113 protein-coding genes, 7 tRNA genes, 2 rRNA genes and 1 riboswitch (2 of these 123 cut by a window edge) are annotated in these 115,343 nt (G+C 28.7%); of the genes, 68 read left to right on the top strand and 54 right to left on the bottom strand.

The genetic code is table 11. The features are described from left to right. Positions 1-755 carry the 3' portion of a DNA polymerase III subunit beta gene (gene dnaN / locus ACTT9X_RS06190; RefSeq protein ID WP_440934764.1) on the top strand. The gene continues 358 nt to the left of window position 1, outside the view, so the window shows 755 of its 1,113 coding nt (coding positions 359-1,113); its start codon lies beyond the left edge, outside the window; the stop codon is at positions 753-755. Here the strand turns inward: dnaN and ACTT9X_RS06185 are convergent. From ACTT9X_RS06185 to argH, 4 genes are read right to left on the bottom strand one after another with little or no spacing between them, the layout of a single operon-like run. Then, positions 752-1,453 (bottom strand): lysophospholipid acyltransferase family protein, encoded by a 702-nt coding sequence (locus ACTT9X_RS06185; RefSeq protein WP_440934763.1) that lies wholly within the window; start codon positions 1,451-1,453, stop codon positions 752-754. The two genes, dnaN and ACTT9X_RS06185, sit on opposite strands and share 4 nt — an antisense overlap. Positions 1,454-1,465: 12 nt before the next feature. After that, entirely contained in the window at positions 1,466-2,680 is a 1,215-nt protein-coding gene (gene lysA / locus ACTT9X_RS06180) for a diaminopimelate decarboxylase (RefSeq protein ID WP_440934762.1), read from the bottom strand. Next, positions 2,680-2,811 carry a hypothetical protein gene (locus ACTT9X_RS06175; protein ID WP_440934761.1) on the bottom strand — a complete coding sequence of 44 codons (132 nt, stop codon included), beginning with the start codon at positions 2,809-2,811 and terminating at the stop codon, positions 2,680-2,682. The genes lysA and ACTT9X_RS06175 overlap by 1 nt, the downstream gene beginning before the upstream one ends. Then, entirely contained in the window at positions 2,808-4,199 is a 1,392-nt protein-coding gene (gene argH, locus ACTT9X_RS06170) for an argininosuccinate lyase (protein ID WP_440934760.1), read from the bottom strand. Before argH ends, ACTT9X_RS06175 begins: the two co-directional genes overlap by 4 nt. 24 nt (positions 4,200-4,223) lie before the next feature. On the opposite strand from argH, the gene ACTT9X_RS06165 reads away from it, so the two are divergent. Beyond that, entirely contained in the window at positions 4,224-4,733 is a 510-nt protein-coding gene (locus tag ACTT9X_RS06165; RefSeq protein WP_440934759.1) for a TlpA family protein disulfide reductase, read from the top strand. Here the strand turns inward: ACTT9X_RS06165 and ACTT9X_RS06160 are convergent. Further along, a complete protein-coding gene (locus tag ACTT9X_RS06160) occupies positions 4,730-4,933 on the bottom strand; it encodes a twin transmembrane helix small protein (RefSeq protein ID WP_440934758.1) in 204 nt (67 codons plus the stop codon). The genes ACTT9X_RS06165 and ACTT9X_RS06160 overlap by 4 nt on opposite strands. A 50-nt stretch (positions 4,934-4,983) precedes the next feature. Here ACTT9X_RS06160 and ACTT9X_RS06155 point away from each other — a divergent pair, with 50 nt between their 5' ends. Further along, the gene (locus tag ACTT9X_RS06155; protein WP_440934757.1) at positions 4,984-5,634 is read left to right on the top strand and encodes an alpha/beta hydrolase; all 651 of its coding nucleotides are present in this window, start codon (positions 4,984-4,986) and stop codon (positions 5,632-5,634) included. Positions 5,635-5,682: 48 nt separating this feature from the next. Continuing rightward, positions 5,683-6,252 (top strand): HNH endonuclease, encoded by a 570-nt coding sequence (locus tag ACTT9X_RS06150; RefSeq protein WP_440934756.1) that lies wholly within the window; start codon positions 5,683-5,685, stop codon positions 6,250-6,252. Here the strand turns inward: ACTT9X_RS06150 and ACTT9X_RS06145 are convergent. The 3 genes from ACTT9X_RS06145 to ACTT9X_RS06135 are packed head-to-tail and all read right to left on the bottom strand — an operon-like array spanning position 6,249 to position 7,849. Further along, positions 6,249-6,782, bottom strand: a complete 534-nt coding sequence (locus ACTT9X_RS06145) for a demethoxyubiquinone hydroxylase family protein (protein ID WP_440934755.1) — start codon at positions 6,780-6,782, stop codon at positions 6,249-6,251. The genes ACTT9X_RS06150 and ACTT9X_RS06145 overlap by 4 nt on opposite strands. Then, positions 6,766-7,251, bottom strand: coding sequence for a disulfide bond formation protein B (locus ACTT9X_RS06140; RefSeq protein WP_440934754.1), 486 nt, complete (start codon positions 7,249-7,251; stop codon positions 6,766-6,768). The genes ACTT9X_RS06145 and ACTT9X_RS06140 overlap by 17 nt, the downstream gene beginning before the upstream one ends. Further along, positions 7,244-7,849 carry a YqaA family protein gene (locus ACTT9X_RS06135; RefSeq protein WP_440934753.1) on the bottom strand — a complete coding sequence of 202 codons (606 nt, stop codon included), beginning with the start codon at positions 7,847-7,849 and terminating at the stop codon, positions 7,244-7,246. Before ACTT9X_RS06135 ends, ACTT9X_RS06140 begins: the two co-directional genes overlap by 8 nt. A 61-nt stretch (positions 7,850-7,910) precedes the next feature. On the opposite strand from ACTT9X_RS06135, the gene ACTT9X_RS06130 reads away from it, so the two are divergent. Then, positions 7,911-7,995: transfer RNA gene (locus ACTT9X_RS06130), tRNA-Leu, on the top strand. A gap of 6 nt (positions 7,996-8,001) precedes the next feature. Then, complete coding sequence (locus ACTT9X_RS06125; RefSeq protein WP_440934752.1) at positions 8,002-9,732, top strand: AMP-dependent synthetase/ligase; 1,731 nt, start codon at positions 8,002-8,004, stop codon at positions 9,730-9,732. A gap of 351 nt (positions 9,733-10,083) precedes the next feature. Here the strand turns inward: ACTT9X_RS06125 and ACTT9X_RS06120 are convergent, their stop codons facing one another. Genes ACTT9X_RS06120 through ACTT9X_RS06105 form a run of 4 tightly spaced genes read right to left on the bottom strand, consistent with a single transcriptional unit; the run spans position 10,084 to position 14,152 of the window. After that, positions 10,084-10,995, bottom strand: a complete 912-nt coding sequence (locus ACTT9X_RS06120) for a CarD family transcriptional regulator (RefSeq protein ID WP_440934751.1) — start codon at positions 10,993-10,995, stop codon at positions 10,084-10,086. Beyond that, complete coding sequence (gene fdxA / locus ACTT9X_RS06115) at positions 10,937-11,263, bottom strand: ferredoxin FdxA (protein WP_440934750.1); 327 nt, start codon at positions 11,261-11,263, stop codon at positions 10,937-10,939. The genes ACTT9X_RS06120 and fdxA overlap by 59 nt, the downstream gene beginning before the upstream one ends. Continuing rightward, a complete protein-coding gene (locus tag ACTT9X_RS06110; RefSeq protein WP_440934749.1) occupies positions 11,260-11,670 on the bottom strand; it encodes a TerB family tellurite resistance protein in 411 nt (136 codons plus the stop codon). Before ACTT9X_RS06110 ends, fdxA begins: the two co-directional genes overlap by 4 nt. A 1-nt stretch (position 11,671) precedes the next feature. Continuing rightward, entirely contained in the window at positions 11,672-14,152 is a 2,481-nt protein-coding gene (locus tag ACTT9X_RS06105) for a helicase-related protein (RefSeq protein ID WP_440934748.1), read from the bottom strand. A gap of 173 nt (positions 14,153-14,325) precedes the next feature. Between ACTT9X_RS06105 and ACTT9X_RS06100 the strand changes: the two genes are divergently transcribed. After that, positions 14,326-16,287 carry an acetoacetate--CoA ligase gene (locus tag ACTT9X_RS06100; RefSeq protein ID WP_440934747.1) on the top strand — a complete coding sequence of 654 codons (1,962 nt, stop codon included), beginning with the start codon at positions 14,326-14,328 and terminating at the stop codon, positions 16,285-16,287. A 10-nt stretch (positions 16,288-16,297) separates the two neighbouring features. Here the strand turns inward: ACTT9X_RS06100 and ACTT9X_RS06095 are convergent, their stop codons facing one another. Together ACTT9X_RS06095 and ACTT9X_RS06090 are read right to left on the bottom strand one after the other, a co-directional pair. Then, positions 16,298-16,723, bottom strand: a complete 426-nt coding sequence (locus ACTT9X_RS06095; protein WP_440934746.1) for a PaaI family thioesterase — start codon at positions 16,721-16,723, stop codon at positions 16,298-16,300. A gap of 119 nt (positions 16,724-16,842) precedes the next feature. Beyond that, positions 16,843-16,919: transfer RNA gene (locus tag ACTT9X_RS06090), tRNA-Arg, on the bottom strand. A 73-nt stretch (positions 16,920-16,992) separates the two neighbouring features. On the opposite strand from ACTT9X_RS06090, the gene ACTT9X_RS06085 reads away from it, so the two are divergent. The 4 genes from ACTT9X_RS06085 (at position 16,993) to ACTT9X_RS06070 (ending at position 23,520) form a co-directional block, all read left to right on the top strand. Continuing rightward, positions 16,993-18,180 carry an acetyl-CoA C-acetyltransferase gene (locus tag ACTT9X_RS06085; protein ID WP_440934745.1) on the top strand — a complete coding sequence of 396 codons (1,188 nt, stop codon included), beginning with the start codon at positions 16,993-16,995 and terminating at the stop codon, positions 18,178-18,180. 127 nt (positions 18,181-18,307) lie between these two features. Beyond that, positions 18,308-21,346, top strand: coding sequence for a pyruvate dehydrogenase (acetyl-transferring), homodimeric type (gene aceE / locus ACTT9X_RS06080; RefSeq protein WP_440934744.1), 3,039 nt, complete (start codon positions 18,308-18,310; stop codon positions 21,344-21,346). Then, entirely contained in the window at positions 21,346-22,608 is a 1,263-nt protein-coding gene (locus ACTT9X_RS06075; protein ID WP_440934743.1) for a 2-oxo acid dehydrogenase subunit E2, read from the top strand. The genes aceE and ACTT9X_RS06075 overlap by 1 nt, the downstream gene beginning before the upstream one ends. A 6-nt stretch (positions 22,609-22,614) precedes the next feature. After that, the gene (locus tag ACTT9X_RS06070) at positions 22,615-23,520 is read left to right on the top strand and encodes a DMT family transporter (RefSeq protein ID WP_440934742.1); all 906 of its coding nucleotides are present in this window, start codon (positions 22,615-22,617) and stop codon (positions 23,518-23,520) included. Here ACTT9X_RS06070 and ACTT9X_RS06065 read toward each other — a convergent pair. Beyond that, positions 23,504-24,268: an undecaprenyl-diphosphate phosphatase gene (locus ACTT9X_RS06065; protein WP_440934741.1), complete on the bottom strand. Its 765-nt coding sequence runs from the start codon at positions 24,266-24,268 to the stop codon at positions 23,504-23,506. The two genes, ACTT9X_RS06070 and ACTT9X_RS06065, sit on opposite strands and share 17 nt — an antisense overlap. A gap of 183 nt (positions 24,269-24,451) precedes the next feature. On the opposite strand from ACTT9X_RS06065, the gene ACTT9X_RS06060 reads away from it, so the two are divergent. Together ACTT9X_RS06060 and gltB are read left to right on the top strand one after the other, a co-directional pair. Next, positions 24,452-25,891 carry an NAD(P)-dependent oxidoreductase gene (locus ACTT9X_RS06060; protein WP_440934740.1) on the top strand — a complete coding sequence of 480 codons (1,440 nt, stop codon included), beginning with the start codon at positions 24,452-24,454 and terminating at the stop codon, positions 25,889-25,891. Further along, positions 25,891-30,396, top strand: a complete 4,506-nt coding sequence (gltB, locus tag ACTT9X_RS06055; RefSeq protein ID WP_440934739.1) for a glutamate synthase large subunit — start codon at positions 25,891-25,893, stop codon at positions 30,394-30,396. The genes ACTT9X_RS06060 and gltB overlap by 1 nt, the downstream gene beginning before the upstream one ends. Here the strand turns inward: gltB and ACTT9X_RS06050 are convergent. After that, the gene (locus ACTT9X_RS06050; RefSeq protein ID WP_440934738.1) at positions 30,393-31,136 is read right to left on the bottom strand and encodes an alpha/beta hydrolase; all 744 of its coding nucleotides are present in this window, start codon (positions 31,134-31,136) and stop codon (positions 30,393-30,395) included. The two genes, gltB and ACTT9X_RS06050, sit on opposite strands and share 4 nt — an antisense overlap. Before the next feature lie 42 nt (positions 31,137-31,178). Here ACTT9X_RS06050 and ACTT9X_RS06045 point away from each other — a divergent pair, with 42 nt between their 5' ends. Genes ACTT9X_RS06045 through ACTT9X_RS06005 form a run of 9 tightly spaced genes read left to right on the top strand, consistent with a single transcriptional unit; the run spans position 31,179 to position 41,432 of the window. Beyond that, entirely contained in the window at positions 31,179-32,333 is a 1,155-nt protein-coding gene (locus ACTT9X_RS06045) for a glycosyltransferase family 4 protein (RefSeq protein ID WP_440934737.1), read from the top strand. Further along, positions 32,334-34,253: a threonine--tRNA ligase gene (gene thrS / locus ACTT9X_RS06040; protein WP_440934736.1), complete on the top strand. Its 1,920-nt coding sequence runs from the start codon at positions 32,334-32,336 to the stop codon at positions 34,251-34,253. Further along, a complete protein-coding gene (infC, locus tag ACTT9X_RS06035) occupies positions 34,254-34,799 on the top strand; it encodes a translation initiation factor IF-3 (protein ID WP_440934735.1) in 546 nt (181 codons plus the stop codon). A 53-nt stretch (positions 34,800-34,852) separates the two neighbouring features. Further along, positions 34,853-35,059: a 50S ribosomal protein L35 gene (rpmI, locus tag ACTT9X_RS06030; RefSeq protein WP_023854436.1), complete on the top strand. Its 207-nt coding sequence runs from the start codon at positions 34,853-34,855 to the stop codon at positions 35,057-35,059. 1 nt (position 35,060) lies between these two features. Continuing rightward, positions 35,061-35,417 (top strand): 50S ribosomal protein L20, encoded by a 357-nt coding sequence (gene rplT / locus ACTT9X_RS06025; protein WP_023854435.1) that lies wholly within the window; start codon positions 35,061-35,063, stop codon positions 35,415-35,417. A gap of 43 nt (positions 35,418-35,460) precedes the next feature. Continuing rightward, positions 35,461-36,528, top strand: coding sequence for a phenylalanine--tRNA ligase subunit alpha (gene pheS, locus ACTT9X_RS06020; RefSeq protein ID WP_440934734.1), 1,068 nt, complete (start codon positions 35,461-35,463; stop codon positions 36,526-36,528). Further along, entirely contained in the window at positions 36,525-38,933 is a 2,409-nt protein-coding gene (gene pheT, locus ACTT9X_RS06015) for a phenylalanine--tRNA ligase subunit beta (RefSeq protein ID WP_440934733.1), read from the top strand. Before pheS ends, pheT begins: the two co-directional genes overlap by 4 nt. An 8-nt stretch (positions 38,934-38,941) precedes the next feature. After that, positions 38,942-40,750, top strand: a complete 1,809-nt coding sequence (gene lepA / locus ACTT9X_RS06010) for a translation elongation factor 4 (protein WP_440934732.1) — start codon at positions 38,942-38,944, stop codon at positions 40,748-40,750. After that, entirely contained in the window at positions 40,740-41,432 is a 693-nt protein-coding gene (locus tag ACTT9X_RS06005) for a class I SAM-dependent methyltransferase (protein ID WP_440934731.1), read from the top strand. The genes lepA and ACTT9X_RS06005 overlap by 11 nt, the downstream gene beginning before the upstream one ends. Here ACTT9X_RS06005 and ACTT9X_RS06000 read toward each other — a convergent pair. The 3 genes from ACTT9X_RS06000 to ACTT9X_RS05990 are packed head-to-tail and all read right to left on the bottom strand — an operon-like array spanning position 41,422 to position 44,148. Then, positions 41,422-42,171: a class I SAM-dependent methyltransferase gene (locus tag ACTT9X_RS06000; protein ID WP_440934730.1), complete on the bottom strand. Its 750-nt coding sequence runs from the start codon at positions 42,169-42,171 to the stop codon at positions 41,422-41,424. The two genes, ACTT9X_RS06005 and ACTT9X_RS06000, sit on opposite strands and share 11 nt — an antisense overlap. Next, positions 42,164-43,309, bottom strand: a complete 1,146-nt coding sequence (gene rffA / locus ACTT9X_RS05995) for a dTDP-4-amino-4,6-dideoxygalactose transaminase (protein ID WP_440934729.1) — start codon at positions 43,307-43,309, stop codon at positions 42,164-42,166. Before rffA ends, ACTT9X_RS06000 begins: the two co-directional genes overlap by 8 nt. Continuing rightward, entirely contained in the window at positions 43,306-44,148 is an 843-nt protein-coding gene (locus ACTT9X_RS05990; RefSeq protein WP_440934728.1) for a glycosyl transferase family 17, read from the bottom strand. Before ACTT9X_RS05990 ends, rffA begins: the two co-directional genes overlap by 4 nt. Positions 44,149-44,193: 45 nt before the next feature. On the opposite strand from ACTT9X_RS05990, the gene ACTT9X_RS05985 reads away from it, so the two are divergent. The 3 genes from ACTT9X_RS05985 to ACTT9X_RS05975 all read left to right on the top strand — a co-directional run bounded on the left by ACTT9X_RS05985 (position 44,194) and on the right by ACTT9X_RS05975 (position 47,744). After that, a tRNA-Ser gene (locus tag ACTT9X_RS05985) sits at positions 44,194-44,283 on the top strand. 114 nt (positions 44,284-44,397) lie between these two features. After that, positions 44,398-46,461 carry a DNA gyrase subunit B gene (locus ACTT9X_RS05980; RefSeq protein WP_440934727.1) on the top strand — a complete coding sequence of 688 codons (2,064 nt, stop codon included), beginning with the start codon at positions 44,398-44,400 and terminating at the stop codon, positions 46,459-46,461. 2 nt (positions 46,462-46,463) lie between these two features. After that, complete coding sequence (locus ACTT9X_RS05975; RefSeq protein ID WP_440934726.1) at positions 46,464-47,744, top strand: ActS/PrrB/RegB family redox-sensitive histidine kinase; 1,281 nt, start codon at positions 46,464-46,466, stop codon at positions 47,742-47,744. Here the strand turns inward: ACTT9X_RS05975 and ACTT9X_RS05970 are convergent. From ACTT9X_RS05970 to ACTT9X_RS05960, 3 genes are read right to left on the bottom strand one after another with little or no spacing between them, the layout of a single operon-like run. After that, the gene (locus ACTT9X_RS05970) at positions 47,741-49,540 is read right to left on the bottom strand and encodes a cobaltochelatase CobT-related protein (protein WP_440934725.1); all 1,800 of its coding nucleotides are present in this window, start codon (positions 49,538-49,540) and stop codon (positions 47,741-47,743) included. The two genes, ACTT9X_RS05975 and ACTT9X_RS05970, sit on opposite strands and share 4 nt — an antisense overlap. Further along, positions 49,541-50,515: a cobaltochelatase subunit CobS gene (gene cobS, locus ACTT9X_RS05965; RefSeq protein WP_075484811.1), complete on the bottom strand. Its 975-nt coding sequence runs from the start codon at positions 50,513-50,515 to the stop codon at positions 49,541-49,543. Then, positions 50,499-51,032, bottom strand: a complete 534-nt coding sequence (locus ACTT9X_RS05960; RefSeq protein ID WP_440934724.1) for a J domain-containing protein — start codon at positions 51,030-51,032, stop codon at positions 50,499-50,501. Before ACTT9X_RS05960 ends, cobS begins: the two co-directional genes overlap by 17 nt. Positions 51,033-51,049: 17 nt before the next feature. On the opposite strand from ACTT9X_RS05960, the gene ACTT9X_RS05955 reads away from it, so the two are divergent. Then, positions 51,050-51,310 carry a BolA/IbaG family iron-sulfur metabolism protein gene (locus ACTT9X_RS05955; RefSeq protein WP_440934723.1) on the top strand — a complete coding sequence of 87 codons (261 nt, stop codon included), beginning with the start codon at positions 51,050-51,052 and terminating at the stop codon, positions 51,308-51,310. Here the strand turns inward: ACTT9X_RS05955 and aroB are convergent. Further along, positions 51,299-52,405, bottom strand: a complete 1,107-nt coding sequence (gene aroB / locus ACTT9X_RS05950; protein WP_440934722.1) for a 3-dehydroquinate synthase — start codon at positions 52,403-52,405, stop codon at positions 51,299-51,301. The two genes, ACTT9X_RS05955 and aroB, sit on opposite strands and share 12 nt — an antisense overlap. Then, positions 52,392-52,904, bottom strand: coding sequence for a shikimate kinase (locus ACTT9X_RS05945; RefSeq protein WP_440934721.1), 513 nt, complete (start codon positions 52,902-52,904; stop codon positions 52,392-52,394). The genes aroB and ACTT9X_RS05945 overlap by 14 nt, the downstream gene beginning before the upstream one ends. Before the next feature lie 57 nt (positions 52,905-52,961). Between ACTT9X_RS05945 and ACTT9X_RS05940 the strand changes: the two genes are divergently transcribed. From ACTT9X_RS05940 to truA, 5 genes are read left to right on the top strand one after another with little or no spacing between them, the layout of a single operon-like run. Further along, positions 52,962-53,144 (top strand): hypothetical protein, encoded by a 183-nt coding sequence (locus tag ACTT9X_RS05940; RefSeq protein ID WP_072091133.1) that lies wholly within the window; start codon positions 52,962-52,964, stop codon positions 53,142-53,144. Next, positions 53,119-54,882: a hypothetical protein gene (locus ACTT9X_RS05935; RefSeq protein ID WP_440934720.1), complete on the top strand. Its 1,764-nt coding sequence runs from the start codon at positions 53,119-53,121 to the stop codon at positions 54,880-54,882. The genes ACTT9X_RS05940 and ACTT9X_RS05935 overlap by 26 nt, the downstream gene beginning before the upstream one ends. 21 nt (positions 54,883-54,903) lie before the next feature. Further along, on the top strand, positions 54,904-55,422 hold the full coding sequence (gene def, locus ACTT9X_RS05930) for a peptide deformylase (RefSeq protein ID WP_440934719.1): 519 nt from the start codon (positions 54,904-54,906) through the stop codon (positions 55,420-55,422). Positions 55,423-55,424: 2 nt separating this feature from the next. Further along, on the top strand, positions 55,425-56,348 hold the full coding sequence (gene fmt, locus ACTT9X_RS05925) for a methionyl-tRNA formyltransferase (protein WP_440934718.1): 924 nt from the start codon (positions 55,425-55,427) through the stop codon (positions 56,346-56,348). Further along, positions 56,348-57,088 (top strand): tRNA pseudouridine(38-40) synthase TruA, encoded by a 741-nt coding sequence (gene truA / locus ACTT9X_RS05920; protein ID WP_440934717.1) that lies wholly within the window; start codon positions 56,348-56,350, stop codon positions 57,086-57,088. The genes fmt and truA overlap by 1 nt, the downstream gene beginning before the upstream one ends. Here truA and ACTT9X_RS05915 read toward each other — a convergent pair. The 10 genes from ACTT9X_RS05915 to rpmH are packed head-to-tail and all read right to left on the bottom strand — an operon-like array spanning position 57,068 to position 64,458. Next, positions 57,068-57,559: an SET domain-containing protein gene (locus tag ACTT9X_RS05915; RefSeq protein ID WP_440934716.1), complete on the bottom strand. Its 492-nt coding sequence runs from the start codon at positions 57,557-57,559 to the stop codon at positions 57,068-57,070. The two genes, truA and ACTT9X_RS05915, sit on opposite strands and share 21 nt — an antisense overlap. Before the next feature lie 33 nt (positions 57,560-57,592). Further along, entirely contained in the window at positions 57,593-58,522 is a 930-nt protein-coding gene (locus ACTT9X_RS05910) for a histone deacetylase family protein (RefSeq protein ID WP_440934715.1), read from the bottom strand. Then, a complete protein-coding gene (gene dapE / locus ACTT9X_RS05905; protein ID WP_440934714.1) occupies positions 58,519-59,676 on the bottom strand; it encodes a succinyl-diaminopimelate desuccinylase in 1,158 nt (385 codons plus the stop codon). Before dapE ends, ACTT9X_RS05910 begins: the two co-directional genes overlap by 4 nt. 2 nt (positions 59,677-59,678) lie before the next feature. Continuing rightward, positions 59,679-60,506, bottom strand: a complete 828-nt coding sequence (gene dapD / locus ACTT9X_RS05900; RefSeq protein ID WP_440934713.1) for a 2,3,4,5-tetrahydropyridine-2,6-dicarboxylate N-succinyltransferase — start codon at positions 60,504-60,506, stop codon at positions 59,679-59,681. A 4-nt stretch (positions 60,507-60,510) separates the two neighbouring features. Further along, entirely contained in the window at positions 60,511-61,182 is a 672-nt protein-coding gene (locus ACTT9X_RS05895) for a pyrimidine 5'-nucleotidase (RefSeq protein ID WP_440934712.1), read from the bottom strand. Beyond that, positions 61,179-62,027 carry an acetylglutamate kinase gene (gene argB, locus ACTT9X_RS05890; RefSeq protein ID WP_440934711.1) on the bottom strand — a complete coding sequence of 283 codons (849 nt, stop codon included), beginning with the start codon at positions 62,025-62,027 and terminating at the stop codon, positions 61,179-61,181. Before argB ends, ACTT9X_RS05895 begins: the two co-directional genes overlap by 4 nt. A gap of 14 nt (positions 62,028-62,041) precedes the next feature. Next, entirely contained in the window at positions 62,042-63,721 is a 1,680-nt protein-coding gene (gene yidC / locus ACTT9X_RS05885) for a membrane protein insertase YidC (protein ID WP_440934710.1), read from the bottom strand. Beyond that, positions 63,721-63,972: a membrane protein insertion efficiency factor YidD gene (yidD, locus tag ACTT9X_RS05880; protein WP_440934709.1), complete on the bottom strand. Its 252-nt coding sequence runs from the start codon at positions 63,970-63,972 to the stop codon at positions 63,721-63,723. The genes yidC and yidD overlap by 1 nt, the downstream gene beginning before the upstream one ends. Beyond that, a complete protein-coding gene (rnpA, locus tag ACTT9X_RS05875) occupies positions 63,972-64,313 on the bottom strand; it encodes a ribonuclease P protein component (RefSeq protein ID WP_440934708.1) in 342 nt (113 codons plus the stop codon). The genes yidD and rnpA overlap by 1 nt, the downstream gene beginning before the upstream one ends. A gap of 4 nt (positions 64,314-64,317) precedes the next feature. Continuing rightward, complete coding sequence (gene rpmH, locus ACTT9X_RS05870) at positions 64,318-64,458, bottom strand: 50S ribosomal protein L34 (RefSeq protein WP_023854404.1); 141 nt, start codon at positions 64,456-64,458, stop codon at positions 64,318-64,320. Positions 64,459-64,555: 97 nt separating this feature from the next. On the opposite strand from rpmH, the gene ACTT9X_RS05865 reads away from it, so the two are divergent. The 17 genes from ACTT9X_RS05865 to ACTT9X_RS05785 all read left to right on the top strand — a co-directional run bounded on the left by ACTT9X_RS05865 (position 64,556) and on the right by ACTT9X_RS05785 (position 77,064). Beyond that, on the top strand, positions 64,556-65,278 hold the full coding sequence (locus ACTT9X_RS05865) for a TVP38/TMEM64 family protein (RefSeq protein ID WP_440934707.1): 723 nt from the start codon (positions 64,556-64,558) through the stop codon (positions 65,276-65,278). A gap of 174 nt (positions 65,279-65,452) precedes the next feature. Next, positions 65,453-65,653, top strand: a complete 201-nt coding sequence (locus tag ACTT9X_RS05860; RefSeq protein ID WP_440934706.1) for a hypothetical protein — start codon at positions 65,453-65,455, stop codon at positions 65,651-65,653. Between the two features lie 97 nt (positions 65,654-65,750). Then, positions 65,751-66,311, top strand: coding sequence for a dCTP deaminase (gene dcd, locus ACTT9X_RS05855; protein ID WP_440934705.1), 561 nt, complete (start codon positions 65,751-65,753; stop codon positions 66,309-66,311). Positions 66,312-66,314: 3 nt separating this feature from the next. Continuing rightward, positions 66,315-67,574 (top strand): UDP-N-acetylglucosamine 1-carboxyvinyltransferase, encoded by a 1,260-nt coding sequence (murA, locus tag ACTT9X_RS05850; RefSeq protein ID WP_440934704.1) that lies wholly within the window; start codon positions 66,315-66,317, stop codon positions 67,572-67,574. After that, entirely contained in the window at positions 67,574-67,966 is a 393-nt protein-coding gene (locus tag ACTT9X_RS05845; RefSeq protein WP_440934703.1) for a DUF2948 family protein, read from the top strand. The genes murA and ACTT9X_RS05845 overlap by 1 nt, the downstream gene beginning before the upstream one ends. Positions 67,967-67,968: 2 nt before the next feature. Next, positions 67,969-69,252 (top strand): histidinol dehydrogenase, encoded by a 1,284-nt coding sequence (hisD, locus tag ACTT9X_RS05840; protein WP_440934702.1) that lies wholly within the window; start codon positions 67,969-67,971, stop codon positions 69,250-69,252. A gap of 2 nt (positions 69,253-69,254) precedes the next feature. Continuing rightward, a complete protein-coding gene (infA, locus tag ACTT9X_RS05835) occupies positions 69,255-69,470 on the top strand; it encodes a translation initiation factor IF-1 (RefSeq protein WP_023854397.1) in 216 nt (71 codons plus the stop codon). 4 nt (positions 69,471-69,474) lie between these two features. Further along, positions 69,475-69,549 (top strand) — tRNA-Phe (locus tag ACTT9X_RS05830). Between the two features lie 80 nt (positions 69,550-69,629). Beyond that, positions 69,630-69,842 (top strand): cold-shock protein, encoded by a 213-nt coding sequence (locus ACTT9X_RS05825; protein ID WP_023854396.1) that lies wholly within the window; start codon positions 69,630-69,632, stop codon positions 69,840-69,842. A 230-nt stretch (positions 69,843-70,072) separates the two neighbouring features. After that, positions 70,073-70,147 (top strand) — tRNA-His (locus ACTT9X_RS05820). Positions 70,148-70,151: 4 nt separating this feature from the next. Next, entirely contained in the window at positions 70,152-71,546 is a 1,395-nt protein-coding gene (gene hisS, locus ACTT9X_RS05815) for a histidine--tRNA ligase (protein WP_440934701.1), read from the top strand. Continuing rightward, positions 71,524-72,576, top strand: coding sequence for an ATP phosphoribosyltransferase regulatory subunit (locus tag ACTT9X_RS05810; protein ID WP_440934700.1), 1,053 nt, complete (start codon positions 71,524-71,526; stop codon positions 72,574-72,576). Before hisS ends, ACTT9X_RS05810 begins: the two co-directional genes overlap by 23 nt. Continuing rightward, complete coding sequence (gene hisG, locus ACTT9X_RS05805; RefSeq protein ID WP_440934699.1) at positions 72,576-73,268, top strand: ATP phosphoribosyltransferase; 693 nt, start codon at positions 72,576-72,578, stop codon at positions 73,266-73,268. Before ACTT9X_RS05810 ends, hisG begins: the two co-directional genes overlap by 1 nt. 179 nt (positions 73,269-73,447) lie before the next feature. After that, the gene (locus ACTT9X_RS05800) at positions 73,448-74,545 is read left to right on the top strand and encodes a DNA recombination protein RmuC (protein WP_440934698.1); all 1,098 of its coding nucleotides are present in this window, start codon (positions 73,448-73,450) and stop codon (positions 74,543-74,545) included. 37 nt (positions 74,546-74,582) lie between these two features. Then, positions 74,583-75,269, top strand: a complete 687-nt coding sequence (locus ACTT9X_RS05795; RefSeq protein WP_440934697.1) for a hypothetical protein — start codon at positions 74,583-74,585, stop codon at positions 75,267-75,269. Between the two features lie 6 nt (positions 75,270-75,275). Continuing rightward, entirely contained in the window at positions 75,276-76,712 is a 1,437-nt protein-coding gene (locus ACTT9X_RS05790) for an exonuclease domain-containing protein (RefSeq protein WP_440934696.1), read from the top strand. A 34-nt stretch (positions 76,713-76,746) separates the two neighbouring features. After that, a complete protein-coding gene (locus tag ACTT9X_RS05785) occupies positions 76,747-77,064 on the top strand; it encodes a thioredoxin family protein (protein ID WP_440934695.1) in 318 nt (105 codons plus the stop codon). On the opposite strand, the gene ACTT9X_RS05780 is transcribed toward ACTT9X_RS05785, so the two are convergent. The 14 genes from ACTT9X_RS05780 to ACTT9X_RS05715 are packed head-to-tail and all read right to left on the bottom strand — an operon-like array spanning position 77,061 to position 89,474. Further along, the gene (locus ACTT9X_RS05780) at positions 77,061-78,329 is read right to left on the bottom strand and encodes a bifunctional folylpolyglutamate synthase/dihydrofolate synthase (protein ID WP_440934694.1); all 1,269 of its coding nucleotides are present in this window, start codon (positions 78,327-78,329) and stop codon (positions 77,061-77,063) included. The two genes, ACTT9X_RS05785 and ACTT9X_RS05780, sit on opposite strands and share 4 nt — an antisense overlap. Continuing rightward, on the bottom strand, positions 78,283-79,212 hold the full coding sequence (locus ACTT9X_RS05775) for an acetyl-CoA carboxylase carboxyltransferase subunit beta (protein WP_440934693.1): 930 nt from the start codon (positions 79,210-79,212) through the stop codon (positions 78,283-78,285). Before ACTT9X_RS05775 ends, ACTT9X_RS05780 begins: the two co-directional genes overlap by 47 nt. After that, entirely contained in the window at positions 79,209-80,009 is an 801-nt protein-coding gene (trpA, locus tag ACTT9X_RS05770) for a tryptophan synthase subunit alpha (protein ID WP_440934692.1), read from the bottom strand. The genes ACTT9X_RS05775 and trpA overlap by 4 nt, the downstream gene beginning before the upstream one ends. Next, positions 80,009-81,238, bottom strand: a complete 1,230-nt coding sequence (locus ACTT9X_RS05765) for a tryptophan synthase subunit beta (RefSeq protein WP_440934691.1) — start codon at positions 81,236-81,238, stop codon at positions 80,009-80,011. The genes trpA and ACTT9X_RS05765 overlap by 1 nt, the downstream gene beginning before the upstream one ends. Continuing rightward, entirely contained in the window at positions 81,228-81,857 is a 630-nt protein-coding gene (locus ACTT9X_RS05760; RefSeq protein WP_440934690.1) for a phosphoribosylanthranilate isomerase, read from the bottom strand. The genes ACTT9X_RS05765 and ACTT9X_RS05760 overlap by 11 nt, the downstream gene beginning before the upstream one ends. Continuing rightward, entirely contained in the window at positions 81,854-82,546 is a 693-nt protein-coding gene (pyrF, locus tag ACTT9X_RS05755; protein ID WP_440934689.1) for an orotidine-5'-phosphate decarboxylase, read from the bottom strand. The genes ACTT9X_RS05760 and pyrF overlap by 4 nt, the downstream gene beginning before the upstream one ends. Beyond that, complete coding sequence (locus ACTT9X_RS05750; protein ID WP_440934688.1) at positions 82,536-82,829, bottom strand: HU family DNA-binding protein; 294 nt, start codon at positions 82,827-82,829, stop codon at positions 82,536-82,538. The genes pyrF and ACTT9X_RS05750 overlap by 11 nt, the downstream gene beginning before the upstream one ends. A 16-nt stretch (positions 82,830-82,845) precedes the next feature. Next, a complete protein-coding gene (locus ACTT9X_RS05745; protein ID WP_440934687.1) occupies positions 82,846-84,570 on the bottom strand; it encodes a S1 RNA-binding domain-containing protein in 1,725 nt (574 codons plus the stop codon). Further along, positions 84,557-85,225, bottom strand: coding sequence for a (d)CMP kinase (cmk, locus tag ACTT9X_RS05740; protein WP_440934686.1), 669 nt, complete (start codon positions 85,223-85,225; stop codon positions 84,557-84,559). Before cmk ends, ACTT9X_RS05745 begins: the two co-directional genes overlap by 14 nt. Next, positions 85,222-86,541 carry a 3-phosphoshikimate 1-carboxyvinyltransferase gene (gene aroA / locus ACTT9X_RS05735; protein ID WP_440934685.1) on the bottom strand — a complete coding sequence of 440 codons (1,320 nt, stop codon included), beginning with the start codon at positions 86,539-86,541 and terminating at the stop codon, positions 85,222-85,224. Before aroA ends, cmk begins: the two co-directional genes overlap by 4 nt. Before the next feature lie 5 nt (positions 86,542-86,546). Continuing rightward, on the bottom strand, positions 86,547-87,323 hold the full coding sequence (locus ACTT9X_RS05730; RefSeq protein ID WP_440934684.1) for an ATP-binding cassette domain-containing protein: 777 nt from the start codon (positions 87,321-87,323) through the stop codon (positions 86,547-86,549). Position 87,324: 1 nt separating this feature from the next. Continuing rightward, on the bottom strand, positions 87,325-87,891 hold the full coding sequence (gene lptC / locus ACTT9X_RS05725; protein ID WP_440934683.1) for an LPS export ABC transporter periplasmic protein LptC: 567 nt from the start codon (positions 87,889-87,891) through the stop codon (positions 87,325-87,327). Continuing rightward, on the bottom strand, positions 87,892-88,860 hold the full coding sequence (locus ACTT9X_RS05720) for a KpsF/GutQ family sugar-phosphate isomerase (RefSeq protein WP_440934682.1): 969 nt from the start codon (positions 88,858-88,860) through the stop codon (positions 87,892-87,894). Next, positions 88,860-89,474 (bottom strand): ribonuclease D, encoded by a 615-nt coding sequence (locus ACTT9X_RS05715; RefSeq protein ID WP_440934681.1) that lies wholly within the window; start codon positions 89,472-89,474, stop codon positions 88,860-88,862. Before ACTT9X_RS05715 ends, ACTT9X_RS05720 begins: the two co-directional genes overlap by 1 nt. A gap of 16 nt (positions 89,475-89,490) precedes the next feature. On the opposite strand from ACTT9X_RS05715, the gene ACTT9X_RS05710 reads away from it, so the two are divergent. Beyond that, complete coding sequence (locus ACTT9X_RS05710) at positions 89,491-90,477, top strand: complex I NDUFA9 subunit family protein (protein ID WP_440934680.1); 987 nt, start codon at positions 89,491-89,493, stop codon at positions 90,475-90,477. A 1-nt stretch (position 90,478) separates the two neighbouring features. Here ACTT9X_RS05710 and ACTT9X_RS05705 read toward each other — a convergent pair whose 3' ends face one another. Beyond that, on the bottom strand, positions 90,479-90,976 hold the full coding sequence (locus ACTT9X_RS05705; RefSeq protein WP_440934679.1) for a GcrA family cell cycle regulator: 498 nt from the start codon (positions 90,974-90,976) through the stop codon (positions 90,479-90,481). Positions 90,977-91,144: 168 nt separating this feature from the next. On the opposite strand from ACTT9X_RS05705, the gene ACTT9X_RS05700 reads away from it, so the two are divergent. Both ACTT9X_RS05700 and ACTT9X_RS05695 read left to right on the top strand, forming a co-directional pair. After that, positions 91,145-92,311 carry an aspartate aminotransferase family protein gene (locus tag ACTT9X_RS05700; RefSeq protein WP_440934678.1) on the top strand — a complete coding sequence of 389 codons (1,167 nt, stop codon included), beginning with the start codon at positions 91,145-91,147 and terminating at the stop codon, positions 92,309-92,311. A 1-nt stretch (position 92,312) separates the two neighbouring features. Further along, a complete protein-coding gene (locus ACTT9X_RS05695) occupies positions 92,313-93,242 on the top strand; it encodes an ornithine carbamoyltransferase (protein ID WP_440934677.1) in 930 nt (309 codons plus the stop codon). Here the strand turns inward: ACTT9X_RS05695 and ACTT9X_RS05690 are convergent. After that, on the bottom strand, positions 93,234-93,773 hold the full coding sequence (locus ACTT9X_RS05690; RefSeq protein WP_440934676.1) for a c-type cytochrome: 540 nt from the start codon (positions 93,771-93,773) through the stop codon (positions 93,234-93,236). The two genes, ACTT9X_RS05695 and ACTT9X_RS05690, sit on opposite strands and share 9 nt — an antisense overlap. A 114-nt stretch (positions 93,774-93,887) precedes the next feature. On the opposite strand from ACTT9X_RS05690, the gene kdsB reads away from it, so the two are divergent. From kdsB to recR, 5 genes are all read left to right on the top strand, one after another. Continuing rightward, on the top strand, positions 93,888-94,619 hold the full coding sequence (gene kdsB / locus ACTT9X_RS05685; protein ID WP_440934675.1) for a 3-deoxy-manno-octulosonate cytidylyltransferase: 732 nt from the start codon (positions 93,888-93,890) through the stop codon (positions 94,617-94,619). Further along, positions 94,619-95,452, top strand: a complete 834-nt coding sequence (locus ACTT9X_RS05680) for a prephenate dehydratase domain-containing protein (RefSeq protein ID WP_440934674.1) — start codon at positions 94,619-94,621, stop codon at positions 95,450-95,452. The genes kdsB and ACTT9X_RS05680 overlap by 1 nt, the downstream gene beginning before the upstream one ends. Positions 95,453-95,592: 140 nt before the next feature. Next, on the top strand, positions 95,593-97,248 hold the full coding sequence (gene dnaX, locus ACTT9X_RS05675; RefSeq protein ID WP_440934673.1) for a DNA polymerase III subunit gamma/tau: 1,656 nt from the start codon (positions 95,593-95,595) through the stop codon (positions 97,246-97,248). Next, positions 97,241-97,558 carry a YbaB/EbfC family nucleoid-associated protein gene (locus ACTT9X_RS05670; protein WP_440928203.1) on the top strand — a complete coding sequence of 106 codons (318 nt, stop codon included), beginning with the start codon at positions 97,241-97,243 and terminating at the stop codon, positions 97,556-97,558. Before dnaX ends, ACTT9X_RS05670 begins: the two co-directional genes overlap by 8 nt. A gap of 3 nt (positions 97,559-97,561) precedes the next feature. Continuing rightward, positions 97,562-98,173 (top strand): recombination mediator RecR, encoded by a 612-nt coding sequence (recR, locus tag ACTT9X_RS05665; RefSeq protein WP_440934672.1) that lies wholly within the window; start codon positions 97,562-97,564, stop codon positions 98,171-98,173. Here recR and ACTT9X_RS05660 read toward each other — a convergent pair. Continuing rightward, a complete protein-coding gene (locus ACTT9X_RS05660; protein ID WP_440934671.1) occupies positions 98,148-100,322 on the bottom strand; it encodes a malate synthase G in 2,175 nt (724 codons plus the stop codon). The genes recR and ACTT9X_RS05660 overlap by 26 nt on opposite strands. Positions 100,323-100,404: 82 nt before the next feature. Further along, positions 100,405-100,488: riboswitch (glycine riboswitch) on the bottom strand. Between the two features lie 101 nt (positions 100,489-100,589). Here ACTT9X_RS05660 and ACTT9X_RS05655 point away from each other — a divergent pair. Next, entirely contained in the window at positions 100,590-101,684 is a 1,095-nt protein-coding gene (locus tag ACTT9X_RS05655; protein ID WP_440934670.1) for an acetyl-CoA carboxylase carboxyltransferase subunit alpha, read from the top strand. Between the two features lie 2 nt (positions 101,685-101,686). On the opposite strand, the gene secA is transcribed toward ACTT9X_RS05655, so the two are convergent. Beyond that, the gene (secA, locus tag ACTT9X_RS05650) at positions 101,687-104,233 is read right to left on the bottom strand and encodes a preprotein translocase subunit SecA (protein WP_440934669.1); all 2,547 of its coding nucleotides are present in this window, start codon (positions 104,231-104,233) and stop codon (positions 101,687-101,689) included. A gap of 65 nt (positions 104,234-104,298) precedes the next feature. Here secA and argJ point away from each other — a divergent pair, with 65 nt between their 5' ends. Beyond that, entirely contained in the window at positions 104,299-105,600 is a 1,302-nt protein-coding gene (gene argJ / locus ACTT9X_RS05645; protein ID WP_440934668.1) for a bifunctional glutamate N-acetyltransferase/amino-acid acetyltransferase ArgJ, read from the top strand. A gap of 38 nt (positions 105,601-105,638) precedes the next feature. Next, on the top strand, positions 105,639-106,067 hold the full coding sequence (locus ACTT9X_RS05640; RefSeq protein ID WP_440934667.1) for a DUF1178 family protein: 429 nt from the start codon (positions 105,639-105,641) through the stop codon (positions 106,065-106,067). Here ACTT9X_RS05640 and ubiG read toward each other — a convergent pair. Next, the gene (ubiG, locus tag ACTT9X_RS05635) at positions 106,064-106,786 is read right to left on the bottom strand and encodes a bifunctional 2-polyprenyl-6-hydroxyphenol methylase/3-demethylubiquinol 3-O-methyltransferase UbiG (RefSeq protein WP_440934666.1); all 723 of its coding nucleotides are present in this window, start codon (positions 106,784-106,786) and stop codon (positions 106,064-106,066) included. The genes ACTT9X_RS05640 and ubiG overlap by 4 nt on opposite strands. Positions 106,787-106,861: 75 nt before the next feature. Between ubiG and ACTT9X_RS05630 the strand changes: the two genes are divergently transcribed. The 5 genes from ACTT9X_RS05630 to ACTT9X_RS05610 are packed head-to-tail and all read left to right on the top strand — an operon-like array spanning position 106,862 to position 111,558. Further along, positions 106,862-108,082: an aspartate kinase gene (locus tag ACTT9X_RS05630; protein WP_440934665.1), complete on the top strand. Its 1,221-nt coding sequence runs from the start codon at positions 106,862-106,864 to the stop codon at positions 108,080-108,082. Next, positions 108,079-109,173: a flavodoxin-dependent (E)-4-hydroxy-3-methylbut-2-enyl-diphosphate synthase gene (gene ispG, locus ACTT9X_RS05625; RefSeq protein ID WP_440934664.1), complete on the top strand. Its 1,095-nt coding sequence runs from the start codon at positions 108,079-108,081 to the stop codon at positions 109,171-109,173. Before ACTT9X_RS05630 ends, ispG begins: the two co-directional genes overlap by 4 nt. A 2-nt stretch (positions 109,174-109,175) precedes the next feature. Continuing rightward, positions 109,176-110,249, top strand: coding sequence for a peptide chain release factor 1 (gene prfA / locus ACTT9X_RS05620; protein WP_440934663.1), 1,074 nt, complete (start codon positions 109,176-109,178; stop codon positions 110,247-110,249). 3 nt (positions 110,250-110,252) lie between these two features. After that, the gene (gene prmC, locus ACTT9X_RS05615; RefSeq protein ID WP_440934662.1) at positions 110,253-111,095 is read left to right on the top strand and encodes a peptide chain release factor N(5)-glutamine methyltransferase; all 843 of its coding nucleotides are present in this window, start codon (positions 110,253-110,255) and stop codon (positions 111,093-111,095) included. A 13-nt stretch (positions 111,096-111,108) separates the two neighbouring features. Beyond that, the gene (locus tag ACTT9X_RS05610) at positions 111,109-111,558 is read left to right on the top strand and encodes a DUF4167 domain-containing protein (RefSeq protein WP_440934661.1); all 450 of its coding nucleotides are present in this window, start codon (positions 111,109-111,111) and stop codon (positions 111,556-111,558) included. Here ACTT9X_RS05610 and ACTT9X_RS05605 read toward each other — a convergent pair. Continuing rightward, entirely contained in the window at positions 111,555-112,841 is a 1,287-nt protein-coding gene (locus ACTT9X_RS05605; protein WP_440934660.1) for a peptidoglycan DD-metalloendopeptidase family protein, read from the bottom strand. The genes ACTT9X_RS05610 and ACTT9X_RS05605 overlap by 4 nt on opposite strands. A 335-nt stretch (positions 112,842-113,176) precedes the next feature. Between ACTT9X_RS05605 and ACTT9X_RS05600 the strand changes: the two genes are divergently transcribed. The 4 genes from ACTT9X_RS05600 to ACTT9X_RS05585 form a co-directional block, all read left to right on the top strand. Then, a 16S ribosomal RNA gene (locus ACTT9X_RS05600) occupies positions 113,177-114,651 on the top strand. A 99-nt stretch (positions 114,652-114,750) separates the two neighbouring features. Further along, a tRNA-Ile gene (locus ACTT9X_RS05595) sits at positions 114,751-114,827 on the top strand. Between the two features lie 12 nt (positions 114,828-114,839). Next, positions 114,840-114,915, top strand: a tRNA-Ala gene (locus ACTT9X_RS05590). A gap of 133 nt (positions 114,916-115,048) precedes the next feature. Continuing rightward, a 23S ribosomal RNA gene (locus ACTT9X_RS05585) occupies positions 115,049-115,343 on the top strand (it continues 2,458 nt past the right edge of the window). The 16S and 23S rRNA genes sit together here with 2 tRNA genes alongside, the layout of an rRNA operon.

The following is a 115,343-nucleotide window of genomic DNA, read 5'->3' as shown; positions in this document are numbered from 1 at the left end:
CAGACGAAAATTTTAATCAAAATGAATTTGTAATTAAATCAAAACAACTTTTGAAATTATTAAATAAGTGTAAATTTTCAGTTTCTAATGATGAAACTAGGCATTATCTAAGTGGTATTTATTTTCATCAAACGGAAGTTGAAGATAAAAATTATTTAACAGCAGTTGCAACTGATAGTCATAGAATGTCTATTTCAAAATTTAGATTGGAGGAAAAAATTGATTTTGATCCAATAATTTTACCAAAAAAAACAATTTTTCAACTTTGTTCTTTATTAGATAGCTATGACGGAGATGTAAAAGTTTCAAATGTGAAATCAAAAATAAAATTTGAATTAAATAATAGTATTTTAATTTCAAAACTTATTGATGGAAAATTTCCTAATTATGTTCAAGTTATACCTAAAAATAATCAAAAAAAATTAGAAATAGACTTAAAATTGTTTTTAAATTCAGTTGATAGAGTAGCATCTGTTTCATTAGATAAAAAAGATGGTGTGAAATTCAATTTATCTAAAGATACTTTAGATCTGTCGGTAAATAATACAAACAGTGGTGATGGTAAAGAAACTTTAACTGTTAAGTTTGATCATGATTTAGAGATAAGTTTTAACTCTAGATATTTAATAGATATTGCTTCTCAACTAGATGGAGAAAGAGTTGAAATTTTCTTTAATGATACTGGTTCACCAGCACTGATAAAAGATCCAGGTGATTTCGATAGTATTTTTGTTGTTATGCCTATGAAGGGCTAATTAATTAAATCTAACTCTGAATAAATATTTTTTTCAACGATTTGAATAAAATTTTCCTTTGTTAACCCAGAAGGAATTGGTTTTAGAATAGATATTGTAATCGTTTTATTAGATTTCTTTTTACCTTTTTTAGGCCACACATATCCAGAGTTAATTGCAACTGGCTGACAAGCAACATTTAGCTCTTCATAAATTCTCGAAGCACCTTTTTTAAAAGGTGGTCTCTCATCTGGAAGAACTCTAGTTCCTTGAGGAAAAATAATCAAAGGTCTATTAGAAGTAACTATCATTTTTGAAATATCATCAAAAAAACCTAAGTTATCTTTTGTAACTTTGTTTCTTTTTATTGAAATTGATCCTATTTTTTTTAAGTACCAACCAAATATTGGAATTAACAATAATTCTTTTTTTAGAATAAATACAGGTGAGTTAAAGATTGTTTGTAAGTAAAAAGTTTCAAACATTGATTGATGAGATGCTGCTATAAAAAATTTTTCATTATTAATAATATTTTCCTTTCCTTTGATTGAAATTTTTACTGAAAGAACAAACCTTAAACAAAAACTGGCCCAATGGCCCATTAATTTACCTCCTACCAAAACAACCTGTTTAGGTAAAAAAAATGATGGTAAAAAAATTATCGAAATAAAAATGATTCCAGTAAAAAATAATATTGAAAATAAAAAGTTTCTTATCATTTTTGTCAAAAGCTAAATTATATCTTTATGCTTTTGTCTTTTTCTTATTACTTTAATTTTTGATCCCTTTATTAATAATTCCACTGGTTTAGGTCTTAAATTATAATTTGAGCTAAGCGACATTCCATAAGCTCCCACATCACATATTGCTATTAAATCTTTTTCTTTCAACACTTGAAACTTTTTTAATGTAATAAATTTATCTGTACTTTCACAAATAGGACCTACAAATTCATATGGTTTTTTTGATATTTTGTTAGATTTTGTAACAGGTAAGGTTTTATGAAACGCACCATATAAAGCAGGCCTCATTAAATCGTTCATTGCAGCATCTAAAATTATAAACTTTTTACTTCCGCTATCTTTTATATAGATTATTTTTGATACTAATGTACCAGTATCGCCAATAATTGATCTACCTGGCTCAAATATAATTTTAACTTTATGTCTTCTTAAAAATTTAAGAATAGCTGTGTTATATTTTTTATAATTAAGTTTTTTATTTTTATCAGTATAAGTAATGCCCATACCTCCACCTAAATCTATAAATTCAAATTTATGATTTGTTTTATTGAGAATTTGACTAACCGCTTTAAGCATTTTTTCATAAGGTCTATGGTCTAAAATTTGACTACCTATATGAACGCTTAGACATTTTAAATCAATATTTTTTGAATTTTTGCAATAATTTATAATTTCATAGAATGTATTTTTATTTACACCAAATTTATTTTCTTTTTTTCCAGTGGATATTTGACTTAATGTTTTTGCATCTGTATTGGGGTTTAGTCTTACACCAATTTTTATTCTTTTATTTTTTGATTTTGCAATTCGATTTATTTCTTTTATTTCACTTAAAGACTCAGCGTTAATAAGCAAAATTTTTTTATCAATAGCAAAGCTGATTTCACTTGTTGTTTTACCAACACCAGAAAATACTATTTTTCTTGGATTAATTCCTGCTTTCAGTGCCATAATGAGTTCTCCTACTGAAACAACATCAGCACCTAATCCAAATTTTTTAATTTCTCTAATTATATTAACATTTGTATTGGATTTAACCGCAAAACAGATAAGTGGTGAAAAAGATCTGAAGTTTTTTTTAAAATTATTAATATTTTCTTTTAATTTAGAATAGGAGTAAGAATAAAATGGAGTTCCAAATTTATTTGCAATTTTTTGGAGATTAATTTTTTCTATTGTTAGTGTTTTATTTATGTATTTCATTAAGCTAAGTTAACTGAAACTTTTTTTATTTCTGCTTTTTTATCTGGATCTACGTATTTAGGATCCCCTTTTTTTCCACAAGAAATAACGGCACAAAATATCAATATAATTATGGTAAATTTTTTAATCATTTTTCTCTTTTATATTTCATTATCATTTTTTTAATATTATCAAAAGAAGTTCCACCATAAGATTTTTTCGAATTAATTGAATTTTTTAAATTAAATACTTTTAATACATCATCTTTAAGTTTAGGTTCGATTTTTCTTAATTCTTCTAAAGTCAGTTCATTTAATTTCTTTTTTTTCTTTTCAGCCAAATTAACTACAGCAGCAGTTTTTTGATATGCTTTTCTAAAAGACATTGAGTGATTTTTCACAAGATAGTCAGCTAAATCAGTGGCAGTAATATATCCAGAATTAGCAAGTTCTAACATTTTACTCTTATTCGGGTTACAATTTTTTAGTATTTCATCGAAAATTTTTAAACAATTATTTAGATTGTCGTTAGATTTGAAAACAATCTCCTTATCGTCTTGCATATCTTTAAAATAAGACAGTGGTAATCCTTTTAAAATTGTAAGCATCGAAAATAAATTTCCATAAGCGCTTCCTGATTTACCACGCAAGTACTCTAAAAGATCAGGATTCTTCTTTTGTGGCATTATGGAAGATCCGGTAACGACTTTATCAGATAAATTGATCAAGTTAAAAGCATCCGAATTCCAAATAATCAACTCTTCAGCAATTCTAGAAATATGCATAGCACACACAGATGAAGCGTATAAAAAATCTAAAACAAAATCTCTATCTGAAACTGTATCAATAGAATTATTTGTAGGTATTTTAAAACCAAGTTTTTTAGTTGTATAATTTCTATCTATATTAAATGATGTTCCTGCTAAAGCAGCAACACCTAAAGGATTTTCATTTAAACTGTCTAAATTATTATAAAATCTCTTTTTGTCTCTATTAAACATTTCTACATAAGACATTAAATAATGTGCAAAAGAGATAGCTTGAGCATTTTTAAGATGTGTAAATCCAGGCATAATAGTCTCAACATTTTTTTCAGCTAACTTAATTGTACTCTTAATAACTTTATTAATGTTATTATTTATTTCGTTGGTTGAATTTTTCATCCAAATTTTAAAATCAGTAATTACTTGATCATTTCTTGATCTTGCAGTGTGAACGTAGCCAGCTTCTTCACCTATAATTTGAAAAAGTCTCTTTTCAATATTCATGTGAATATCTTCATATTTTTTATTAAACTCAAATTTATTGTTTGCTATTTCCTTGTCAATTTTTGTTAGTCCATAAATAATTTTATTTTTTATTTTGAATGAAATTATTTTTTGTTTAAAAAGCATCTCAACATGAGCAATTGATCCTTGAATATCTTCTTTATAAAGTCTTTTATCAATATCTATTGAATTACCGACTTTTTGAAACAAACTTGATACATTTTTTTTTATCCGCGTGTTCCATATTGCTTGGTTGTTTTTATTTTTTGCCATGATATTTAATTATACCTATTTAACATGAGATTTTTAATAATATTTATTTTTTTGATAACAAATGTTGTAGCTGAAGAACTACATGGTATTAAAAATATTGTAATCCATAAAATACCAAAAACACATGATAATGTTATTTTTTTAGACAAAAATGATCAAAAAATTAATATCAATGAATATACTGGTAACTTGTTGATATTAAATTTTTGGGCGACTTGGTGTGAACCTTGTAAAGATGAAATGCCATCTTTAAATAAACTCCAAGCCAACCCAGAATTGGATAATATAAAAATTTTTGCAATTAATATTGGGAAAGAAACTTTAGATAAAGTTAATAAATTTTTTATAGATCTTAACATTAAAAATTTTGAACCTTATTTTGATCCACCTACAACATTAGCAAAAATGTTTTCATTAAGAGGTGTCCCTACAACAATTCTAATTAATAAAGATGGCCAAGAATTTGCTAGAGTAATAGGTTCAATTGATTTTGAAGATAAAAATTTTATTAATTGGATAAAAAAATATAACTAATTTTTAAAAAAATAAGCAAAGCCAACTAAAGCAATAATTGCAATAAACTGTAAAATAACTCTTAACTGCATTAATTTATTTGAATATTTTTTACTTGTCTCTCCTCCCTTAAAAAGAGTCCCTATACCTAAGATTAAAACTATCCCTACAGCTATCAAAAGGGCTATTGATAAAACTTTTACTACTATTCCTGAAATCATTTTTTTTATTTTAGATTGTGTTTTGACATAAAAAACATAATTTATCTACTATGACATTTTGCCTAGATTCCATAATTATTAAACCAGAAAACGGTGTTGAAATTAAAAATGCAATTATTTTGCTTCATGGTTATGGAGGTGATGGAAAGGATATTAGCATGTTATCTTTAAACTGGAAGAGACATATGCCTAATACAGTCTTTATCTGTCCGAATGGTCACGAGCCATGTGCTATAAATCCCTCTGGTTATCAATGGTTTGATTTAACAAAAGAGGATTCTGATTACATATTACAGCAATCAATTAAAGCTGAAGAGGTACTAAAAAAATTTATTAATGAAATAAAAAAAGAGTTCAAGTTATCAAATAATCAAATATGTTTATCAGGATTCAGCCAAGGATGCATGATGTCTATAAATGTTGGTCTTACATTTGGAGAAAATTTTTTATGTATAGTTGGTTTTTCTGGAAAAATAATAAATCAAAAAGATTTAAAAAATAGAATCAAAAATAAAACTGAAACATTACTTATACATGGAGAAGCTGATCAAATTGTCCCATCTACCCATTTACTGGAAGCAAAAGATTTTTTAATAAGAAATAATGTTAAAGTTGATACACTATTAATAAAAAATTGTGATCATCATATTCCTATTGAAGCATCAAGTACAGCTTTAAATTTTATTTTAAAAAAAATTTAACGTCTCTTATTATTGATAAAATTGTTTAACTAAGTTAAAATTAATTTAATGAATAACTTTATTGAACAAAATGTTTCATTAGAAAAGTGCCCTGCATTAGTCCTCAATGCAGACTATAGACCTCTGAGTTACTACCCTTTGTCTTTGTGGTCATGGCAGGATACAGTTAAATCTGTTTTTCTTGATCGAGTTATTATTGTTAGTAATTATGATAGAACTATAAGAAGTCCGTCATTTAATATGAAATTACCAAGTGTTATCGCATTAAAGGATTATATTGTTCCTCAAAGCAAACCAAGTTTTACTAGATTTAATGTGTTTTTAAGAGATAAATTTTCCTGTCAATATTGTGGAAGCAATGAAGAGTTAACTTTTGATCATTTATTACCTAGATCTAAAGGGGGTGAAACTAATTGGGATAATGTTGTAACAGCTTGTTCTGCATGCAATGTAAAAAAGGGTGGAAAACTATTAAAACATTCAGGTATGAAGTTACATCAGTACCCTTATCGGCCATCAACAGAGGACCTACATAAAAATGGCAAACATTTTCCACCAAATTTTTTACACAAAAGTTGGATGGATTACCTATATTGGGATGTAGAACTAGAGTCTTAAATTTTCTCAGAAATATTTATTGCAATTTTTGATCCAGTTTTAATAATTTTATCTAATATAGAGTAAGCACCTTTTTTTGTTGCACCCTTTTCATAAGCAATATCTTTATGGTTTAATTCATCTTCTCTAAATTTAATTATTTTCTTTTTAAGTTTTGGTTCACTATTATCAAGTTGATTTATTTGGTTTAAATAATGTTCATCTATTACCTCTTCAACAGAAGCAGTACAAAGCATAGCCGCTTTCTTACCAAGTAAAGTTGAACCAAAACCCAATCCTACACCTAATAAATCCCATAAGGGTAAAAATTTTGTCGGTTTAATATTTCTTTTTTTAATTTCTTTTTCAAAAAAATCAGAATGTTCTTTCTCATGAACTTTCATTTCTTCAATTGTTTTTTTTAAAGCATCATCTTTAATTAATGTGTTTAGTGCAAGCAACTGTCCCTCATAAATTTTTACAGCACCACGCTCCCCAGCATGATCAACTCTAATGAATTCTTCTATTTTCTTTTTATTTATTGTTTTCATAACTTAAATAAGTTTTAGTTGTAAAATATACAATCAATATTGATATAATAATGTTATAGCTTGTAAGCGATAATCCTAAAATTTTAAATGTAACATCTTTGCAGCTTACATTTTTTTCTTGTAATTGTCTTAATATATCTTCTTTTGATAGTAAATTAGAGCCATTTTTTAAATCGCAAACTAATGACTCTTCAATGAAACCTTGCTCAATACCTAAATGATATAGAGATAAAATAATTGCAGCTAAAAAAATTAAAATAAGAGAAAGAATGAAATATTTTTCAAGATTAATAAATTTATAATTTAATATAATAATTATTAATGATAATAAGTATGGAACTCTTTCCAGTACACATAAGTTACAAGGTTGATGACCTAGAACGTATTCAATAAAAAATGCCGATGCTAGAGCAAGAACACTAATTAAAAAAATTAACTTTAATGTAATTGTTTTGTTAATCTCAACCATTAAATTTTAAAAATAAATAAATAATAATAAATATTATAACTATAATAATTCCAATTATGGTGAACCATTTTGATCCATGTTTTTCCATGTACTCTGTAAATAATTCTCCAAATTTATAAGACAAATAAGCAACAATAAAAAATCTCAGAGCTCTTGAAATTAAACTAACAACTATAAAAACAGGAAGATTAAAAGCAATTAAACCACTTGAAATCGTGAAAGCTTTATAAGGTAACGGAGTAAAGCCTGCTAAAAAAAGAATACTCAGCCATGCCAGGAATCCACTCCCTTGAGACATGCTTAATTTTAAATTTTCTACTTTATCTTGATAACCATAAAATTCGATTACATACATTGCTAAATCAAAAAATAAATAACCTATCAAATATCCGAATATTCCTCCAAGCACTGAAAATATTGATGCTATTATAAATATTTTCAAATATTCCTTTTTTTTTGCAATAACCATTGGGATTATCATTGCATCTGGAGGTATAGGAAAAAAAGAACTTTCTACAAAAGATACAAGCCCTAAATAAAAATTTGAACTTTTATGTGCAGCTAATTCTAAACATTTTTTGTAAAGTGTTTGAAACATTTTTTGGTTTTAATATAAATTTAGTTCTTATACTATTAAATATAATTTAATTGAATACCAAGGGCGAATGGCGGAATTGGTAGACGCGCACGACTCAAAATCGTGTTTCGCAAGAAGTGAGAGTTCGATTCTCTCTTCGCCCACCAGTAATTATGAATATAAATAATTTAAATAATTTGATCGAATTGTTTGTAAATCAAGCAAATAAACAAAACAAAAAAGATATTTTTTTAGAATGGCTAAATCCAAGTAATAAAAAAACATATACATGGGAACAAACTGAAAAGAATATTTTAAAATTATCAAAAGTTATTAAAAAAAATATAAAAGAAGGTGATAGATGTCTTTTAGTTTCAGAGAATAGACCTGAATGGTTTGTTTGTGATTTAGCTATTATGGTTGCTGGTGGAATTACAGTTCCAGCATATACAACTTATATGGAAGGTGATTATAAGTACTTGATAGAGGATTGTGAACCTAGCTTAGTTATTGTTTCAAATAATGAAATGTTAAAAAAATTAAATAATTCAATTAATGAAAAAGACTTCATCAAAAAAGTTATTACTTTGGATGAAATAGATAAAGTAACAAATAATTTAAATTTAATTAATAAAGAAAAATACTTAGATTTTAACTTAATAGTTGAGAATAATTTATTAGGGGAAGATAAAATCGTAAATAATAAATTAAACAGAAAGTCTCCAGCATGTATTATTTATACTTCAGGAACTGGAGGGAATCCTAAAGGAGTAATTTTGAGTCACGGTGGAATTTTGAATAATGTTGAGGGATCGTGTGGAATTATAAAACCATTATTTAACTCAAGACCAGTATTTTTAACTTGGCTTCCTCTTTCTCACTCCTATGAACACTGTGTTCAATTTGTACAAGTAGCAGTAGGAGCTAAAGTATTTTATGCTGAAAAAATTGAAAAACTTCTAGACAATATTTCTGAGGCAAAACCTACGCTTATGACTGCTGTTCCAAGGTTCTATCAGAACCTTTACAACAAAATAAACATTAATTTAAAAAAACAAACGGGTTTTAAAGCAAAATTAATTGAAGCAACTCTTCGTCTGGGGAGAAAAAAACTATTAAATCAAAAAATGACTTTTTATGAAAAATTGCTCGATTTTATAGTTGATAAATTAGTTAGAAAGAAAATAAAAAAACAATTTGGTGGAAATTTAAAAGCTTTCGTTTCAGGTGGTGGTGCTTTAGATAAAGAAATAGGTGAATTTTTAAATGCTATAGGATTACCAACACTTCAGGGATACGGGTTAACAGAAACATCACCAGTAGTAAGTTGCAATCCAATACATAAAATTAAAGTGGAAACTGTAGGACCTCCATTTAAAGGAAATGAAGTTAAAATTGCAGAAGATGGAGAAATTTTAGTTAAAGGTGAAAATGTAATGCTAGGATATTGGAACAAAAAAGAGGAAACTGAAAAAGTAATAATAAATGGATGGCTTCATACAGGCGATATTGGAGAGATAGATCCACATGATGGTTATTTAAAAATTACTGATAGAAAAAAAGATATCATAGTGAGTGCTGGAGGAGATAATATTTCACCAGCTAAAATTGAAAATATGATTACAAATGAGCCGGAGATAGATCAATGTATGGTTTATGGAGATAAAAAAAATTATTTAGTTGCTTTAATAGTACCTAATAAAGATTTTTCAAATGAAAAGGAGAAAATTAATAATGTAATTGAAAAAATAAATACAAAATTAACTTTATTAGAAAAGATAAAAAAAATTCAATTAATAGATGAAAATTTTTCTATCGAAAATGGTTTAATGACACCAACAATGAAAGTAAAAAGAAAAAAAGTTGCTGAAAAATATAAAAATCAATTAGAAAATCTTTATTAAAAAAATAAATAAAACAGTTTATTAACCGCATAAACATTAACTTAATTAATAAAAAAAGTTTTATAAAAATATAAAACTAAAAATTTTTTTTTATAAATTTTAATTTTTAATTAAAGAATTGACATAACTTATAGAAAAAAATAAAAATATAGAAAAGCGAATCAAATTGATTCGTTTAACTAAAAAAGGGAGCTAAAGATGCCTAAGAAAAGAAAAAAAGCGGCAAAGAAAACTAAGAAAAAAGCTAAGAAAAAAGCTAAGAAAAAAGCAAAAAAAAGAAGAAGAAAATAGTAACTTAGTATTCTTTACAAAAAACGCTTCTCATTACAGTTTGTGTGAGAGGCGTTTTTTTTACTCATCAATTTGTTCGTCGTTATCAGAAATAGGTTCATCCACAGGGAGTTCACTAGCTGGAGCTTTTGTAGTTGCAACCGTTTGGGGTTGTCCACCTGAATTTCTTTTTAGCGCTTTATCCAATTTCTTCTGAGTATCCTCTAAAGAGACATTCAAAACAATCTGAAATTCAGATAAAATTCTTTCATAGGCTTTTTCAAATAATTGTCTCTCACTATAAGATTGATCAACCATCAGATCGTCGCCTTTATTTAAATCTCTAACTACTTCAGCCAACTCATAAATTTTTCCTGAGGATATTTTTGCTTCATACTCTTGCGCTCTTCGACTCCACATTGACCTTTTAATTTTCGGTTTACTTTTTAATATTGATATACATTTATTAACTTGGTTAATAGTCGCTAAGGGTCTCAAGTGTGACTGCTTGTTAACAGGGACCATACCATTAGCCTTATCTTTTTCAAATTTAATAACATATGTTTCCACATCAATCCCTCCAATGTTAATTTTTTTAAATTCAGAAATTTGACCGACCCCATGTTTTGGATAAACAACATAATCTTTGATTTTAAATTGTCTTCTTTCAGTCTCTTGTTTTTTAACTTTTTTTATTTCAGGTTTAACTTCGTTTGTTTTTGAAATTCTTAAATTGTCTACTTTTTGTTCAGTTGTTTTTTCTATTTCTTTAACATTTTTTTTTATTTTAATTGTTCGAGGTGAAATTTTTTTAATTACTTTTTTTGATTTTTTTAAAATTATTTTTTTTGCTTTTTTGGCTTTTACAGTTTTTTTAACTTTTACAACTTTTTTTTTGGCAACTTTTTTTTTCACTCTTTTAATTGTTTTTCCTTTAAAGATTTTCTTTAAAATACTTTTCGTACTTATTTTGCTCATTTTTATATTTTTCATGATCCGATGGTGGATCTTTTTTTTCACTTATGTTAGGCCAGATATCAGAGTATTTCTTATTGATCTCTAACCATTTTTCACTTCCAGGTTCAGTGTCCGCTTTTATAGCATCGACGGGACATTCTGGCTCGCAAACGCCACAATCTATACACTCATCGGGTTTAATTACAAGCATATTTTTACCTTCATAAAAGCAATCCACTGGGCACACATCAACACAGTCTGTTAATTTACACTTAATACAATTGTCATTTACGATATATGTCATTTTGAAATTTTTTTAATTTTTTCTTTAATATCGCCCATCGTTTTATTGTCAATATATAGTAGCCCTGCAAGTCGTCTCATTAAATTAGTTTCATAAATATCTGCATCTCTGTCTGAATAAACTATAGACCATAAAGCCTCTAAAATTTTAATTTTATCCTGTTCAGGTAAACTTTTTACTTCTCTAGTAAAATCTAAAATTTGATTTGAGCTTTCCTCAATTGCTTTTGCTTCCTCAATTGTTTTAGAAATATTTTCATTTTTAACACCTAGCTCAATAAGAGTTTTTTTAATAATTTTTTCCTCTTTATATGTATAATTTTCATCTATCTTAGCTGCATGAATTAACAAAGCGCAAACCTTTGTAAGAAAATTATTTTTTTTTATTTTTTCCTGTTTAAAAAACATTTTAAGTTAAATTTAAATTCTTTAATATTTTAAATGGGTTTTCATTTGAAACTTTCTTCTTTGTAATTTTTTTAAATTTTTTAGTAGGACTGTATTTAAAAAATATTTCATTTTCTTTCTCAAATATTTTATAGTTCATTTTTTGAAGTAATTTTTTAAAATTATCTTTACTACATCCTAAAAGATTTATCATTTCTGGAACTAATTTTATTTCAGAATTTTTTTTTGAAATAGAATTTATTATTAATACAAATAATCTTTCTAAAATATCAATTCTCACAAAAAAATTATCAAATTTTTCAAATCCGCACAAAAGCATAAAGTTTTTATTTTTTATTTCTTTATCGTCTAAAAAATTTAAACCAAATATAGGAGGTTTTAAATTATAAAATTTTTGATGAAAATTTTTCCATAATAGAGTTCTTAAAGATACTGCTTCTGGCTTAATTAATTGATAAAGAAAAACATGGTATCTCCCAAATTTTACTCCTAAGTTTCTGAGAATTCTCCTATCATTTTGTTCTAAGGTTTTTAGGTATTCTGAAACTTGGTCTCGTTTTAATACCCCATTGTTTTCATAGAGTTGGTACGCCAGTGCTTTAATTGATGAGTTACTTTCTTTTATATTTTTTAAATCAATTAAACTTTTAAGAACGTTGTTTATTTTTGCATTTATCCATTTATTAATGTAATCGTTTAATTTTTTTTTAGTATTCTGTTCAATAATATCATCGATGATTAAATCAAAATTAGGATTTAAATAGTCACTACCTGTTGTTAATTTAGCAATTGGGAAATCATTCCAGTAAATTTTAAAATCTTCATTCAAATTTATTAATCCTGTATCAATTATCAATTGAATACGCTTTTCTAATTCTGGGCCAATAGTTTGCCTTGCAGCTTTTTTTAAAGATTTTATATCAGTTTCTAAAGCACCTTTTTTAAGATCTAGCTCTAATTTTAGTCCTTTTATCTTTCCAATAAATTGATCGTCAATTTTAACGTCATTGTTTTGTAAAATTTCAGTTTTAAATTCCATATCTTGTTTTAAACCTCTTGCAAGTACACTTGCTCTTTTGTCAATAAAAGTTTTAGTAAGTTCTTCATGTAATCTGTCTGAAAGTCTATCTTCTAAGTGTTTAGTTTTTTCGATCCAATAACTTTGATTTTCTACCCAATTATTTTTATTTGAAACATATGACCAAGTTCTGACATTTGCAATTCTATTTGATAAAGAATCTACATTTCCATCTAATTTATCTAGTTTCATGAGCTGTAATCTCATATAATCTTCAGAAATTAGTCCTTTTTTGCTTGTTAAAAATTTAAATACATTTCCAATAACTTCAAAATGATTTCCGTAAGTTTTTTTAACAAAATCAGGTATTTGGCAACATTCCCATAAAAGCATTAATGTTTTCTTATCAAATCCTACATTTAAATTTCTTTGATCTTTGAGAAAATATTTTAGTGCTTTTTCATCTTCACATTCATGAATTTTTCTTAGCCACTCCTCTTGAGGTTTTTCTTCTAAACTTTTAATCAAACTAATTGGGTTATTGAAATTAAGATTTGAATTTCTCCAAAATAAAGTTTTAATTTTCTCAAATTTATGATTTTCTAATAACTCTACTTCTTCTGGAGATATTTCTTTACAATCACCAGTAATACCAAAACTTCCATCGTTAAGATAACGACCAGCTCTACCTGCTATTTGACCTATTTCAGAAAGATTTAATCTTCTCAATTTCTTTCCATCAAATTTCTTAATATTTGAAAAATAAACAAAATCTAAATCCATATTTATTCCCATTCCAATTGCATCTGTTGCAACTAAGAAGTCAACATCCCCTGATTGATATAGTTCAACTTGAGCATTTCTTGTTTTTGGACTTAGTGATCCCATTACAATAGCAGCACCACCCTTTTGTCTTCTTATTAACTCAGCAATGGCATAAACCTCCTCTGTGGAGAATGCAATAATTGCTGTTTTTCTGTCAATTCTTGATATTTTTTTATGCCCAGCGTATGTAAGTTTAGATAGCCTTTCTCTGTTTATAAATTCAATATCTCCATTTAATTTTGAGATGATATTTTTAATGGTACTTGAACCCATCAGCATTGTAAGTTTTTCTCCTCTCATATTTAAAAGTCTATCAGTAAAAATGTGACCTCTTTCGTGATCAGCACACATTTGAATTTCATCTACACCAACAAACTCTAAATGTTTATCAATCGGCATAGACTCAACCGTACATAAAAAATATTTTGCATTAGATGGAATTATTTTTTCCTCACCAGTTATTAATGCAACTTTATCTAAACTTATTTTCTTGATTACTTTGTCATACACTTCTCTTGCTAATAATCTAAGTGGAAATCCAATCATTCCAGTCTCAAAAGAAAGCATGGTTTCAATGGCTAGGTGAGTTTTGCCTGTATTAGTGGGACCAAGAACAGCTGTAATTTTATTTTTAGTCATTTCTATCTTTTGTGCTTCTTTTTTTTTACCTACCAGATATTGTTACTGCTAAAGAACAAAAATAGACTAAAACATGACCGAATCGGAGGATAAAAAGTTCTCATTTTCTTTAATATGTTAGTGAGATTATCATAAATAAGATTAATTCTATAACAGTAATTTAATTTAATAAAATGGGTAAAAAACTTTGGCAACCTTCTCCTATTGAAAAAAAAAATTCAAATTTATTTGATTTTGAAAATTACATTTCAAAAAAAGTAAATAAAAAATTTAATAAAAATTTTAAAAACATATTAAATTGGAGTATTAAAAATTCACCTGAGTTTTGGAGCAGATTTTGGGATTTTAGCAAAATTATAGGAACGAAAGGTAAAAAAAATTTTAAAAAATCAAAAATTTTTTATAAAAATTTATTTTTACCAGGTAGCAAGTTAAATTTTGGTGAAAATTTACTTTCGAAAAATAATCAAGAAAAAGCAGTTACATTTATTAGTGAAAATGGCTATAGAGAGGAAAGGTCTTGGAAACAATTAAATTTTAATACTAGTAAAATTTTAAAATTCCTAAAAAAAATAAATATAAAAAAAGGAGACAGAGTAGCAGCCTATATGCCTAATACCATAGAAGCAGTTGAGGCATTCATTGCTACAACTTCTTTGGGGTGCATATGGTCTTCTTGCAGTCCTGATTTTGGCTCTAAAGGTGTTATAGAAAGATTTTCTCAAATTAATCCAAAAGTTTTATTTATCGCTGATCAGTATTTTTATAATGGAAAAAAAATAGAAGTTTTAAAAAGACTTTCAGCAATCTTAAAATCAATCCCATCAATTAAAAGTGTTGTAATAATTAATTATCCTGGAAAAAAATTTATTAAAAGCAAAAATAAATTTAAAAAAGTCAATTTATTTAAATGGAATAAATTAATGGAAATTAATGACGAAAGAATTAATTTTAAAAAATTTGATTTTGAAACAGAGTTAGTAATATTATATTCAAGTGGAACTACTGGAAAACCCAAATGTATTTGTCATAAATCTGGTGGTGTTTTAATTCAGCATAAGAAGGAACATCAATTACATTGTAATATAAAAGAAAATGATAACGTTTTTTATTTTACTACATGTGGGTGGATGATGTGGAATTGGTTAGTTAGTTCATTAGCTTCCAAGGCATCTATTGTTCTTTTTGATGGATCTCCTATGTTTAAATCACCTGATTTACTTTTGAAAATAGCACAAAGAGAAAAAATAACCTTATTTGGTATAAGCGCGAAGTATGTAGATGCTTTAAGAAAGTTAAAACCAAAATTAAATTATAAATTCAAACTTAATAATTTAAGAACGATTTGTTCAACTGGCTCACCTCTTTCAAATGAAAGTTTTAAATATGTTTATAAGCACATTAAAAAAAATGTTCACTTGTCGTCTATTTCTGGTGGAACCGATATTGTTTCATGTTTCGTATTAGGAAATTTGTATCAGCCAGTAAATATAGGTGAAATACAAAACAAAGGTTTGGCCTTAGATGTAGATGTTCTGAGTGATAAAGGCAAGTCTTTAAAAAATATTAAAGGAGAACTCGTTTGTAAAAATCCGTTTCCATCAATGCCTTTAAAGTTTTGGAATGATAAAAATGATCTTAAGTTCAGGAATGCCTATTTCAACAGATTTAAAAATATCTGGCATCACGGTGATTATGCAGAGATAAAGAATAATGGTGGGTATATAATTCATGGTAGATCAGATACCACCTTAAATCCAGGAGGCGTTCGACTTGGAACAGCAGAAATATATTCAGAGGTTGAGAAGTTTAAAGAAATAAAAGAGTCTATAGTTGTAGGACAATCATGGGATAATGATGTTAGAATAGTTTTATTTATTGTAATGAGCAAAAATTATTCATTAACAAGAGAATTAATTAACAAAATAAAATTACAAATAAAAAAAAACGCATCTCCTAGACATGTCCCTAGTAAAATTATTGTTGTGAAAGATATACCCAGAACAAAAAGTGGTAAAATAGTCGAACTAGCCGTTAAGAACAAGATAGATGGAAGTGAAATTAAAAACATTGAAGCTTTAGCAAATCCCGAAGCACTTGAACAATATAGAAATATAAAAGAATTAGATATCTAAATATAAAAAATTAACCACCAGGTCCTAAATTAGAAGGCTTTATTTTAATAATTTTCCATACTCCAGATGCAGAAGTAATTATTTTATCATTACACTTTAGCTCACAAAATAAAAAGACAAGAGTGTTTGTTTTTTTTAAAATTTTTGTATGTCCAATAATTTCATCTCCAACTTTTGAGGCCCCTATAAATTTTATATCTAAAGAGATAGTTACACATGGAGCATTTCCTGCAGCTCTATGTGCGGCTGTTCCTGCTCCTGCATCTATTAATGCAGATAAATAGCCTCCGTGAGTAATTCCTGCAGCATTTAAATGATTTTCATTAATTATAGACTTAAATTCATATTCAGTATCTGAAATAGATCTAAACAAAACACCCCCATTGTGTTTCATAAATCCAGGTTTAATACTTATTTGTTCAAAGTTATTACTCATAATTTTTTATAATACAAAAGTTAAGATTAATAAAATAATTAAAATAATTATAAAAAAATAAATTACTGATTTTTGTAAAGATACTTTTAAAAGCCAATCTAACATTTCTATTTCATTTTTGGTGGACCGCCCAGAACTCGAATCTGGAATCTCCCGGTTCGTAGCCGGGTGCCTTATCCAATTTGGCCAGCGGTCCTTTAAAATAATATATTCCATATATCAAAGTTTTTGATGTAATTTAACTTATAAAATATTAAGTTAATTACTTTATGAGCAATAAACCAAGTGATATTGTAATTACGTCTGCGCTAAGAACTCCAATAGGAAGATACAAAGGTTCATTAAAAAATCTTAGTGCGTCAAAATTAGGATCAATAGTAATTAAAGAGGTAATTTATAAATCAAAATTAGATGTGGAAGAGATTGATGAAGTAATAATGGGGCATGTTTTAACTTCTGGACTTGGTCAAAACCCTGCTAGACAAGCTTCGATTGGGGCTGGAATACCAGTTTCAAAACCTGCTCATATAGTCAATCAGGTTTGTGGATCTGGATTAAGATCTGTTGTGTCAGGATATCAATCAATCAGTTTAGGAGAAAATCAAATAATTGTTGCAGGGGGTCAAGAAAATATGTCTAGAGCAACTCATGCAATTTATTATAGAGAAGATAAAAAATTTTCAGAAAAAGAATTAGTAGATACAATGATGAAAGATGGTCTATTAGATTCATTTAATGATTATCATATGGGAGTTACTGCTGAGAACGTTGCTGAAAAATATAAAATTTCAAGAGATCAACAAGATAATTTTTCATTGAATTCTCAGAAAAAAACAGAAAAAGCCTATAACGAAAATAAATTTAAAGATGAGTTGATTAAGTTACAAATTGAAGATGAAAATAAAAAATTTATATTTGAAAAAGATGAACACCCTAGAAATAATTTAAGTATTGATGACTTAAAAAAGCTAAAAACAATATTCAAAGAAAATGGAACAGTAACACCTGGAAATTCTTCAGGGATAAATGATGGTGCAGCAGCTTTAGTTTTAATGTCTAGGAAGCAAGCTGATAAAAAATTTTTAGAACCAATGGTTAAAATTAAATCTTGGGCTACCTGTGGCGTTGAACCTTCATTAATGGGACTTGGACCTATACCTTCAATCCAAGAGGCTTTATCTAAAGCAAATTGGAAAATGAATGAGGTAGACTTATTTGAAATTAATGAAGCCTTTGCAGCTCAAAGTATTGCAGTAATAGAAGAGCTAAAAATTCCTGAACAAAAAGTTAATGTTAATGGGGGAGCAATTGCCTTAGGTCATCCAATCGGAGCTTCTGGGTCAAGAATTTTGGTAACTCTTATTCATGAAATGATAAAGCAAGATAAAAAAAAAGGTTGTGCGGCACTCTGTATAGGTGGTGGCATGGGAATAGCCATGTGTATTGAGAGAAGCTAAAAAGCTTAAATTTCATTTATTTTTTTATTTTTTGTATAATAAAAAGATAAGATTAAAGAAAAAACCTTATTAATGTGATAAAATAAAACACAATAATGTTTTTTTGTGTGTATAAAACATTTAAAAAATGAGCGAAAAATTAGTTGTTCCTGACATCGGTGATTTTGAAAATGTTGAAGTTATAGAGATTCTTGTTAAAGCAGGTGATCAAATTAAAGAAAACGATCCAATTGTCACGATTGAAAGTGATAAATCAAGCGTTGAAATTCCCTCTACAGTTACTGGAAAAATAGATAGTGTAGCAGTTAAGGTTGGTGACAAAGTTTCAAAAGGAGATTTGTTACTTAATCTTACATCATCATCAAAAACGTTATCAGAAAGTACTCTGCCTAAAGATACAGAAAATATAATTAAACAGGCTGAAGAAGCAATGGCTGAGAAAAAAGAGGAGAAAGAAAGTATTTCTGAACCACTAATAGAGAAAAAACAATCTACAATTCAAGTAGTTAATGGAGCTGATATCGATCCACTTGAAACACAAGATTGGTTAGATTCTTTATCCGCTGTAATTTCGAAAGACGGAAATCACAGAGCTCATTTTCTAATTAAAGAACTAATTAATAAAGCTTATCGTGAAGGAGCCAATATTCCTTATACTCAAAACACACCATATATAAATACAATACCCCCTGAGGCAGAAGTAAAGTCAAATGGTGATCAAAATATTGAGAGAAGAATTAGATCACTAATTAGATGGAATGCAGCAGCAATGGTAGTACGAGCAAATAAAAAATATCCTGAGCTAGGTGGACATATTGGAACATTTGCATCTGCTGCAACATTATATGACGTTGGTATGAACCACTTTTGGAGAGCAAAAAATAATAAATTTGGTGGGGATTTAGTTTATTTTCAAGGACATAGTGCTCCAGGAATGTATGCTAGGGCATTCTTAGAGGGTAGATTAAGTGAAAAACAATTAGATAGTTTTAGACAAGAAGTAAAACCTGGAGGTCTATCATCTTATCCACATCCATGGTTAATGCCAAAATTTTGGCAGTTCCCTACAGTCTCTATGGGTTTAGGCCCTATGCTTGCAATTTATCAAGCAAGATACATGAAATATTTAATCAATAGAGGTTTGATTAAAGATGAAGGAAGAAAGGTTTGGGCTTTTTTAGGTGATGGGGAAATGGACGAACCTGAATCAATGGGAGCTATCGGATTAGCTGCAAGAGAAAATTTGGATAATTTAATATTTGTAATTAATTGTAATCTTCAAAGACTAGATGGTCCAGTTAGAGGTAATGGAAAAATTATTCAAGAGCTCGAGGGAAGTTTCAGAGGATCGGGATGGAACGTGTTAAAAGTTATTTGGGGATCATATTGGGATTCATTAATAGCAAATGATAAAACTGGTCATTTAGTTAAAGCTATGAATGAGACAGTTGATGGTGAATATCAGGCAATGAAAGCAAGAGATGGTGCATACGTTAGAGAAAAATTTTTTGGCAAATACCCCGAAACCCTTGAATTGGTATCAAGTATGTCTGATACAGATATTTGGAGACTTAATAGAGGTGGTCATGATCCTCACAAAGTTTTTGCTGCTTATGATAAGGCAACTAAACATAAGGGAAGCCCAACAGTAATTATTGCAAAAACTATTAAAGGTTATGGAATGGGAAAATCTGGTGAAAGTGTTAATACTACCCATCAAACCAAAAAGTTAGATGTTGATGATTTAATGTATTATAGAGATCGATTCGATGTTCCCTTAACAGATAAACAAGTAAAAAATATTGAATACTTTAGGCCTGATGAGAACTCTCCAGAAATAAAATACATAAAAGAAAGAAGAATTAAATTAGGTGGATATTTACCCGAGCGTTCTACTTTTGCAAAACCAATTAAAGCTCCATCAAAAGATATTTTTGATTTCATGAAAGTATCAACTGGTGAAAAAGAAATGTCTACTACTATGGCCTTAGTAAGAATGCTTACTAATTTATTAAGAGATAAAAATATATCTCCTAAATTAGTTCCAATTATTCCTGATGAAGCAAGAACATTTGGTATGGAAGGATTTTTTCAAAAAATAGGAATTTATGCTCACGAGGGACAAAAATACGAACCTGAAGATGCTGCTCAATTAAGTTCTTATAGAGAAGATAAAAGTGGACAAGTTTTAGAAGAAGGTATCAATGAAGCTGGTGCTATGTCATCATGGATTGCTGCTGCCACTTCATATACTAATCATGATATCGAAATGATCCCTATTTATATTTTTTATTCTATGTTTGGATTTCAAAGAGTAGGAGACTTAGCTTGGGCAGCTGGAGATAGTCAGGCTAGAGGATTTTTGGTGGGCGCAACAGCTGGAAGAACAACACTAGCTGGAGAAGGCTTACAACATCAGGATGGGCATAGTCATTTAATTGCATCAACTATTCCAAATTGTGTAGCTTATGATCCTACATTTCATTACGAATTGGCGGTAATTTTTCGAGAAGGTCTAAGAAGAATGCATGAAAAAAATGAGAATGTTTTTTATTATATTACAACAATGAATGAAAATTACTCACACCCAGAAATGCCTAAAGATAAGAATTGTGAAGAAGGTATTTTAAAAGGCATGTATAAATTAAAAGAATTTAAAAAATATAAAAAAACTAAAATTCAACTTTTAGGATCAGGAACAATCTTAAGAGAAATGCTGTCTGCTGCAGAGATTTTACAAAATGATTATCAAATTGACAGTGAGATATGGAGTGTAACAAGTTTTAATGAATTAAGAAAAGATGGAATGGAGGTCGAAAGATTTAATCTTTTGAATCCTGATAAAGAACCTAAAAAATCCTATGTTGAACAATGCTTAGGCAAAACCGAGGGTCCAATAATGGCTGCATCTGATTATATGAGAATGAATTCAGATCAAATCAGACCTTATATTAATAAAAGCTTTTATTCATTAGGAGCAGATGGTTTTGGAAGAAGTGATACAAGAAAAAATTTAAGAAAATTTTTTGAGGTAGATAAAGAACATTTGGTTGCTTATGGTTTAAGTATTTTAGCAAAAGAACAGCTTATTACTTCCAAACATGCAAAAGATGCAATGAAGAAGTATAATATTGATACCAACAAACCAATGCCAACAAAATTATAATGTCAGAAACTGAGATTAAAGTACCTAATATTGGAGATTTTAAAGATGTTGAGGTTATTGAGGTATTAGTTACCGAAGGTCAATCAATTAAAAAAAATGATGCCTTAATTACAATTGAAAGTGATAAATCCAGTGTAGAAATACCATCAAATTATGAGGGTAAAATTAAAAATTTAAAAATAAAAGTAGGAGATAAAGTTTCTGAGGGCGACTTAATTTTAACTATAGAGAGTGTTTCAGAAGTTAAAAAGGAAGAGATTAAAGAGAAACCAGAAATTGAAAAAGAGTCAAAAAATATTGAGATAACAAAACCTAAAATCCAAGAAAAAAAATTTTCTAAAAATAATATTTCAGAAATTTCGTCTGCAAGTCCAAAAGCTAGAAAATTTGCTAGAGAACTTGGTGTAGATATTAATCAAGTAGCAGGAAGTCAGAAAGATGGAAGAGTTGTTGAAGATGATATTAAAAAATTTGTTTCATCTAATTCAAAAAATAACGTTTTAGTAAAAGATAGTAAACCAGATAAAATTAAAAACGAATTTGAACATTCTGATTTTGGTGAAATAGAAATTAAAGACATACCAAGAGTAAAAAGATTATCATCTAAATATCTTACAAATTCATGGACAACAATTCCTCATGTTACAAATCACGATGAAGCCGACATAACGGAGATGGAAAGTTTTAGAAGTTCATTAACAGATATGTATACTGGAGAAAAAATTAAAATTACACCTCTAGCATTTATAATAAAGGCTTTAGTTGCATCTCTTAAGAAATTTCCTAGTTTTAATTCCTCTATCGATGAAATTGAGACTGGAAAAATGACTTTAAAAAAATATTACCATATTGGGATAGCAGTCGATACGCCAAATGGATTAATGGTCCCAAAAATAAGAAATGCGAATAACAAAAAAATTTCTCTGATAAGCAAAGAATTAAAAGAGGTAAGCGAACTTTGTAGAAATTTAAAAATTGATAAAAAAGAATTGTTTGGGGGCTCTATGACAATTACGAGTTTAGGCGGTATAGGAGGTTCATTTTTTACTCCTATAATTAATTACCCTGAAGTTGCTATATTAGGAGTAGGAAGATCAGAAAAAAAACAAATTTTTATGAATGGAAAGTTTAAAACTAGGACTATGCTGCCAATTTCTTTATCTTATGATCACAGAATTATTGATGGTGCAGAAGCAGCTAGGTTTAATAATGATCTAAAAGAAAATTTAGGCAAGAATTTTGCCTATAAACTGGCTGTCTAATTAAAAATGAGTAAATCAATATCATTATTAAGTGCCTTATTGTGCACTTTTATTTGGGGTACAACTTTTATTGCCCAAGATACGGGCATGGATAATATTGGCCCTTTTACCTTTAATGCTGTGAGATTTTTTGTTGGTTTTCTAGCCATAATTCCACTTATGATTTTATTGGAATTAAAAAATTTTAAATCAGAATTTAAATTAGATAAAAAAACTTTCATAATTTATTCATTATTAATTGGAATTTCTTTATTCTTGGGCTCAGCACTACAACAAGTCGCTTTGCTTTATACAGACGTTGCAAATGCTGCTTTTTTTACAATTTTTTATGTGCCAATGGTACCGATTATTATTTTTATGTTTGGTAAAAAATCAATGCATTGGAGCGTATGGCCTTCTGTAGTTCTATGTTTAATTGGAGGATATTTATTAACAAATTTTCATGATGCAACAGTAAGATTAGGAGATACTTTGGTTGTTCTTGGAGCTTTATTTTGGAGTACTCATATCATTTTTACTGGGATCATTATAACTAAATACAATCTTCCACTTACCTTAGGAGCTGCGCAGACTTTAATTGTAGCTATTTTCTCATTTATTATTGGAATTATTTATGAAGAATTTATTTTCAGCAATATTTTAATGGAAATTTACTCAATTTTATATGCAGGTATATTATCTGGTGGATTTGCATTTGTATTACAAATTTATGCACAGCGTAACATTACTCCGGCACCTGCTGCTATAATTTTTTCTCTTGAAGGTGTATTTGCAACTATAGCTGCTTGGTTTATTTTAAATCAAATTCTAGATGTTAATAATTTACTTGGATGCTTTTTTATTCTATGTGGAGTTCTCATGTCTCAATTACTTCCTTTGATAAAAAGAAGTATATTTAATAAATTAAACTAAATAAAATCAAAGCAATTATTATTCTATAAATTATAAACGCATTCATTGAAAATTTATTTATATAAATTAAAAAGAATTTTACTGTTAGAAAAGAAAAAATAAAAGAAGATACAATTGCGATAACAACTAAGTAATTAAACTGTATTGATTGTTCCAAAATATCTTTTAAGCTTAAGACACTGGCTCCAGCCAATGCTGGGATTGAAAGTAAAAAAGATATCTTGCTTGAGTCTACTCTATTAAATTTTAAAATTCTCGCAGCTGTTATAGTAATTCCTGCCCTACTTACTCCGGGTACAAGAGAGAAAATTTGGAAAATACCTATAAATATTATTGACTGAAAATTTAAATTTGAGGAAATTTTTTTATCAAATCGATTTTTGTCTGAGATGTATAAAATTATTGCGAATATTAAAGTAGTCCATGCTATAATTTTTATGTTTCTTAACTGGTAAATTAAATTTGTACTATAAAGTATGTATCCAACAATTATTAGCGGAATAGATCCAAGTATAATTAAACTTAAAAGTCTTCTATTTTTTCTAGCATTAAATAGTTCTTCCCTAAAAAAATAAATTATTGCTATTAGAGAACCTAGATGGAGACTGATATCAATAAGCAAGGAACTAGATTTAAATTCATATAAAGTAGAAACCAAAATTAAATGTGCAGAGGAACTAATAGGAAGAAACTCAGATATTCCTTGAATTGCAGAGAGAATTAAAACTTCTATAATATTTTGAAACATTATTTCTACGTAACTTATAAAGTATTTATTTAAAACAATTCGATTTAAGCATAATAGCTATGCAATAATTAAAAACTTGTGTATTAGTGGTAATAATTTAAAAATAAAGGTCAATATATATGACCTATTTTATGCTTTATATACATAAATCAGGATATATTTTGCGGGAACTTAAATATTATTATGCCAGATAAAATGCTCAAATTTGTAAAAATAGGTCAACAAACGCCACCTAAAAGAGAAGTTGATACTAGAAAGGAAGATTTTAAGGAAATCTATGACGAATATATCAATGAAAAGGCTAAAGAACAGTCGAGTAGGTGTTCGCAATGTGGAGTACCTTTTTGCCAAGTTCATTGCCCTGTAAGTAACAACATTCCAGATTGGCTTAAACTCACAGCTGAAGGAAGATTAAAAGAGGCCTATGAATTATCCCAAAGCACAAACAATATGCCTGAAGTGTGTGGCCGAATTTGCCCCCAAGATAGATTATGTGAGGGAAATTGTGTAATTGAACAGTCTGGTCATGGAACAGTAACTATTGGATCAGTAGAAAAATATATTACAGATAATGCTTGGGCTCAGGGCTGGGTAAAACCAATTAAGGTAACGAATGAAAAAAATCAAAGCGTAGGTATTATAGGAGCAGGTCCTGCTGGTTTAGCTGCAGCAGAACAATTAAGAAAAAATGGGTATAAAATAACTGTCTACGATAGATATGATAGAGCAGGAGGATTATTAATTTATGGTATTCCAAATTTTAAATTAGAAAAAGAAGTTGTAGAGCGAAGAACAAAACTCTTAAAGGATGGAGGAATTGAATTTGTTCAAAATTTTGAAGTTGGTAAGGATGCTAGCCTAGACCAATTGAGAAAAAAACATGATGCAATTTTAATTGCTACAGGAGTTTATAAAGCAAGAGAAGTAAACTTACCTGGAAATGATCTTGATAATATTTTTCCTGCAATGGATTTTTTAACAGCATCTAATAAAAAAGGTCTAGGAGATGATGTTGAGTTGTTTGATAAAGGAATTTTAAATGCAGAAGGTAAAGATGTTGTTGTAATCGGTGGAGGTGATACAGCAATGGATTGTGTGAGAACTTCTATAAGACAGAAGGCAAATTCTGTTAAATGTTTGTATAGAAGAGATAAAGAAAATATGCCAGGATCTGCAAGAGAAGTTGCAAATGCAGAAGAAGAAGGTGTTGAATTTGTTTGGTTATCAAGTCCTAAAGAATTTAAAGGTACAAATAAAGTGGAAAAAATAATTGTAGATCAAATTAAACTAGGTGATCCAGACGAGACAGGAAGAAGAAAGCCACAAGTACAAGAAGGCTCAAGTTACGAAACAAAAGCAGATATGGTTATCAAAGCACTAGGTTTTGATCCTGAGGATATACCAAATTTATTTGATAGTAGTGAATTACAAGTAACAAAGTGGGGAACTATTAAAACAGATTTTGATACTATGGAAACAAATATAAAAGGGGTGTTTGCAGCTGGTGATATAGTTAGAGGAGCCTCATTAGTTGTTTGGGCGATAAAAGATGGAAGAGATGCAGCAGCTTCAATTAAAACTTATCTAGAGAGTAAATCTAAAGTGGAAAAAAGAGTGGCTTAATGAAAAATTATAAAAAAAACCTTCACCTTTTAAAAGAAAATAATGTTTATTCAGAAGATATGGAGCATGATGCTTGTGGTGTTGGTATAATTGCATCAACTGAAGGTAAAAAATCTCGTAAAGTTGTAGAGTATGGTATTGAGGCGTTAAAAGCAGTTTGGCATAGAGGTGCTGTAGATGCCGATGGGAAAACTGGTGACGGAGCTGGAATTCATGTTGAAATACCAAAAGATTTCTTCATTGAAAAGATAGAAGTGACAGGACACACACATGACAATTCTGAAATATGTGTGGGTATGATATTTCTGCCTCGGAATGATTATGCAGCGCAAGAAAGTTGCAAAACTATTGTAGAAAGTGAATTAACAAAAAATGATTTTAGTATTTACGGTTGGAGACAAGTTCCAGTTAATCCAAAAGTTTTAGGAGAAAAGGCATTCCAAACAATGCCTGAAATTATCCAAGTATTGTTTAAACCTTATAATCCAGAATTAACAAATAAAGATTTAGAAAGAAAAATTTATGAAACTAGAAGAAAGATAGAAAATGAAGCTTTTAAAAAATCTTTAAACAATTTTTATATTTGTTCATTAAGTTCTAAATCTATCATCTACAAGGGAATGTTTTTAGCTGAAGCTATCTCAGATTTCTACCTTGATTTAAAAGATGAGAGATTTATTTCAAGGTTTGCTATTTTTCATCAAAGATTTTCAACAAATACAGCGCCTAGCTGGAATTTAGCTCAACCCTTTAGAGCTATAGCGCATAATGGGGAAATTAATACTTATAGAGGAAATAAAAATTGGATGAAAGTTCATGAACAAGAGATGAACAGTCCCCTTTTTGACGATGTTGAGAACTTAAAACCTGTTATACAACAGGGAGCATCAGACTCTGCTGCATTAGACAATGTTTTTGAATTATTAAATATATCTGGTAAGCCTGCACCTTTGGCGAAGCTTATGTTAGTTCCAGACGCATGGTCCAAAAAAAATAAAACTCTACCAAAAGATCACCAACAATTATTTAATTTTTTGAACAGTACTATGGAGCCATGGGATGGACCAGCTGCTATTGCTGGAACTGATAATGAGTGGGTTATAGCTGCAAATGATAGAAATGGGTTAAGACCTTTAAGATACGCAATTACGAAAGACAAATTATTATTTGCAGGTTCTGAAACAGGAATGATTGAATTAAATGAAAAAAGAATTTTGTCAAAGGGAAGATTGGGTCCTGGAGAAATAATTGGAGTTAGAATAGAAAAAGGTAAAGTATTTACAAACAAGCAAATAAAAGATTATTTAGCCAAAGAGTATAAACACTTTAATTCACAAATTATCGACCTAGATGATAAGTTAACTATTTCAGATGAAAAAAATTCTTTTTCGGGAGATGATTTAAGAAGAAGGCAATATACTTTTGGAATTAGTCTGGAAGATCTTGAGCTCATACTGCATCCTATGGCAGAAGATGCTAAAGAAGCAACTGGATCTATGGGGGACGATACACCATTGGCTGTTTTGTCAGATAGGTATAGACCGTTGTACCATTTTTTTAGACAAAATTTTAGTCAAGTCACAAACCCACCAATTGACTCTTTAAGAGAAAACAAGGTTATGAGTTTGAAAACAAGGTTTGGAAATCTTGGAAATATTTTAAATTTTGATAATTTAACAAAGCAAAATATTTATGTTTTAAATAGTCCAATATTATCAAATTCTCAGTTTGAAAAATTTATAAATTTTTTTGGTAACAATTCATCTATAATTGATTGTACTTTTTCTGAGGAAGAAACTTTATTTGATTCAATTAAAAAAATTCAAAAAGAAGCTGAAATTGCAGTAAGACAGGGAGTTACTCAATTGATTTTAAGTGACAAAGAGCTTTCTAGCTTAAAACTTCCAATACCAATGCTTTTAGCAGTTGGATCAATTAATTCATTCCTTATTGAAAAAAAACTAAGAGGATATGTATCAATAAATGTTCAATCTGGAGAGGCTTTAGATACACACTCTTTTGCAACCTTAATAGGAGTTGGAGCAACTACTGTAAATCCATACTTAGCATTTGATAGTTTATTTCAGCGTTATGAAAAGAAATTATTTGGTCAATTTAGCTTTGATGAATGTGTAGAGAGATACATAAAATCAGTAAACGCAGGTTTATTAAAGATCATGTCTAAAATGGGTATTTCAGTTCTAAGTTCTTATAGAGGTGGATGTAACTTTGAAACCGTAGGTTTAAGTAGAACAATTGTTGCAGATTATTTTCCAGGAGTTGTCTCCAAAATTTCAGGTATTGGACTTACGGGTATAGAGAAAAAAATTAGAGAAATACATAAAGAGGCATTTGAAAGTTCTGAAACCATATTACCGATAGGCGGTATATATAGATATCGTAAAAATGGTGAAACTCATCAATATCAAGGAAAATTAATTCATTTACTTCAAAGTGCAGTAGGATCTAATTCTTATGATGCCTATAAAAGATATGCGGATGGAATATACAGTTTACCACCTATTAATCTTAGAGACTTAATTGATTTTAGAGAAAAAAAATTAAGTGGGCCAATAGATATTTCTGAGGTTGAGCCAATAGAAAATATTTTAAAAAGATTTGGAAGTGGGAGCATGTCTCATGGAGCTTTATCAAAAGAGGCCCATGAAACTTTGGCAACTGGTATGAATAGGATTAAAGGTGCTTCATGTAGTGGAGAGGGCGGTGAAGATGCAAGTAGATTTAAAGTTTTAGATAATGGTGACAGCGCAAACTCAAGAGTTAAACAAATAGCTTCTGCAAGATTCGGAGTTACAGTTAATTATCTTAATAATTGTAATGAAATTGAAATTAAAATTGCACAAGGCGCTAAGCCTGGTGAGGGAGGTCAGTTACCAGGATTTAAAGTCACAGAGGAGATTGCTAAACTTAGACATTCAACCCCTGGAGTAACATTAATATCACCACCACCACATCATGATATTTATTCAATCGAAGATCTTGCACAACTAATTTATGATTTAAAACAGATAAATCCTAAAGCAAGAATTGGAGTTAAGCTTGTTGCTTCCTCTGGAGTAGGAACAATTGCAGCTGGTGTAGCTAAAGCAAAAGCAGATATAATATTAATTTCTGGACATAATGGCGGAACAGGAGCAACACCACAGACTAGTGTTAAGTATGTTGGAATACCATGGGAAATGGGTTTGACGGAAGCGAACCAAGTATTAACTTTAAATAATCTTAGACATAAAATTACTTTAAGAACAGATGGTGGAATTAAAACTGGAAGAGATGTGGTAATAGCTGCAATGATGGGTGCTGAAGAATATGGTGTTGCTACTACAGCATTAGTTGCAATGGGATGTATAATGGTAAGGCAGTGTCATTCAAATACATGTCCTGTAGGCGTATGTACTCAAGATGAAAAGCTAAGAGAAAAATTTACTGGAACTCCAGAAAAAGTAGTTAATTTGTTCACATTTATAGCCAGTGAAGTAAGAGAGATATTAGCAAATTTAGGTTTTAAATCATTAAATGAAGTGATTGGTAGGACAGACTTATTAAAACAGGTTAGCAAGGGCTCTCCAAATTTAGACGATCTAGATTTAAATCCTTTATTTGTTCAAGCTGATACCGGAAATAATCCAAGGTATTGTGAGGATCAAGAAATAAATAGTGTTCCAGATACTCTTGACCAAGAAATTTGGCCAGAAATTGAACAGGCTTTGGATAATTCTGAAAAAATTGAGAAAGAATATCAAATAAAAAATACTCATAGGGCAGTAGGCACTAGAATTTCTCATCATTTGTATAAAAAATATGGTTATGAAAAACTTGATGAAAACTTTTTAGTTTTAAATTTTAAAGGATCAGCAGGTCAATCATTTGGTGCATTTTCTTCTAAAGGTTTAAAACTTGTATTAAAGGGAGATGCAAATGATTATGTTGGTAAAGGTTTGTCAGGAGCTACTATTTCAATAAAATTACCTGAAGAGAGCAATTTAGTTTCAAATGAGAATACAATTTTAGGAAATACGGTTCTTTACGGAGCTACTTCAGGAAAACTTTTTGCTGCTGGCCAAGCTGGTGAAAGATTTTCAGTTAGAAATTCTGGTGCAGTTACAGTAATTGAAGGATGCGATTCTAATGGATGTGAATATATGACTGGTGGAACTGTAGTAATTTTAGGAGATGTTGGTGATAATTTTGCAGCTGGTATGACAGGTGGAATGGCCTTTATATATGATAAATCTCAACAATTTGAAAAGAAAGTAAATCCAGAATCAGTAGTTTGGCAAAATGTAGAGACAGATTATTGGAAAGAATATTTAAAAAATTTAGTCAATGAGCACTTCAAAGAAACTGAGTCTCAACTATCGAAAAAAATAATTGTAAACTTTGATGATGAAGTAAATAATTTTGTTCAGGTGTGTCCTAAAGAAATGTTGGATAAATTAAAAAATCCAATTACTTTAAAAAAAGATATAAAAAAAGTTAGCTAAATTAATAATTTAAGCTCTTTTAAAATTATATTTAACCATTTTTTATTTGATAAACTGTGATCACCTTTTTTTATAATATTTAATTTTTTCTTAGCTTTTGGAAATAATTTTAAAACTTTTCTTGAATATGAAACAGGAACTGCCTCATCCTTTTCACCATGTACCATTGTTACCTTAATATTTGAATTAATTTTCTTATTTAAGACTTTGTTTTTTCTTCCATCTTTTATTAGTTGCAGTGTAATTGGATATTCATAACTTCCATGTTTGAGTTGATAAATACCATTACTTATTGTTTCTTTTTTCATTTTTTTTGTAAATTTTTTCCACATTAAATTTTCTAAAAATTCAGGAGCAGCCCCTATTCCTAAAAATCCTTTAATCTGTTTTTGGAAAATTTTGAATTGATTTAGCGAAATCCATGCACCCATACTTGAACCAATTAACACAAATTCTTTTTTTTTAACGTATTTTCTTATTAAAATTGAAGTTTCTTTACTCCATTTTGAAATGTTTCCATTTATAAATTTTCCAGAAGATTTCCCATGACCAGAGTATTCCAGTGCCAAAAAACTTTTTTTATTTTTTTTTGCAAATTTTAAAAATGCATTTGGTTTTTTACCTTCGAGGTCTGACATAAAACCATGCAAAAAAACTATAAAAGAACTATTTTTAAAAGTTTTGGAAATATATCTAATTTTCTTTGAATTTGATATCTTGTGGTATTTGAATTTTGCCATAATCGTTTATTAGTTATAACTATTAATATATAATCATATCAAATGACATCTGATTTAAAAGTTTTGCAGGTTATTCCAAAATTAGGGTATGGGGGTGCGGAAACAGGCTGTTATGATATCGCACACTATTTACCAGAAAATAATTGTAAATCATTTATTGTAACAAGTGGGGGTGAATTACTTAAATTTGTTGATAAAAAAAAAGTAAAAATATTTAAATTACCAGTACATAGCAAAAATCCATTATTAATGTTGATAAATGCTTTAATTTTAATTGGTATAATTTTGACTAATAATATCTCAATAGTTCATGCAAGAAGTAGAGCTCCAGCTTGGTCATGTTTATTTGCAACGAAATTGACTGGTAGAAAATTTGTTACAACATTTCATGGCACATATAATTTTAAAAATAATTTTAAAAAATTTTATAATTCAATTATGACAAGATCTGATCTTATCATTGCAGGATCAAATTTTATATTTTCACATATCAAGCAAAATTATTCAGAATACTTAAATGATAAAAAAAAATTAATGGTTATTTTCAGAGGAATTAATGTTGATTATTTTGATCCTACTACAAAATTTGAGACTGATGAAAAAAAATTATTAATAAAATGGAATATTGAAAAAGATAAAAAAATTATACTTTTACCTGGTAGATTGACATCTTGGAAAGGACAGGAAGTTTTTATTGAAGCAATTAATTTAGTGAATATAGAACTAGGTTATGAAGCGTTCTATGCTGTCATTCTTGGAAGTGATCAAGGTAGAGATTTATATAAAAAAAAATTAATAAGACTTTCGGAACAATATAGGTTAGTGAACCAAATAAGATTCATAGATCACTGTAAGGATATGGCTTTAGCTTATAAGGTGTCAGATATTGTAGTTTCTGCATCAACTGAGCCAGAGGCTTTTGGAAGAGTTGCTGTTGAAGCACAATCAATGGAGACACCAATTATTGCAAGTAATATTGGGGGGTCTAATGAAACAATTATTGATGAAAAGACAGGTTTTTTATTTGAATCAGAAAATGCTAAATCCTTAAGCCAAAAAATTTTAAAACTTCTTTATTTAGATGAAACATTATTAAAATCGATTGGTACCGAGGGAAGAAAGAATATAGTTAAAAAATTTAATGTTGAAAAAATGTGCTTTTCTACTTATTCAGAGTATAAGAGATTATTAAATTAAATGCCGATAATAACATTACCTGACGGAAACAATATTGATTTTCCTAATAAAGTTACTGGACTGGAAGTAGCTGAAAAAATTAGTAAATCATTAGCTAAACAAGCACTTATAATGAGTGTTGATGGTGAACTTAAGGATTTATTTTTTGAAATAAATAAAGATAGTTCTGTTAAAATTTTTACTTCAAAAGATCCAGAAGGATTAGAGGTTATTAGGCATGATACAGCACATATAATGGCTATGGCTGTTCAAGAATTATATCCTGGCACTCAAGTAACTATTGGACCAGTAATTGAGAATGGATTTTATTATGATTTTGCTAGAAAGGAACCATTCACAACTGATGATCTAAAAAAGATTGAAAATAGAATGTCAGAAATAATTGATAAAGATGTGAAAACAAGAAGAGAAGTTTGGGAAAGAAAAAAAGCAATCAGCCATTTCATCAAAATTGGTGAAAAATATAAAGCCGAAATAATTGAAAGTATTCCAGGAAATGAAGAACTTTCTGTTTATCATCACGGTGAAACATGGCATGATTTATGCAGAGGTCCTCATTTAGTGTCATCTGGAAAAATTGGTAAAGCTTTCAAATTAATGAAGGTTTCAGGAGCATATTGGAGAGGAGATTCAAATAATGAAATGCTTCAAAGAATTTATGGAACTAGTTGGGCAAATCAAAAACAATTGGACGATTATTTGAAAAGAATTGAAGAAGCTGAAAAAAGAGATCATAGAAAACTTGGAAAAGAAATGGACCTATTTCATTTTAGAGAAGAAAGTCCTGGATCGGTATTTTGGCATGAAAAAGGATGGGCCTTGTTTCAGAAATTAATTAACTATATGAGAAGTCGGCAAGACGCTGCTGGTTATAAAGAAGTAAACACACCAGAGATATTAGATAGACAACTATGGGAAAAATCTGGGCATTGGGAAAAATATGGAGAAAATATGTATACTTCAGAAACACCAGATGAAAAAGTATTCGCAATTAAACCAATGAATTGTCCTGGGCATATTCAGGTATTTAATCAAGGTTTAAAAAGTTATAGAGACCTTCCTCTACGCATTGCTGAATTTGGAAAAGTACACAGGTATGAACCATCTGGAGCCCTACATGGATTACTAAGGGTAAGAGCTTTCACTCAAGATGATGCTCATATATTTTGTTCTGAAGATCAAATTACTAATGAATGTTTAGAGGTAACTAATTTAATTTTAGATATTTATAAAGATTTAGGCTTCGAAAATGTAATTCTTAAATATGCAGATAGACCTGAGGTAAGAGTTGGGGATGATGAAATTTGGGATAAAGCAGAGGCTTCTTTGCTTGAAGCAGTTAAAGCTTCCAAGTTAGAATATAGTATTAATAAGGGTGAGGGTGCATTCTATGGTCCAAAAATTGAATTTGTCTTAAGAGATGCAATCGGTAGAGATTGGCAATGTGGAACTTTACAGGTTGATTTAAACTTACCTGGAAGATTAGATGCATCATATGTTGATAAAGATGGAACTAAAAAAATTCCTGTTATGTTACATAGAGCGTTATTTGGTTCTTTAGAAAGATTTGTTGGAATTCTAATTGAAAACTACGCAGGAAAGTTTCCTTTCTGGTTGTCCCCTTTGCAGACAATGGTAATACCTATATCAGAGGAATTTAATGATTACGCAGTTGAAGTATCTAAAAAAATTAAAAATGAAGGTATTAGTTCTGCAGTAGACTTAAAAAATAATAATTTAAATTATAAAATAAGAGATCATTCTTTGGAAAAAATACCGCTTTTGTTAATTTGTGGTAAAAAAGAAGTTGACTCCAATTCAGTAACGATTAGAAGATTAGATTCTAATAAACAAGAAAATATGGGTATAGATCAATTCTTAAAAACATTCTCTGCTTTAAACAAAGCATCATCAAACTAAGTGGCAGACTTCAAACAAAATTATTTTCAAAGAAGAACTAAGGAAAGAGGTCCAAGATCTAATAATAGAATTTCTTCTCCTGATGTTCAGGTTATAGCAAGTGATGGGGAAAATCTTGGAGTGATGAATACCAATGAAGCTATTTCCATGGCAAAAAATCAAGGTTTAGATTTAATTGAAATAGCACCTAATGCAAATCCTCCTGTATGTAAAATAATGGATATGGGTAAATATAAGTATGATGCTCAGAAAAAAGCAAATCTTGCAAAGAAAAAACAAAAAATTGTTTCTTTAAAAGAAATAAAAATGAGACCTGTTACGGAAACTCATGATTATGAGTTTAAAGTCAAAAATGCTAAAAAATTTATAGCTAAAGGAGATAAGGTTAAATTCACTATTAGATTTAAAGGCAGAGAACTTCAGCATTCCCATCTAGGAAATGAACTAATGGGCAAAATTAAAGAAGATATGAAGGATATCGGTAAGGTAGAATTGCATCCCAAGTTTGATGGGAAGCAAATGATAATGGTAATTCAGCCTTTATAAGCCTTAATAGAGGTTGTAAAATTATATCTTTCTTTGTATAAGTCCGCAGAATAATGCCAAAACTAAAAACAAAAAGCTCAGCAAAAAAAAGATTTAAAATATCAGCTAAGGGTAAAGTTATTTCTGCACAAGCAGGTAAAAGACATGGTATGATCAAAAGAACGAATTCACAAATAAGAAAACTAAGAGGCACTACAACATTGTCTAAACAAGATGGAAAAATTGTTAAGTCATATATGCCTTACAGTTTAAGAGGTTAATATGGCAAGAGTTAAAAGAGGTGTAACTAGTAAAGCTAAACATAAAAAAGTTTTAAAAGCTGTAAAAGGTCAATGGGGTAGAAGAAAAAATACTATTAGAGTTGCTAAGCAAGCTATGGAAAAATCCATGCAATACGCTTACAGAGACAGAAGAAATAAAAAAAGAGATTTTAAATCATTGTGGATACAGAGAATAAATGCTGGAGTAAGAGCTGAAGGCTTAACTTATTCAAAATTTATCAATGGATTAAATAAATGTGGTATTGCAATAGATAGAAAAATTCTTGCTGAAATTGCTTACGATAGCCCAGAAGCATTCAAAACAATTGTACAAAAAGCTCAATCAGCTTTAAATTAATCTTCGCTATTGTTTTTATTTCTTAAGGAAATAATCTACTAATATGTCAGAGATAAAAAATATTAGAGATCAGTTTATATCAAAGCTAGAAAATGATTTAAGCATTGATCAAATAAATGAAATCAAAACCGATCTCTTTGGTAAAAATGGTTTAATTTCATCAAAATTTAAAACAATAGGGTCAATTCCAGAGACTGATAGAAAAAAATTTGCGTCAGATTTAAATCAAGTTAAAGATGAGCTTCAGAATTTGATAACTTCTAAAATTAATGAGATAGAAGGAAAAAAGATAAACGAAAAATTAGAAAAGGAAAAAGTTGATATAACTTTACCTGAAAGACCATTCGTTAGAGGAAAAGTTCATCCAGTATCACAAACTATTGATGAAATTTCATCTATTTTCTCTGAAATAGGATTTAGTGTTGAGGAGGGACCTGATGTTGAAAATGAATATAACAACTTTACTGCTTTAAACACACCGGACAATCATCCAGCAAGAGATATGCATGATACATTTTACTTAGATGAAAACAAAGAAGTTTTGTTACGAACTCATACTTCACCAGTTCAAATTAGAACTATGCTAAAAGACAAACCTCCATTTAAAATCATTGCTCCTGGGAGAACTTATAGATCTGATAGTGATCAAACACACTCACCAATGTTTCATCAAGTAGAAGGTTTGCATATTGATACAAATATTAATATGGGACATTTAAAAGGATGCTTGAATTATTTTATTAAAGAATTTTTTGAAGTCGAAAAAATTAAAATGAGATTTAGACCTAGTCATTTTCCATTTACAGAACCATCTGCAGAAGTTGATATTGGTTATGAAATAAAAGAAGGCAAAATAATTATCGGAGAAGGAGATAAGTGGCTTGAAATTTTAGGCTGTGGCATGGTGCATCCTAATGTTTTAAGAAATGTAAAAGTAGATCCATCTAAATATCAAGGATATGCCTTTGGCATAGGTATAGACCGATTAGCAATGCTTAAATACGGCATAAATGATTTAAGAGCGTTTTTTGATTGTGATTACAGATGGCTAAATCATTTTGGTTTTGATCCACTTGATGTCCCTTCAAATTACAGAGGTTTAAGCAGATGAAGATTACATATGATTGGTTAAAAGATCATTTAAAAATAAGTGCTAAAGAAGATAAACTTCTTGATAAACTAACAGACATAGGTCTCGAGGTTGAGAGTATAGAAAATTTATCCGAAGGATTAGACTTATTTAGAGTAGCAAAAATCATTAAAACAGAAAAACATCCTAATGCAGACAGACTTAAAGTTTGTGATGTTGATGTTGGTAATAATGAAATCAAAAAAGTTGTTTGTGGGGCTGCAAATGCTAGAGAGGGCCTTCTTACTGTGTATGCTCCACCAGGTGCTATAATCCCAAAAAACAAAACTAAACTTGTTGTTGCTAAAATTAGAGATGTTACATCTTATGGAATGCTTTGTTCTGAATCTGAATTGAATTTATCAGATGAAAGTGATGGAATTACTGAATTATCATCTTCGAAATATGCAAAAAATATTGGAAAAAGTTATTTTTCTAAACCAAGTTCTAATCTTATCGATTTATCAATCACACCAAATAGACCAGACTGTCTTGGTGTTCGGGGGATAGCGAGAGATCTATCAGCCGCAGGTTTTGGAAACTTAAAACCAGAAAAAGATAAAAAAATTAAATCTAATAAAAAACAGACATTAAAAGTAAAAATAACAAAAGAAAAAAATCAAGGGTGTTTGTCTTTTGGCAGCTGCTTGATAACTAACGTCAAAAATACAGAAAGTCCTAAATGGCTGAAAGATAAGTTAATTTCTATAGGCCAAAAACCAATATCTGCAATTGTAGATATTACAAATTATGTCATGATTGATATTAATCGTCCTTTGCACGCATATGATGCTGATAAAATTGATAAGGGAATAATTGTTAGAAATTCAAAATCAGGAGAAGAATTTACTGCTCTAGATAATAAAAATTATAAACTAGATGATGGAATGTGTGTAATAAGTGATAACAAAGGTGTATTAGGCCTAGGAGGAATTATCGGAGGAACAAGATCTGGTACAGAGTTAGGTACAAAAAATGTTCTATTAGAATCAGCTTATTTTGATCCAAGATCAATTAGAAAAACTGCTAAAAAATTGAATATCGATACAGATGCTAAATTTAGATTTGAAAGAGGTATTGATCAGTTATCTATTGAAGTTGGATTAAATAAAGCAGCTTTTTTAATTAAGGAAATTTGTGGTGGTGAAATTAGCAAAATAGATATTCAAAAAATTGAAACTTATAAAAACAAAGTCATAAAATTTGAACCCAAAATGTTTGAAAAAATTACTGGTTTTAAAATTTCAACCAAGGAAATGATTAACATCTTAGAAAAACTTGGTTTTAAATTAAAAAAAGAAAAAAAATTCTTTAAATTATCAGTTCCATCTTGGAGACCAGATATCGTTCAAGAAATTGATATAGTTGAGGAAATTGTAAGAATTAGTGGCTATGAAAAAATAAAAATAGAAAATCCTATTAAAGAAAGATCAAAAAATACTTTAAATCCAACTCAAAAGTTATTTCATTTTCTTCAAAGAGCAGTAGCATCTAAAGGGTATCTGGAGGCTATTACTTGGTCTTTTACAGATTCAAAATACAACGATCATTTTAAAGAGGGCAATAAAGAAATAAAAATTGTAAATCCAATTAGCTCTGAATTGGGAGTATTAAGAAATTCTATTTTTTCAAATTTAGTGATGTATATGAGCAAAAATTTAGATAGAGGAATTAAAGACTTATCAATATTTGAAATAGGACCAATATTTTATGGTTCACAACCTGGGGCTCAAAATACAGTTGTTTGTGGTTTGTCAGCTGGGAAAAAATCCAGACTTTCATGGATTGAAAAAGGGAGAAATATAGATGTTTTTGATATTAAAAGAGATGTTATACAAACTTTAGTTGAAGCTGGTTATGACTCAGAAAAATTTTATATTGATGATGAAAGTCCTAAATATTATCATCCAGGAAAATCAGGTAGAATATTTTTAAATAAGGGAAAAGATAAGGTAGCAGCGTATTTTGGTGAAATTCATCCAAACATTATCAAAACGCTAGATATTAAAACAGAATCTTTATTAGGATTTGAAATATTTCTAGAAAATTTAAAATTACCAAAAAAACCTTTAAAAGATCAAAAAACAAAATATTCAGTATCTGACTTTCAAAAATCCGAAAGAGATTTTGCATTTATTATTGATAAAAAAATAAGTGTACAGGATTTAGTAAGTGTCATATCAAATATTGATAAAAATTTAATTTCAAATGTCAAAGTTTTTGACGTATACGAAGGAGATAATATTCCTAAAAATCAAAAATCAATTGCTATCAGTGTAACAATTCAATCTTTGGAAAAAACTTTAACGGATAATGATTTAGAAAAAACTAATAATTTGATAATAGAAACAGTTGAAAATAAAACTGGTGCTAAAATTCGTTCCTAAAATAATTAATGAGTTCAATTGATAATATAAGAAACTTTGCGATAATTGCGCATATAGATCACGGAAAATCTACTATAGCTGATAGAATTATTCATAGTTGTGGTGGATTAACTGAAAGAGAGATGAAAGCTCAAGTTTTAGACTCAATGGATATTGAACGTGAAAGAGGAATCACAATCAAAGCTCAAACAGTAAAATTAAACTATAAAGCTAAAAATGGTAAAAATTATATTTTAAATATCATTGATACCCCAGGTCATGTAGATTTTAGTTATGAAGTAAGTAGATCTTTATATGCATGTGAAGGTTCAATTTTAATCGTAGATAGTACACAGGGAGTAGAAGCCCAAACTTTAGCAAACGTTTATCAAGCGCTTGATACTAATCATGAAATAGTACCTGTTTTAAATAAGGTAGATTTGCCAGCTTCAGATCTGGAAAGAACAAAAAAACAAATCGAGGATGTAATAGGAATTGATACTGAAAATGCAATTCCGTGTTCAGGTAAAACTGGAGAAGGTATAGAAAATATTTTAGAGCAAATTATTACAACTTTACCAGCACCAAAAGGAGAAAGTTCAGCAGATTTAAAATGTTTATTAGTTGATAGTTGGTATGATACTTATTTAGGTGTAGTTATTTTAGTTAGAGTAATTGACGGTAAACTTTCGAAACATATGAAAATTAAAATGATGTCTACTAATCAGGAATATATTGTTGAGAAAGTTGGAGTTTTTACTCCAAAACCTGTTGATATTAATGAATTAAAAACAGGTGAAATTGGCTTCATTACAACAGGAATTAAAGTTTTATCCGAAACAAAAGTTGGAGATACAATTTGTGATGCTTCAAAACCATTAAAAGAAGCTTTACCTGGATTTAAACCTAGCAAACCCGTAGTTTTCTGTGGATTATTCCCTGTAGATAGTTCTGAGTTTCAAAAATTAAAAGAGGGTTTAGCAAAGTTGCAACTAAATGATGCAAGTTTTTCATTTGAGCCAGAAACCTCATCTGCTTTAGGATTAGGTTTTAGATGTGGATTTTTAGGTCTGCTTCATTTGGAAATTGTAACCGAAAGGCTTGAAAGAGAATTTGATGTTAATCTATTAACAACTACACCTGGTGTTGTTTATAAAGTTCATCTAAATAACAAAAGCATAATTGATCTTCAGAACCCTTCAAGTCTACCCGATCCAACGTTAATAAAATATATCGAAGAGCCGTGGATAAAAGCAACAATCATTACACCAGACCAATATTTAGGTTCAATAATAAAAATGTGCCAAGATAAGAGAGGAATTCAAACTAATTTAAGTTATTCTGGAAACAGAGCGGTTGTTAATTATGAGTTGCCACTTAATGAAGTAGTTTTTGATTTTAATGATAGATTAAAATCAATGACTAGTGGATATGCTAGTTTTGATTATGAAATTATTGAACATAGGGAAGGAGATTTGGTTAAGCTTGGAATATTAGTAAATGGTGAACCTGTTGATGCTTTGGCGATGATGATTCATAAAGATTTTGCACAAAAAACTGGGAGAGAAGTATGTGAGAAATTAAAAAATTTAATACCAAGACATAATTTTATGATTCCAGTTCAAGCTGCAATAGGAGGTAAAATTATTGCAAGAGAGACAATTAAGGGATTTAAAAAAGATGTATTAACTAAAATTCATGGTGGAGGCGCAACAGACAGAAAAAGGAAACTTTTAGAAAAGCAAAAGAAGGGGAAGGCAAGATCTAAACAATTTGGTAGAGTTGAAATACCTCAAGAAGCATTTATTGGTGTATTAAAAATTAATAATGAAAAATAAAAAAATAAATATTTTTATCTTTAAACTTAAACACATATTGCCAAGAATAATTTCAAGTTTCAAAAAAAAAAAAATTAAAAAAAATTCTGATTTTTCGAATTTTGAAAGTTTAATTACAGATAAAAACTTTTCAACTTACTGGTTTTTAAATAATTATAAAATAATAGGAAGTTTTTTTCCAAAAGATTATAATAAAACTTTTAATTATTTAGAAATAGGGTCTTTCGAAGGATTATCCTGCTTATTTGTTCTTTCTTATTGGAAGAAGGCAAATGTTACTTGTATAGATACCTGGGAAACTAGTAAAGATAGGTCTCAAGTTTTAGATTTTAATTTTGAGAATATAGAAAAAAAATTTGACACAAATTTAAAGGATTTTTCTATTAAAAAAATTAAAAGTACTTCTGAACAAGCCTTTAAGCAACTTATGGAAAAGGATAGTTTTGATTATATTTATATTGATGGATCACATAACGGTATAGATATATTTAATGATGCTTTGGCATCATTTAAGATATTGAATGTTGGTGGAATTATTATCTTTGATGATATTACTAATATTTATGAAGATATAGAAATGCAGCCATACAATGCATTTGAAAAATTTTATAGATTACATAAAAAAAAAATTAAAATTCTTTATCTCAAAAATATTGCAGTAATAAAAAAAACTAATTTATAGTTTTAAATTCATATAATCTTAGTTGAGAAAAACCTTCAATTGTTGTTTGAGGTAGTTTCCAACCAGTCAAATTGAGTAAATCATTATAACTAGGCTTAGGATTAATTGCTGCATTTAAAACTCTTGATGTAAAATAATATGTTGAAAAAAGTTCCTTGATATCAACTAATTTCACACCCTCAAAACTTGTTTTTTTTAGTTTTGAGTCATCCAAATATAAATTGTGCCACGGTTTAATAATTTTTTTTAATTTCAGTTTATTTCTCATATCATTAATTTTTTTTAGACCATCGTTAGAACTTTCCATAAGTAAAATTTTGGTTTTTGGGCTCGAAAGAAATTTTAATTGATTAATAAATTTTTTTTGATCATTCCATGAAGTGAGATTTTGCACAGATCTTTTAGTAATAATATAATCAAAATTTATCTTTTCTTTAAATTCTTTTTTTATTTTGTTCATATCCATACAGTAATAATTAATATTTTTAGATTTTCTCTTTGCTACTTTAATTAGATTCTGACTGAAATCTATACCATAACAATTACAATTATTTTTTTTTTTAAGATTTCTTAAAAGCTCACCATCACCACAGCCTATATCTAATACATTTTTTTTGTTTTTTATGATTGATAAAAAAATATTAATCTCGTTGATTTCTAAATTTATATCATTTGTACACTTTAAGTTCTTTTTCCCTGCTCTCAAATTCCAATAATCTAAAATTTTTTTTTTATTCATTGTTAAATTCTTTAATATTTTTAATAATTTTATTGACTTCTTTTCTTGTCATATCTGGAAATAAAGGAAGTCTTACTATTCGATTATAAATTTTTTCAGTTACAGGTAATTTAGAATTTCTAAATTTTCTACCCATTTTAGACTTGTGAAGTGGAACATAATGAAAAGTAGCAGCAATATTTGATTTTTGCATCTTATTCTTAAAGTTATTTGATAATTTTGAATTTTTAAATATTAAAACAAATAAATGATATGCACTGTTCGATTTTGCTGGGGGTTTTATTAAGTAAAATTTTTTAGTTTTAAGATTAAAAATAGTCTTATTAAAGACATTCCATAAATATTTTCTCCTCTTTTGTATTTTTTTTACTTTTAGCATTTGAGAATATAATAATGCACTTGCAAGTTCAGAGGCACGATATTCTGAACCAATATCTACCCAACTATAAAATTTTTTATTATTTGATTTGATTATTTTGCTTCTGAAATTATTAATAAATCTTTTTCTATCTGTACCTTTATCTAAAACATTGTTAGCTCTTTTAATGAGAGAAGAATTATTAATTGAAATACATCCACCTTGCCCAGCTACTAAATTTTTTGTTTCATGAAAACTAAATACACCTATATCTCCTATTGTACCTAAAAATTTATTGTTGCTTTTTCCTAGAAAAGAGTGAGCAGAGTCCTCAATTAAATATATTTTATTTTTTTTTGCTAATATGGAAATTTTTTCAATTTCACAAGGATTACCGGCATAATGAATTACGTAGATTGCTTTAGTTCGCTTACTTATTTTTTTTCTAATGTCCTCGTAAGATATATTTAAAGTAAAAGGATTTATGTCTGCAAAAATTGGTTTAGCTCCTCTTAAAACTACAGCATTTGCAACTGATACAAATCCATAAGAAGGCATAATAACTTCATCATTTTTTTTTAAATTAATTAAAATAGCCGAAATTTCTAATGCAGCAGTACAACTATGCGTCAAAGCAACAAATTTAGATTTGATTAATTTCTTTAGTAATATTTCAGTCTTATTTTGGAAATATCCATCTGTAAGTATTTTAGATTTTAAAACTTTTTTGATGTAATTAAAATCAGAATTATCAAGTGATGGTTTAGTTATGGGTATCATTGTAATATCCATTCATGATATAATTGCATATTTTTCTGTATATATTCTGGATAAGTTTCGTCTATTTCTGTCCTCTTCAAATTTAGATTTCTATCGAAAGGATCTTTTAAATTTTTAATATTATTTTCAATTGAATTAATGTCTTTGAAATTGTCTTTATTAAATTCAGTGTGAGCCATATCCTCAATTTTTTTTGAAATTTCTTTCGGCTTCATTAAGTAAGTAAAATGCCATCCACCTTTTTCAATTAATTCAATATTTTTTTCTTTATCTATTCTCCAGAAAGGATATTCTAAATTTTTAATTTTGAGCAATCTTAATTTAAAAAATGATTTTAGGTTTTTCTTCTGACATATCCTTGATCCTGCCCAATTTCCATTACCTTCATCGATGTTCATAATATTTAATTTATAGTAATACATATTTTGTAAAAAAATTCCAAATTTATGTTTTTCAAAATTAAAACTGTTTATAATATTTGGATTAGGTATTTCATCTTCATCTGAAAAAATTATTAGATCATTCTTACTGGCTGATTGAATTCCTCTAAACAAGTTTTCCATTTGTAATCTTAACAATTTATAGTCTTTTTTTCCTTTGATTTTAATATCTGGTAAGTCGGTAACTTTTATATATATAATTTTGTTTTTATATTTTTCTGGTATTTTTGGATTAAAATTAAAATCTTTTTTTAAGCCAGTGTGACTTTTATTTGCTTCGCAAATAACAAAATAATCTACTACATCTTTTAATACTTCAAATCTTAGTTGAAACAACATATTTGCTTGATAAAATGTTATACAATCATAGATTTTATTTTTAGTTGTATTTTTAATCATAGAAATAATTAACATAAAATTAATTAATATCTATTTTTGATTTGTGGAGAGGTGGCCGAGTGGTTGAAGGCGCACGCTTGGAAAGCGTGTAAAGGAGCAATTCTTTCATGGGTTCGAATCCCATTCTCTCCGCCATGAAATTAGCCTTATTTTTCAACTATAATTTAATTGATATAATTTTAATTTTAAAAGATTAATCAGCAATTTTTTTAAAAAATGTTATAATTTTTTATTTCCAAAAATTTAAAAATGACAAATAAAAATACATATCAAGCAGATTCTATTAAAGTTTTGAAAGGTCTTGAAGCTGTTAGAAAAAGACCCGGAATGTATATTGGGGATACAGACGACGGCACTGGTCTGCATCACATGGTTTATGAAGTTGTTGACAACTCAATTGATGAAGCTCTAGCAGGTTATTGTAAGAATATTAGTGTAAAAATAAATCCTGATGGAACTGTTACAGTAAATGATGATGGTAGAGGTATTCCAGTAGATATCCATAAAGGAGAAAAAAAATCAGCCGCAGAAGTTATTATGACCCAACTTCATGCTGGTGGAAAATTCGATCATGAGTCTTATAAAGTTTCAGGTGGATTACATGGAGTAGGTGTTTCTGTTGTTAACGCGTTGTCAGAAAAATTAAAGTTAGAAATATACAGGGATGGAAAAAAATATTATATAGAGTTTCAAAATGGAGAAGCTAAAGCTCCATTAAAAATAATAGGTAAAGAAAAAAATACTGGTACACAAATAACATTTTTACCTTCAAAAGAAATCTTCTCTTCAATAAAGTTTAGTCCAAATATTCTTATTAAAAAGATGCGAGAGTTAGCATTTTTAAATAAAGGGATTAGAATAAAATTTACAGATGCGAGTCAAAAGAAAGAGAAAATTTCAGAGTTTAAATTTGATGGTGGTGTTTTAGAATTTGTTGATTTCTTAGATGAAAAAAGAGAAAAGTTACAAAACAAAAATGGAAATGATTTATTTAAAAAGCCGATTTATATTGAAGGTAAAAAAAATAATATTGAATTAGAGTGTTCTTTAAAATGGAATGCTGGATATACAGAAGATATTTTTGCATATACAAACAATATTTATCAAAAAGATGGTGGAACTCATTTATTAGGTTTTAGAAGTGCGCTAACCAGGGTAATTAACAAATACGCTAATGAAAATAATTTACTGAAGAAAAATAAATTGGCGATTTCAGGTGATGACATAAAAGAAGGTCTTACATGTGTTCTATCAACCAAGATTCCTGATCCAAAGTTTTCTTCACAAACAAAAGATAAACTAGTTTCATCAGAAGTCAGAATGATAGTAGAAACGCTTGTAAATGAAAAATTATCTACTTGGTTTGATCAAAATCCTTCGATTGCAAAAATAATTTTAGCTAAAATTATACAAGCAGCAATGGCCAGAGACGTTGCTAGAAAGGCTAGAGAAAATGTTAGACGAAAAGGAGCCCTAGAATTAAGTGGTCTTCCAGGAAAATTAGCTGATTGCCAAATTGGAAAACAAGAGGGAACAGAACTATTTATTGTAGAGGGGGATTCAGCAGGTGGTTCAGCAAAACAAGGAAGAAATAGAGCAAATCAAGCGGTTTTACCTCTAAGAGGCAAAATATTAAATACGTATGTAGAAGACTTTAAGGTGAAGAAAAATGGGAATGGTAATGGAAATGGATCTGATCATAGAACAAAAGCTTTATCCAAAATGATTTCTTCAAATGAGATAGTTACTTTAATAAATGCTTTAGGTTTAGATCCAAAAGCACAAGAGATTGATTTAAAAGATTTGAGATATGGAAAAATAATTATTATGACTGACGCTGATGTAGATGGATCACATATAAGAGCTCTTCTTTTAACATTTTTTAATAATAAGCCATTCAATAAATTAATTGAAAATGGCCATGTTTATTTAGCACAACCACCATTATTTAAGATCAACAAAGGTTCCAAGGGTATTTATATCAAGGATGAAGAAGAGTTAGAAAATTATATTATAAATAATAATAAAGAATTAAAAAAAATTAAAAAAAGCTCAAAAGAATATTCCAAAACCATTGACTTAGAAAAATCAAAAATGAATATTCAAAGATTTAAAGGTTTAGGAGAAATGAACCCGGAAGAGTTATGGAGCACAACACTAGATCCTGAAAAAAGAAATTTACTTCAAGTGAAATATTCTAAAGATTTAAAAAAAGATCAAAGTTTAATACATACTTTGATGGGAAATGATGTTGCATTGAGAAAAGATTTTATAGTATCAAATGCTATAAATGTTCAGAATCTTGACATTTAAAAATGAGGTTTTTTCAAACTTCAAAACATCATTCATTTAAAAAATCGACATATGTAGCTTTAAGATGGATTGGAATTTTAGGACAATTGATTGCAGTAAATTTTGTATATTTTTTTTTAAATTCTAATTTTGATTTTGTTACATCAAATTTAATAATATTTTTAGGTGTATTAAGCAACCTATATTTAATTTTTATTTATAAAAAAACACAACTTTCAGATAGATCAGCTTTTCTTTTTTTATTTATTGATATTTTGCAATTGGGTATTTTACTTTACTTATCTGGTGGAATAATGAATCCCTTTGTAATTTTTTTATTAATACCAAGTGTATTTTCGTCATCGAATTTAAGCTTTGTTACTAATACTTTATTAGTTATCTTAACGATAATTATAATTATATTTTTAACTTTTTATTATCAAGATTTACCAATTAATTTAAATAGTGATCTTCATAATAATCATTATTTTTATTACTCTATACCAACATCATTAATCATTGCTTTGGTATTTTTAAATTACTTTGCAATGACATTTGGAACACAATCAAGATTAAGAAAAGAGGCATTGGGAAAAATGGAGGAAGTGATGGCTAAAGAACATGAGCTTTTATCTCTAGGAGGTCAAGCAGCTGCTGCAGCCCATTCTTTAGGCACTCCACTTTCAACAATAACAATAATTTCTCACGATTTAATGAAACAATTTAAGGGTCAGAAGGATATAGAAAAAGATATAGAACTATTAAATAGTCAGGTTGATCGATGTAATGAAATCTTGAAGCGTTTAACTCTTAACCCGGTTGAAGAAGATGAATTTATAGATAAAGATATAAATATTAGAGATTATTTAAGTGAAATTATTTCATCATTTAAAGAAATTAGTAAAAAAGATTTTATTTTAAATTTTGATCAGGACTCTAACCCTAAAAAAATAAGCAAATCTATTGAGATAGTTTATGGATTAAGAAATTTCATAGGAAATGCTAATAAATTTGCCAAAAACAATATTTTTGTTAATGTAAAAAGTGATAGTGAAAGCACAGAGATTACTATTGAGGATGATGGCAATGGTTACCCCAGAGATATTATATCAAAAATTGGAGAACCATATTTAAAATCAAATTCTCCAAATGATAAGTCTAAGCAAGGCCTTGGTCTTGGACTGTTTATTGGAAAAACTTTATTAGAAAAAAATTTTGCAACAGTAAATTGTAGAAATTCAAAAACACGTGGTGGAGCTGAAGTTAATATCAAATGGAAGAATAAAGAGTTATTTAATATTTAGTGGAATTTTTTCTTTGTTTCAAATAATGAACTTAATTGAGATATCATAACATCTCCTAATTCATTTACATCAGTAATCTTTATTGCTTTGTCATAGTACCTTGAAACATCGTGACCTATTCCTATGGCTAGAACTTCGATATCTGATTTATTTTCAATAAATTTTACTATTTTTTTTAAATGTTTTTCTAAAAAGTCTCCTGAATTTACGGAAAGAGTTGAATCATCTACAGGTGCTCCATCTGAAATCACCATCAGAATTTTTCTTTCTTCTTTTCTTTTTTTAATTCTATTAAAAGCCCACGATATTGCTTCTCCATCAATATTTTCTTTAAGCAAACCCTCTTTAAGCATTAGTCCCAAATTATTTTTTGCTTGTCTCCAATGAGTATCTGCACCCTTGTATATTATATGTCTTAAATCATTTAATCTACCCGGCGTTTTAGGTTTTGAATTTTTTGTCCAGAGCTCTCTACATTGTCCACCTTTCCAGTTTTTAGTTGTGAAACCTAAAATTTCAACTTTTACCGAGCATCTTTCAAGAGTTCTAGACAAGATATCAGCACATATAGCTGCAATAGTAATTGGTCTGCCTCTCATGGATCCAGAATTATCAATTAATAAAGTTACTACCGTATCTTTAAAATCTAAGTCCTTCTCTTTTTTAAAAGATAAAGAATTATAAGGGTCCATAATAATTCTTGGAAGTTTAGAGCTGTCTAATAACCCTTCCTCTAAATCAAATTCCCAAGCCCTATTTTGTTTTGCAAGCAATTGTCTTTGAAGTTTATTTGCTAATTTTGTTATAACATCTTGGAAACCAATTAGCTGTTGATCTAAACTTTTTCTTAGTTTAGTTGCTTCATCAGCATTTTCTAAATTCTCAGCTTTTACTATTTCATCATACTGTGTAGTAAAAATTTTATAATCAAGATTTATATTATCTATATTTTTTTTTACTATTTGTTCTGAACTTTGTTCATCAGATTCAACTTCGTTGAGCTGTTCATCTAAATTAAATTCATCAATGCTATAATCAGCGTCTAGAGATGCTTGGGTTTCCTGGTCATTGTTTTCATCTTTGCTATCATCTGTATCGCTGTTTTGATCATCATTTGAAGGATTGTCTTGCCCCTGATCCTGATTTTCTTGCTCTTTTTCGTTATCTTCATCACTTTGAAAAATATCCATTTCTTCCAATATTTGAGAAAACTTTGAGGAGTAAGTATTTTGATCCTCTAGATTATTCATCAAAAATTCCTTATGTTTTTCAATAGAATTTTCAAAATCTTTTTCCCAAAAATTTAACATTCTAGAAGTTAGAGCATTTAACTTTATTTTATGAAAGTTTTTTAGCATATATAATTCAAAAGCCTCTGCCACAGGTACATCATCTTTTGTTTTTAATTGATCTTTTCTTTTACGATTAATTATTTGTGAATAGTTTTCATGAAAGTTTTTTTCAATACCTTTAAGCATTTTACCACCAAGGGCCTCATATCTAATTTTTTCAGCAATATTATAAAGTGATCTAGACGAATTGTTGCTAGGTAAGTTTTTTTTATAAATTAACTCACTAGAAAATTTTTTTTTAAGGGCGCTTGAGTCTGTCTCTGCACGTAGTCTTATAAAGTCGCTTGGATTAGTAAGACTATCAATTTCTAATGAAATAATATCTTTAGCTTTTTTTTCTTCGAAGTTTTTTTTATTTAAATCAAAATCATCAGCAATTACTTTTGCTGTTGAATTTAAAGCAATTCTGAATTTTTCTTTTAAGTTTGATTCTTTAGAGCTCATTTAAATTTGAATATTAACCAAAGACTCTGGCAATTCTTCCCCAAAACATCTTTGATAATATTCTGCGATAGTATTTTTCTCAATATCATCACATTTATTTAGAAAAGTTACTCTAAAAGCGTAACCAGTGTCTTTAAAAATTTCAGAATTTTCAGCCCAATGCAATACAGTTCTAGGACTCATTACCGTTGAAATATCTCCTGCTATAAATCCTTTACGTGTAAGGGATGCAACTTTTATCATATTGGCAACTTTTTCTTTACCTTTTGCATTATTTAGATTTTTATTTTTAGACAACACAATATCCATTTCTCTATCCAGGCTAAGATAATTTAATGTTGTAACGATATTCCATCTGTCCATCTGACCTTGGTTAATTTGCTGTGTACCATGATAAAGACCTGTCGTATCACCCAGTCCCACAGTATTTGAAGTAGCAAATAATCTAAAAAATTTATTTTGTTTAATTACTTTGTTTTTATCTAGTAATGTAAAATTTCCCTCAGCTTCCAAAACTCTTTGAATTACAAACATTACATCAGGTCTACCAGCATCATATTCATCAAATACAAGTGCAACTGGATTTTGTATAGACCATGGTAAAATTCCTTCATTAAACTGTGTTACTTGTTTGCCATCTTTTAGAACGATCGCATCTTTTCCAATCAAATCAATTCTACTTACATGACTATCTAAATTTACACGGATACAGGGCCAATTTAATCTTGCAGCTATTTGTTCAATGTGAGTAGATTTTCCAGTGCCATGATATCCTTGAACTAAAACTCTTTTATTAAACGCAAATCCTGAAATAATAGCTAAAGTAGTATCTCTATCGAACTTGTAATTTTTGTCAATTTCAGGAACATATTCATTTTTTTTTGAAAATGCGTCAACTTCCATTTCTGAATCAATTCCAAAAGTTTGTTTTAATGAAACTTTAATATCTGGTTCTGTATTAAGATTTGGTGTCAATTTTTTCTCTATAGGTATTTTTTAGTTGGGTGTAAGCCAAAGTTATAAGTTTAAGTTTTTCCTCGTATTTTTTATTTCCAGAATTCATATCAGGGTGAAATTTTTTCACAAGTAATTTGAATTTATCTTGTATTTTCTTCCACTTTAAACCCACAGAAACTCCCAATATTCCAAAAGCTTTTATATCTTTATGATCAAATTTAAATTGACGCATATGATTATATTCTCCATTTATTTTTTCTTTATCTAACTCATCTCTTAAAGTTGTATTCCATAACACTTTGAAAAAATTATCTGAAGAGCTAAAGCTTTGTGTGGGTTTGTGCCAAGTCATGTCAGATTTTAAAAAATCCATTACTTGGTCATCATTCATTCCTGAAAAATAGTTCCAATTTTTATTAAATTCTTTTACATGTTCAAGGCAAAGCATTCTAAATTTTCTGCTGTTATCTTTTTCAACCGGCGCCTTATATTCACCTATTTCATTACAATTATTCCAGTCACAAATATTTTTCATGATATATAATAACATATATGGATATAAATGAGTTAATTACAATTGTAAAAAATAAATTATTAAATCAAATTAATATTGAAAGCATAAATATTGAAGATAAATCTTTTCTTCATAAAAATCATAAAGGAAATCAAGAAGGAAAATATCATTTAAAATTAATTATTGTTTCTGAAGAGCTAAAAAAAATGAATAAAATTGAAAGTAATAAAAAAATTTACAAGATTTTAGATCAAGAATTAAAAGAATTTATTCACTCAATCCAAATTTTAATTAATTAAAAAATTTTTCAGAAATAAATTCAACTTTTTTTTGGAGTATTGTTTGTTGAAAATTGGCTTACCAATTTTTTTTAACAAAACTAAGTTAATTTTTTTAGAATTATTTTTTTTATCTTTGATCATAAAAGATAAAATCTTATTCAAATCTCTGATAGAAAAATATTTTTTTAAAGAAGAAGGTAGACCAGAATTACCAATATGATTTACAATTAAATTATATTCACTTTTATTTAGCATGTTTTCCTTAAAACTAAAACTCAGTGCTGTTTTCATTCCAAGTATCACGGCTTCACCATGATTTAGTTTATGGCTGTACCCTAAGCCTGCCTCATAAGCATGGGCAAATGTATGGCCAAAATTTAATATTTTTCTTAATGCTATTTCTTTTTCATCTTTTTCAACTACTTTTTTTTTAATTTTACAACTTTCATAAATTGCTTTTTCAATAAATGGAGAAGAAAGACTTAAAACTTTTTTAAGATTTTTATTTAAAAAACTAAAAAATTTTTTATTATCAATTAATGAATGCTTCAATATTTCTCCATATCCACAAATTATTTCTCTTTTTGATAAAGATTTAAGAAATTGAATATCCGAGAGAACCAGTGATGGTTGATAAAAGCTTCCTATTAAATTTTTACCATATTTAGAATTAACCCCAGTTTTTCCCCCGATTGATGAATCAACTTGAGCTAAAAGAGTTGTTGGAATATTTGCAAACTTTAGGCCCCTTTTAAAAAGACTAGCCGCAAAACCACTTACATCTCCTGTAATTCCTCCTCCTAAAGAAATTAAAACATCATTTCTTGAAAAGTTTTTATTTAATAAAACTTCTAGAATTTTATTAACGCTATTAATATTTTTATTTTTTTCACTAGCATTAAAAAATAACACAAAAATACTTTTATTTTTTAAAGACTTTTTAATATTTGAGACAAATTTTTTTGGAACATTTTTATCAACAACAATTAAACATTTATCAAAATCAATTGAATTAGATTTAAAAATTTTTGATACACTTGAGGTCAAATTTGATCCAATAATTATTGGATATTTTTCAGTTTTAGTTACTATGTTTAATTTAACTTGTTTCATAAATTCCAACAATTTTTTTTACTATTTCAATTTTAGTAAGATTATCACATTTTATCTCATATAAAGCTTTAGAATAAATGTTAGATCGTTTCTTAATTAAATCAATTAACTCAGTATCTGTTGCATTAATCGCTAATGGTCTTTTTTTACTGTTTTTAATTCTATTTAACAATGTTTTATCATCCCAATTTAGCCAAAAAGATAAATGATTTTTTAAAATTTCTTTCCTAATATTGTTATTTGTAAAAGCTCCCCCACCAAGTGAAATCACAGTAGAACTTAATTTAAGTTTTTTTAAAGTTGTTTGTTCTTCAATTTTTCTAAAATAATTTTCACCCTTTACTTCAAAGATTTTTTTTATTGTAATGTTTAAATTTTTTTCAATTTCTTTATCAATATCGACAAAATTTAATTTTAATTTCTTAGCTACTAAAGATCCAATAGAGCTCTTACCAGAACCCATCATCCCCAAAAAAACTAGATTTTCTTTTGATTTCATAAGTTTCTTTATTGAAAAAACATAAATATGTCTTAATTTGAAATTATCTAAAAGTATATGCAATTCATTAAAAACACAAGTTCAGGCAAAGCAAGTATCATAGGACTTGTGATTAAATCTATAATTGGATTAGGGGTTATTTTAGGTATTATTTTTTTTCTAAGTACAATTGATTTTCCTGCACCTAAAAAAGAAATTGAAAAAATTATTCCAAATGAAAATTTTAAAATTGTTAAATAAGAAAATTCTTTTAAATAAATTAGTTTGTCTTATTTTTTTTACATCTGCGTTTGCAGAAGAGAAACCGATTGATATTTGGAATATAGAAAAAAAAAATAATCAAGTTATTTCAGAAACAAATATTTCAAGTGAAAATTCTAGCGTTACTACTCAGAATAGTGTTTACGAACTACAAACAAATAAACAAACAGATACTATTAAACTTGATAAAGAATTTTTATCAAAAGAAATTAAAATTGTTGGATTATACGATCCTAGTGAATACGGTTTGAGTATGGATATGTGGTCAAATTCTGATGGAACTAAATTAAAAAATTTATTTGAGAATATTAATAAGTTTAATCTTTCTGAGGATGCATCTGATATAATGCACATATCTTTATTAACCAACGCTTATTCCCCAACTCAAAATATTACTGAGAAAGAATTCATGAGCTTTAAATCTGATTGGTTAATAAAGGATGCAAACTTAGAATTAATAGAAGAGTATTTAATTAAAAATCAAATTATAAATTTGCATCCAAATTTAACAAGATATTTGGTAGATACTTATTTATCAGAATCAAACATAAAAAAATCATGTGAGATTTTTTCTAAAAATTCTGAACCCATTCAAGATGAATATCTATCAAAATTTAATTTATATTGCTTAATCAATTATGGAAAAAATGAAGAGGCACAACTAATCTTAGATTTAAAAAAAGAGTTAGGTTTTGAAGATAGTTATTACGAAAACAAAATAAATTATTTATTTGGATATCTAGATGATGCGGATAAACAAATATCAATAAATTCAATTTTAGATTTTCATTTAGCTCATAGAACTAACTCTGAGTTTTCCTATGAACCAACAGGAGATACACCTAAAATAATTTGGAAATATCTTTCAGCTGCTAATTTACTTTTTAAAATTCAAGATATAGAAATTACCGATGTAGAAAAAATTTCTACAATAGAAAAAGCTGTTAATGATAAAAATTATTCTGAAGAGGAGTTATTCGAATTTTATAAAAAATTCCAATTTAATATTAATCAATTTTTAAACGCAAAAGAGGCTTATAAATCTTTATCTTCAATCGAGGGACGCGCTCTTTTATATCAAAGAGCTCTTTTAACAGAAGAACCAAAAATCAAATTAGAATTTATAAAACTTTTAAAGGATCTATTCATATCTGATGATATTGGCGATGCCTTCGATTTGGAATTAAAAAAATTTTTAAGTGAAATTAATGTTGAGGATGTTCCATCAAATTTTACAACATTTTATAATAGTAATCTAAACAAGAAAGAGACAGCAGATAAAAAGATTAAATATAATAGTAAAATTTTGCATCAATCAAAACTTATAAATTATTTTAATGGGGACTATGCAAAATCTAAAATTGAAGAGGATCTAGATAAATTTTTAAAGAAAATTAAAAAAGATAAAAAATATTTTTTATCAAAAAAAGATATAATTTTTTTAGAGGCGCTTAAATCTGATGGAGTTGAAATTTCAAAAAAATATGACAGTCTTTATGAGGTAAAGCAATCAGAAATGCCTGCCGATATTCAAACAATGATAGATAATAATGAGATTGGTGCTGCATTGTTGAGAATAATTGAGGTAATTGGACCTGACAAAATTGAAAATATTGATGAAGATACAGTTTATTTTATTATCAATACTTTAAATCAACTAAATGTTGATTTAATTAGAAATAAACTATTGCTAAAAGTTCTTCCTTTAAAAGTGTAAAAATTATAATAAAATCAAGTTATGGCTATCAGAACTATAATAACAGAACCTAATAAATTGCTTAGACAAATTTCTAAACCAGTCAATGGCGTTGGAAAAGAGGAGCAAAAATTGATGGATGATATGCTTGAGACAATGTATGACGCAAATGGAATTGGTCTCGCAGCGATACAAGTTGGTGTACCAAAGAGAATTATTGTAATGGATATAAGTAAAGATGAGACTAAAAAAGAGCCAAGATATTTCGTAAATCCAGTTATTAAGAATAAAGACTCAGAAAAAGCAACTTATGAGGAGGGATGTCTTTCTGTGCCAAATCAGTTTGCAGAAATTGATAGACCTAGCAAGTGTGAAGTAGAATATCTTGATTATCATGGAGAAAAGAAATTGCTAAAGGCAGATGGTCTTCTTGCAACATGTATTCAGCATGAAATGGACCATTTAGAGGGAATACTATTTATTGATTATCTTTCAAAATTAAAAAGGTCAATGATAATTAAAAAATTATCTAAGAAAAAATCTACAGCAGCAGTTCTTTAAACATGCTAAAGAAAATAGTTTTTATGGGTACACCCATGTTCGCTGTTCCAATTTTAAAATCACTTTATCAAAATGGATTTCCTATTTCTTGCGTTTATACACAACCACCTCAAAAATCTAAAAGAGGTCAAAAAATTAACAAGTCACCAATTCAATTAATTTCAGAAACTTTAAACATAGAATTTAGAACACCAAATTCATTAAAAGAAAATTTAGAGGAATTAGAGTATTTTAAATCTTTAGAGGCAGATTTAGTAATAGTTGTTGCTTATGGTCAAATTATACCCAAGTCATATTTAAATTTAACTAAAAAAGGATTTATTAATATACATGCATCTATTCTTCCAAAATGGAGAGGTGCTGCTCCTATTCAAAGATCAATTATGAATTTAGATAAAGAGACAGGAATTAGTATTATGAAAATAAGAGAGGAACTAGATACAGGACCTGTATGTAATATTTATAAAATTAATATAGAAAACAATTTAAACGCTGAAGATATTAATGAAAAGCTATCAAGTTTGGCTGCAGAGAAAATTTTAGATAATATCGATAATATATATGAAGATAAAGCAAACTTTATAGAACAAGATCACTCATCAGCGACATACGCACCAAAAATTCAAAAATTAGAGGGGCAGATTAATTGGAAAGAAGATGCTAAAATTATAATTGGTAAAATAAATGGACTTTATCCAGTTCCAGGAGCCTATTTCATGTTTAATGGTGAGAGATATAAAATATTAAAAGCAGAAATTGGACAAGCACAAGGAAAACCAGGTGAGGTTTTATCTGAACATTTAGAAATTTCATGTGGAGATAAAAAATCAATAAAAATTAAAAAAATACAAAGAGAAGGAAAAAAACCTCAAAGCATTGGGGAATTTGTTTTAGGAACACAAATTAAAAAGGGTTCATTTTTGTAATGAATAGATACCAAATACTCATTGAGTATGTAGGGACAAATTTTAGAGGTTGGCAAATTCAAAAAAAGGGGCCAACAATCCAAGGATTAATTCAAGAAAAATTATCAAAACTATTAAAAGAAAAAATTATTTTACATGGCCAAGGAAGAACTGATGCAGGGGTTCATGCATTTGAGCAATCTGCGCACTTTGATTGCAAAAATAAAATAACCGATAAAATTAAATTTTTAAAATCAATTAATCATTTTTTAAATTTAAAGAACATTGCAATTAAAAATATTAAAAAAAGAAATAATAAATTTCATGCTAGATTTTCAGCAAAACAAAGAATTTATAAATACTTTATTTTTAATCAAATAAGCCAACCAATAATTGAAAAAAATAGAGCGTGGCATGTTCGTAGGCCTTTAAATTTAGACTTAATGAAAAAGGGTGCAAAAAAGTTATTAGGAACCAATGATTATTCAACTTTTAGATCTTCAAGCTGTCAAGCTAAAAGTCCAATTAAAACTATTAAATCAATTAAAATTAAATCATCAAAAAATAAAATTGAATTTCAATTTAGTTCTCAATCATTTTTACAACATCAGGTTAGATCTATGATTGGTTGTTTAAAATATTTGGGAGAAACTAAATGGGATTTGAAAACTTTTGAAAAGAGATTTAAGTCAAAAAAAAGAACACTGTGTGCGCCTCCAGCACCACCAAGTGGTTTATTTTTATTTAGAGTTCTTTATTAATTGATTTTTATTGCTCATAGCAAACTTTTTATTTATTCGCCATCTAGATTCAGCTCTTACAATATACCCACAACAGTTTTTTGATTTACATTTACAAGGAAATTGTTTGTAGTTTTCATCATAACCAAATCCATAATCACAGGTAAACTCCTCGCCTTTTTTAATATCTTTGATTGCTTTGACCCAAACCTTCAATCCCTTTCCATCATAATCACAATTATTATCACAAGAATGATTAATTAAACCCGCGGTATTCCATGAAAAATCTCCATCTAGGTCGTATCTTTTATTTATTGTAAATAAATATATTGGTTTACTATTATCGTACTTATCAGAGTCTTGTGTTTGTTTTTTTGTTATAAGTTTTCCAACATAGTCAATTATTTTAGTTCCTTCTTTAATGTCGCGAGTTGCATAAAGTCCTCTACCTTTATTATCAATGCCTGATTTTTTTATTTTATATAACTTCATGAAATTTTTTATTTAGAGTTTTCTTAAGAATTATCAATTAAATTCTAAAAGAGCATCAACGTGTCTTTTAGTGCTGTCTCGAAGAGCATTTAGATCATAACCGCCCTCCAAAATTGAAACAACTTTTCCATTACAAAATTTTTTAGAAGCTTCTAATATTCTTTTGGTAATTGTAAAATAATCCTCTGTTTTTAAATTAAATTGAGCAAGAGGGTCATCCTCATGGGCGTCAAAACCAGCGCTAATCAATACAAACTCTGGTCTAAATTCCTCCAATTTTTTTAATACACGGTCAAATACGTTTAAATATTCTTCTGAGCTTATGCCAGCTGGCAAAGGTATATTAAATATATTGTTAAACTTCCCTTTTTCTTGCTCCGAACCAGTTCCTGGATAGTAGGGATATTGGTGAGTTGATATAAAAAGAACATTTTCATTTTCATAAAAAATATCCTGCGTTCCATTACCATGATGTACATCAAAATCTATTATTGCAACTTTCTTATATTTATATTTTTTCAACAAATAATTTGCACCAATGCTCACTGAATTTAAAATGCAAAAACCAGCAGCCTTATTTTGTGAGCTATGATGTCCAGGAGGTCGAACACCACAAAATGCATTTCTAAATTCTTTTTTTTCTACTCCATCAATTGCGGCAATTATTGATCCAACTGCATCAAAAGTCGCGCCTTTGCTTCCAGGTGAAATGATTGTATCACCATCAAGTGAAGAAAAACCTTTTTTTGGAAAAGAACTTTTTACTAAATTTAAATAATTTTTTTCGTGTGTTATCAAAAGAATATCATCTGAAACTTTAGTTGGTTTCTTCCATAAAAGGTTTTTGTTATTAAATTTTTTAAAATTTTCTTCTATGACGGATACTCTTGCTATTTGTTCTGGATGACCAGGACCTGTATCATGATTTTGAGATGTATTAGATGTAATTAAACCAGTTTTCACTTAAAGTAGTTATCTAATATCTTAGTATAAATTAAAGTTAATCTTTTTAAATCAGATAAGGCCACACATTCTCCCACTTTATGCATAGTTTTCCCAACTAATCCAAATTCTAAACATGGAGCTATTTTTCTTATGAATCTTGCATCCGAAGTACCACCAGTCGTAGATAATTTTGGTTTTATTTTAGCAATTTTTTTAATTGTATTTTGAATCATAAATGTAGTTTTATTTGGTTTAGTTAAAAAAGCCTCACCTGAAACACTATATTCAATTTTAAATTTTGATTTATTTTTATTACACAATTTTTTAATTATTTTATTTATCTTATTCTTTAATTTGAAAGATGTATGTTTGTTATTAAATCTTATATTAAAGGAAGCACTTGCCAATCCTGGAATTACATTATCGGCTGAATTATCAATGTTAATTTTTGTTATTTCTAAATTTGTAGGTTGAAAATCTTTTGTTCCTTTATCAAATTTAATTTCTTTTAACTCTTTTAGTATTTGGACTAAAGCTGTTGACGGATTGTTAGCTCTTTTTGGGTAAGCGACATGACCCTGAATTCCAATGACAGATAATTTTCCAGTCATACTACCTCTACGACCAATTTTTATCATTTCTCCTAGCTTATTTGGATTGGTAGGCTCTCCTACCAAGCAAAAATCTATTTTTTCTTTTCTTTTTCTCAAATATTCAACAACTTTTTTTGTTCCATTAATTGCAATTCCTTCTTCGTCTCCAGTAATTAGAAGACTAATAGACCCATCAAATTTTTTGTTTTTCTTAGAAAAGTCATTTACCGCAGTAACAAATGCGGCTATCGAGCTTTTCATATCATTTGCACCTCTGCCAATTAAGTATCCTTTTTTAACAGCAGGTTTGAATGGATTAACAATCCAATCATTTAAATTACCAGGTGGCACTACATCCAAATGGCCTGCATAACAAAAATTTGGACTTGAGTTACCAAGTCTTGCATAGAGATTTTTTACAGGATAACTATTTTTATCTTTGAACTCGAGTATTTTAGTCTTAAACCCAAGTTTATTTAATTTTTTTTCTAAAAATTTAATTATACCTGCATCAGTTTTTGTAACAGATGGAAACCTAATTAGCTCTTTAGCTAATTGTAGTTCATTAATTTTTTGCATTTTTATTCTCTTAAAAGATCATTAACTGATGTTTTTGATCTTGTTTTTTCATCAACTTGTTTAATTATTACTGCGCAATATAAAGATGGTGCTTGTGGATTGTTTTTATCTGGCAAAGATCCCGGGACTACCACTGAATAAGGTGGAATTTTTCCATAAGTGATTTCACCATTTTTTCTATTAACAATTTTTGTTGATTGTCCAATATACATTCCCATACTTAGAACAGAGCCTTCTCCAACTATTACACCTTCTACTACTTCAGACATTGCTCCTAAGAAAACATTATCCTCAATAATTGTTGGTAATGCTTGAGCAGGTTCTAATACACCTCCAACTCCAGTACCGGCTGAGATATGACAATTTTTTCCAATCTGACAACAACTTCCTGCACGACTAAATGTATCCATCATTGTTCCCTCATCAATATACGCTCCAATATTTACATAACATGGCATCAAAACCGCATTCTTTCCTACAAATGATCCTTTTCTTACTGGCGAATTAGGTACCATTCTAAAACCTGCTTTTTCATGATCTTCTTTTGTCCATCCAGCTGTTTTTCCTTTAAGTAAATGAGCTTTGTCATACCAGCTACTGTATGGACCATTTAAATTTTCCATTGGATACATTCTAAAGCTTAACATGATCGCTTTTTTTAGATGTTGATGTGTAACCCATTCACCATTGATCTTTTCTGCTACTCTTGCTTTTCCACTGTCTAAATCATCAATAATTTGATTAACAGCATCCTTTAAAGATTTATCTGAATTTTGACTTACTTGGTCTTTATTTTCCCACGCTTCATTTATAATTTTCTCAATACTCATAGTTTTATGAGTTTTTTAATAACCTTATTTCTTTTAAAAATAAAGAAAGATTTTCAATTTTGTAATCAATATACTCTTCATCAGACTCTTTTTTCCCCCAGTATTCATCATTGATTAACCAAACTGTTTTTGCTCCTCTTTTTTTTCCAATAGATAAGTTTTTTGCAATATCTTCAATGTAAAGTGTCTCAGTTGGATCAATTTTAAATTTCTTTAACATTAGATCAAATGTTTTTGCCTCAGGTTTTGGACTGTATTCAGCATCTACAATATCAAATACACCATCAAATTGATCGTCAATTCCTAAGTGAGTAGTTATATTTTTAACATGTTCTTTGCTACCATTTGTAAACACAAATTTGTTTAGTTTAATATTTTCTAGCTCATTCCTTAAAGCAGTATCTTTTTCTAAAAAATCTAAATTAATATCATGCACGTAGTCTAAAAATTCTTTTGGAGGTATATCGTGATGTATCATTAAACCATTTAGGCTAGTGTTATATTTATGAAAATAATTTGTTTGTAATTCCTTTGCTTCTTTTAAATCTACATTTAATTTTTTTGAGATATATTGAGTCATTTTTTTACTTACTTGACCAAATACTCCTTCAAGATCACTGTAGAGCACCCCATCACAATCAAATAATATATTTTTGATATTCTTTAATTCTTTCATTGTCTTATTAGAGTCCCAGATCCCTTGTCAGAGAATATTTCCCATAAACATGAATGTGGTTTTGTGCCATTGATTATACCAACTGCTGTTACTCCATTACTCACTGCATCTAAGCACGCATTTATTTTAGGTATCATGCCCTCTGTAATAGTTTTATCTTCAATCATCTCCATAACCTCAGATGAGGAAATTTCTTCTATCAATTTTTTATTTTTATCTAGGACACCATCCACATTCGTCATCAATAAAAGTCTTCTTGATTTTAAAGATTTTGCTATGGCCATTGCGGCAGTATCTCCATTAATATTATATGTTTGACTTCCTTTACCTAATCCTAGTGGTGAAATTATAGGAATTTTATTTTGATTAATTATCTTTAATATTTGTTCATTATTAATTTCATTTGGTATTCCTACAAATCCTAGCTCCTCTTCTTCTGGTATAGTTTTTATAATATTATTATTTTTTGTGTGAATAGAGATTGCCTCTGTTCCTTTTTCTTTTAAAGAATTAACAATGTCATCATTAAAATCAATCAAAACAGATTCAACAATATTAATTATATGTTTATCGGTTACTCTTAGTCCTCTTATAAATTTTGATTGAATATTTGATTTTTCTAGCTCTCTTTTAATTCTAGGTCCACCACCATGAATCACAACAGTTGCAAGGCCCAATTTATTTAGAACACTAAGATCTATTATGAAGTTATTAAATACGTTTCTATCAATTAAAACGTTTCCACCATATTTAATTACTATCAAATCATTTTTGTATTTTTCAACGTATTTAGTTACCTCATTTAATGGCGGCCCATTTTTAGGTAGTATCTTTTCAAGGTCCATTTATTTTATTTTAATTAGGTTACAGTTTTAACTGTTGTACGTTTCATTATTACAACCTGCTGAGCCATTGTTAAAATGTTATTAACTGTCCAATAAATTACTAAACCACTTGGGAATGGTGCAAGAATAACTGTTAAAAATAATGGGAAAAACATAAATATTTTTGCTTGCATTGGATCTGTTGGAGCAGGATTTAATTTTTGTTGCACCCACATTGATACCCCCATAGCAACTGGCCATGCTCCAATTACAAGGAAAGAAGGTACGTCATAAGGAAACAATCCAAATAAATTAAATATAGAAGTAGGATCTTTAGCACTTAAATCTTGGATCCAACCATAAAAAGGCATATGACGCATTTCTATGGTTACAAATAAAACTTTATAAAGAGCAAAGAACACTGGAATCTGAATTAAAATGGGAAGGCACCCACTCATAGGATTTACCTTCTCTTTTTTATAAAGAGCCATCATTGCTTGTTGTAATTTCATCTTATCATCTTTATGCACTTCCTTAAGTCTTGCCATTTCTGGCTGAAGAGCTTTCATCTTAGCCATGCTTCTGAATGAAAAATTAGCAAGTGGAAAAAATGCTACACGAATACAAACAGTAACAGCAATAATTGCTAATCCATAATTACCAAATATTTTAAAGAAATACTCTAAAGCGGTGAACAAAGGTCGAGTTAAAAAGTACAGGAAGCCCCAGTCAATTGTTAAATCAAATTTATCAATTTTTAATGATTCTGCGTATCCATCAATCACATCAACCCGTTTTGCAGCTACAATTACTTGTAAATTTTCTTCTATGGAAGAATTTCCATTCAACTCTAATGGTTCTGTTGTAACAAAGTTTATCCTGTACTTGTTTTTATAATCCATTGTAGTTTTGAATTCTTTTTCTCTTGGTGGAATAAGTGTTGATATGTAGTATTTATCTCCAATTCCTAACCATCCTTTTTGTGCTGTCCTTGAAAATTTTTTCTCTTCAATATCGTCATAATCCTCTTCAATTAATTCTTCATCTAACGTAGCGATAGGACCTTCATGAAGAATGTAAAAATCGGTTAAACCTTCTGGGATTTGATTTCTTATAATTTGTCCATAAGAATAGAAGTCATAGTTTTTATCAGTAGAATTTATAACTCTTTGTTTTATTGTAAATAAAAACTTATCATCTAATGCAATTTCTTTTTCAAAAGTGATGCCTTGATCATTAGTCCAACTTAGTTTTATAGGAGATTGATCAGTTAATTTATTATTTCCAGAAATTGACCAAATTGAATCTGCATTTGGAATATTTATATTTTTATCAGTAGTTATAAAACCACTTTCTATTATATAGCCTGCTTTAGAGCTTCGAGGTGCAAGAAATTTTACTTTTTCATCGCTTTCCAAACTAACATTATATTCTTTGAAAGTTAGATCATCTATTGCAGCCCCTTTTAATGAGATAGAACCAACAATACTTTGGTTTTCAAATTGAATTCTTTCGCTTTGTTGTAATGCTTCTTCTCGTGAAATTTCGGTTACATTTTCTTTTTTATCAAGACTAGGTGCATCTGAATTCCTTTCAGTTTTAGTTTCTTCAGCTAAATTTTCTTTCGTTACAGGAGGTGGTGCAAAAAATAGCGAGTACAATATAATTACAGCAGCTGATAAACTTATGGCAGCAATTATATTTCTGGTTTCCATTATTTATTATCCTCCATTTCTTTTTTAACTGGATCAAACCCTTCGCCACCCCCTAAAAATTTTATTGGATGGCAGGATAAAATTCTTTTTACACTAATAAATATACCTTTAAAAAAACCGTATTCTTTTAAAGCATCTATGCTGTATTCAGAACATGTTGGTAAATATCTACAAGAATGACCTAATAATGGACTAATCAAATATTTATAGACTTTGATAAATTTAATTAAAATTAAAGTAAAAATATTCATTATTCTATTTTTGCAAAATCCTGAAAAAGAGTTTCTTTTATAATTTTATATTCATTATTTAGCATAGAAGACTTAGCGATAACAAGAAATGAATAATCAAAGTTTATCTTTATTTTTTTAACTGCTTCATTCATGATATTTCTTAGTCTTCTTTTAATTTTATTTCTCTTTACTGCATTGCCAATTTTTTTTTTAGTCACAAAACTGATATTTAGTCTTTTTTTATCTTTATTTAGTAATTTTCCAAAAAAAATAATTACATATTTATTGGTAATCTTTTTTTGTTTAAGTAAATTTTTAAATTCTTCGTTTTTTGAAAGAGCAAGTATTTTGCTTTTCATTATTCTACACAGAAACAGTTAGTGATTTTCTTCCTCTTGCTCTTCTTCTAGCTAGAAGTTTTTTGCCACCTTTAGTTTTCATTTTTGAACGAAAGCCGTGTTTTCGAGCTCTTTTTTTATTTGATGGTTGGTAAGTTCTTTTCATAATTAGATTTGATATAGTTTTTTATAATTTTTGCCCCTTTATATTAGTAATAATTAAAATAGCAAATAGAAGATTAAGCATTAAAATAAGAAGAATCATGGAAAATACAAAAAAAATTAAATTATTTATTGGTTTGTCTTATTTATTAATTGTTTGCCTATTTTTGTATTTCTTTTTTTCAAAATTTAGTCTCACAGAAATTACTTCATATGATTTTCTAAGAAACAACCAATCTTATTTTTTTGAACTTAAAAAATCTAACCTATTTTTAATTTCTATTATTTTTTTAATATTAACTATTCTTTGGGTTTTCCCTTTTTTAGGGTTTGGATCTCCAGTTGCTTTAATGGGTGGTTTTATATTTGGAAAATGGATAGGAACACTTATTGTTGTTTTAGGCCTGAGTGTTGGTGCCACTTTTTTGTATATTTTTGGAAATTATTTTTTAAAACAGTTTATTAAAGAAAAGTTCTTAAATAAGTTTCAAAACTTAGAAATAAAATTTAAACAATCCGAATTTAATTATTTATTAATTTATCGATTTATAGGTGGAATACCTTGGCAGCTGAGCTGTCTCTTACCAACTTTATTTAATGTTAAGATTATAAATTTTTTCTTTGCTACATTGATTGGAATAATTCCTCAAATTTTTTTAGCAGTTTCTATTGGGAGTGGATTAGAAAAAATTATAGACCAAAATGTTGAGGTACCAAGAATAACTGACATAATATTTTCACCTGATATATATATTCCTATTACAGCTTTCTTTATTTTAATTCTAATTACGATATTTTTAAGAAAGTTTTTTTATAAAAATTAGTGGTGCTCCCACCCTGTACTGACCAGGGAACTAGTCATTACCAATGACTTGTTATACCATTTAACTACAGGAGCTTGGACACAAATTATATTTTATTGATAATAAAGCATTTTTTTCAAATTATTGCCTTAATTTTTTGGTTAATATGATTTATATCTATTTTAGGAAAATGTTATGGGAATTCATTACGATTACAAATCAACTAAAGGTAATAAGCTTATGGAAAAGCAAGCTAAAAGAGAGAGAAAGCTTGCTGAAAAAAAAGCTAAACGTTTAGCTAAAGAAGGCCCAAAGGAAGAAGAGGAAAAAAAACCTGCATTAGATCCCAATAAACCAATTTCTTTAGATTTCCTGACTAACCCAAATAAAGAATGAGTTCAAAAGAAAAAAATGAGCGTTTAAGCTTGGCGCTTAAAAAAAATTTGAAGAAAAGAAAAATTTTCCAAAAAAAAAATAAAAAGAAAAATAAATAATGTCAATTCAACCTGATTCTTGGATAAAAAAAATGTGCAAAGAGCACAATATGATAGAGCCATTTTTAGATCATCAAGTCTCCGAAGGTAAAATTTCTTATGGATTAAGTAGTATGGGGTATGACGTAAGAATCTCCAATGAATATAGAATATTTACTAATGTTAATAGTTCTTTGGTTGATCCAAAGAATTTTTCTGATGATAACTTTATAGAGCGAAAAGGGCCACACTGTATTATCCCACCAAACTCATTTGTTTTAGCTAAAACAGTAGAATATTTTAGAATACCAAAAGACGTTTTATGTATTTGTGTTGGAAAAAGTACTTATGCAAGGACAGGAATTATTTGCAATGTTACTCCAATTGAAAATGAATTTGAGGGCAACATCGTAATTGAGCTAAGTAATACAACACCTAATCCTGCAAAAATTTATTCAAATGAGGGAATAGCACAATTTTTATTTTTCAAATCAGATACTCAGCCAGAAACAACTTATAAATCAAAGAACGGTAAATACCAGGGCCAAACCACAATTCAAGTTGCCAAAATTAAAAAGTAATTTATGGATAAATTTCTGATTAATGGTCCTTGTAAAATTAAGGGCAATGTTTCAATTTCAGGTTCGAAGAATGCATCCCTACCAATATTAGCTGCAACACTTTTATTTGATAAACCTGTAGTCATAAATAATTTACCAAGAGTAAGAGACATTAATACAATGTTAAATTTATTAAAGTCTCTTGGTTCTAAAATAATTTTATCAAAAGATAAAAAAACAGCAAAAATTTTAAATAAAAAAAATATGAAAACTTTTGCGAGTTATTCTTTAGTCAAAACAATGCGAGGCTCTATTTTAGTTTTAGGTCCACTTATTTCAAAGTACCATAAATCTAAAACCTCTTTGCCTGGTGGATGTTTAATTGGTGCAAGACCAGTTAATTATCATTTAACAGCTTTAAAAAAACTTGGTATGAAATATGAATTAAAAGATGGATATATTCTGGCAAAATCAAAAGGAAAACTTAGCGGAACAACTATAAATTTTCCAAAGATAAGTGTTGGGGCAACAGAAAATTCTATAATAGCAGCATGTTTAGCAAAAGGAAAAACAGTTTTAAAAAATTGTGCAATTGAACCTGAGATTAAAGATCTTACAAATTTTTTAAATAAAGCTGGAGCAAAAATTAAGTGGCGTGGAAGAGTTTGCGAAATTATAGGTGTAAATTCCTTGAATGAAATTGAATATTCTGTAATGGCTGATAGAATTGAAGCAGGTACCTTCTGTGTAGCTGCTACACTTGCAAAAGGTAATTTACAAATAAATAATTTAAATCCTAAAATTATTGTTACAGAAATAAAATTATTAAAGAAAGTTGGTGCTAATATTAAAACTAGTGAAAATAAAATCATAATTAAAGGACCTAAAAAAATAAAATCAATAAAAAGCATCAAAACTAGAGAGTTTCCAGGCATTCCTACAGATCTTCAAGCACAATTGATGGTTTTAATGTGCAAAGCAGTTGGCAAAAGCTCAATAACTGAAAGTATTTTTGAAAATAGGTTTATGCATGTTGCAGAATTGCAAAGACTAGGAGCAAAAATAAATATTAAAAATAATACTGCTACGATAGAAGGAAATACTAAATTCATTGGTGCTGAATTAATGTCTAGCGATTTAAGAGCTTCTGTTGCTTTGGTTCTAGCAGCTATAGTTTCTAATGGTAAATCATATATTAACAGAATTTATCACTTAGATAGAGGTTATGAAAAAATAGAAAATAAATTAAAAAAAATAGGTGTTAAAATTAAAAGATTAAAATAGTGAATAAATATTTGGCAAAAATAATAGCAAGTGACCAAGAAGGGTTACAGATGATTTCAGCTTGTAGCTCAGGGGCTAAGGTTAAAATTGCAGATATAAAATATCTCGCATCCAATAAGGTTTTTTTATTATCAATTGAAAGAACCAAGGTTGAAAGTGATCAAGAAGATAAAAAAATCAATAGCATTTGTAGGTTTGATTTTGTTGATAAAGTAAGATCAAAGAACATTGATCAATCAAATCAAGAAACTGTTTTAGAACTAATAGGTATAGATTATTTGAAAAATAATGATGTTTATGAAATAAATCTTATTTTTAATAACAATTCTTATATTGCTTTAACTACAGAAACTATCGAAGCAAGATTAGAGGATCAAAGTGAAATTAAATAGTTATGAAGATACTAAATAGCAAAAGTAAAAATTTTGATAAATTATTAGAGAATTTGCTTTTACAGAGAAAAAAAAAAATTCAATCAGACTCTGTTACTGTAACAAAAATAATTAAAGATGTTAAAAAAAATGGAGATAAAGCATTATTAAAATACGAGAAAAGATTTAATCAAAACAACATAATTATTCCAAGTTCAAAACAAATAAAAAAATCTATAAATTTACTTGATAAAAAAGTAAAGAAGGCAATCGATACGGCTTATAATAGAATTTATAAATTTCATTCACTTCAAAAATTTAAAAATATTTCTTATACAGATAAATTAAAAAACAAACTTGAATATAAATATGTGCCTTTGGAGTCTGTGGCAATTTATGTTCCTGGTTCTACTGCTTCATACCCATCGAGTGTGTTGATGAATGCTATTCCGGCAATTGTAGCAGGTGTTAAGAGAATAGTTATGATTAATCCAGGCCATAAAGGAAAACAAAATCCAGCAGTATTATATGCTGCCAAAAAATGCAAAATAAAAGAAATTTACTCTATCGGGGGCCCTTCTGCTATTGCAGCAGTATCTTATGGGACTAAAAAAATTAAAAAAGTTCATAAAATAGTTGGTCCAGGAAATGCATATGTTGCAGCAGCAAAAAAAGAAGTTTTTGGTGTTGTTGGAATTGAAAGTATGACTGCAGGTCCTTCAGAAGTGACTGTCGTTTGTGACAAATTTTCAAATCCTGAGTGGGTTGCAAGTGATTTAATTGGACAAGCTGAACATGATATTCTTGCACAATGTATTTTGATTTCAAAAGATAAAAATTTGCTAGATAAAGTAAAAATTGAAATTACTAAACAATTAAAAGAAATTCCAAGAGCTTCTGTTGCAAGAAGAAGTTTAATTAATAATGGAATTCTTATGTATATTTCTTCAGATGCTAAAATAACAAGTGTTGTAAATAAAATTGCACCAGAACATTTAGAATTAAATATTAAAAATTACAAATCGTTAGTTCCAAAAATAAAAAATTCAGGATCAATATGTTTAGGAAAATATGCAGTGATGGCAATGACTGATTATAATGTTGGATCAAACCATGTGTTGCCAACTAATGGTTCTGCAAAATACTCAAGCGGTATAAGTGTAAATGAATTTTATAAAAGGATTTCATATATAAACTTATCAAAAAAGGGTATTGAAAGTCTTGGACCATCAGTTATAACACTTGCAAATTACGAAGGGTTGGTTGGACACGCTCAATCTGTAGTAAAACGAATAAGGAGAAAATAAATTTGTCAAAACAAGACTTACTGGAATTTAAAGGTACAGTTATAGATCTACTTCCTAATGCTATGTTTAGAGTAAAATTAGAAAATGGACATACCGTTACTGCCCATACAGCTGGTAAGTTAAGAAAAAACAGAATTAGAGTTCTCCAAGGTGATAATGTGACAGTTGAAATGACACCTTACGATCTTACTAAAGGAAGAATTATCTTTAGAGGATAAATAAGGCTGAGTAGCTCAGGAGTAGAGCAGAGCCCTGAAAAGGCTTGTGTCGGAGGTGCGAATCCTTCCTCAGCCACCACCACAAACTTTCGTCTTGAAATAATCGTAAAAGAAATTAACTTTAAGAGATAATAAATAACAATAGGACTAAGAAATAAGATGAGTACACTACAAGGAAAAATTAAATGGTATAATGGTAAAAAGGGATATGGCTTCATTGAAAGAGATGATAAAGAAAAAGATGCCTTTGTTCACGCTTCAGCGGTAAAAGCTGCCGGTATGAGATATCTCAATGAAGGTGATAAACTTGAATTCACATTAGAAGATGGTCCCAAAGGTCCTTCTGCAGTTAATTTAAAAAAAATAGACTAATTTAGAAATTATTTAAAAGGGCGTTTAATCTATTAAATAGACAAACGTCCTTTTCTATTTAGGCCTTGAATATTAATTTTTTTTGTCTAAAAGACTGCACATGAATATAAATATTATATACAGAAAGACTTTTAGAAGTACTCACAGAAACTGTTTTCATAGCCAGTAGGCTATTTATTTATATTATAATTTTAAATCCACATAAAATAAGATAAAAACAAAGAGGATAAGCCCGGGTGGTGTAATGGTTAGCACGGAAGTTTGTGGAACTTTAAGTTTGAGTTCGACTCTCAGCCCGGGTACCAAAAAATGAATAAAGAAAAAAAATTAATTCCTGGATTACCTTCAGGATTTGAAGATCGTTGGGATAAAAAACTTCTTCTCAAAAAAAAGCTTTTAAAAGCTATTGAGAATAATTTTATCAAATTTGGAGCAGAGGCTCTGGAAACCCCTTCGTTTGAAATAAGTGAAAATATAGGATCTTTTTTGGCAGAAGATGACGCTAATCCTATGTCTGATGTATTCTCATTTCAGGATGGAGAAAAAAACATTACTCTTAGGTATGATCTTTCAAGCCCGCTAGCTAGATTTGTTGCACAAAATAATCAAGAACTTCCATCAATCTTTAAAAGGTATGCCATTCAAAATGTCTTTAGGAATGAAAAGGCTGGTAATGGAAGATACAGGGAATTCATGCAAGCAGATTTTGATATTATTGGAAATGTTAATTCTGCCCAAGCAAATGCGGAGCTTTGCAATTTAATATCAAGTACTTTGTTAGATTGCGGTCTTAAAAAAGATCAATTTACTATTAACATCAGTAATAGAAAAATAGTTCAAGGATTAATTGATGATTTAAAAATATCAGAAGAAAAGCAAGTAAAAGTAATTAGGGCAATTGACAAATTAGATAAACCAGGTTTTGGTTTAAAAGGTGTTGAAGATCTACTTAAAAAAGAAAGAAAAGATATAAGTGGTGCAGTCACTAAGGGTGCAGATTTAAACGATGAACAAGCATCTGAAATACTAAATTTTTTAAAAATTAAAGATTTAAAAGAATTAAAAGAAACATTAAAAAATCCATTGTCTCAAGAAGGTATAAAGGAATTAGAACAAGTATTTGAAGTATTGGGTTACAGTTCAAATTTAAATCAGGTCAAAACAAATTTTACAATTGTTAGGGGATTGGCTTATTATTCAGATTTTATTGTTGAAACAAATCTAAATTTTAAAGTCACAAATAACAAAGGCAAAGTAATCGATATAGGCAGTATTTGTTCTGGAGGAGCCTATGCAAAATTAATTTCGAGATTTAAAGGTGTGGATATTCCAGGCACTGGAATTAGTTTTGGTGTTGATCGGTTGTTATTTGCTTTAATGCAATTGGATCAAGTAAAATTAGATAATCAAAAACCAGTTTTAGTTTGTGTAATGGATGAAAAATATCTTAAAAATTACTATGAAATTTTAGATCTTTTAAGAAATAATAATATCAATGCTGAAATTTTTTTGGATACAAAAAAAAATTTAGGTAAGCAACTAACCCTAGCAAATAAACGTGAGTTGGATGTTGCAATAATATGTGGTGAAAATGAATTTAATGAAAATACAGTCACTATTAAAAGCCTTAAAGGTGTTAAGGGTGAAAATAATAAAACATTTCCAAAAGAAAATTTAATCGATGAAGTCAAAAAACTTATCTGAAAACATCCTTAGATCAGTAAAATCTAAGGGTTTTAAATATATTGATTTACCCTCAGTAATTGAGGCTAATCACATTGTTCAAAGATCAGGAGAAAATTTTAGAAAGTTTATCTTCTCCTTTACTGATCAGAATGGAAGCGAGTTGTGTTTAAGACCAGATTTAACAATTGCATCTTGTTTAAGGTATTTGGAAAATAATTTAAAAGGTAAGGAAAAAATTTTCTACAGTGGCCAAGCTTATCGAAAATCACAAAATAAAAAAGATTCAATTATTAGAAATCAAATTGGATTTGAAATTTTAGGATCTAAGGATGAGAAAAATGACGATAAAGAAATTATAAATACATCTCTTAAATCACTTCAAAATATTAAATATTCTTCAGGAACACTAACTATTGGAAATGTTGAAATATTTAATTTGCTAATTTCAAAATTGGATATTCCAAAGAGATGGAAGCTAAGATTAGCCAGACACTTCTGGAGAGAAGAATATTTTAATGATTTATTAAAAAGATTAAAAACTAATTCAGATGTTGATCCAACAATTGTAGAAATAGATAAAAAGCGTTACGTGAAAATGCTTAAAGAAGATTTATCAAATATTGTTGCAGGAAGAACAATTAATGAAATACTAAAAAGGTTTGATCAGAAAATAAAAGATCCTAGAAGAGCTAGTAAAGGAAAGAATGTTTCAAAAATAATTAAAGATTTCTTAAAAATTAAATGTCCGATAAATAAAGCAGCAAATGAGTTAAATAAATTTTTTAAAAAAAACAAAATAAATCTAGTTGTAGATCAAAAATATTTTCCAATCTCTAATAATAAGGTTTCAAAATTAAATGTAGTATTTTCAGCATCCTTTGGAAGACAATTAGAATATTACACCGGAATGGTTTTTAAAATTGATATTAAATCTAAAAACTCATTAAAAAATATTATTAATGGTGGTCGTTATGATGGTCTAATTTCAGACTTAGGATCAAAAAAACAAACTCCAGCAGTGGGTGCTGCTTTAAATTTAAATTACTAATGACAAAAAATATTTTAAATATTGGAATTCCAAGTAAAGGTAGACTTAGAAAAGATGTTTTAAATATTTTTAAAAAAAACAAATTAAAACTCATTTCTGAAAGAGGAGAAAGAGATCTTTTAGGATCTATAAAACAATTTAAAAATATTAAGATTTTATATCTTCATGCAAGAGAGATCATAGAAAGACTTGGAGACGGATCTTTGGACATAGGTTTTTCTGGCTTTGATTTATTAAAGGAAAGTGAAATTAATACTCAAAAGAAAATTAATGTGTTTAAAAGATATAATTTTGGAAAGGCCAAATTAGTAGTTGCAATTCCTGATCCATGGATAGATGTACAAACAGTTGCAGATTTAGAAGAAATTGCATTTGAATTTAAAGATAAGAAAAAGAAAAGATTAAGAGTAGCAACAAAATATCCAAACTTAACAAGGGAATTTTTGTTTTCAAAGGGCGTTACCCAATTTAAATTAATTGATAGTTTGGGTGCAACTGAAGCTTATCCTTTTACAGGCTCATCGGAAATAATTACAGATATCACTTCTACCGGAGAAACGTTAAAAGCAAACAATCTACGTATTTTAAAGGATGGAGAAATATTAAGATCAGAGGCCTGCATGATGATTTCTAAGTCATCCAATAATAAAATGGGTATTAAAAAAATAGTAAAATTACTTTCTAAAAATTAAGTCTTTCCAATAAATTAGTATAATTTTGATAATATCTAGATTTCTAATAATTGCATAAAGTGCAACAATAACACAAATTATAAAGAATATTTTTAATACTAAAATTAGTTCCATAAAGTATTTTTAAATATTTAAATTCATTAATCAAATATTTACGATAAAATAAAAAAATTAGAATCATGGATAATATATTGTTAATTTTACTAGTTTTGTTATTAGGTGGCGTTTTCGCTATTCTTTATCTAAATTTAAAAACTAAGCCAAAAGATGAAAATGAAAACAAAGAAGCTGAGGAAATAGCTAATTTAAAATCAGAAATATCAAGTTTAAAAGACACCTTAAACACTACAATCAATAGCTCACTTGGTGCAATGTCGACTTCATTTAATAATCTATCAACTGGAGTTACTAAAGATATGACTGAAACTTTAACTAAGGTAGAGGAAAAGGTTGGTAATTTTAATCAACAAGTTCAACTATTAAATCAAAGCCAAGAGGGGATAACTAAAATTTTAGCTGGAGTTAAGAAATATGGAACTCTTGCAGAATTTAGCTTAGATGCTCTAATTAAAGATTTGCTACCAGCCTCTCAATTTATGACGAATGTTAAAATGAAAGAGGATACCAGTGAAAATGTTGAATTTGCAATAAAGCTTCAAGGAGATGTTTTAGTTCCTGTTGATAGTCATTTTCCAGTAGAAAAATTTAAAGCAATTACCGATGGTCATGATGCGGAAGACAAAAGGGCTGTAGCAGATGCTAGAGCAAAATTAGCCTCAGCGTTTAAAGCAAAAGCTAAAAGTGTTAATGAAAAATATATTGTTCCACCAAAAACTACTGATTTTGCAATCGTATATGCTCCTACAGAAAGTTTATACAAAGAGTTAACTGAATACCAAGATCCAAGTACAAAAGAATTATTAACTCAAGAGTTAATGAAAAAATATAAAGTTGTAATATGTGGACCCAATACTCTTTCTGCTTACTTACAGTCTTTACATATGGGATTTCAATCATTGAAGGTACAAAAAGGTGCAACAGAAATTTATAATCATTTAAAAACAATCAGTACAAGATTTTCTAAACATTTTGAAAACATTATAGTTCTTAGAAAAAAATTAGAAGATGCAATGGGAGTTGTTGATAAATTTGGAACGGATGCAAGATCAATTTCAAGAACCTTAGAAAATATTAAAGATCCCGAGCAGGTTGAGAAAGCTGTACAAACTGAAAACGTGGAAAAATTTGTTGAACCAAATAGGCAGCTTAAAAATTAATTTCTTTTTTTCCTGAATAACGTCTATAAGAAATCTCATGCAGTGGAATCAAAAATATGATTATCCAAAATCATCAAGAGCCACAGTTGATGGCATTAGAAGATACTTATTAGGGGAAACAAAATTACCAAGTGTCACTTCAATTTTAGATGTAACTCGATCTGAAGAAGATAAAGCAGCATTAGCAAATTGGAGAGAAAGAACTGGGCAAAAAGAGGCTGAGGCAATTACAAAAGCAGCAAGTAGTAGAGGTTCTCAAATGCACAACTATTTAGAGTCTTATTTACTTGGAAGAGAAAATTTAAGTTTTTTTGAAGATAACGAACAATACAAATTAATGGCTAAGGAAATTATAGAAAAAGGTTTGAAAAATAGATTGGATGAAATTTGGGGTGTTGAATGCACTCTTTATTATCCAGAGAAGTATGCAGGTACTGCTGATTGTGTTGGAGTTTATGAAGGAAAAGAAACAATAATTGATTTTAAACAAAGTAATAAACCTAAAAAAGCTGAATATATAGACTCATGGCTTCTTCAAACAAGTGCATATTCATTAGCACATAACATTGTGTATAACTCCAATATCACTTCTTGTGTAATTTTGGTTTGCACAGTAGATAAATTATTCCAAGAGTTTAAAATTCAAGGGCATGATTTAATTGTTTATCAAAATTTGTTTTTAGGAAGATTAAAAAAATTTAATGAGCTATCGCACTTAACTTAGGATTTTATGGATAAAATAGTAATTTACGATACAGAAACAACAAATAGTACAATTTGGGGCTCAATAATTGAAGTAGGCGCTGTAGTTGTTGATAAAAACTTAAAAGAAATTGGTAAGCTAAATATTCGTGGCAGAATGCCTGAGGGTGAGGTTCCAAGTGCAAAGGCCTTATTAGTTAATTCAACAAGCATTGATTTACTTACTAAAGGCAATTACTCGCATTACGATTTTTTAGCTGCAGTAGAGAATTTTTTCTCTAAAGCTGGTCCAGCATTGTTTATGGGTTGGAGTAACTTAAATTTTGATAGACGAATGTTTCATTTTAATTTTTTTAAAGGGAATAGATATCCTTACATTACACATTCATCACCTAATAAAGAACATGACGGTTTACATGTTGCAAGAGTAGCACAAACCTTGAATCCTGAAACATTAAAGACTGAATTAACAGAAGCTGGAAATGAAAGTCTAGCTTTAGAAGGTTTAGCTAGACAACAAGGATTTGATACATCTCAACAACATACTGCTTATCATGATGCATTCACAAGCTTAAAAATTCTAAGAATTATAAAAGACAAACATCAAGACAATTGGGAAAATTTTTTAAGTACATCTACAAAAAATAGCGTTGAAACTATCTTAAAAAGTGAGGGGATTTATTCAATTTTCGAAAATGTTAAAGGAAAAAATATGATGTATCTTGTTTCTACATTACATCCAGATCATTGTTTTCATCCATCATATGCATCTTGGGGATATTTATTTGATTTAAGAAGAGATCCTGAACCTTTGTTAAATTTATCAATAAATGATCTTAAAGTTTATTTAAAAAAGTTTAGTCCAAAAGCACTTAGAGTAATCAAAACAAATAAAGCCCCTGTTGTTTTAGATAAAAAGTTTGCATTAAAAGAGAAGGCATATGCTGACTTAGATTTAGAAACAATCCAGAAAAGAGCAAAAATGATTAGAAATAGTCAAAATTTTTGTAAAAATATTCAAATAATTAATAGAGAGGCCGCTGAAGAAAAAGCTCAAACTCAAACCCAGGAAGATCTATTACCTGAAGAAACTTTATATGAAAAATTCATTCCCAATAAAGACACCCAATTATTTAAAACTTGGCACAGTTCTTCTTGGGAAGATAAATTAAGAATGTTGGATAAGTTTCAAGATAAAAGATGTAGTTGGTTTGGGCAAAAAATTATTTATCAAGAAGCACCGCATATTTTGCCACCAGATTTATATAAAAATATAAAAAGTGAAATTGCCAGACGAATTTTAAGCAAAAATAGAGAAAAGTGGCAAACTATAGGAATGGCCTATCAAGAAATTGACACCTTAAGAGATCAAGCATCAAATCGAGATGATGAAGAGGAACTAAAAAAATTAGATGAAATAAATGAATTTATTATGTCTATAGAAAAAAAATATGAAATTGCATAGTTGACTTTAAGGCTCTAATTAATAGAAAGGAAATATGCTTACAAATTTTAAAGATGAAGATTTTGATACTAAAATTAAAAATGAAAATGTTTCAGTCATTCAGTTTTCAGCTGAGTGGTGTGGTCCATGTAAGGCACTAAAACCAGTAATGGATAAGTTATCTGATGAATATAAAGATAAGGCTGGTTTCTATTATGCTGATGTTGAAGACGGTGGAATAAATACCGGAAGTGCAGCAGGTATCAGGGGTGTTCCAACAGTTATTATCTATAAAAAAGGCGTTGAAGTAGATAGAAAAGTTGGTGGAGTTCCTGAAAGTCACATGAAGGAATTTTTAGATAAAAATATCTAATTTAAATTTAAAACTTCACCTGCAAGATATAACGATCCAGTAATAAGTATTATATCGTTTTCTTTTACTGGGATTGACTTTATAGCATCTTCTATACTTTCCTTATAATTTATATTTGAAAAGCCGTTTAGCTTATCTTTAAGCTCTCCTCCTTTAATTGAATTAGGTTGATTAGGTATATCTATTGTAGTCAATGTAGAGATATCTTTAAAGAAACTCATATATTCATTATGATCTTTATTAGCCATCATTCCAAGAATGATGTGTTTATTGCAATCTAAACTTTCCAAGTATTCATTCAAAACTTTTGCTCCCAATGAGTTATGAGATCCATCAACATAAAGTTTGTGATCTTTTACAAGCTCTTTAAGTTTTCCAGATTTAATTTCTTGTAATCTTGCAATACAATTTATTTTTAAAATACCTTTTTTAATGTGGTCATCTTTAATTTTTAAATCTTTCAAAATTCTTAGGGTCGCAATTGCTGTTGAGACATTTTCTAATTGAAATTGACCTTTAACATTTGGCATAGGTAATTTTATTCCCCCAAATTGATCTTCATAATAAAAGAAGTCATTTTCTTGCATTGTAAAACTATAGTTTTCATTATGGAAAAACTTATTTGATCTGTTATTTGAAATTGTTTTTTTTATATCATCTACAATTTCTTTATTGCTTTGTTTTGCAACTATAATATTTGAGTTTAAAAGGCTTGATGTTTTCTCAAAAATAATTTTTTCAACAGTTTGTTCATTTTCAGGTAGCCAATCTAAATGATCAAGGCCAATAGATGTTACAACGCTAGCAAGGTTATTTTTTAAGATATTAGTAGCGTCAAATCTAAAGAATAATCCACTTTCAATTAAATTTATATTATCTGGGTATTGAGATGCTTTTAAAAAATAAGCCGCAGTAAGTATCTCAAAGAAAGTAATTGGTTCACCATTGTTAGCTTCCTCAACTTCTTCAAGTAAATTTGCCAAATCTTCATTATTCAATTCTTCATTATTAAAAACAAACCTTTCATTGATACTTTTGATATGAGGACTAGTGTAGATATTACAATTGAAATTTGCTTCCTTTAAAATAGAAAACATTGCTTGGATAGTTGAGTACTTTCCATTAGTACCAACAATTGAAATTGCTTTGATTTTATCTTGAGGTTTGCCTAATTTTTTGCAGAGACTTTGAATACGATCTAGACTTAAATCTATTTCTTTAGGATGCAGCTCTTGTAAGCGACTGACTATCTTCTGAAGTTTCATTTTGTTCAGCACTTATATCAGAGTTTTTCTTTAACAATATTGATAATAAAGTTCCAATTTTAGAGGCAAGATCTTTACGTTCAACGATTAAATCAACAAAACCAGTTTTTTCAACATATTCACTTTTTTGGAAACCTTCAGGTAATTCTTCTTTAACAGTTCCTTGAATTACTCTTGCACCCGCAAATGCAATTAAAGCTCCTGGTTCTGCAATGTGAATATCACCTAACATAGCGTATGATGCAGTAATACCTCCTGCTGTTGGATCAGTGATACAAACTAAATATGGAAGTCCATTTTTCTTTAATTCATTTATTGCAAGAGTTGTTCTTGTCATTTGAGATAATGAAATTAAACTTTCCATCATTCTCATTCCCCCTCCTGCACTAATACATAAAAAAGGTGTTTGATTTTCTATGGCATGTTGTATTCCATATAAAAAAGCCTCACCTTCTGCTGCTGCCATTGAAGCTCCTAAAAAATCAAAATCAGAAGCTACAGCTGTAATTTTAATATTATTTATAGTTCCAGAGGCAACCATCATACCACATTCTAATCCTGTTTTTTTTCGGGCACTTTTCAATCTTTCTTTGTAAGGTTTAGAATCTATCCAGTTCAGTGGATCGTCTTTAGGTATTGGAGTTTTGAAAATCTCATAATTATTTTTTCCAAACAAAATATCAAACCTTTGATGTGGTTTTATTCTATGATGACGTTTACAATCCGGACATACCCATAAGTTTTCCTCTAAATCTTTTTTTAAAATTGGACCCTTGCAACACGATGTCCAATCGCTTTTTGCAATATCTTCTTTTGTAGCCCTTTCACGTATAGCAGTTTTAATTTTTTCACCTGCTTTAATAATTTTAGTTATCCAGTTCATTGAATTTTATTTTTTAACCTCTTAACAATATTAGTAACATTTGTGACCGCATTTTGTCTCTTTTCAATTGATTTAGAGATTTCTTTACAAATTGCGCTTCCAACCACCAAACCATCAGCTTTTTTAAGAGATTGGATGGTTTTTTCTGTAATTCCAAAACCAATAACAACATTTTTTGATTTATTTTGTTTTTTAATTTTGTTGTATTTTTCTAATATTTTCTTTGGGGACACTTTAAGCTTACCACCCGTTGTAGACAACATGCTTATATAATAAATCATATTATGTGAGTCTTTTATGATTTTTTTTAGTCTTATCTGGGAAGTAGTTGGTGAAACCAATTGAATAAAAGTAATTGCTTTTTTTTTGCATTTTGATGCAAAATTTTTATTTTCAGGATAAGGCAAATCAACAACTATTAAACCATCAACTTTTGATTGTTTGCATTTTTCTAAAAATTTATTTTCATTATATTGATATATCATGTTGTAATAGCCCATGAGTATAACTGGTTTATTTTTTTTTATTTTTTTAAAATTTTTTACAATTGAAAATACATCATTAATTTTAATACCATTTTTGATTGCTCGGTAAGCACTTGTTTGTATTTGTCCTCCATCAGCTATAGGAGTATTATGTGGAAAACCTAATTCACAAATATCTGCGTAACTAGAAATTGATTTTAATATTTCTAAAGATTTTTTTTTAGTATTATCTCCAGCGACAGTATATGTAAGTAAAGCTGGTCTGTTCTCTTTTTTTGCAACTGAGAAAGCTTTGCTAATTAATGAATTCATTAATTTTTACCCAACCTTTCTCTTAAGATATCTCTATCTTTTTTAGCATCACCACAAGAGTTAACTATTATTATTGTATCTTTACTTAATTTTGGAGCAATTTTTATCGCCTCTGCAAATGCATGACTAGGTTCTAAACTTGGATTAAGTTTTTCAAATTTAGTAACCATCACATGCGCTTTTAGCGCTTCTTCATCAGTTGCATAAGTGTATCTGGCTCTTTTTGCATCTTTTAAAAAACAATGTATAGGACTTACACCGGGGTAATCCAATCCAGCACTAATCGACTCGGTATCATTAATTTGACCTTCACTGTTTTGACAAACATAAGATGCTGCTCCATGTAAAATTCCAATTTTAGCATTTCTACTTAAAGGAGCAGCGTGGAGCTTTGATCTTTTTGGACCTCCAGCCTCCACTCCAACTAACTCTATTTGTGATTTATTAAAGTCTATAAATTCACTCCAAAAACCATATGCTGAACTTCCACCACCTACACAGTTAATTAATTTAATTTTTTTTGGGATTTTTTTGAATTCTTGTTTAATTTGTTTTTTTAATTCTCTTGAAATTTGTGCCGTACTCCATCCACAAATTTTTACAAATATATTTGGACCAACTGTACTTCCAACACACATATGTGTAGTGTCACAATTTGATACCCAATATCTCATACACTCACTGACTGCATCGACTAAGGTTTGACTACCTGAATATACAGGAACTATTTCAGCACCATTTTTTCTCATAGCATCACAATTTGGTTTTTGTCTCTTGATGTCTTTTGCACCCATGAAAATTTTACATTTGAGACCAAATTTCTTTGCAGCCATACTTAACATTTTACCAGCATAACCAGCACCAGTATCACCAACTATATATTTTTTCCCCATAGCTTTGCAGATTAAGGCATGAACAGTTGCATTGTATATTTTATGGGCACCACCATTAGCCTCCGATACAACTTTAGCCCATATTTGAGCACCACCTAAATGAGCAGATAAATTTTCTAATTTTACAAATGATGTGGGTGATCCTATATAATTTTTAAAATAATAGTCTCTTTTTTTTAAAAATTTCTTATTATTTCTTAATTTTGAAAACTCACGTGTAAGATCTTCTACAGGTTTTTTTAAAGTTTCAGGAATAAAACTTCCTCCAAATTTACCACCCCAAAAACCCTGATGATCATGCTGGTCAATTAAAGGAATTTTTTTTTTAAGTTTCATTTTTCAATTTATTTAAGTTATTTAAAAAAAAATCTATTTTGGATTTATCTTTTAATCCAGAAGTTTCTAAGCCTCCAGATAAATCTATGTAATTAGCAATTTTCTCATAGTTTTTTAGATTATCATCAAATTTTATATTACCAGCTAGCATTAATTCCTTGTTTAATTTGATGTTTTGAATCAAGTTATGATTAAAGCTCTGACTTTTTTCATAACCTTTACTATCAAATAAATAGACATCTGTGACGTTAACAAATGACTTATACATAAGAACATCAGACTTATCTTTAATTGTTAAAGCTGTAATAATCTTTTTTTGATATTTTCGTTTTATATTTATAATTGCTTCAGGTGTACAGTCATACAATTGATAATAATCAAAAGGTAAATGTTTTATTTCTTCTAAAATCTCATTATTAGGTTTTACTAAAACAGCAACAAATTCACTTTTGTTTTTTTTAACATTTAATAATTTTTTTAATGAGTCAATTTCAATATACCTTGAGCTTTTTGGGTAATTACAAATGAAGCCAATAAATTTTGGGGGATAGGGATGATTAATTATGTAATTTAAAGTATTTGAATCTTTAATACCACAAATCTTACAACCTTTGATCATCTGTTTAAATGATCAGCAAGTTTTTTGGTGTTATTAATTATGTTACCTTTTGTTAGAGATCTTCCTATAACAATACCAGAAACCTTATTTTTAAAAGCCTGTTTAGGAGTCATAATTCTTATTTGATCATCTGAACTATCACCAGGCAATCTTATTCCTGGAGTTATGATTAATAAATCTTTGTATCTTTTACGAACTATTAAAGCTTCTTGAGCAGAACAAACTATACCATCGCATCCTGATTTTTTAATTAATGCTGCTTGTTTTAAAACTAATTCTTTCACGTTTTTTGTATGACCTATTTCCTTAAGAGATTTATTATTAAGACTTGTTAAGATTGTAACACCTAAAATTTTTAAATTTTTATTTATTTTTTTTGTCTTTTTTTTTATAGATCTAAGCATTTCCAATCCACCATTCACATGCACAGTAATATATTTACATCTCTTTAAATCTTTTAAGCTATCAATCGCTGATAATGCTGTTTGTGGAATGTCATTTATTTTTAAATCTAACCAGAAATCACTTTTAATAGTTTCTAAGAATTTTCTACCTTTTCTAGAGTAAAAAAATTGAAGACCAAATTTTGGAATTATATTTATTTTTTTTGTTTTGGTTTGACTAAGAATTTTTTTTACTATATTTAAATTAGATGTATCACATGCAACAAATATAGTTTTATTCTTCATTATTATTTAATTTATTAAACAACTCTTTTGACATTTTAAAGTGAATAGTTTTTTTTTCAGGTGTATTTACTTTTTCGCCTGTTTTAGGATTCCTAGATATTCTAGCTTTTTGTAATTTTGTAGAAAATACACCAAATCCTCTAAGTTCAACTCTGTCACCCCTTTTAAGTGCACTTTTTATTTCGTTTAATACAATATTCGAAAATTTTTCTAGATCTTTTTTAAGAAAATTTGGGTAATTTTTTGAAATTTGTTTTAAAAGCTTTGATTTTACAATAGCCAATTTAAATATTCTTGAATTATTCTTTTTCTTCTTTTCTTTTTAAGTCCTCAGATAATGATGAAAATGGTAGATTTTTTCCAGATCCCTCAGAACCGTATTTATCTAAAGCTTCTTTTTTTTCAATTTCCTCTAATAGTTTGATACTCAAAGTCACTTTTCTTTTTGCTAAATCAATATCTGCAATTGCGCAATCTAATTTCTCACCACCAGTCCACCTGCTTGGACGTGCATCAGCTGCATTTATTGCAATAGCAGATTTTTTAATTTGGAAATCCATTTCACAACCTTCAGGTCTTACTATTAGACCTTTATTATCTGTAGAGATCACTTTTACAGTTATGGTTTGATTTTTAGATTTGTCTTTAAACCAATCAAAAGGATCTGCCTGGGTTTGTCTCAAACCAACCCTTATTTTTTGATCAGTTGGTTTAATTTCTAATACTTTAACTTTAATTTTGTCACCTTTTTTATATTTTAATAATTCATCTTCCCCATTATTTAAATATGTTAAATCATTACAATGTAAAAACGCGTCTACATCTAAATCTTCAATTTTTACAAATAATGAGTATTCATTCTTATTAACAATTTCTCCTTCTACAATTGTATCAACTGGATATTTTTTTTGAAATTGTTCAAACGGGTTCTCTTTTGTTAATCTATGTGAAATAGCCACTCTTCTTTTTTCTTTATCAATTTCAGTTATAACACAATCAATTTCATCACCAACTTTGAACATTTTTTTAGCTGATACATTTTTTTTTGTCCAACTTAGTTCACTAGAGTGAAGTAGTGTCGTTAATCCTGGTTCTAATTCACAAAAAGCACCAAAATCCATTAACTTAACAACTTTTACTTTATAAGTTTTGTTTAACTCATAATTTTCAATATGTTCAAATGGATCTGGTGATAATTGTTTTACTGAACATCCAACTTGTAATTTTTCTTTATCTACGCTTATTACTTTTAGATCATGTTTTTCCCCGATATTAAATACTTCATCAGGATGATTAACTCTCGAGTAGGAAATCTCTTGTAAATGAACTAATACATCTAATTCTCCATTTACATTAAAAAAGCAACCAAAAGAACTGTATCCTTTAACTTCAGCTCCTTTAATTATATCTCCAACTTTAAATTTATCGATTATTTTAGCTTTATCCTCTTTTTTAAATGAAGAAATAATTTCTCTTCTAGATACGCATGCATTACCTCTTACTCTGTCAAGTTTAATGAGTGCAAATTTTTGTGGTTCATTCATTAAATGACTGATGTCTTTCAAAGGTTTATCACTTATTTGAGAGCCTGGTAAAAACATTAGTGAACCTGTATCAATATGTTCTACGATACAACCGCCTTTACATTTAGATGTAATCTTACCCATAATCGGTTCATTTTTCTCATAAGCTTCAACTAATTTATCCCATCCCTTAATTTTTTGAGCTTTACTTGCAGAAACTAAAACTTCACCATTTTTATCTTCGATTTTTTCTAATAAAACAGGAATTGTTTCTCCGACTTTAATTTTTTCGGATAAACCCATTGTCTTCAACTCATTAACGTCTAACACCGGTTCAGATTTCAACCCCTCAACAAAAAGGAATACAAATTTTTCAGTAATTTTGTTTATTTTACCTTCAATTATTTTTCCTTCTTCAATTTGAATTTTTGACAGTTGGCTATTAAGGAGTTTTTCAAACTCTTTAGACGCTGGGCTTGAGAGATCTTTATAAATTTCCATTAAGTATTAGTTTCCTATCTATTATTTTTTTAATTTTTAAAAAACATGCCCTTTTATTAAGGTTTGTTGTATTAATCAATAGAGAATCTTTAGTTTTTCTTAAAGGAGATATTTTTCGATTAAAGTCACTTTTATCACGGTTTTTAATGCTTTTTAACACTTCTTTATAAGTTATTTTTTTTTTTAGATGCTTTAATTCTTTTAATCTCCTTAATGCTCTAATTTTAACATCGGCAGTTATGTAAAATTTAAAATCTGCATCAGGTATAATGTTATAAGTAATGTCTCTTCCATCTAAACAGGAACCTTTGAATTTTTTTGGAGGATTATAAGCTAAATTTTTTTGAAAGCTATGAACTGCTTTTCTGATACTTTTATTTTTAGCAATGAGTGAGGCTTTAGTACCCACTTCATCAGATAAAAGAAATTTATAAGATAAATCTTTAATTTTAAGTTTTTTTATTTTCAATTTAATAAATTTTAAATTAAATTTTTTTGGAAACTTTATTTTCAAAAATGCCAAATATCTATAAATCTTACCTGTATCTAAATAAAAAAGATTATAATGTTTTGATATCGCTTTTGCCAAAGTCCCAGCACCAGCTGCTGCGGGTGAGTCAATTGCAATTTTAATGATTTTTTTTCTCTTTTTCATTTACTTAAATTTTTAATTATTTTTAAAAAACTTGGAAACGATGTATTGATTGAATCTTTGTCATAAATTTTCCATTCTCCACCAAAAGATAAAGCTGCTATCACACTCGTCATGAAGACTCTATGATCTTTTAAGTAATTTTTGATAACTATTTTCTTATTAATTTCTAAATTTGGTTTTCCATAAATTTTTAATGAGTTTTTTGTTTTGATTGTTTTAACTCCCATTTTATTTAAAATTATTTCTCCCCAATTAAGTCTTGGACTTTCTTTTTGATTTAATTCACTTAAATTTTTAAAAGAGGAGATACCCTTTGCTTTTGCAGCTGCCAAGAAAATTACTAAAAATTCATCTATTGCTCCACTATTTAATTTTGATGGACATTTTATTGCTTTTAATTCTTTTGGACTTTTGACTTCAATGTCAGCTTTTTTCTCTCCTTTATAGATTGATTGATTTAAAAATTTTATATTAACACCCATTTTTCGTAAAATAGTTATAATGCCTATTCTAGATTGATTTATATTTACATTTTTTATTACTAGTTTTGAATTCTTGTTAAGAACAGTCAAAATTATGAAGAAAGCACTAGAACTTATATCTGCTGGTATTAAATAATTTAATTTTTTTATTTTTTTAACTTTATTAACTTTTATTAAATCATAATTTTTATTTTCCTTAACGGTTATTGGTAATTTTAAAAATTGAGATAATAACTCAGTGTGATTTCTTGATTTTTTTGCTTTTATTATAGTTGTTCCATCGGTTCTCATACCCGCAAATATAACTGCACTTTTGCATTGTGCTGAGCCTTTATTTTCTGTGTAAATACATGGCCTTAAATTTTTACTGCCAGTAATAAATAGTGGTAGATTTTTATTTTTATTTAGTTTTATCTTAGCTCCAAATTTTCTAAGTGGATCTGCTATTCTTTTAAAATCTCTTTTTGATAAACTTTTATCTCCAATTATTTTTATTGTATATGGTGAGTTAATTAATAAACCTAAGATAAGTCTTCCTAATGTACCAGAATTTTGAGCATTAATTTTTAATTTTTTTTTATATTTAAATCCGTTTATTCCTTTGCCATAAACCTTGCAAACATTTTTTTTTAAAATTACTTTAATTCCTAGTTTTTTAACTGCTTTAATGGCAGCCATTACATCTTCTGATAAAAGTAAATTTTTTCCTATAGAAATGCCATCTGACAATGATGAGAATAAAACCCAACGTATACTTAAACTTTTATCTCCGTCTACACTAATTCTTTTATCAAAATTTTTAATCTTTTTTTTTATAACAAGTGCATTCCTCATTATATTTAACTTATCTTGAATGAACTTCCAAAATAAGCTTTTTGAGCATTTATATCTTTAATTATATTTGATGGTGAACCCTCTGCAATTATTTTTCCATTGCTAAGAATCATTGCTCTATCAACAATTTGTAAAAGAGAAGTAGCAATATGATCACAAATGCAAATAGTAATTTTATTTTCTTGTTGTAGATTTATAATAAGCTCTTGCAACATCTGTATAGTAAGGACATCTAATGCGCTAAAAGGCTCGTCTAATAGTAAAAGTTTAGGTTCACTTAGAAGTGAAAGAGCTATGACTAATTTTTTACGTTCACCTCCAGATAAGTGTTTTGCTTTAATGTCTTTTACATTCTCTAGCTCTAATTTAGAAATTAAATAATTAATTCTCTCAATTCTATAATTTTTGTTTTCTATAACAATTTCACTGATTGCATTTAAATTATCTAATAATGTTAGGTCCATAAATGCCCCTCCATACTGAGGCACATAACCAATTCCAAATTGTTTTGTTCTTAAATATACAGGATAATTAGTTACATTTTTATCAACAATTTTAATATTGCCACTTTTGGGTGAAATTAGACCAGTCATTAAATGATATATACTACTTTTTCCAGCACCATTTGGACCCAACAAACCATGAATTGTGTTTTCCTGAATTTTAAAACTGATATCTTTTAAAATAAATCTATTACTGTATGCCAACGAAACACTTTCAAATTCAATAGCACTATTAATTTTTTTGAAAGATTTAATTCTAAATGGTTTTATAGTTCCCATATTAATTTTTTTTTATCAAAATTTTTTTTTTCTTATCGTACATATATATTTTTGTATCTTTGGTTTCTAAATCTAGTTCTATTACATCTGTATTTAATGTATTCAACAAATCTTTATATATTACATTTTTTGATATAATCATTGATTTTCTTTCAATAGAAAAATCTAAATATTCGCTAGTAATTTTTTTATCTAAGTACTCAATTATTACATTTTTTGAGAAAATTGTATCATAATTATTAATATTATATTTTCCAAAATCTGCATAAATTAATATTTTGTTTGAATTTATTAAATTTATGACTGCATTTACATTTTTTAAAAAAATTACATTATTTTCATTTATATCTATTTCGCCTGTTTTGGCCCTTATTACATACTCATTTCCTCTGACATCTTTTGAAGAATATTCAACATTTTCAATTATATTTGAGACAGAAGTATTTTCTTCAATATTATCATTTTCTTTAGTTATTTTATTTTCATCTTTTAAATACTCAAAATAAAATACAAGCAGGATTACTAAAAAAATTATTATCGAAGTACCAATAGCTATCGTTCTTTTCATTTACGAAATGTTTGATTGTAATATATTATGAACGTGAACTACCCCAATTGTTTTAGATTTATTTTTTTTTTCATGAACACATAAAGAAGTAATTTTTTTACTGTTCATAATAGAAAGTGCTTTAGCTGCCAATATATTTTTATCAACACTTATAGGGTTTTTGGTCATTATTTGATAAGCTTTTTTCAAGTGTAAATTAAAATTACTCTCATTATGTCTTCTAATTTGTCCATCAGTAATTATTCCAATAGTTTTTCTTTTTGTATTTCTTACAACTAAAATTCCAAGTTTTTTTTCACTTAATATATAAAGTCCTTTTTTCATACTTAGCTTTTCGTTTATAAAAGGAATTTTTTTCCCAGTAACCATAACATCTTCAACAGTTTTTAGTTGAGCACCAAGATTTCCAGAAGGATGAAGCTTTTTAAAATCTAGTCTATCAAATTTTTTATATTTCATAGTTGAAATTGCTAAAGCATCACCTAAAGCAAGCTGCATTGTTGTACTTGAGGTTGGTATAATCGTGCCTGCTTCCTTAGTTTGTGGAATTAAAAGCTTAATATCTGAGGCTTTGTACAAAACAGAATCTTTTTTTGAAACAATTCCTATCAAAATTATTTTATTTCTGTTGGCGTAATGAATTATGTTTTTTAACTCTTCAGTTTGACCAGAATTGCTTATAAGTATCAAAATATCTTTTTTTGAAATACTCCCCAGATCACCATGAGAAGAATCGCCAGCAGACAAAAAAAAAGAGGGAGTTCCAACTGAAGATAGAGTTGCGGCAATTTTTGATGCAATAATTCCACTTTTTCCAACTCCACACAAAATTACTTTAGATTGGCATTTTGCTATTTGAACAACAGCTTCACTAAAAGACTTATTTATATTTTTTTTTAAAATTTGTAGTGCTTTAATTTCAAGGTTAACAACCTCTTTAGCTATAGATATAAATTTCTTTTTATTCATTAGTGAGACCAGATATCATCTTTAAATAAAGCCAGATCAAGTTCAACTCTTGTCTTTAAAAATTTAAGACAGTCTTTATAAAGTTTAATTCTATTTTCTCTTTCTAAAATTTTTTGAAGTTCAAGATGTATTTGATGTAAGAATATAACATCATTTGCACAGTATTTCAGTTGAGCAGGAGTTAATTCACCACCAAAATCTGAGTTTTGAAATTGTTTACTGATATCTATATTAATAAATTCTTTTATTAATGTTTTTAATGAATGATTATCAGAATATGATCTAGCAAGCTTAGATGCAATTTTAGTATCAAGAATATTATTTGTTTCAGTTTTTAAATAATACTTTATATGTGCTAAATCTGCTCTCCCGTAATGAAAAATTTTACTTATATTTGTGTCATTCAAAATTTTAATTAAGTTTGGTGCGTTGTAATTTTTCCGATCAAATTGCACTATGTGAGCATCTGAGTTACCTGATGAAACTTGAATCAAACATAAAGGATCACGTCTTACATTTAGACCCATAAACTCACCATCAACAGCTATTATATTGCCTAAATTCAAATCATCTGGTAGATCATTTTTGTGAAGAAGAATATTATTATTACTCATTTTTAAACATATATATATGAAAGCAAAAAATTGTCTAATTTTTGGCGGTAGTGGTCAAATAGGCAGAAACCTTATAAGAAAACTAACTAAGAATGGCTACAAGGTTACTGTGGTAACAAGGAATATCCATCAGAAAAGCTATATAATTAAGACCCAGGCCAATGCTGGATATATTGATGTTGTTGAAGCCAATATATTTGAGGAAGATAAAATAAGAACCCTTTTTAAAAAAGCTGACGTCTGTGTAAATTTAATTGGTATATTGTTTGAACAGAGAAAAGGTAATACATTCAAAAATATACATACTGTTTTTCCAGCTCTTTTAGCAAAACTTTGTAAAGAATCTAATTTAAAGCATTTCATACATTTATCTGCACTAGGCATTAATGATGCAATTGACTCAAATTATGCAAGAAGTAAACTTGAAGGGGAAAAAGAAATCCTAAAATATTTTCCATTATCAGTCATTTTGAGGCCATCAATTGTATTTTCCCAAGATGATCAGCTGACAACCAATTTTATGACTTTAATGAACAGACTTCCATTGTTTCCACTTTACTATAATGGCAGAACAAAGTTTGCACCAATACATTGCTCTGATTTAACTGATATAATTTATTATGTTATTTCAAATAATGTTTATTCAAAAATTATAGAGTGTGCAGGACCTGAAATCATTACTTTTAAAGAGTTATTGCAACGATTGCTAAAACTTATTAATAAAAAAAGAATTCTATTACCTTTTCCTCTGCCTATAGCTAAATTATCTGCAAAATTTTTTGAGATTTTACCCAAACCAATAATTACAATGGATCAATTAAGACTTTTAAAATATGACAATATTCCATCAGGAAGATACAAAACAAATTCAGAAATTGGAATACCCAGCAAAAGACATTTTAATGATGAGGTTAAAAAATATTGTTACATGTGGAGAGAAGGTGGTCAATTTTCAACAGAAAAATATAGCTCAAATGATGATAGAGAAAACAGTATTAACTAATTTAAGCTGATTGTATTTTTTTTTCTATAAATTCTGGAATTTCATTTTTATCAGCAACCTCTTCCTTTTTACCTTTAGGTTGGTAAGCATACAAAAGGTGCAATTTACAATAAGAGAAATCTTTTAAAGACGATCTTCCACAAAAATAAAATGATTTTTCATCAGGGTGACCAATAGGCCACTTACAAGAATTTTCATCAAGTTCTTCCAATTGTTTTGGATTTTCTGGCTCAAAATTTTTTTCAATTATTAATGATTTAAATTTATTTCTTCGTCCAGTTTTTGTCGTTTGAATATTTTTTTCAGTGGTTGCATTATCAAAACTCTGATTTGAAGTAGCTGTACGAGTTTTAATCTTTGCAGATAAATTAAGTCTATGAGCTTTACCTATAACAGCATTTCGACTTATGCCGCCAATTATTTCAGCAATCTGGCTAGCAGTATTCCCTTTACCCCAAAGCTCTTTTAATTTTGCTACTTTTTCCTCTGTCCAGCTCATAATCAATATGTTGTATCTTAATTATATAAAACAACAATATACTGATATAAAACTAAATTAAACAAACAAAAAATGAGACTTATCAACATTAATTTTAATTGTAAGTATTAATATATTTTCAATCTCAACTTGTATTAATAATTAAACTAAATAAAACAAATTAAACTTATGAGTTATTTGGCAAAAAATTATAATAGAAAAAATATTTCCTTTAAATATGGCAAAGGTAGCTATTTATATTCAACTGATAAAAAAAAGTATTTAGATTTTGTGCAGGGAATAGCTGTCAATTCTTTGGGTCACGCACATCCTAAATTAGTTAAAACTGTAAATCATCAATCAAAAAAATTGTGGCATGTATCTAATGCATTTCAAATTCCAGAGGGTGAAAAATTAGCTAAAAAGTTATGTAAAAAAACTTTTGCTGATTACGTTATGTTTCAAAATAGTGGGGCTGAAGCTACGGAAGCAGCAATTAAAGTCGCTAGAAGATATTTTTACTCAATAGGTAAACCAAATAAAAATAGAATTTTATGCATTAAAAACTCTTTTCATGGAAGAACATTAGCAGCAATTTTTGCTAGCGGATCAAAGAAAATGACTGAGGGATTTACTCCAAAGGTATCAGGATTTGATCACTTTAATTTCGGAGATCATAATTCTCTTAAAAAGAAAATTAATAAAAATACAGCAGCTATTATGGTTGAAACAATAATGGGCGAAGGTGGTATAAAAGTGATACCAGATTGGTGTTTAAAAGAATTAAGAGTATTATGTAATAAGAAAAAAATATTATTAATTCTTGACGAAGTTCAGTGTGGAATAGGAAGAACAGGTGATTTCTTTGCTTTTGAAAAATCTAAAGTAAAACCTGATATTGTACCAATTGCAAAAGGGATAGGTGGAGGATTTCCTATTGGAGCAGTTTTAATGAATAAAAAAGTTGCATCGGCCATGACACCAGGTACTCATGGATCAACATTTGGAGGAAACCCTTTGGCGATGGCAGTTGGAAATACTGTAATGGATATCATATCAAATAAGAAATTTTTAAATAATGTAAAAATTTTATCAAGATATTTTTTATTTAAACTAAATAAAATTCAAAAAAAATATCCAAATCTGATTAAACAGATAAGAGGAAAAGGTTTTTTGATTGGAATACAGTTATATAAAGATCAAACAGAATTTATTAAAAAATTGATGAATAATCAGCTATTGACTATACGAGCAGCAGAAAACGTTGTTCGTATTTTACCTCCATTAAATGTTAAAAAAAATGAGATAGATTTAGCAATAAGAATTATTGAAAAAGTCTGTTCGCAGATTAAATAATATGAAACATTTCATCAATTTAAAAGATATACCCGCAAAAGATCTAAGAAAGATTATTATTGATGCTAAAAAAAGAAAAAATTTAAGAAAAAAACTTAGTACTTTAGAGGTTGATAAGGGTGCGCCCTTAAAAGGAAAGTTATTAATTCAAATGTTTGAAAAATCTAGTTTGCGAACAAGATTAAGCTTTTATTTAGCTATCAAACAATTAGGTGGTGGCACCTTGACTTTAAGATCTAATGAACTTCATTTAGGTCAAGGTGGAGAAAGTATTGCTGATACAGCTAAAATTCTTTCTACTTATGGTGATGGGTTTATGCTTAGAACCGATAGTGATAAAAAGGTTGAAAATTTTGAAAATTATTTATCAATACCCATCATCAATGGTTTAAGTCCCTCATCTCATCCAACGCAGGTTTTATCAGATGTTTTTACTGTTGAGGAAATAACGAAGAAACCTATATCTAAATTAAATATTTGTTGGATAGGTGACTCCAACAATGTTTTAGATAGTTTAATAGCAGCATCAGTAAAATTTTCTTTCAAGCTAAATATTGGTTGTCCAAAAAAATTTGAACCAGGAAAAGAAGTTAGAGATTGGGTCAAGAGGAATAATAAAAAAATTTATATTTATAATGATGCTAAAAAAGCAGTTGTAGGTGCAGATGTGATTTTTTCTGACAAAGTTATTTCTTTAAATGATAGAGTTAATAAGAAGAAAAAAATACAAGCATTTAAAAATTTTAAAATCAATAAAAAATTAATAAGTTATGCAAAAAAAAGTTGCATTTTTTTACACTGTTTGCCAAGAGGCGATGAGGTAAGTGATGATATTTTTTTAGGTAAAAAATCTCACGTATGGCAACAAGCACTCAATAGAGTTCACGTACAAAAAAGTATTTTATTATATTGTTTTGGAAAATTAAGGTAGCGGCAAAGGGCTGTCTGAATTCTCATTTAGATATTTTATTACAGAGGCTCTATCTTTTTCTTTTCTAAGACCTGCATATGCCATCTTTGTTCCCTTAATCCATTTTGCTGGTTTAATTAAAAATCCATTTAGTTCTTCAAAAGTCCATTCTTTATCATACGCTGCTAATGCTTTAGAATATTTATATTCTTCAACCGCTCCAACTTTTCTTCCCACAACATTATATAACGCTGGACCTATAGCATTCTTTCCTCCTTTAATAATTGAATGACAAGCAGCGCATTTTTTAAAAACTTTTTCACCATGAGCAATATCTCCCATTGCCATCAATGCTGATATATCAATCTTGTCTGTCGTCGTGCTTGAGCTGGTTGTGGATACAGTAGTGGCAGCTTCTACTTCAACTGAATAACCAGGCGTTTCAGGTTTCTCTACATGGAATATAACATCAGATAATTTTCCAATACCGATAAAAAGCAGGGCAACCATTAAAACTGCAGCAACTATTTTATTTATTTCGAAAGAATCCATTTTTTCTAAATTTTGTAGTGAACGTATAACACGATAAATTAAAAAAAAGCTAAAATTTAATGTATAAATTTGCCTCTATAGTTGTTTAACTAGTATAATAATTTGAAAAATATAATGAAAACTTTAGTAATTATACCCTCTAGAATGTCTGCGACTAGGCTTCCAGGTAAACCATTATTAAAAATAAATGGTTTATCAATTATATCACATGTGTCTAAAAAAGCTGGAGAAGCCAATATTGGAGACGTGATTGTAGCTACAGAGGATCAAGAAATTATTGATGATGTTAAAAGTAATGGTTTCAATGCTATTTTAACCAGCAATAAACATAAGACAGGAACAGATAGAATTTACGAAGCACTTAAAAAATCAAATGTTAGAGATGTTGATTTTATTATGAATTTGCAAGGTGATGAACCAGCAATCGATATTGATGACATCAAAAGTTTGAATGACAAAATGGTAAAAAATAATTCTAATTTAGGAACTCTTGCCGCAAAAATAAAAGATAATAAAAACTTTAAGAATGAAAATATTGTTAAGGTCATTACTAAAAATAGCCTAGAAAGTGATCATTTTCCAAAGGCTGTATCATTTTCAAGAAAATCTGAGCAAGTAGAAAATATTTATCACCATATTGGAATTTATTGTTATTCAAAAGATTGTCTAGAAAAGTTTGTTCACTTGGATCAATCCAAAAACGAAATAGAAAATAGACTAGAGCAGTTAAGAGCATTAGATAATAATATTGATATCAATGTTTCACTTGCTATGTCATCTCCAATAGGAGTGGATACAGAAGAAGATTATCTAGCCTTAAAAAAAATAATGGAATATAAGAATTGATGAGTAAAATTTATTTTCAGGGAACCTTTGGTGCGTATTCTCATTTAGCAGCGCTTTCTATTGATCCTAAAGCTGAGATTTTGCCATGTAAAACTTTTGATGAGTGTTTTAACAAAGCATCCGAAGAGCCAGATAGCAGAATTATAATTCCAGAATCAAATAGGATTACTGGTAATATTGGAATTGAATATTTAATATTTAAACATAGGCTAAATATTTATAAAGAGCATTTTCAAAAAATTGAACACAACTTGTTAGGACAGACTGGTGCAAAATTAAATGATATCAAAGAAGTATACTCACATGCTCAAGGATTGTCTCAGTGTTCAAAATTTATAAAAGAAAATAATTTAGCAGAACATATTAGAGCAGATACTGCTGGATCAGCTGAAATGATTTCTAAAACAAAAGATATCAAACAATCTGCGATAGCATCTTCCTTAAGTGCTGAAATTTATGGCTTGGAAGTAATTAAAAAAAATATAGAAAACGAAAGTGGAAATTTGACAAGGTTTTTAGTTATGGGGAAAAATATTTCACAACCAGAATTTAAAGACAAAACTTATATAACCTCTTTTTTATTTAAACTGAAAAGTAAGCCAGCTGCTCTCTATCAATCACTAGGAGGTTTTGCTATTAATGGTGTAAATTTAACAAAACTACAAAGCTATCCAGAAAAAAATAGTTTTGATTCTTATTTTTTCTTATGTGATTTAGATGGACATATTGAAGATTTAAAAGTTCAAAAATCTCTTGAAGAGCTAGGCCTACATTGTGAGGATTTTCACGTTCTAGGTGTTTTTGAAGCTGATAGTTTGAGACAAAATAAATAAGATTCTTTTCTTGTAGATTAGAAATTTTAACTGCTATAATAGATTTGGAGGCTAGAGGTGGATGCTGCTTGAACCCGACCAGATCTTAACGGAAGCAGTCGTAGAGACAGTTATTCAGGTTCTAGTCTCCTTATAGATATATGAATAATAACTCAAAAGTATTAGCATTAAAATACAGACCACAAACCTTTGATGATCTTATTGGTCAAGAAGTTGTTGCGGAAACTATTACTAATTCCATTAAAGCTGACAAAATACCTAATGCATATTTGTTCACTGGAATAAGGGGAATAGGAAAAACCACAACAGCAAGAATTGTTGCAAAAGCACTTAATTGTTCAAATGGTATCGATAATTTATGTAAAGAAAACTTTTGTGAAAGTTGTAAATCTATAAGTGAGTCTAGTCATATAGATGTGCTTGAAATGGATGCAGCAAGCAAAACAGGAGTAGACGACGTAAGAGATTTAATCGAATTTTCAAGATACGGGCCGACCTCCGCTAAATACAAAATCTTCATTATTGATGAAGTTCATATGTTAAGTAAACAAGCATTTAATGCTTTATTAAAAACTTTAGAGGAACCACCAGAATATCTAAAATTTATTTTTGCAACTACAGAAATTAAAAAAATTCCAATTACAGTAGTATCTAGATGTCAAAGATTTGATCTATCTAGAATTAAATCCTCAGAATTATTGGAGTTTATTAAAAAAATTAAGGACAGGGAAAATGGAAAAATAAGCGATGATGCTTTAAAGCTTATAGTAAAAATTTCCGAGGGTTCTGTTAGAGATTCTTTATCGTTGCTCGATAGAGCACTATTAAGTTTGGATGAAGGAAAGGAATTAGACCTAAATTCAGCTCAGAAAATTTTTGGGTATTTTGATAAATCTCAATTAATCGATTTGTTTGAGTTAATTTTAAAAGGTGATGAAACAAAAGTAATAAGTATTTATAGAAAAATTTATGACCAAGGTGTTGAACCAAAGGTTTTTATTAATGATTTCTTAGAGTTACTTTACTACTTTAAAAATATTAATTCTTTAACTTTAGAAAGTACAAACTTTTCATTAAATGATGAAGAATTTTCTAAAATTAAAAATTTATCAAATCAAATAGACTCAGATGTATTAATATTATTTTGGCAATTCGCCATCTCTTCTCTTGAAGAGATAGATATAGTTTCTAATCAACACCTTTCAATTGAGATGTTTTTAATAAGACTAATGCATTTAAGTTCTGTAAAATCTGAAAATAAAATTGAAAATGTTGAGGTTCACTTGAAGAGTGAAAATATTGTAAAGAACACAGAAACTGAATTAACTTCTAAAACAATAAACCAAATTAAGAATGTTGCACAGGAAGAAAAAATCAAACCAGAAGTTCAGACAGAAATTAAAGCAGAAAATAAAATTAATATAAATGTATTTGAGGATTTAATTGAAATTTGTTCAAAAAAAAAAGAGAACAAACTTAAATACGAGTTAGAAAAAAATGTTAACCTTGTAAAATTTGAAAAAAATAGAATTGAAATATCTTTTAATGAAAGTTTAGATAAAGATTTTGTAAAAGATTTATCATCAAAGCTTTTTGAATGGACTGGTGAAAGATGGATTATTACGTTTAGTAAATTAAAAGGGCAAATTTCAGTAAAAGATAAAGAAAAAAATGTAAAAAAAAAGTTAATGGATGAAATGAAAAATTCAGAAATATTTAAAAGTGTGATGGATAAATTTCCTGATGCCGAATTAATAGATGTAAATTCAAAAAAAGATGGAGTTGATAATGACTGATTTTAGTAAAATTTTAGATAAAGCAAAAGAACTTGAGGCAAAAATGAAAGAAAGCCAACAAAAGATTAAAGAAATTAAAGTTGAAGGAGTTTCGGGCTCTAATTCTGTAAAGATAACTTTGGATGGAGAGGGAGAGATGCAAACAATAAAGTTATCTGATGAAATTATGAAAGAGGACAAAACCATAATTGAAGATTTAATTGTTGCAGCACATAATAGTGCTAAATCTCAACTTAAATCAAAAACAACTGAGGAAATTTCAAAAGCGACTGGAGGTTTTGGAATTCCTGGTTTTAAATGGCCTTTATAATAGATGCGAAACATCAGTGAGATAGAAGAATTAATTAAATTAATTTCAAAACTTCCAGGCTTAGGTCCCAAATCAGCAAAAAGAATTGTTTTAAAATTAATAAATAATCGTGACGAACTTGTAAAACCTATGGCAAATACATTGGCACAAGTTTATAAAAATGTAGTTAGATGCAATTCATGTGGTGCATTAAAGTCAAATTCAAATGGATGCCTAAATTGTGAGAATACAAAAGAAAAATATAATAAAATCTGCGTAGTAGAGGATATTGCGGACCAATGGTCGATTGAAAATTCAAATATCTTTCAGGGCTATTTTCATATCTTAGGAGGGACAATTTCTTCAGTTGGCCAAAGAAAAGAAGATTTATTAATTAATTCATTAGTTGAAAGAGTTAATAGAGATAAAATCGAAGAGGTAATTCTTGCAACTAGTGCAACCGTTGAAGGTCAAACAACTGCATATTATATTCAGGATAGTTTAAAAAACTTGAATGTTAAGATTACTAAATTAGCACAAGGATTACCTGTTGGCGGAGAAATTGAAAGTTTAGATGATGGAACTTTATTTTCTGCTTTTAAAAATAGATCTAATTTGGTTTCGAACTCAGATTAGATTTTTTTTTCAATCTATTTAAATGAAGTAACGGTTCAGTATAACCTGAAGGTTGCTCTTTACCTTTAAATACTAAATCACATGCAGTTTGAAATGCTATTGAGTTTTCATAATCGCTGCTCATTTTAACATATAGCGGATCATCTTTGTTCTGATCATCTACTATTTTGGCCATTTCTTTCATTATTTCAGTTACTTGTATTTTTGTAGTAATTCCATGATGAATCCAGTTGGCTATATGTTGTGAAGAAATTCTTAGTGTTGCTCTATCTTCCATCAAGCCTATATTGTTAATATCGGGCACTTTTGAACAACCTACACCCTGATCGACCCATCTTACAACATACCCTAATAAAGTTTGTGCAGAATTAGAAATTTCTTTGTTTATATCTTCTACAGACCAATTAGGTCTATCTGCTATTGGGATGGTTAAAAGATCATCAAGCTTAGCTGGTTCTCTATCTTTTAATTTTTTTTGTTCATTAAAAATATTTATTTCATGGTAATGCAAAGCATGTAATGCAGCTGCAGTCGGAGAAGGTACCCATGCGCAGTTTGCTCCTGCTTTTAAGTGTCCCGTTTTTTGCTCCATCATATCTTTCATTTTATCTGGCATTGCCCACATTCCTTTTCCAATTTGAGCTTTACCAGAAAATCCACAACTTAAACCAATATCAACATTGTTGTTTTCGTAAGCAGTAATCCACTTAGATGATTTCATATCACCTTTTTTAATCATAGGACCAGCCTCCATTGATGTATGCATTTCATCACCAGTTCTGTCCAAGAAACCAGTATTAATAAAAAAAACTCTATTTTTAAGACTTCTAATACATTCTTTTAAATTTGACGATGTTCTTCTCTCTTCATCCATAATACCGATCTTACAAGTATACTTAGGTAAATTTAAAACTTCCTCAACTTTAGAAAAAATTAAATCTGTAAATGCTGTCTCATCTGGACCATGCATTTTAGGCTTTACAATATAAATTGATCCAGTTCTTGAATTATTTTTGTTTTTAATATCATGTAGTGCAGCTGCTGTAGTTATAAATGCATCCATTATACCTTCAGGTATTTCACTTCCATCACTTAATAAAATTGATGGGTTAGTCATTAGATGACCAACGTTTCTTACCAGCAAAAGGCTTCTACCATGTAACTTTAAACCTTTGCCATCTTTTGAGATATAACTTCTGTGTGGATTTAATTTTCTCTCAAATAATTTCCCTTCTTTTTCAAATTTGGACTTAAGGTCTCCTTTCATTAGACCTAGCCAATTTCGATAACAAATAATTTTATCTTCTGAATCAACTGCTGCTACACTATCTTCATTATCACAAATGGTTGATACTGCAGATTCAAGTATAATGTCGCTAATACCTGCATGATCTTGTTGAGCAGCAAAAGCTCTTGAGTCTTTTAGAATTTCAATATGTAAGTTATTGTTTTTTAGAATAACTGCAGATGGATTGTCACTTTCACCCCTGTGGCCAACAAATTTATTTTCATCTTCCAAATCAAAAATATCAGCACCTTTTAAAACTTTCAATTTACCATATTTCACTGCAAAACTTGTAATTTTATTCCAACTTAATCCAGCTAATGGAAAGTATTTATCTAAAAAATCTCTACCATATTTTATTACCATTTCACCTCTTAAAGGGTCATACCGTTCAGATACGCTGTCTTCAGACTGTTCAATTACATCTGTACCATAAAGACTATCATACAAACTCATCCATCTTGCATTTGCAGCATTTAATGCATACCTCGCATTCATGACAGGTACAACTAACTGAGGTCCAGCTATACTCGCAATTTCTTCATCAACATTTTTAGTTTCGATTTTGAAATCAGGTCCTTCATTTTTTAAATATCCAATTTCTAATAAAAATTTTTTATACTCATCTAAATTAAATTCCTTACCTTTATTTTTGATATGCCAATCGTCTATTTTTTTTTGCAATTCTTCTCTAAATTTAATTAATTCTTTATTTTTTGGTGCAAGCTCATCGAGGGTTTTTTCTAGACCTAACCAAAAATTTTCTGAAGATATACTCGTATTCTTTAATAATTCATCATTTACAAAGTTTGATAGTTTCTCAGATACTTGAAGATTATTAATTTTAATATATTTTTCTTGCATAGCACTAAATTTCGTACCCCATCTGTATTTTTGCCTGAGAGCTTTACTCCTTCGGCGGAAATTATTCTCTTTCCAGAGTGTTATGCTTTAATCGGTCCTTTTGCCTGAGAGTTTCCGGGGTGGTTGCTCCTTCGGCGCTATAAATAGTCTCTCCCGATAATGAATTTGTATCTGTTAAATGATTTAAGTCAATTAATAAGAATTACACCTTATTTAATATCATTTTATTGCCTTTTTTGTATTTTAACCATCCGTTATAAATAAAATATGAAAAATTATCTAAATTTTGAAACAGAAATTAAAGATCTAGAACACGAGCTAGAAAAATTGAAAGATCCTTACAATCAAGAGGGATTATCAGAAGTTGATACTCAAAAAATTTCAAGCACTCAAATAGAAATAGATGAAAAATTAAAAAATATTTACTCCAATCTAGATCCTTGGCAGACCACTATGGTTGCTCGTCACGAAGATAGACCTAAAGCAAAATTTTTTATTGATAATTTGTTTGATGATTTTATCTCCCTATCTGGAGATAGATATTATGGAGAGGATAAATCGGTTTTAACTGGATTTGCAAAATTTAATGGAAAATCAGTTTTAGTGATAGGCCAAGAAAAAGGAGAAGACTTAGATAGCAGAATAGAAAGAAATTTTGGAATGATGAGGCCAGAAGGTTATAGAAAAACTATAAGATTAATGAACCTAGCAAACAAATTTAATATTCCCATAATTTCTTTTATTGACACTCCAGGAGCATATCCAGGTGTAGGAGCTGAAGAACGAGGACAAGCTGAAGCAATTGCAAAATCAATCGAGTGCTGTATGGAGCTTAAAGTTCCAACAATCGCAATAATTATAGGTGAGGGTGGTTCTGGTGGAGCAATAGCATTAGCTTCATCAAATAAAGTTCTTATGTTAGAAAATGCAATTTATTCAGTAATTTCCCCTGAGGGATGTGCAACAATTTTATGGAGAGATCCAAAAAAAATGCTTGATGCTGCGAAAGCTATGAAACTTTCAGCTAAAGATTTATTAAAATTAAAAGTTATTGATGAAATAATTGAAGAACCTTTAGGTGGTGCGCACAGAGATAGAGATATCATATTAAATAACGTGAGAGAAACTTTAACTAAAAATTTAAATTATTTTGATGAATTCTCTTCAGAAGAAATAATGAATGAGAGAAAAAATAAATTTCTTAAAATTGGAAGAAATGATGGTTTTATGACTAGCACTGAGGATTTAAGTACATTAACTATTAAGAAAAATAATTTTGATGAAATTTTAAAATCAAAAAAAATATTATCAGCTGTTGCTGGTGGATTAATTTTAATTTCTTTAATTCTGTTATTTATTTAAATTTATAAAGCACCGTGACAATGCTTGAATTTTTTTCCAGATCCACAAAAACATGGTTCATTTCTTCCCATTTTTTTATTGTTTGAAATTTGTTTAGAAATATCTTTTTGATTGTTTTCATTTTCCTGGCTTGGTTCAAGAACAACCTTTAAGTTCATTAAAATAGTTACATAATCTAATTTTAATTTTTCTAAAAGATTTGAAAATAATTCAAATGCTTCTTTTTTATATTCAACTAATGGATCTCTTTGACCATAAGATCTTAGACCTATGACTTGTCTTAATTGCTCTAAATATTGAATATGCGATTTCCAATTTAGATCTATTGATTGAAGAAAAATTCTTTTTTCAATTTCTTTGGCATGATCTTCACCTAAAAGTTTAATCCGTTCCTTTCTAGTTTCTTGAAATTTGTTGGAAATCTTTTCTCTGAAATCTTTATCTTTTGCTTCAATTAGATCCTTAAATTCAGTTTCTTCAAAGCTTTTTCCAACTATTTGTTTAGTTTTATTATAAAATTCATTACTTTTAGGATTGGATAATTTTGAAATTTTTAACCTAGTTAAATTTTCAGATATTTCTTTTAAAAATTCATCCGAATAATCAAAAATATTTTCACTATTCATCGCATTTTTTCTTTGTGAAAATACAACATGCCTTTGATCATTAAGAACATTATCAAATTTTATAAGTGTTTTTCTTATATCAAAATTTCTGGCTTCCACTTTTTGTTGAGCTCTTTCTAATGCTTTATTAATCCATGGATGATCAATACTTTCACCATCTTTAAGTCCAAGTTTTTCAAGCATACTATTCATCGACTCTGATCCAAAAATTCTCATTAAATCATCCTCAAGACTAACGTAAAATACCGAACTACCTTCATCTCCCTGTCTTCCAGATCTTCCTCTAGCCTGATTATCCACCCTTCTAGACTCCATTCTCTCTGTGCCAATAACAAATAAGCCACCTAAAGATTTAATTTTGTCTTTATTTATTTTAAGTTGATCCTCTGGAATAGAACCTTTTTTACCACCAAGTTGAATATCAACTCCTCTTCCAGATATACTTGTCGTAATAATTAATGAATTTTCTTTTCCAGCATTTGCAATTATCTCGGCTTCATTTTCATGGTTTTTTGCGTTTAACACAACGTGTTTAATATTTTTTTGATTTAATAAATTTGAATAAACTTCAGATTTATTAATACTCGAAGTAAATACCAAAATAGGCTGACCTAATTTGTTTCTTTCAATTATTTTTTCAACGATAGCATCATTCTTCTCTTTTTCTGTTCTAAAAATTAAATCATTAAAATCTTTTCTTATCATTTCTTTGTTCGTTGGAATAACAACAACTGGAAGATTGTAAATTTCAAAAAACTCTTCAGATTCTGTAGCAGCTGTACCAGTACAACCTGATATTTTTTTATAAAGTTTAAAATAATTTTGATAAGTAATTGAAGCTAAAGTTTGATTTTCAGCCTGTACTTGAATTTTTTCTTTAGCTTCTAATGCTTGATGCAAACCATCTCCAAAACGTCTACCTTCTAATATTCTTCCAGTTAGTTCGTCAATAATTTTAAGACTTCCATCTTTAACAATATAGTCTCTACCTTTTTCAAATAAATGATTTGCTCTTAATGCTTGATTAACATGATGAACTAAGTGTAAATTTTCTGGATCATAAAAATTATTATTTTTTAAAATTCCCGCGTTAGAAAAAAGTTTTTCTACATTATTAATTCCATCATTTGTTAATAATATACTTTTTTCTTTTTCATCTATTTCAAAATCTTTATTATTTAAGATTCTAATTAGTTTATCGATTGCTAAATATTGAGCTGTTTTGTCTTCAGCTGCACCAGAAATTATCAAAGGTGTTCTCGCTTCATCAATTAAACATGAATCTATTTCATCTACTATTGAAAAATTATGATCTCTCTGAACCATTTGCTCTTCAGAAAATTTCATATTGTCTCTTAGGTAATCAAAACCTAATTCACTATTAGTTGCATAAGTAATGTCACATTTATAGTTTTTCTTTCGTTCAGTATCGTCTTGATAGTTGTTAATAAAACCAGATGTAAGACCTAGAAAATTATAAATTTGTCCCATTTCAATCGAGTCTCTTTTTGCAAGATAATCATTTACAGTTACTATATGAACACCTCTACCGCTTAATGCATTTAAATAGGCAGCAAGTGTTATGGTTAAAGTTTTTCCTTCTCCAGTTCTCATTTCAGCAATTTTACCCTGATGCAATGCTACACCTCCGATTAACTGAACGTCAAAATGTCTTTCATTTCTTGTCCTATTAGCAGCCTCCCTAACTAAAGCAAAAGCTTCTGGAAGCAAATCATCTAAAGATTTTCCATTTTTTATTTTATTTTTAAATTCGTTTGTTTTTTTTGGAAAGTCAGCATCATTTAGATTTTTAAAATTTTCCTCATGTAAGTTTATTTTTTCAACAATTTTACCAATTCTATCTAGTTCTTTTTGATTACTAGATTTGATAAATTTTGTTATTAAATTTAATGGGTTAAACATTACTATTTGATTTATTCTTTAATTATATTGTTTAATATATGTATTAAATAAATAATTTAAACAATATGGGAATTAATTTAACAAATTTTTTATCATCTCAATCAAAAAATACTAAAATGATTGATTTTCAAGACCTTGATCATCTAGATGGTCTTTCAATTTCGGTTGTTTCAGCAAATTTATATAAAGATATCAGAGATGATTTAACCATGTTTTATTTTAGAGAAGGTGCAAATTATGCTTCTGTTTATACACAGTCAAAAATAGTGTCTGAAAATATAAAATGGAATATTAATCAAAGACCAAAAAAAATATATTCTCTAATTGTTAACACAAGAAATGCTAATGCTTTTACTGGGAAGCAAGGGTATGAAAGTTTAAAAAAAATAGCAGATTTAACTGCAAAACAATTAAATAAAAAACAACAGGAAGACGAGGAATATCCTAGGAAGATTTCTTTAAAAAATATAATTTTTGGTTGCACAGGTACAATTGGAGAAATTTTTCCATATGAAAAGATTTCTAATAATATTCCAAATTTAATAAAAAAAATTAATTATACTCAAAATAAATTTATATGGATGAAGGCAGCACTTGCAATCATGACCACCGATACAAAGCCAAAATTAGCTATGGAGGAATGTCATATAGGAAATGAAAAAGTAAAAATATATGGAATTGCAAAAGGTTCAGGAATGATACACCCAAATATGGCCACAACGCTTGCGTATATATTTACAGATGCAACTTTATCTAATGACATTTTAGGAAAGTTATTAAAAAAAAATATTACCAATACATTTAATGCTATTTCTTGTGATGGGGATACTAGCACTAATGATATGACAACTATTTTTGCAACCAATGAAGTAAAAAATTCTCTAGTTAAAAATATTAATGAAAATAAAATTAAAAATTTTGATAAAGCTTTAAATAATGTTCTTTTGAATTTGGCGAAAAGAGTTGTTTCAGATGGCGAGGGAGCATCAAAATTCATAACAATAAATGTTAGCAAATGTAAAAATGAGACAGATGCAAGAAAATTTGCTTTTTCAGTTGCAAATTCCTCATTAGTGAAAACTGCAATTGCTGGTGAAGATCCAAATTGGGGACGGGTTATAATGGCAATCGGGAAAGCTGGGCCTAAGATCAATTTAAATAAATTATTAATTAAGTTCGGAAATATAACAATAGTAGAAGGTGGAAAATTAAATCAAAGTTACGATGAAGAACAAACAGCAAATTACATGAAATCTGAAAACATAGAGATAAATATTGAAATTTTTACAGGAAAGAAAAATTTTACAGCTTTTACAATGGATTTAACGAAAAAATATATTGAAATTAATGCAGATTATAGAAGTTAACTTATTGAAAATATAAATTGTATGATTAATTAATAATAATGATCAAATATAAACTTTTTTGCAAAGAATGTGATTTAAAATTTGATAGCTGGTTTGCATCTTCAAATGAGTATGAAAGATTAAAAAAGAAAAAACTTTTGAACTGCCACAATTGTAATTCAGTAAAAGTTGAAAAAACAATTATGTCACCTCGGCTAATAAGTCATAAATCAAAAGCTGATGAAAAAATAAACTTAGAAAAATATAATAAAGTAAAAAAAACTATAAAAGATTATCAAAAATTTATTAAAGATAATTTTAATTATGTTGGTGATAATTTTGCTTATGAAGCGAGATCGATTCATTATAATGATAAAAAAAAATCAAAGGGTATTTACGGTACAGCGTCAAAGGAAGATTTAAAAGAATTAAAAGAAGAGGGTATAGATGCTCAAATGATCCCTTGGATAGATGAAAATGAAAATTAGTTTTTAATAAACTTGGCAATATAGTTTACAGATAAATCTCTAGAAATACTCCATTCGTTCTTAATAACATTAAAATTCATACCCTCTAATTTATTGAGAGATAAATCGTATTTCATTAAAATTTTTTTAAGATCACCTGGTTTAACAAATTTTTCCCATTCATGTGTTCCTATTGGAAGCCATCTCAACACATACTCTGCTCCCACAATTGCAAAAACATAAGATTTCAAAGTTTTATTTATTGTTGCAATAAACATTAGTCCATTTTTTTTTAAAAGCTTTGAGCACGACTTTAGAAAAAAATCTATATCCTCTACATGTTCAACAATTTCCATATTTAAAATAACGTCAAATTTTTTTGTAATTTTAAGATTTTCAGGTGATGAACATAAATAATTAATTTTTAGTTTATTTTTTTTTGAATGAATTTTAGCAATTTTTATATTTTTATCAGATGCATCTATACCTGTTACATTTGCTCCCATTCTTGACATTGGTTCAGATAGCAATCCTCCACCACATCCAATATCTAAAATACTTATTCCTGATAAAGGTCTGAATTTATTTTTTAATTTGAAATTATTAATAATATTTTCCTTTATATATTTTATTCTTGTTGGATTAAATTTATGAAGTGGTTTGAATTTACCCTCTGGATCCCACCATTCATCAGCCATTTTAGAAAATTTATCTATTTCTTTTTTATTTACGCTAGTCATTGTGATATATAGTTGACATAATAATTTAGATGTATTTTATCCATTATTTATTAAATATTAATAATTAAAGCTAGCATGAAAACTATCGTATTAAAATTTGGTGGAACATCTGTAGGAACTATAGATAGAATTAAAAACGTATGCAAAATTATTGCTTTTTACAAAAATAAAAAAAACAAGGTAGCAGTAGTTTCATCGGCAATGAGTGGTGTGACAAATGAGTTAGTTAATAAATCCAACCTAATAAGTAGCAATTTTGATAGAGCAGAATATGATGCATTAGTCTCGACTGGAGAACAAGCTTCATGCGCACTTATTGCTGGTAGACTAAAACATAATGGGTTTAAATCTAGATCTTGGACATCATGGCAATTACCTATTTTAACAGATGGTCCTCATTCAAGTGCAAGGATTAGTTCAATAGGTATTAGAGAGCTAAACAGATATATGAATTCAGGTGGAATACCTATAATCACAGGATTTCAGGGTGTAAGTAAAGATTCAAGAATAACAACAATCGGAAGAAGCGGATCTGATGCAACTGCAATTATGCTTGCAAAATTTATTAAAGCTGATGAGTGTATAATATATACTGATGTAGATGGAGTTTATACTACTGATCCAAGACAGTATAAAAAAGCAAAAAAAATCAAAAAAATTTTTTATGACGAAATGTTAGAAATGGCATCTCTAGGTTCAAAAGTAATGCATCCTACATCTGTTCAGGATGCAAAGTTGAATAAGATTGATGTTAAAGTAAAATCTTCATTTGTATCAAAATCTGGTACCTTAATAACAAATTCTAAAAAAGCCTTTAGTGACCAAATTATTACTGGAATTTCATCAACAAAAAATGATGCTAAAATTACAATAATAGGAGTAAAAGATAGACCTGGTGTTGCCGCTTCTATTTTTAAACCACTATCAAAAAATCTTATCAATGTAGATATGGTGGTTCAAAATATATCTTTAGATGGAAAAGAGACAGATCTTACATTTACTATAAAAGCTGATGATTTAAAAAAAACAGAAAAATTAATTAAACAGAATAAAAAAATATCTTTTAAAAAATTATCTTTTGATAAAGGTGTTTCAAAAGTTTCAATCATTGGTGTTGGCATGATAACAACTCCAGGTATAACATTTAGAATGTTCCAGGCACTAGCCTCAAAAAAAATTAATATTTTGGTTATTTCTACCTCAGAAATAAAAATTTCAGTTCTAGTTTCTGTTAAGCATGTTAAAAGAGCAATAGCTGCTTTACATAAAGAATTTAAATTAGATAAATTAAAATGAGTTTACGACCATTTAGAGATATTAAAAGAAGAAAAACAAAAGTAATAAATGTTGGAAAAGTAAAGATTGGAGGCGATAATCCAATCTCTGTTCAATCAATGACGAATACTTTAACTACAGATGTTAAAGCAACCATTAAACAAATTAATGATATAACTGAGGAAGGTGCTGATATTGTAAGAGTGTCCTGTCCTGATAAGGATTCTTCCAAAGCATTAAAAGAAATAATAAAACATGTATCAATCCCAGTAGTAGCAGATATACATTTTCATTATAAAAGGGCTATTGAGGCAGCAGAAAATGGAGCTAGCTGCTTAAGAATTAATCCAGGAAATATCGGAGATGAAACAAAGATACATGAGGTGTTGAGGGCTGCAAAGAATAATAATTGTTCAATAAGAATCGGAGTAAATGCAGGTTCTCTGGAAAAAGATATTTTAGAGGAATTTAAAGAACCTTGTCCAGAGGCATTAGTTAAAAGCGCTTTAAGAAATATAAAAATTTTAGAAGATAAAGATTTTTTTAATTTTAAGATAAGTGTCAAATCATCAGATGTATTTCTCTCGATAGCAGCATACAGACAATTATCTAAAGTTATAGATTATCCTTTACACCTTGGAATCACAGAGGCAGGAAGCTTTGTTTCTGGGAGCATTAAATCATCTATTGGTCTTGGTAGTTTATTAATGGATGGAATTGGAGATACTATTAGAATTTCTTTATCTGACAACCCAACTCAAGAGGTGAAAATTGGTAATGAGATATTAAAATCACTCAATCTAAGAAATAGAGGAGTAAAGATCATTTCTTGCCCTTCTTGTGCAAGACAAGCATTTCAGGTGATTGATACTGTTAAAATTTTAGAAGAGAAATTATCTCATATAAAAACACCAATTACGCTATCGATTATTGGCTGTGTCGTTAATGGACCGGGAGAAGCTGCAATGACCGATATAGGAATTACTGGTGGGGGAAAAGGCAATAATATGCTCTATTTATCTGGAGTTCAGAAAGAAAAAGTTTTGACAGATGATATTATTAATAAAGTTGTCAATGAAGTAGAGAAAAGAGCATCTGAATTAGAAAATTAATTATGATACCCCTAAATACAGTTGAAGAATTAATTACGAGACATTCCTCTATAGAAAAAGAATTATCCACTGGTGGATTAGAAAACAAATTATTTGCTGAAAAATCAAAAGAATATTCAGACTTAAATGAAATTATTGAAAGTGCCAAAGATTATATTTCTTTTCATGCTGAAAAAAAAGAATTAGAAAAAATATTAAATGACAGTTCAGCGGATGAAGAGTTAAAAAAAATGGCAGATTTAGAACTGATAGATTTAGAGAAAAAATATGAGTATAATGAAAAAAAACTTAAATTATTTTTGTTACCAAAAGATGAAGCAGATAAAAAAAATGCTATCATTGAAATAAGAGCTGGAACTGGTGGTTTAGAAGCAAGTTTATTCGCATCAGATTTATTTAAAATGTATGAAAAAGTTAGTCATAAAAAGAAATGGTCTTTAGAATTAATTTCAATATCAAAAAGTGATGCGGGAGGTTTAAAGGAAGTTATAGCGTCTATAAAAGGAAGTAATATTTATTCAACATTAAAATATGAAAGTGGAGTTCATAGAGTTCAAAGAGTTCCGGACACAGAAACGCAGGGAAGAGTTCATACATCCGCAGCAACTGTTGCTGTATTACCAGAAGCAGAGGAGGTGGATTTAAAAATTAATGATACTGATCTAAGAATAGATGTATTTAGAGCAGGAGGGCCAGGAGGACAATCGGTAAATACAACAGATAGTGCAGTTAGAATTACTCATATTCCAACAGGTTTATCAGTGTCTCAACAAGATGAAAAATCGCAGCACAAAAATAAAGCCAAAGGAATGAAAATTTTGAGAGCACGACTTTATGAACTTGAAAGATCAAGAATAGACCAAGAAAGATCTAAAGATCGTAAAACAAAAATTGGTACTGGGGATAGATCTGAAAGAATAAGAACTTATAATTTTCCCCAAGGAAGAGTGACAGATCATAGAATAAACCTAACATTACATAAACTAGATGAATTTTTAGAAGGTGAGGCTTTTGATGAAATGATTGAGTCTTTAACTTTACAAGCGCAAGAAGAAAGCCTTAATAATTTGAGATAATCTATGAATATTAATTTTGCTATAAATCAAGGTTCAAAAATTTTGAAAAATAAATTAATACCTAACTCTCAATTAGACTCTGAAATTTTAATGGCAAAAACAATTAATAAAGACAGAAATTATATTTTATTAAATTCCGATTATTATCTTACTAAAAATGATTTAATAAATTTCTATAGATTAATAGAGCAGAGATCATTAGGAAAACCTGTTGCATATTTGGTCAAAAAGAAATTTTTTTGGAATTCTGAATTTTTTGTAACAAATAGTACATTAATTCCTCGACCTGAGACTGAGCTTATTGTTGAAAATGTATTACAGGTAACAAAATCTAGTAATAAAATAAATATTTTGGATGTAGGAATTGGCTCAGGATGTATTCTTTTATCAATCTTAAAAGAGCGAGAAAATTTTTATGGGACAGGCATAGATGTTAGTAAAAAATGTTTAAATATAAGTAAAATTAATGCAGTTAATCTTGATGTAACCTCAAGATTAAAATTATATAAATCAAATGTTGACAAATTCAATTTAGGTAAATATGATTTAATTGTTTCCAATCCTCCTTATATTAAAAAATCTGATATAAAATATTTGGAAAAAGATGTTGCAAAGTTTGAGCCAAGATTAGCATTGGATGGTGGATTAGATGGATTATCAGAAATTAGGAAGGTAATTAAAAAAGCACCTAAACTGATAAAAAAAAAAGGTAAGTTTATTTTAGAGATCGGATTTGATCAAAAAAATAAAGTAGTTAATTTATTAAAAAAAGAAGGTTTTTATATAAATAGTACCCACAAGGATCTTGCAAATAATGATCGTTGTATAGTTTGTACAAAAATATAATCAAAAATTAATTATGGTAACATTTAGAAATAACAGCAATAACACTAGAAGAAACAATTTTAGAAGGAATGATAGAAATTACAAATCTAACAACGAAAGACAAAAATTTAGCTCTAATTTTTCAAATAATGAAAACTTCAAAAGAAAGTCACCAGGGCGAAACAATCATAATGCCCCTAAATTAATTGAAAAATATAATGATTTAGCCAGAGAAGCCTTATCTAATGGTGATAAAATATTATCAGAGAATTATATGCAACATGCTGATCATTTTACCAGAATTTTAAATGAAAGAGAGAGTTATAAAAAAGAAAAATTCTCTGAAAATAAATTAGAAAATACAGATAATTCTTCTAATCAAATTAATATAGAAGATAATGTAACCAAAAAAAATTTAAGCGATAATACCAAAGAAGAAACTGAAATAGATCAGGCATCAAAAAACCAGGTAGAGATAAACTAGTTTAACCCAATAATTTTTTCTGATTTTAAGACCTCAATTTTAATTTTTTCTGTTTCAAACAATTTTCTTTCCTTACCTTTCAAGATTTTGCCCGAAGGTAACTTTAATTTTTGTGAGTTAACTTTTTTACCATTGACGATTACTTCATAATGGAGATGTGGACCAGTGGACTTTCCAGTTGATCCAACATATCCAATAGTTTGACCTTGTTTAACTCTAACACCAGGTTTAATTCCTCTAGCAAATTTGGACATATGGGCATATACAGTTTGATATGTTGAATTATGTTTAATTTTTACACAATTGCCTCCACCTCCACACCATCCTGCTTTTTTAACTATTCCGTCACCTGAGGCCATTATTGGTGTTCCCATTGGAGCCGCAAAATCTGTACCTCTATGCATTTTGTTAAATCCATCTATAGGATGTTTTCTCATGCCAAAGGGAGAAGATAGTCTTGCCCCATTGATTGGTGTTTTCATTAATGCTTTTTTAACACTTTTACCATTTTTATCGTAATGTCCTTCACTTCCATCTTTATCAAAATAATATAAACTATTATCTTGTCCACTAAGTTTTAAATTTGCAAAAAGTATTTCACCAGTTTCTATAAATTCGTTTTTTTCGTTAAAGAATACTTCATATAAAATTTGATATTTATCTTGCTTTCTGATGTCTCTTTGAAAGTCAACTTGAAATCCATATATACCTGCAAATTCAATTATTATATTTGGAGGAATTTTTTCATCACTTGCAGCTTTATAAAGACTTTGTAAAATAATATTTTCTTTGTAAACATTTTTTTTATTTAATTCTATTGATAATATTTCTTCACTGAAACTATCGTTATCAATATTTCTTTTTAAACTTATTTTTTGTGTGTTGGAAATTTGAAAAGTAAATTCTTTAATTTTATCATTTGATTTATCTAAATTAAATTGAATTATCTGTTTTGTATTTAAATTATTTATATTTATTTTTTTCTGAAGTGATTTCTTAATTTTATTTATTTCTACTTTATTTATAGAATAATTTTCTAAAATTTTATTAAAAGTTTCTCCTTGTTTTACTCTATGCTTTATTCTTTCATACTTAGGCTCAAGATTTTTGATAATGTGATTTAAACTTTTTTTGAGATAAACATTATCGATCAAATTATTTAAAGTTTCATTTTTTTTATTTTTTTCAAAATTATAATAAGTTGTGAAAATTGATGATATAACGATTAAAAAAAGTAAAACTTTAAATTCAATCTTGTGTTTAGGCTTAATTCTTTTAAACATGTTATTTTTGTTGGCTTTCAATTATTAGTTTAGAGATATACAAAAATCAAAAAAAACCCGTTAAATAGCTCGTTTTTTGATGAATTTTTTATCCTATAATGCTTGATTTCCTACAATTTTAGCCTATAAGCACTGAACTTTCTCAATAAAATTATTGTTATACAATAAAAAAGTGAGGATTATTGAGCTCTTTTGCTCAATTAGCTATTTAAAAAGTAAAGATTTAAGAAGAGAAGTGTGGACGGTTAAGGTTACCAAAAATTTGTCGTACACACTTCAATCACATATAAACTTTATTCTTAGAGTTTATATGGAAGCTAGTGTGCGCCGTTTTTAAACTTGAGAGTTTGATCATGGCTCAGAACGTACGCTGGCGGCACGCCTAACACATGCAAGTCGAACGAAGTAGCAATACTTAGTGGCAGACGGGTGAGTAACATGTAGGTATCTGCCCTTTGGCCTGGAATAACACGAGGAAACTTGTGCTAATACCGGATAAGTCTTTACGGAGAAAGCTTTATGCACCATTGGATGAGCCTGCACTTGATTAGTTTGTTGGTGGGGTAATGGCCTACCAAGACTGTGATCAATAGCTGATTTGAGAGGATGATCAGCCACATTGGGACTGAGACACGGCCCAAACTCCTACGGGAGGCAGCAGTGGGGAATCTTGCACAATGGAGGAAACTCTGATGCAGCGATGCCGCGTGAGTGAAGAAGGCCCTTGGGTTGTAAAGCTCTTTCGTCGGGGAAGAAAATGACTGTACCCGAATAAGAAGGTCCGGCTAACTTCGTGCCAGCAGCCGCGGTAATACGAAGGGACCTAGCGTAGTTCGGAATTACTGGGCTTAAAGAGTTCGTAGGTGGTTGAAAAAGTTGGTGGTGAAATCCCAGAGCTTAACTCTGGAACTGCCATCAAAACTTTTCAGCTAGAGTATGATAGAGGAAAGCAGAATTTCTAGTGTAGAGGTGAAATTCGTAGATATTAGAAAGAATACCAATTGCGAAGGCAGCTTTCTGGATCATTACTGACACTGAGGAACGAAAGCATGGGTAGCGAAGAGGATTAGATACCCTCGTAGTCCATGCCGTAAACGATGTGTGTTAGACGTTGGAAATTTATTTTCAGTGTCGCAGCGAAAGCGATAAACACACCGCCTGGGGAGTACGACCGCAAGGTTAAAACTCAAATGAATTGACGGGGACCCGCACAAGTAGTGGAGCATGTGGTTTAATTCGAAGATACGCGCAGAACCTTACCAACACTTGACATGTTCGTCGCGACTTTAAGAGATTAAAGTTTTCGGTTCGGCCGGACGAAACACAGGTGCTGCATGGCTGTCGTCAGCTCGTGTCGTGAGATGTTGGGTTAAGTCCCGCAACGAGCGCAACCCTCACTTTTAGTTGCCATCATTAAGTTGGGCACTCTGAAAGAACTGCCAGTGATAAGCTGGAGGAAGGTGGGGATGACGTCAAGTCCTCATGGCCCTTACGTGTTGGGCTACACACGTGCTACAATGGTATCTACAACAGGAAGCAAAACTGCGAAGTTAAGCAAATCCTTAAAAGATACCTCAGTTCGGATTGCACTCTGCAACTCGAGTGCATGAAGCTGGAATTACTAGTAATCGTGGATCAGCGTGCCACGGTGAATGCGTTCCCGGGTCTTGTACACACCGCCCGTCACACCATGGGAGTTGGTTCTACCTTAAGGCAAGGTTTAAAACCCTTGACCACGGTATAGTCAGCGACTGGGGTGAAGTCGTAACAAGGTAGCCGTAGGGGAACCTGCGGCTGGATTACCTCCTTTCTAAGGATGAATGAAAAATAAAATTTCATTCTAAATAATATACAGGTTAATGTTGACCGTCCTCATTTCTCTTCTTAAAGTAGTGTTTCTCTTGCATGGGGGCCGGTAGCTCAGTTGGTTAGAGCACACCCTTGATAAGGGTGGGGTCGAAAGTTCGAGTCTTTCTCGGCCCACCAAATTAAGATCATGGGGGATTAGCTCAGCTGGGAGAGCGCCTGATTTGCATTCAGGAGGTCAGCGGTTCGATCCCGCTATCCTCCACCAGAACACTTAGCTATATTAAATTGTAAATATCAAAAATAATTAATATCAATATCTATATCCGAACATTAGTAATGTTATTAGCTAATGTTCAAAATAAAAATTTGATTCAACACAGAATTTTTTTCTGTGCATAAATCAAGCGTTTAAGGGCGTGTAGTGGATGCCTTGGCACTGAAAGCCGATGAAGGACGTGATATACTGCGATAAGTTTCGGGGAGCTGTATGTAAGTTTTGATCCGAAAATTTCCGAATGGGGAAACCCACCACTTTATGTGGTACTTTAAACTGAATACATAGGTTTAAAGAGACAACCTGGAGAACTGAAACATCTAAGTAACCAGAGGAAAAGAAATCAATTGAGATTCCGTTAGTAGTGGCGAGCGAACGCGGACTAGGCCAGCAGTTTTGTTAAAAAAATTTGAATAGTT

Origin of the sequence: Candidatus Pelagibacter sp. (genome assembly GCF_052049855.1) — a bacterium.
GTDB lineage: Bacteria > Pseudomonadota > Alphaproteobacteria > Pelagibacterales > Pelagibacteraceae > Pelagibacter.
This window is presented reverse-complemented; position numbering and strand designations above follow the sequence as displayed.

Coding starts and splice junctions, on each gene's coding strand:
- ACTT9X_RS06185 (WP_440934763.1), bottom strand. CDS start 1,453: ATGATAAGAAACTTTTTATTTTCAATATTATTTTTTACTGGAATCATT.
- lysA (WP_440934762.1), bottom strand. CDS start 2,680: ATGAAATACATAAATAAAACACTAACAATAGAAAAAATTAATCTCCAA.
- ACTT9X_RS06175 (WP_440934761.1), bottom strand. CDS start 2,811: ATGATTAAAAAATTTACCATAATTATATTGATATTTTGTGCCGTTATT.
- argH (WP_440934760.1), bottom strand. CDS start 4,199: ATGGCAAAAAATAAAAACAACCAAGCAATATGGAACACGCGGATAAAA.
- ACTT9X_RS06165 (WP_440934759.1), top strand. CDS start 4,224: ATGAGATTTTTAATAATATTTATTTTTTTGATAACAAATGTTGTAGCT.
- ACTT9X_RS06160 (WP_440934758.1), bottom strand. CDS start 4,933: ATGATTTCAGGAATAGTAGTAAAAGTTTTATCAATAGCCCTTTTGATA.
- ACTT9X_RS06155 (WP_440934757.1), top strand. CDS start 4,984: ATGACATTTTGCCTAGATTCCATAATTATTAAACCAGAAAACGGTGTT.
- ACTT9X_RS06150 (WP_440934756.1), top strand. CDS start 5,683: ATGAATAACTTTATTGAACAAAATGTTTCATTAGAAAAGTGCCCTGCA.
- ACTT9X_RS06145 (WP_440934755.1), bottom strand. CDS start 6,782: ATGAAAACAATAAATAAAAAGAAAATAGAAGAATTCATTAGAGTTGAT.
- ACTT9X_RS06140 (WP_440934754.1), bottom strand. CDS start 7,251: ATGGTTGAGATTAACAAAACAATTACATTAAAGTTAATTTTTTTAATT.
- ACTT9X_RS06135 (WP_440934753.1), bottom strand. CDS start 7,849: ATGTTTCAAACACTTTACAAAAAATGTTTAGAATTAGCTGCACATAAA.
- ACTT9X_RS06125 (WP_440934752.1), top strand. CDS start 8,002: ATGAATATAAATAATTTAAATAATTTGATCGAATTGTTTGTAAATCAA.
- ACTT9X_RS06120 (WP_440934751.1), bottom strand. CDS start 10,995: ATGAAAAATATAAAAATGAGCAAAATAAGTACGAAAAGTATTTTAAAG.
- fdxA (WP_440934750.1), bottom strand. CDS start 11,263: ATGACATATATCGTAAATGACAATTGTATTAAGTGTAAATTAACAGAC.
- ACTT9X_RS06110 (WP_440934749.1), bottom strand. CDS start 11,670: ATGTTTTTTAAACAGGAAAAAATAAAAAAAAATAATTTTCTTACAAAG.
- ACTT9X_RS06105 (WP_440934748.1), bottom strand. CDS start 14,152: ATGACTAAAAATAAAATTACAGCTGTTCTTGGTCCCACTAATACAGGC.
- ACTT9X_RS06100 (WP_440934747.1), top strand. CDS start 14,326: ATGGGTAAAAAACTTTGGCAACCTTCTCCTATTGAAAAAAAAAATTCA.
- ACTT9X_RS06095 (WP_440934746.1), bottom strand. CDS start 16,723: ATGAGTAATAACTTTGAACAAATAAGTATTAAACCTGGATTTATGAAA.
- ACTT9X_RS06085 (WP_440934745.1), top strand. CDS start 16,993: ATGAGCAATAAACCAAGTGATATTGTAATTACGTCTGCGCTAAGAACT.
- aceE (WP_440934744.1), top strand. CDS start 18,308: ATGAGCGAAAAATTAGTTGTTCCTGACATCGGTGATTTTGAAAATGTT.
- ACTT9X_RS06075 (WP_440934743.1), top strand. CDS start 21,346: ATGTCAGAAACTGAGATTAAAGTACCTAATATTGGAGATTTTAAAGAT.
- ACTT9X_RS06070 (WP_440934742.1), top strand. CDS start 22,615: ATGAGTAAATCAATATCATTATTAAGTGCCTTATTGTGCACTTTTATT.
- ACTT9X_RS06065 (WP_440934741.1), bottom strand. CDS start 24,268: ATGTTTCAAAATATTATAGAAGTTTTAATTCTCTCTGCAATTCAAGGA.
- ACTT9X_RS06060 (WP_440934740.1), top strand. CDS start 24,452: ATGCCAGATAAAATGCTCAAATTTGTAAAAATAGGTCAACAAACGCCA.
- gltB (WP_440934739.1), top strand. CDS start 25,891: ATGAAAAATTATAAAAAAAACCTTCACCTTTTAAAAGAAAATAATGTT.
- ACTT9X_RS06050 (WP_440934738.1), bottom strand. CDS start 31,136: ATGGCAAAATTCAAATACCACAAGATATCAAATTCAAAGAAAATTAGA.
- ACTT9X_RS06045 (WP_440934737.1), top strand. CDS start 31,179: ATGACATCTGATTTAAAAGTTTTGCAGGTTATTCCAAAATTAGGGTAT.
- thrS (WP_440934736.1), top strand. CDS start 32,334: ATGCCGATAATAACATTACCTGACGGAAACAATATTGATTTTCCTAAT.
- rpmI (WP_023854436.1), top strand. CDS start 34,853: ATGCCAAAACTAAAAACAAAAAGCTCAGCAAAAAAAAGATTTAAAATA.
- rplT (WP_023854435.1), top strand. CDS start 35,061: ATGGCAAGAGTTAAAAGAGGTGTAACTAGTAAAGCTAAACATAAAAAA.
- pheS (WP_440934734.1), top strand. CDS start 35,461: ATGTCAGAGATAAAAAATATTAGAGATCAGTTTATATCAAAGCTAGAA.
- pheT (WP_440934733.1), top strand. CDS start 36,525: ATGAAGATTACATATGATTGGTTAAAAGATCATTTAAAAATAAGTGCT.
- lepA (WP_440934732.1), top strand. CDS start 38,942: ATGAGTTCAATTGATAATATAAGAAACTTTGCGATAATTGCGCATATA.
- ACTT9X_RS06005 (WP_440934731.1), top strand. CDS start 40,740: ATGAAAAATAAAAAAATAAATATTTTTATCTTTAAACTTAAACACATA.
- ACTT9X_RS06000 (WP_440934730.1), bottom strand. CDS start 42,171: ATGAATAAAAAAAAAATTTTAGATTATTGGAATTTGAGAGCAGGGAAA.
- rffA (WP_440934729.1), bottom strand. CDS start 43,309: ATGATACCCATAACTAAACCATCACTTGATAATTCTGATTTTAATTAC.
- ACTT9X_RS05990 (WP_440934728.1), bottom strand. CDS start 44,148: ATGATTAAAAATACAACTAAAAATAAAATCTATGATTGTATAACATTT.
- ACTT9X_RS05980 (WP_440934727.1), top strand. CDS start 44,398: ATGACAAATAAAAATACATATCAAGCAGATTCTATTAAAGTTTTGAAA.
- ACTT9X_RS05975 (WP_440934726.1), top strand. CDS start 46,464: ATGAGGTTTTTTCAAACTTCAAAACATCATTCATTTAAAAAATCGACA.
- ACTT9X_RS05970 (WP_440934725.1), bottom strand. CDS start 49,540: ATGAGCTCTAAAGAATCAAACTTAAAAGAAAAATTCAGAATTGCTTTA.
- ACTT9X_RS05960 (WP_440934724.1), bottom strand. CDS start 51,032: ATGAAAAATATTTGTGACTGGAATAATTGTAATGAAATAGGTGAATAT.
- ACTT9X_RS05955 (WP_440934723.1), top strand. CDS start 51,050: ATGGATATAAATGAGTTAATTACAATTGTAAAAAATAAATTATTAAAT.
- aroB (WP_440934722.1), bottom strand. CDS start 52,405: ATGAAACAAGTTAAATTAAACATAGTAACTAAAACTGAAAAATATCCA.
- ACTT9X_RS05945 (WP_440934721.1), bottom strand. CDS start 52,904: ATGAAATCAAAAGAAAATCTAGTTTTTTTGGGGATGATGGGTTCTGGT.
- ACTT9X_RS05940 (WP_072091133.1), top strand. CDS start 52,962: ATGCAATTCATTAAAAACACAAGTTCAGGCAAAGCAAGTATCATAGGA.
- ACTT9X_RS05935 (WP_440934720.1), top strand. CDS start 53,119: ATGAAAATTTTAAAATTGTTAAATAAGAAAATTCTTTTAAATAAATTA.
- def (WP_440934719.1), top strand. CDS start 54,904: ATGGCTATCAGAACTATAATAACAGAACCTAATAAATTGCTTAGACAA.
- fmt (WP_440934718.1), top strand. CDS start 55,425: ATGCTAAAGAAAATAGTTTTTATGGGTACACCCATGTTCGCTGTTCCA.
- truA (WP_440934717.1), top strand. CDS start 56,348: ATGAATAGATACCAAATACTCATTGAGTATGTAGGGACAAATTTTAGA.
- ACTT9X_RS05915 (WP_440934716.1), bottom strand. CDS start 57,559: ATGAAGTTATATAAAATAAAAAAATCAGGCATTGATAATAAAGGTAGA.
- dapE (WP_440934714.1), bottom strand. CDS start 59,676: ATGCAAAAAATTAATGAACTACAATTAGCTAAAGAGCTAATTAGGTTT.
- dapD (WP_440934713.1), bottom strand. CDS start 60,506: ATGAGTATTGAGAAAATTATAAATGAAGCGTGGGAAAATAAAGACCAA.
- ACTT9X_RS05895 (WP_440934712.1), bottom strand. CDS start 61,182: ATGAAAGAATTAAAGAATATCAAAAATATATTATTTGATTGTGATGGG.
- argB (WP_440934711.1), bottom strand. CDS start 62,027: ATGGACCTTGAAAAGATACTACCTAAAAATGGGCCGCCATTAAATGAG.
- yidC (WP_440934710.1), bottom strand. CDS start 63,721: ATGGAAACCAGAAATATAATTGCTGCCATAAGTTTATCAGCTGCTGTA.
- yidD (WP_440934709.1), bottom strand. CDS start 63,972: ATGAATATTTTTACTTTAATTTTAATTAAATTTATCAAAGTCTATAAA.
- rnpA (WP_440934708.1), bottom strand. CDS start 64,313: ATGAAAAGCAAAATACTTGCTCTTTCAAAAAACGAAGAATTTAAAAAT.
- rpmH (WP_023854404.1), bottom strand. CDS start 64,458: ATGAAAAGAACTTACCAACCATCAAATAAAAAAAGAGCTCGAAAACAC.
- ACTT9X_RS05865 (WP_440934707.1), top strand. CDS start 64,556: ATGGAAAATACAAAAAAAATTAAATTATTTATTGGTTTGTCTTATTTA.
- ACTT9X_RS05860 (WP_440934706.1), top strand. CDS start 65,453: ATGGGAATTCATTACGATTACAAATCAACTAAAGGTAATAAGCTTATG.
- dcd (WP_440934705.1), top strand. CDS start 65,751: ATGTCAATTCAACCTGATTCTTGGATAAAAAAAATGTGCAAAGAGCAC.
- murA (WP_440934704.1), top strand. CDS start 66,315: ATGGATAAATTTCTGATTAATGGTCCTTGTAAAATTAAGGGCAATGTT.
- hisD (WP_440934702.1), top strand. CDS start 67,969: ATGAAGATACTAAATAGCAAAAGTAAAAATTTTGATAAATTATTAGAG.
- ACTT9X_RS05825 (WP_023854396.1), top strand. CDS start 69,630: ATGAGTACACTACAAGGAAAAATTAAATGGTATAATGGTAAAAAGGGA.
- hisS (WP_440934701.1), top strand. CDS start 70,152: ATGAATAAAGAAAAAAAATTAATTCCTGGATTACCTTCAGGATTTGAA.
- ACTT9X_RS05810 (WP_440934700.1), top strand. CDS start 71,524: ATGAAGTCAAAAAACTTATCTGAAAACATCCTTAGATCAGTAAAATCT.
- hisG (WP_440934699.1), top strand. CDS start 72,576: ATGACAAAAAATATTTTAAATATTGGAATTCCAAGTAAAGGTAGACTT.
- ACTT9X_RS05800 (WP_440934698.1), top strand. CDS start 73,448: ATGGATAATATATTGTTAATTTTACTAGTTTTGTTATTAGGTGGCGTT.
- ACTT9X_RS05795 (WP_440934697.1), top strand. CDS start 74,583: ATGCAGTGGAATCAAAAATATGATTATCCAAAATCATCAAGAGCCACA.
- ACTT9X_RS05790 (WP_440934696.1), top strand. CDS start 75,276: ATGGATAAAATAGTAATTTACGATACAGAAACAACAAATAGTACAATT.
- ACTT9X_RS05785 (WP_440934695.1), top strand. CDS start 76,747: ATGCTTACAAATTTTAAAGATGAAGATTTTGATACTAAAATTAAAAAT.
- ACTT9X_RS05780 (WP_440934694.1), bottom strand. CDS start 78,329: ATGAAACTTCAGAAGATAGTCAGTCGCTTACAAGAGCTGCATCCTAAA.
- ACTT9X_RS05775 (WP_440934693.1), bottom strand. CDS start 79,212: ATGAACTGGATAACTAAAATTATTAAAGCAGGTGAAAAAATTAAAACT.
- trpA (WP_440934692.1), bottom strand. CDS start 80,009: ATGAATTCATTAATTAGCAAAGCTTTCTCAGTTGCAAAAAAAGAGAAC.
- ACTT9X_RS05765 (WP_440934691.1), bottom strand. CDS start 81,238: ATGAAACTTAAAAAAAAAATTCCTTTAATTGACCAGCATGATCATCAG.
- ACTT9X_RS05760 (WP_440934690.1), bottom strand. CDS start 81,857: ATGATCAAAGGTTGTAAGATTTGTGGTATTAAAGATTCAAATACTTTA.
- pyrF (WP_440934689.1), bottom strand. CDS start 82,546: ATGAAGAATAAAACTATATTTGTTGCATGTGATACATCTAATTTAAAT.
- ACTT9X_RS05745 (WP_440934687.1), bottom strand. CDS start 84,570: ATGGAAATTTATAAAGATCTCTCAAGCCCAGCGTCTAAAGAGTTTGAA.
- cmk (WP_440934686.1), bottom strand. CDS start 85,225: ATGAAAAAGAGAAAAAAAATCATTAAAATTGCAATTGACTCACCCGCA.
- aroA (WP_440934685.1), bottom strand. CDS start 86,541: ATGAGGAATGCACTTGTTATAAAAAAAAAGATTAAAAATTTTGATAAA.
- ACTT9X_RS05730 (WP_440934684.1), bottom strand. CDS start 87,323: ATGGGAACTATAAAACCATTTAGAATTAAATCTTTCAAAAAAATTAAT.
- lptC (WP_440934683.1), bottom strand. CDS start 87,891: ATGAAAAGAACGATAGCTATTGGTACTTCGATAATAATTTTTTTAGTA.
- ACTT9X_RS05720 (WP_440934682.1), bottom strand. CDS start 88,860: ATGAATAAAAAGAAATTTATATCTATAGCTAAAGAGGTTGTTAACCTT.
- ACTT9X_RS05715 (WP_440934681.1), bottom strand. CDS start 89,474: ATGAGTAATAATAATATTCTTCTTCACAAAAATGATCTACCAGATGAT.
- ACTT9X_RS05710 (WP_440934680.1), top strand. CDS start 89,491: ATGAAAGCAAAAAATTGTCTAATTTTTGGCGGTAGTGGTCAAATAGGC.
- ACTT9X_RS05705 (WP_440934679.1), bottom strand. CDS start 90,976: ATGAGCTGGACAGAGGAAAAAGTAGCAAAATTAAAAGAGCTTTGGGGT.
- ACTT9X_RS05700 (WP_440934678.1), top strand. CDS start 91,145: ATGAGTTATTTGGCAAAAAATTATAATAGAAAAAATATTTCCTTTAAA.
- ACTT9X_RS05695 (WP_440934677.1), top strand. CDS start 92,313: ATGAAACATTTCATCAATTTAAAAGATATACCCGCAAAAGATCTAAGA.
- ACTT9X_RS05690 (WP_440934676.1), bottom strand. CDS start 93,773: ATGGATTCTTTCGAAATAAATAAAATAGTTGCTGCAGTTTTAATGGTT.
- kdsB (WP_440934675.1), top strand. CDS start 93,888: ATGAAAACTTTAGTAATTATACCCTCTAGAATGTCTGCGACTAGGCTT.
- ACTT9X_RS05680 (WP_440934674.1), top strand. CDS start 94,619: ATGAGTAAAATTTATTTTCAGGGAACCTTTGGTGCGTATTCTCATTTA.
- dnaX (WP_440934673.1), top strand. CDS start 95,593: ATGAATAATAACTCAAAAGTATTAGCATTAAAATACAGACCACAAACC.
- ACTT9X_RS05670 (WP_440928203.1), top strand. CDS start 97,241: ATGACTGATTTTAGTAAAATTTTAGATAAAGCAAAAGAACTTGAGGCA.
- recR (WP_440934672.1), top strand. CDS start 97,562: ATGCGAAACATCAGTGAGATAGAAGAATTAATTAAATTAATTTCAAAA.
- ACTT9X_RS05660 (WP_440934671.1), bottom strand. CDS start 100,322: ATGCAAGAAAAATATATTAAAATTAATAATCTTCAAGTATCTGAGAAA.
- ACTT9X_RS05655 (WP_440934670.1), top strand. CDS start 100,590: ATGAAAAATTATCTAAATTTTGAAACAGAAATTAAAGATCTAGAACAC.
- secA (WP_440934669.1), bottom strand. CDS start 104,233: ATGTTTAACCCATTAAATTTAATAACAAAATTTATCAAATCTAGTAAT.
- argJ (WP_440934668.1), top strand. CDS start 104,299: ATGGGAATTAATTTAACAAATTTTTTATCATCTCAATCAAAAAATACT.
- ACTT9X_RS05640 (WP_440934667.1), top strand. CDS start 105,639: ATGATCAAATATAAACTTTTTTGCAAAGAATGTGATTTAAAATTTGAT.
- ubiG (WP_440934666.1), bottom strand. CDS start 106,786: ATGACTAGCGTAAATAAAAAAGAAATAGATAAATTTTCTAAAATGGCT.
- ACTT9X_RS05630 (WP_440934665.1), top strand. CDS start 106,862: ATGAAAACTATCGTATTAAAATTTGGTGGAACATCTGTAGGAACTATA.
- ispG (WP_440934664.1), top strand. CDS start 108,079: ATGAGTTTACGACCATTTAGAGATATTAAAAGAAGAAAAACAAAAGTA.
- prfA (WP_440934663.1), top strand. CDS start 109,176: ATGATACCCCTAAATACAGTTGAAGAATTAATTACGAGACATTCCTCT.
- prmC (WP_440934662.1), top strand. CDS start 110,253: ATGAATATTAATTTTGCTATAAATCAAGGTTCAAAAATTTTGAAAAAT.
- ACTT9X_RS05610 (WP_440934661.1), top strand. CDS start 111,109: ATGGTAACATTTAGAAATAACAGCAATAACACTAGAAGAAACAATTTT.
- ACTT9X_RS05605 (WP_440934660.1), bottom strand. CDS start 112,841: ATGTTTAAAAGAATTAAGCCTAAACACAAGATTGAATTTAAAGTTTTA.